At 48.4% G+C, this 112357-nt stretch carries 98 protein-coding genes, 3 pseudogenes and 1 riboswitch (1 of these 102 running past the window's edge); of the genes and pseudogenes, 51 read left to right on the top strand and 50 right to left on the bottom strand.

The features are described 5' to 3' along the window. Positions 1–458 precede the first annotated feature (458 nt). The 5 genes from PCH05_RS12940 to PCH05_RS12920 all read left to right on the top strand — a co-directional run bounded on the left by PCH05_RS12940 (position 459) and on the right by PCH05_RS12920 (position 4776). Positions 459–1700: a stalk domain-containing protein gene (locus PCH05_RS12940; RefSeq protein ID WP_127602802.1), complete on the top strand. Its 1242-nt coding sequence runs from the start codon at positions 459–461 to the stop codon at positions 1698–1700. 54 nt (positions 1701–1754) lie between these two features. Continuing rightward, the gene (locus tag PCH05_RS12935; protein WP_127602801.1) at positions 1755–2273 is read left to right on the top strand and encodes a GNAT family N-acetyltransferase; all 519 of its coding nucleotides are present in this window, start codon (positions 1755–1757) and stop codon (positions 2271–2273) included. Between the two features lie 102 nt (positions 2274–2375). Next, the gene (locus PCH05_RS12930) at positions 2376–3284 is read left to right on the top strand and encodes a poly(ethylene terephthalate) hydrolase family protein (protein ID WP_127602800.1); all 909 of its coding nucleotides are present in this window, start codon (positions 2376–2378) and stop codon (positions 3282–3284) included. Positions 3285–3414: 130 nt separating this feature from the next. Continuing rightward, positions 3415–3738, top strand: a complete 324-nt coding sequence (locus PCH05_RS12925; protein WP_127602799.1) for an ArsR/SmtB family transcription factor — start codon at positions 3415–3417, stop codon at positions 3736–3738. Positions 3739–3834: 96 nt separating this feature from the next. Beyond that, positions 3835–4776, top strand: a complete 942-nt coding sequence (locus PCH05_RS12920) for an NADP-dependent oxidoreductase (RefSeq protein ID WP_127602798.1) — start codon at positions 3835–3837, stop codon at positions 4774–4776. Positions 4777–4904: 128 nt separating this feature from the next. Here PCH05_RS12920 and PCH05_RS28185 read toward each other — a convergent pair whose 3' ends face one another. Continuing rightward, positions 4905–5339 (bottom strand): DMT family transporter, encoded by a 435-nt coding sequence (locus PCH05_RS28185; RefSeq protein ID WP_443093732.1) that lies wholly within the window; start codon positions 5337–5339, stop codon positions 4905–4907. A gap of 102 nt (positions 5340–5441) precedes the next feature. Beyond that, positions 5442–5829: pseudogene (locus tag PCH05_RS28180) on the bottom strand (DMT family transporter); the annotation flags it as partial. A 109-nt stretch (positions 5830–5938) separates the two neighbouring features. Between PCH05_RS28180 and PCH05_RS12910 the strand changes: the two are divergent. The 10 genes from PCH05_RS12910 (at position 5939) to PCH05_RS12865 (ending at position 19732) form a co-directional block, all read left to right on the top strand. Further along, entirely contained in the window at positions 5939–6823 is an 885-nt protein-coding gene (locus tag PCH05_RS12910; RefSeq protein ID WP_127602797.1) for a helix-turn-helix transcriptional regulator, read from the top strand. 238 nt (positions 6824–7061) lie between these two features. Continuing rightward, positions 7062–8300, top strand: a complete 1239-nt coding sequence (locus tag PCH05_RS12905; RefSeq protein WP_127602796.1) for an RICIN domain-containing protein — start codon at positions 7062–7064, stop codon at positions 8298–8300. A 226-nt stretch (positions 8301–8526) separates the two neighbouring features. Continuing rightward, entirely contained in the window at positions 8527–9372 is an 846-nt protein-coding gene (locus PCH05_RS12900) for a DUF2785 domain-containing protein (RefSeq protein ID WP_127602795.1), read from the top strand. A gap of 191 nt (positions 9373–9563) precedes the next feature. Beyond that, positions 9564–9965 carry an Rrf2 family transcriptional regulator gene (locus PCH05_RS12895; protein ID WP_127602794.1) on the top strand — a complete coding sequence of 134 codons (402 nt, stop codon included), beginning with the start codon at positions 9564–9566 and terminating at the stop codon, positions 9963–9965. Between the two features lie 173 nt (positions 9966–10138). Then, positions 10139–10363: a hypothetical protein gene (locus tag PCH05_RS12890; RefSeq protein ID WP_246049522.1), complete on the top strand. Its 225-nt coding sequence runs from the start codon at positions 10139–10141 to the stop codon at positions 10361–10363. A gap of 421 nt (positions 10364–10784) precedes the next feature. Next, positions 10785–11696 carry an NAD(P)/FAD-dependent oxidoreductase gene (locus PCH05_RS12885; protein WP_127602793.1) on the top strand — a complete coding sequence of 304 codons (912 nt, stop codon included), beginning with the start codon at positions 10785–10787 and terminating at the stop codon, positions 11694–11696. A gap of 415 nt (positions 11697–12111) precedes the next feature. Then, the gene (locus PCH05_RS12880; RefSeq protein WP_127602792.1) at positions 12112–13338 is read left to right on the top strand and encodes a copper amine oxidase N-terminal domain-containing protein; all 1227 of its coding nucleotides are present in this window, start codon (positions 12112–12114) and stop codon (positions 13336–13338) included. Positions 13339–13528: 190 nt separating this feature from the next. Next, positions 13529–14116 carry a sigma-70 family RNA polymerase sigma factor gene (locus PCH05_RS12875; RefSeq protein ID WP_127602791.1) on the top strand — a complete coding sequence of 196 codons (588 nt, stop codon included), beginning with the start codon at positions 13529–13531 and terminating at the stop codon, positions 14114–14116. After that, positions 14103–14861 (top strand): DUF3600 domain-containing protein, encoded by a 759-nt coding sequence (locus PCH05_RS12870; RefSeq protein WP_127602790.1) that lies wholly within the window; start codon positions 14103–14105, stop codon positions 14859–14861. The genes PCH05_RS12875 and PCH05_RS12870 overlap by 14 nt, the downstream gene beginning before the upstream one ends. Before the next feature lie 344 nt (positions 14862–15205). Continuing rightward, positions 15206–19732 (top strand): S-layer homology domain-containing protein, encoded by a 4527-nt coding sequence (locus tag PCH05_RS12865; RefSeq protein WP_127602789.1) that lies wholly within the window; start codon positions 15206–15208, stop codon positions 19730–19732. A gap of 84 nt (positions 19733–19816) precedes the next feature. Here PCH05_RS12865 and PCH05_RS12860 read toward each other — a convergent pair whose 3' ends face one another. Then, positions 19817–20665, bottom strand: a complete 849-nt coding sequence (locus tag PCH05_RS12860; protein WP_127602817.1) for an SDR family oxidoreductase — start codon at positions 20663–20665, stop codon at positions 19817–19819. Between the two features lie 487 nt (positions 20666–21152). Here PCH05_RS12860 and PCH05_RS12855 point away from each other — a divergent pair, with 487 nt between their 5' ends. Beyond that, complete coding sequence (locus PCH05_RS12855; protein ID WP_127602788.1) at positions 21153–21608, top strand: DinB family protein; 456 nt, start codon at positions 21153–21155, stop codon at positions 21606–21608. Between the two features lie 247 nt (positions 21609–21855). Here PCH05_RS12855 and PCH05_RS12850 read toward each other — a convergent pair whose 3' ends face one another. Next, the gene (locus tag PCH05_RS12850) at positions 21856–22596 is read right to left on the bottom strand and encodes a YheC/YheD family protein (RefSeq protein WP_246049520.1); all 741 of its coding nucleotides are present in this window, start codon (positions 22594–22596) and stop codon (positions 21856–21858) included. A gap of 261 nt (positions 22597–22857) precedes the next feature. Here PCH05_RS12850 and PCH05_RS12845 point away from each other — a divergent pair, with 261 nt between their 5' ends. The 3 genes and pseudogenes from PCH05_RS12845 to PCH05_RS27700 form a co-directional block, all read left to right on the top strand. Further along, positions 22858–23874, top strand: coding sequence for an S-layer homology domain-containing protein (locus tag PCH05_RS12845; RefSeq protein ID WP_127602787.1), 1017 nt, complete (start codon positions 22858–22860; stop codon positions 23872–23874). Between the two features lie 268 nt (positions 23875–24142). Continuing rightward, a complete protein-coding gene (gene rarD, locus PCH05_RS12840; protein ID WP_127602786.1) occupies positions 24143–25021 on the top strand; it encodes an EamA family transporter RarD in 879 nt (292 codons plus the stop codon). Positions 25022–25209: 188 nt separating this feature from the next. Further along, positions 25210–25404: pseudogene (locus PCH05_RS27700) on the top strand (double zinc ribbon domain-containing protein); the annotation flags it as partial. A 382-nt stretch (positions 25405–25786) separates the two neighbouring features. On the opposite strand, the gene PCH05_RS12830 reads toward PCH05_RS27700, so the two are convergent. Beyond that, positions 25787–26440 (bottom strand): cell wall hydrolase, encoded by a 654-nt coding sequence (locus tag PCH05_RS12830; RefSeq protein ID WP_371860541.1) that lies wholly within the window; start codon positions 26438–26440, stop codon positions 25787–25789. Positions 26441–26601: 161 nt separating this feature from the next. Here PCH05_RS12830 and PCH05_RS28095 point away from each other — a divergent pair, with 161 nt between their 5' ends. After that, positions 26602–26940 (top strand): PaaI family thioesterase, encoded by a 339-nt coding sequence (locus PCH05_RS28095; protein ID WP_371860543.1) that lies wholly within the window; start codon positions 26602–26604, stop codon positions 26938–26940. Here PCH05_RS28095 and PCH05_RS12820 read toward each other — a convergent pair. Beyond that, positions 26866–27432: a GNAT family N-acetyltransferase gene (locus PCH05_RS12820; RefSeq protein ID WP_127602815.1), complete on the bottom strand. Its 567-nt coding sequence runs from the start codon at positions 27430–27432 to the stop codon at positions 26866–26868. The genes PCH05_RS28095 and PCH05_RS12820 overlap by 75 nt on opposite strands. 147 nt (positions 27433–27579) lie before the next feature. Here PCH05_RS12820 and PCH05_RS12815 point away from each other — a divergent pair, with 147 nt between their 5' ends. Together PCH05_RS12815 and PCH05_RS12805 are read left to right on the top strand one after the other, a co-directional pair. Continuing rightward, the gene (locus PCH05_RS12815) at positions 27580–28155 is read left to right on the top strand and encodes a TetR/AcrR family transcriptional regulator (RefSeq protein WP_127602782.1); all 576 of its coding nucleotides are present in this window, start codon (positions 27580–27582) and stop codon (positions 28153–28155) included. Positions 28156–28550: 395 nt separating this feature from the next. Next, complete coding sequence (locus PCH05_RS12805) at positions 28551–29246, top strand: response regulator transcription factor (RefSeq protein ID WP_127602781.1); 696 nt, start codon at positions 28551–28553, stop codon at positions 29244–29246. Between the two features lie 230 nt (positions 29247–29476). Here PCH05_RS12805 and xerS read toward each other — a convergent pair whose 3' ends face one another. The 11 genes from xerS to PCH05_RS12750 all read right to left on the bottom strand — a co-directional run bounded on the left by xerS (position 29477) and on the right by PCH05_RS12750 (position 39780). Next, on the bottom strand, positions 29477–30547 hold the full coding sequence (gene xerS, locus PCH05_RS12800) for a tyrosine recombinase XerS (RefSeq protein WP_127602780.1): 1071 nt from the start codon (positions 30545–30547) through the stop codon (positions 29477–29479). Positions 30548–30831: 284 nt separating this feature from the next. Further along, the gene (locus PCH05_RS12795) at positions 30832–31056 is read right to left on the bottom strand and encodes a hypothetical protein (protein WP_127602779.1); all 225 of its coding nucleotides are present in this window, start codon (positions 31054–31056) and stop codon (positions 30832–30834) included. Positions 31057–31207: 151 nt separating this feature from the next. Further along, positions 31208–31657 carry a DoxX family protein gene (locus PCH05_RS12790; RefSeq protein ID WP_127602778.1) on the bottom strand — a complete coding sequence of 150 codons (450 nt, stop codon included), beginning with the start codon at positions 31655–31657 and terminating at the stop codon, positions 31208–31210. Between the two features lie 230 nt (positions 31658–31887). Continuing rightward, a complete protein-coding gene (locus PCH05_RS12785; RefSeq protein ID WP_127602777.1) occupies positions 31888–32130 on the bottom strand; it encodes a glutaredoxin family protein in 243 nt (80 codons plus the stop codon). Between the two features lie 18 nt (positions 32131–32148). Further along, on the bottom strand, positions 32149–32352 hold the full coding sequence (locus PCH05_RS27275; RefSeq protein WP_164766638.1) for a cation transporter: 204 nt from the start codon (positions 32350–32352) through the stop codon (positions 32149–32151). Positions 32353–32402: 50 nt separating this feature from the next. Further along, positions 32403–34838 carry a heavy metal translocating P-type ATPase gene (locus tag PCH05_RS12775; RefSeq protein WP_127602775.1) on the bottom strand — a complete coding sequence of 812 codons (2436 nt, stop codon included), beginning with the start codon at positions 34836–34838 and terminating at the stop codon, positions 32403–32405. A gap of 211 nt (positions 34839–35049) precedes the next feature. Continuing rightward, on the bottom strand, positions 35050–35319 hold the full coding sequence (locus PCH05_RS12770; protein WP_127602814.1) for a metal-sensitive transcriptional regulator: 270 nt from the start codon (positions 35317–35319) through the stop codon (positions 35050–35052). Between the two features lie 248 nt (positions 35320–35567). Continuing rightward, positions 35568–37013: an MFS transporter gene (locus PCH05_RS12765; RefSeq protein ID WP_127602774.1), complete on the bottom strand. Its 1446-nt coding sequence runs from the start codon at positions 37011–37013 to the stop codon at positions 35568–35570. A gap of 131 nt (positions 37014–37144) precedes the next feature. Further along, positions 37145–38263, bottom strand: a complete 1119-nt coding sequence (locus PCH05_RS12760; RefSeq protein ID WP_127602773.1) for a sensor histidine kinase — start codon at positions 38261–38263, stop codon at positions 37145–37147. Next, positions 38260–38949 (bottom strand): response regulator transcription factor, encoded by a 690-nt coding sequence (locus PCH05_RS12755; protein ID WP_127602772.1) that lies wholly within the window; start codon positions 38947–38949, stop codon positions 38260–38262. Before PCH05_RS12755 ends, PCH05_RS12760 begins: the two co-directional genes overlap by 4 nt. Before the next feature lie 207 nt (positions 38950–39156). Further along, positions 39157–39780, bottom strand: coding sequence for an NAD(P)/FAD-dependent oxidoreductase (locus tag PCH05_RS12750; RefSeq protein WP_127602771.1), 624 nt, complete (start codon positions 39778–39780; stop codon positions 39157–39159). A 330-nt stretch (positions 39781–40110) separates the two neighbouring features. Between PCH05_RS12750 and PCH05_RS12745 the strand changes: the two genes are divergently transcribed. After that, the gene (locus PCH05_RS12745; protein WP_127602770.1) at positions 40111–41769 is read left to right on the top strand and encodes a multicopper oxidase family protein; all 1659 of its coding nucleotides are present in this window, start codon (positions 40111–40113) and stop codon (positions 41767–41769) included. Positions 41770–41910: 141 nt separating this feature from the next. Here the strand turns inward: PCH05_RS12745 and PCH05_RS12740 are convergent, their stop codons facing one another. After that, a complete protein-coding gene (locus tag PCH05_RS12740) occupies positions 41911–42885 on the bottom strand; it encodes an alpha-L-fucosidase (RefSeq protein ID WP_127602769.1) in 975 nt (324 codons plus the stop codon). A 177-nt stretch (positions 42886–43062) separates the two neighbouring features. On the opposite strand from PCH05_RS12740, the gene PCH05_RS12735 reads away from it, so the two are divergent. From PCH05_RS12735 to PCH05_RS12725, 3 genes are all read left to right on the top strand, one after another. Beyond that, positions 43063–43923, top strand: coding sequence for an AraC family transcriptional regulator (locus PCH05_RS12735; protein ID WP_127602768.1), 861 nt, complete (start codon positions 43063–43065; stop codon positions 43921–43923). Between the two features lie 67 nt (positions 43924–43990). Beyond that, complete coding sequence (locus PCH05_RS12730) at positions 43991–44221, top strand: hypothetical protein (protein ID WP_127602767.1); 231 nt, start codon at positions 43991–43993, stop codon at positions 44219–44221. A 20-nt stretch (positions 44222–44241) separates the two neighbouring features. Then, positions 44242–44550, top strand: a complete 309-nt coding sequence (locus PCH05_RS12725) for a hydrolase (protein WP_127602766.1) — start codon at positions 44242–44244, stop codon at positions 44548–44550. A gap of 102 nt (positions 44551–44652) precedes the next feature. On the opposite strand, the gene PCH05_RS12720 is transcribed toward PCH05_RS12725, so the two are convergent. The 3 genes from PCH05_RS12720 to PCH05_RS12710 form a co-directional block, all read right to left on the bottom strand. Further along, positions 44653–45378, bottom strand: a complete 726-nt coding sequence (locus PCH05_RS12720; RefSeq protein ID WP_127602765.1) for a YebC/PmpR family DNA-binding transcriptional regulator — start codon at positions 45376–45378, stop codon at positions 44653–44655. A gap of 196 nt (positions 45379–45574) precedes the next feature. Beyond that, positions 45575–47764 (bottom strand): sialidase family protein, encoded by a 2190-nt coding sequence (locus PCH05_RS12715; protein ID WP_127602764.1) that lies wholly within the window; start codon positions 47762–47764, stop codon positions 45575–45577. A gap of 263 nt (positions 47765–48027) precedes the next feature. Then, a complete protein-coding gene (locus PCH05_RS12710; RefSeq protein ID WP_127602763.1) occupies positions 48028–49272 on the bottom strand; it encodes an MFS transporter in 1245 nt (414 codons plus the stop codon). A gap of 634 nt (positions 49273–49906) precedes the next feature. On the opposite strand from PCH05_RS12710, the gene PCH05_RS12705 reads away from it, so the two are divergent. Beyond that, on the top strand, positions 49907–51259 hold the full coding sequence (locus PCH05_RS12705) for a lytic polysaccharide monooxygenase (RefSeq protein WP_127602762.1): 1353 nt from the start codon (positions 49907–49909) through the stop codon (positions 51257–51259). Positions 51260–51531: 272 nt separating this feature from the next. Here PCH05_RS12705 and PCH05_RS12700 read toward each other — a convergent pair whose 3' ends face one another. Beyond that, positions 51532–51855, bottom strand: coding sequence for a 2Fe-2S iron-sulfur cluster-binding protein (locus PCH05_RS12700; RefSeq protein WP_127602761.1), 324 nt, complete (start codon positions 51853–51855; stop codon positions 51532–51534). A 147-nt stretch (positions 51856–52002) separates the two neighbouring features. Then, positions 52003–53394, bottom strand: coding sequence for an MFS transporter (locus tag PCH05_RS12695; RefSeq protein ID WP_164766637.1), 1392 nt, complete (start codon positions 53392–53394; stop codon positions 52003–52005). Between the two features lie 238 nt (positions 53395–53632). Here PCH05_RS12695 and PCH05_RS12690 point away from each other — a divergent pair, with 238 nt between their 5' ends. Together PCH05_RS12690 and PCH05_RS12685 are read left to right on the top strand one after the other, a co-directional pair. Then, positions 53633–54487, top strand: a complete 855-nt coding sequence (locus PCH05_RS12690) for an SDR family oxidoreductase (protein WP_127602759.1) — start codon at positions 53633–53635, stop codon at positions 54485–54487. Further along, a complete protein-coding gene (locus PCH05_RS12685; protein WP_127602758.1) occupies positions 54487–55359 on the top strand; it encodes an aminoglycoside 6-adenylyltransferase in 873 nt (290 codons plus the stop codon). The genes PCH05_RS12690 and PCH05_RS12685 overlap by 1 nt, the downstream gene beginning before the upstream one ends. 150 nt (positions 55360–55509) lie before the next feature. On the opposite strand, the gene PCH05_RS12680 is transcribed toward PCH05_RS12685, so the two are convergent. The 7 genes from PCH05_RS12680 to PCH05_RS12650 all read right to left on the bottom strand — a co-directional run bounded on the left by PCH05_RS12680 (position 55510) and on the right by PCH05_RS12650 (position 65817). Beyond that, the gene (locus tag PCH05_RS12680) at positions 55510–55836 is read right to left on the bottom strand and encodes an SCP2 sterol-binding domain-containing protein (protein ID WP_127602757.1); all 327 of its coding nucleotides are present in this window, start codon (positions 55834–55836) and stop codon (positions 55510–55512) included. A 55-nt stretch (positions 55837–55891) separates the two neighbouring features. Continuing rightward, positions 55892–56329 carry a PaaI family thioesterase gene (locus tag PCH05_RS12675; protein ID WP_127602756.1) on the bottom strand — a complete coding sequence of 146 codons (438 nt, stop codon included), beginning with the start codon at positions 56327–56329 and terminating at the stop codon, positions 55892–55894. A gap of 105 nt (positions 56330–56434) precedes the next feature. After that, entirely contained in the window at positions 56435–58129 is a 1695-nt protein-coding gene (locus tag PCH05_RS12670) for an AMP-binding protein (protein ID WP_127602755.1), read from the bottom strand. Positions 58130–58152: 23 nt separating this feature from the next. After that, on the bottom strand, positions 58153–59934 hold the full coding sequence (locus tag PCH05_RS12665) for an acyl-CoA dehydrogenase FadE (RefSeq protein ID WP_127602754.1): 1782 nt from the start codon (positions 59932–59934) through the stop codon (positions 58153–58155). 96 nt (positions 59935–60030) lie between these two features. Next, entirely contained in the window at positions 60031–61215 is a 1185-nt protein-coding gene (locus tag PCH05_RS12660) for an acetyl-CoA C-acetyltransferase (RefSeq protein ID WP_127602753.1), read from the bottom strand. 25 nt (positions 61216–61240) lie between these two features. Next, a complete protein-coding gene (locus PCH05_RS12655; protein WP_127602752.1) occupies positions 61241–63643 on the bottom strand; it encodes a 3-hydroxyacyl-CoA dehydrogenase/enoyl-CoA hydratase family protein in 2403 nt (800 codons plus the stop codon). Next, the gene (locus PCH05_RS12650) at positions 63640–65817 is read right to left on the bottom strand and encodes a heterodisulfide reductase-related iron-sulfur binding cluster (RefSeq protein ID WP_174806261.1); all 2178 of its coding nucleotides are present in this window, start codon (positions 65815–65817) and stop codon (positions 63640–63642) included. The genes PCH05_RS12655 and PCH05_RS12650 overlap by 4 nt, the downstream gene beginning before the upstream one ends. A gap of 238 nt (positions 65818–66055) precedes the next feature. Here PCH05_RS12650 and fadR point away from each other — a divergent pair, with 238 nt between their 5' ends. From fadR to PCH05_RS12635, 3 genes are all read left to right on the top strand, one after another. Next, positions 66056–66637: a fatty acid metabolism transcriptional regulator FadR gene (gene fadR, locus PCH05_RS12645; protein WP_127602751.1), complete on the top strand. Its 582-nt coding sequence runs from the start codon at positions 66056–66058 to the stop codon at positions 66635–66637. 32 nt (positions 66638–66669) lie between these two features. Next, on the top strand, positions 66670–67437 hold the full coding sequence (locus tag PCH05_RS12640; RefSeq protein ID WP_127602750.1) for an electron transfer flavoprotein subunit beta/FixA family protein: 768 nt from the start codon (positions 66670–66672) through the stop codon (positions 67435–67437). A gap of 84 nt (positions 67438–67521) precedes the next feature. Further along, a complete protein-coding gene (locus PCH05_RS12635; protein ID WP_127602749.1) occupies positions 67522–68499 on the top strand; it encodes an electron transfer flavoprotein subunit alpha/FixB family protein in 978 nt (325 codons plus the stop codon). Positions 68500–68640: 141 nt separating this feature from the next. Here PCH05_RS12635 and PCH05_RS12630 read toward each other — a convergent pair whose 3' ends face one another. Beyond that, positions 68641–69459, bottom strand: coding sequence for a Cof-type HAD-IIB family hydrolase (locus PCH05_RS12630; protein ID WP_127602748.1), 819 nt, complete (start codon positions 69457–69459; stop codon positions 68641–68643). Positions 69460–69853: 394 nt separating this feature from the next. Here PCH05_RS12630 and PCH05_RS12625 point away from each other — a divergent pair, with 394 nt between their 5' ends. The 8 genes from PCH05_RS12625 (at position 69854) to PCH05_RS12590 (ending at position 77182) form a co-directional block, all read left to right on the top strand. Beyond that, on the top strand, positions 69854–70495 hold the full coding sequence (locus PCH05_RS12625; protein ID WP_127602747.1) for an FMN-dependent NADH-azoreductase: 642 nt from the start codon (positions 69854–69856) through the stop codon (positions 70493–70495). Between the two features lie 131 nt (positions 70496–70626). Further along, positions 70627–71904, top strand: coding sequence for an MFS transporter (locus PCH05_RS12620; RefSeq protein ID WP_127602746.1), 1278 nt, complete (start codon positions 70627–70629; stop codon positions 71902–71904). 27 nt (positions 71905–71931) lie between these two features. Then, the gene (locus PCH05_RS12615; protein WP_127602745.1) at positions 71932–72585 is read left to right on the top strand and encodes a PadR family transcriptional regulator; all 654 of its coding nucleotides are present in this window, start codon (positions 71932–71934) and stop codon (positions 72583–72585) included. 95 nt (positions 72586–72680) lie between these two features. Beyond that, positions 72681–72724: riboswitch (PreQ1 riboswitch) on the top strand. A 123-nt stretch (positions 72725–72847) separates the two neighbouring features. After that, entirely contained in the window at positions 72848–73516 is a 669-nt protein-coding gene (gene queC, locus PCH05_RS12610) for a 7-cyano-7-deazaguanine synthase QueC (RefSeq protein ID WP_127602744.1), read from the top strand. Continuing rightward, a complete protein-coding gene (queD, locus tag PCH05_RS12605; protein WP_127602743.1) occupies positions 73513–74004 on the top strand; it encodes a 6-carboxytetrahydropterin synthase QueD in 492 nt (163 codons plus the stop codon). Before queC ends, queD begins: the two co-directional genes overlap by 4 nt. After that, complete coding sequence (queE, locus tag PCH05_RS12600) at positions 74001–74759, top strand: 7-carboxy-7-deazaguanine synthase QueE (protein WP_174806260.1); 759 nt, start codon at positions 74001–74003, stop codon at positions 74757–74759. Before queD ends, queE begins: the two co-directional genes overlap by 4 nt. Before the next feature lie 33 nt (positions 74760–74792). Then, positions 74793–75290: a preQ(1) synthase gene (queF, locus tag PCH05_RS12595; protein ID WP_127602741.1), complete on the top strand. Its 498-nt coding sequence runs from the start codon at positions 74793–74795 to the stop codon at positions 75288–75290. Between the two features lie 257 nt (positions 75291–75547). Next, complete coding sequence (locus PCH05_RS12590; RefSeq protein WP_164766636.1) at positions 75548–77182, top strand: glycosyltransferase family 2 protein; 1635 nt, start codon at positions 75548–75550, stop codon at positions 77180–77182. On the opposite strand, the gene PCH05_RS12585 is transcribed toward PCH05_RS12590, so the two are convergent. Beyond that, positions 77179–77730 (bottom strand): dihydrofolate reductase family protein, encoded by a 552-nt coding sequence (locus tag PCH05_RS12585; protein WP_127602739.1) that lies wholly within the window; start codon positions 77728–77730, stop codon positions 77179–77181. The genes PCH05_RS12590 and PCH05_RS12585 overlap by 4 nt on opposite strands. Before the next feature lie 99 nt (positions 77731–77829). Here PCH05_RS12585 and PCH05_RS12580 point away from each other — a divergent pair, with 99 nt between their 5' ends. Further along, positions 77830–78750: a helix-turn-helix transcriptional regulator gene (locus PCH05_RS12580; RefSeq protein ID WP_127602738.1), complete on the top strand. Its 921-nt coding sequence runs from the start codon at positions 77830–77832 to the stop codon at positions 78748–78750. 64 nt (positions 78751–78814) lie between these two features. On the opposite strand, the gene PCH05_RS12575 is transcribed toward PCH05_RS12580, so the two are convergent. The 7 genes and pseudogenes from PCH05_RS12575 to PCH05_RS12545 form a co-directional block, all read right to left on the bottom strand. Continuing rightward, a complete protein-coding gene (locus tag PCH05_RS12575) occupies positions 78815–80560 on the bottom strand; it encodes an RNA polymerase sigma factor (RefSeq protein ID WP_246049516.1) in 1746 nt (581 codons plus the stop codon). Positions 80561–80964: 404 nt separating this feature from the next. After that, entirely contained in the window at positions 80965–82359 is a 1395-nt protein-coding gene (locus PCH05_RS12570; RefSeq protein WP_127602737.1) for a protoporphyrinogen oxidase, read from the bottom strand. Between the two features lie 245 nt (positions 82360–82604). Then, positions 82605–82934, bottom strand: a pseudogene (locus PCH05_RS12565) (potassium channel family protein); the annotation flags it as partial. Between the two features lie 123 nt (positions 82935–83057). Then, positions 83058–83564, bottom strand: a complete 507-nt coding sequence (locus PCH05_RS12560) for a hypothetical protein (RefSeq protein ID WP_127602735.1) — start codon at positions 83562–83564, stop codon at positions 83058–83060. Positions 83565–83651: 87 nt separating this feature from the next. Next, the gene (locus PCH05_RS12555) at positions 83652–84938 is read right to left on the bottom strand and encodes an arsenic transporter (RefSeq protein ID WP_127602734.1); all 1287 of its coding nucleotides are present in this window, start codon (positions 84936–84938) and stop codon (positions 83652–83654) included. A 44-nt stretch (positions 84939–84982) separates the two neighbouring features. Next, complete coding sequence (locus PCH05_RS12550; protein ID WP_127602733.1) at positions 84983–85309, bottom strand: ArsR/SmtB family transcription factor; 327 nt, start codon at positions 85307–85309, stop codon at positions 84983–84985. Between the two features lie 375 nt (positions 85310–85684). Then, the gene (locus PCH05_RS12545; protein WP_127602732.1) at positions 85685–88081 is read right to left on the bottom strand and encodes a YcdB/YcdC domain-containing protein; all 2397 of its coding nucleotides are present in this window, start codon (positions 88079–88081) and stop codon (positions 85685–85687) included. A gap of 133 nt (positions 88082–88214) precedes the next feature. Here PCH05_RS12545 and PCH05_RS12540 point away from each other — a divergent pair, with 133 nt between their 5' ends. Further along, entirely contained in the window at positions 88215–88430 is a 216-nt protein-coding gene (locus PCH05_RS12540) for a hypothetical protein (RefSeq protein WP_127602731.1), read from the top strand. On the opposite strand, the gene PCH05_RS12535 is transcribed toward PCH05_RS12540, so the two are convergent. Further along, positions 88395–89855 (bottom strand): aminotransferase-like domain-containing protein, encoded by a 1461-nt coding sequence (locus PCH05_RS12535; protein WP_127602811.1) that lies wholly within the window; start codon positions 89853–89855, stop codon positions 88395–88397. The two genes, PCH05_RS12540 and PCH05_RS12535, sit on opposite strands and share 36 nt — an antisense overlap. A 166-nt stretch (positions 89856–90021) precedes the next feature. Here PCH05_RS12535 and PCH05_RS12530 point away from each other — a divergent pair, with 166 nt between their 5' ends. Next, complete coding sequence (locus PCH05_RS12530) at positions 90022–91284, top strand: MFS transporter (RefSeq protein WP_127602730.1); 1263 nt, start codon at positions 90022–90024, stop codon at positions 91282–91284. Between the two features lie 123 nt (positions 91285–91407). On the opposite strand, the gene PCH05_RS12525 is transcribed toward PCH05_RS12530, so the two are convergent. Then, positions 91408–92172 carry an SDR family oxidoreductase gene (locus PCH05_RS12525; RefSeq protein WP_127602729.1) on the bottom strand — a complete coding sequence of 255 codons (765 nt, stop codon included), beginning with the start codon at positions 92170–92172 and terminating at the stop codon, positions 91408–91410. A gap of 153 nt (positions 92173–92325) precedes the next feature. Between PCH05_RS12525 and PCH05_RS12520 the strand changes: the two genes are divergently transcribed. Beyond that, positions 92326–92880, top strand: coding sequence for a TetR/AcrR family transcriptional regulator (locus PCH05_RS12520; protein ID WP_127602728.1), 555 nt, complete (start codon positions 92326–92328; stop codon positions 92878–92880). A gap of 261 nt (positions 92881–93141) precedes the next feature. Further along, the gene (locus tag PCH05_RS12515) at positions 93142–93351 is read left to right on the top strand and encodes a YqaE/Pmp3 family membrane protein (RefSeq protein ID WP_127602727.1); all 210 of its coding nucleotides are present in this window, start codon (positions 93142–93144) and stop codon (positions 93349–93351) included. 92 nt (positions 93352–93443) lie between these two features. Here PCH05_RS12515 and PCH05_RS12510 read toward each other — a convergent pair whose 3' ends face one another. Continuing rightward, positions 93444–94340 carry a DUF1835 domain-containing protein gene (locus PCH05_RS12510; RefSeq protein WP_164766635.1) on the bottom strand — a complete coding sequence of 299 codons (897 nt, stop codon included), beginning with the start codon at positions 94338–94340 and terminating at the stop codon, positions 93444–93446. A gap of 393 nt (positions 94341–94733) precedes the next feature. Between PCH05_RS12510 and PCH05_RS12505 the strand changes: the two genes are divergently transcribed. Further along, positions 94734–95915, top strand: coding sequence for an MGDG synthase family glycosyltransferase (locus PCH05_RS12505; RefSeq protein WP_127602725.1), 1182 nt, complete (start codon positions 94734–94736; stop codon positions 95913–95915). Between the two features lie 40 nt (positions 95916–95955). Here the strand turns inward: PCH05_RS12505 and mnmH are convergent, their stop codons facing one another. The 5 genes from mnmH to PCH05_RS12480 all read right to left on the bottom strand — a co-directional run bounded on the left by mnmH (position 95956) and on the right by PCH05_RS12480 (position 100541). After that, the gene (gene mnmH, locus PCH05_RS12500) at positions 95956–97035 is read right to left on the bottom strand and encodes a tRNA 2-selenouridine(34) synthase MnmH (protein ID WP_127602724.1); all 1080 of its coding nucleotides are present in this window, start codon (positions 97033–97035) and stop codon (positions 95956–95958) included. Positions 97036–97046: 11 nt separating this feature from the next. Continuing rightward, a complete protein-coding gene (selD, locus tag PCH05_RS12495; RefSeq protein ID WP_127602723.1) occupies positions 97047–98096 on the bottom strand; it encodes a selenide, water dikinase SelD in 1050 nt (349 codons plus the stop codon). Positions 98097–98332: 236 nt separating this feature from the next. After that, positions 98333–99229, bottom strand: a complete 897-nt coding sequence (locus PCH05_RS12490) for a M15 family metallopeptidase (RefSeq protein WP_127602722.1) — start codon at positions 99227–99229, stop codon at positions 98333–98335. Positions 99230–99402: 173 nt separating this feature from the next. Continuing rightward, positions 99403–99945 carry an NADPH-dependent FMN reductase gene (locus tag PCH05_RS12485; protein ID WP_127602721.1) on the bottom strand — a complete coding sequence of 181 codons (543 nt, stop codon included), beginning with the start codon at positions 99943–99945 and terminating at the stop codon, positions 99403–99405. Between the two features lie 176 nt (positions 99946–100121). Continuing rightward, on the bottom strand, positions 100122–100541 hold the full coding sequence (locus PCH05_RS12480; protein ID WP_281278762.1) for a globin domain-containing protein: 420 nt from the start codon (positions 100539–100541) through the stop codon (positions 100122–100124). 419 nt (positions 100542–100960) lie between these two features. Between PCH05_RS12480 and PCH05_RS12475 the strand changes: the two genes are divergently transcribed. The 3 genes from PCH05_RS12475 to PCH05_RS12465 all read left to right on the top strand — a co-directional run bounded on the left by PCH05_RS12475 (position 100961) and on the right by PCH05_RS12465 (position 103063). Next, entirely contained in the window at positions 100961–102034 is a 1074-nt protein-coding gene (locus PCH05_RS12475; RefSeq protein WP_127602720.1) for an Mrp/NBP35 family ATP-binding protein, read from the top strand. Positions 102035–102056: 22 nt separating this feature from the next. Further along, the gene (locus PCH05_RS12470; protein WP_127602719.1) at positions 102057–102296 is read left to right on the top strand and encodes a DUF362 domain-containing protein; all 240 of its coding nucleotides are present in this window, start codon (positions 102057–102059) and stop codon (positions 102294–102296) included. Between the two features lie 122 nt (positions 102297–102418). Continuing rightward, entirely contained in the window at positions 102419–103063 is a 645-nt protein-coding gene (locus PCH05_RS12465) for a helix-turn-helix transcriptional regulator (RefSeq protein WP_127602718.1), read from the top strand. Positions 103064–103103: 40 nt separating this feature from the next. On the opposite strand, the gene PCH05_RS12460 is transcribed toward PCH05_RS12465, so the two are convergent. From PCH05_RS12460 to PCH05_RS12450, 3 genes are read right to left on the bottom strand one after another with little or no spacing between them, the layout of a single operon-like run. Then, positions 103104–103427: an ArsR/SmtB family transcription factor gene (locus PCH05_RS12460; protein WP_127602717.1), complete on the bottom strand. Its 324-nt coding sequence runs from the start codon at positions 103425–103427 to the stop codon at positions 103104–103106. A gap of 2 nt (positions 103428–103429) precedes the next feature. Further along, positions 103430–103855, bottom strand: a complete 426-nt coding sequence (locus PCH05_RS12455; RefSeq protein WP_127602716.1) for an SRPBCC family protein — start codon at positions 103853–103855, stop codon at positions 103430–103432. Between the two features lie 20 nt (positions 103856–103875). Beyond that, complete coding sequence (locus tag PCH05_RS12450) at positions 103876–104259, bottom strand: hypothetical protein (RefSeq protein ID WP_127602715.1); 384 nt, start codon at positions 104257–104259, stop codon at positions 103876–103878. A 346-nt stretch (positions 104260–104605) separates the two neighbouring features. Between PCH05_RS12450 and PCH05_RS12445 the strand changes: the two genes are divergently transcribed. Together PCH05_RS12445 and PCH05_RS12440 are read left to right on the top strand one after the other, a co-directional pair. Then, positions 104606–111220, top strand: a complete 6615-nt coding sequence (locus PCH05_RS12445; RefSeq protein ID WP_246049514.1) for a CLIPPER-2 domain-containing protein — start codon at positions 104606–104608, stop codon at positions 111218–111220. A 125-nt stretch (positions 111221–111345) separates the two neighbouring features. Further along, on the top strand, positions 111346–112357 hold the 5' portion of the coding sequence (locus tag PCH05_RS12440; protein WP_164766634.1) for a COG1361 family protein. The gene runs 536 nt beyond the window's last position; only the first 1012 of its 1548 coding nucleotides appear in the window; the start codon lies at positions 111346–111348; the stop codon falls past the right edge of the window.

Here is a 112357-nt window from a genome sequence, read left to right as displayed (position 1 = left end):
GATCTATTCATTGACCAGACAAGATGTTCATTGTGATATTGAATTTTTATCCCACAGAACGGAGAGGATTAAGTGCAAATCACAATAAATCTGACAGACCAACATATAAAATTCATTCTAAATAACCTATATCCTTTTATCTGCATGATTTATCGGAGATATGGGGGCAACCAAATAATGTTTCAACAAAATAAAGTTTTTGATATATGGTGGTCGAAACCATCCGTTCTATTTCCTTATCTGTTCAGTGTAGATGATGTTCCAGCTGGTTTTGCTTTTGTGGTAGCACCATAAGAGCTAAAGCATTCTGCAGAAAAACACTTCGTAATTATACTGGCGGCTTGTAGCATGAGGAGATAACAGAAACAGAAAATGATGAAAAAAAATAATTTTTAGATTTAACAACATAAATATTTAACTTAATTTACATATACATTCATTAGAATAGGAAGTGTAATATGAATAGAAAATTGTCAGTCTCGCTGCTTAGCTTTTGCTTGCTAGTGACTACTCAGCTTTTTGTAGGAAGTGCATCTGCTGCTAACAAACCGATTCAATTGTATGTGAACAATGTAAAGATTGCAGGAGTCCAACCGATCGTAATGTCTGGCGTTATGTATGTACCCTACCGCTCATTTTTTTCGGCTTTGGGATTTACAGTTGCATATGATTCTGATACTCAGCAGATCTCAGGAGCCATTAGGGGCGCAGAAATTCAATTCTGGGCTGGCGAGGACCGTATTGAGTTTGATGGCGTGACATACTACTTAGACAATGCGATTCCTGTTAGTAATGGACAGGTGTATCTTCCTCTACGTTTGGTCAGTAACTTATCAGAATATTCAGTTAATTATGATAAGGCAAATTCGACGGTTCGTTTGCAAGCTTATGGATTGGGTGAAGAAGCTGCTATCAAAGAACTTCTTACGAAGTACTACGATACGTTTAGTCCACGTTTATATTCGTCAGACAATCTAAAATTGAATTATATGAATCTTGAATATGATTACGAAGCCAATAAACCAGTCAGTGAGATCAAACTTCGAGACTATACGGTAACAGTGGATTGGATTAAGTTTACTTCTGCCACTGAAGCACAACTTCAAGTGACGTACATCAAGAATTCAGAAGTATTAAATCAATCCGATGTGTATCTCTTCGACATTCGTTATGAGCATGGACAATGGAAAATAGCAAATGAAGCTGTAATTTATAAAAATATGGAAATCCCGAAGGATATCGACACACAGGCCGCTTCCATCATGAAAAATCGTTATGGCGAGCAGAACACCGTCTTATCAGATTTAAGAACCTACTATCAAGCGTTAAACGAGGAAAACCTGGAACTCACGGTTCAATTTACAGATCCTTCAATTATTAAAAGTTGGAATGATGATAATTTCGTTTCTGTAACTTGGGAAAGTATTGTAAAGGAGAGTTTTGCTCATTCCGACTATAGGTATCATTTATTTGACGAACGCGTCGTCTTCCTTGGTGAAAAGGAGGCTGTCGTTCAAGGCAAGCTTGATTTTAGTATGGCTATAGAGGATGAAAAGGCAGACCATGATGTGTCCGAAGTACTTATTTATTTGAAATATGCTAATGGTCATTGGACATATAGTGATGATATTAATCTTGACCTGGACTTCGACAACCGAGTTGATTCAGCAGGCAATCCTGCTAAACTAAGTGGATGGTGACGGCGCGAATTCGAGTACATGGTCAGATTCTGAGACTTGATGGGAGGAGTTACTATGAGTGTTTATTTATCCAGACCTTCAATGCGTCTGAAGGAAGAATATTTAGATTTCTATCAGGAATGGATACAGAGTGGCGAAGATATGGTCCCATGGGTTATTCGTAGAGATCCATCTGATTTTGGTGAAATGATACATTGGCTGAGAAGCAGTGAAAGAGGCATAAATCTTAAAGAAGGTTGGGTTCCTGATTCAACGTTTTGGTTAGTTTCTGAAGATCATAGGATCTTGGGTGCAGTGAACATCAGGCATGAATTAACGGAGTTTTTATTGAATAGAGGCGGGCATATCGGCTACGGCATACGTCCATCAGAAAGAAGAAAAGGTTATGCTGCTGAATTGTTACGTTTATCTTTGATTGAGGCCAAGAAGCTAGGAATCAATAAAGCGCTTGTGGTATGCGATGAGGATAATGTTGCTTCTGAAAGAACCATTATTAGTAATGGAGGCATTGCGGATGAAGACTTTATAGAAGAAAATGGGAATATATTGAAGCGATACTGGATAGTCATTTAAATGTTATTCAAAGATATATTTGCAAATTGAAAATCAATTTAAGGTCATATTATAACGGAGAAAACGATAGTGAACCGATGGACTATCGTAGAGGTCATGTGTATGCCGATCTTGAAAAAACGAAAGTGGATGTTATGGTTGACAGCTTTGGTCGTTATCGTTGCCGTTTCATTAACCATTTTCATGCAAATCATCATTCATTCAAAAGTACCGGAACTTGCGGAAGGAAGCATTGAGCAGCGGTATGCACAGCAAGGAAGCCATCAAGTAAAGGTAGAAGAAATTAAACGTACGAGCGGAGAGGCTTTATACCGAATATATTACCCGGCATTCGAAGGAAACGAATCCTATCCCGTTATTTCATGGGGGAATGGAACCGGTGCTACGCCCGATCGTTATGATGAACTTTTAACTCATCTTGCGAGCTGGGGTTTCATTGTAATAGATTCCTATAGCAAAACAACAGGAACAGGCAAAGAAATTATGGCGGCGATTGATTATTTGAAAAATGAGAGCCAACGAACAGACAGCTTGTTCTATCGAAAAATACAAATGGACCATATTGGCGCAGCTGGACATTCTCAAGGGTCCACCGGAGTCATTAATGCCCATACCCATTATACAAATGGATCGCTAATTAAGACGGTTGTGTCCATCGCTCTCCCGGATTTGAAGTATTGTGATCCTGAAGATGTGTATGATACAGCACGTATTACCGCTCCTTTCTTTATTATGGGCGGTACACGAGACTTTCTGATCTCCCCGGTATCTACGAATCGATCCGCCTTGCATCACACGAATCCAAAAACGCCTGTAATGATGGGAATGGCAAAAGGTGCAGCTCATACAGCGATAGAAGGTAATGGTGGCAATCATAGAGGGTACTTGACGGCTTGGATGAGATATCAGCTGCTTGATGACCAGGATGCCATGAAGGCGTTCTATGGCAATTCATCCGAGATGATGCATAATACAAAGTGGGTGAACGTGATACAAACAAATATGGAGTGATTCCTATCCCATTCGACAAGTACAAAAAAGCTTGCAGTTCTAGGAATTTCATTTTTTAGCTTGATTTTTTTCAGTAAATAGCTACAATATGTTTAAAGGATTAAACGAATGGACTATAGAGGTGGATCGTATGAACCAGCAAACCGAGGATGTTCTGCAGCAATTTAAAGATTGTATCCCTTTATTGGAAGTGCTAACCGATGAAAATCGGCAAGCGATCATTATGTTGTTGGCACAGAACAAATCGGGACTTAATGTGAATACAATAGCAGCCCATATCAATCTGTCCAGACCGGCAGTATCCCATCATTTAAAGGTGTTGAAACAGTCAGGTTACATCAAATCCGAAAAAAAAGGCGTCGAAAACTATTATGTATTGACGGTCCGTAAACCGCTTGAACAACTCAAATCATTAATCACTGCCGTTGAAGACGAATGCAATGGACCTAAGTGATGATCCATAGACATTAAAGAAATACCTGAATGAGAATTTTTTTGAGCATTTGGTTCAATCGTTTAAACCAATAATCCTAATAAGGAGTGATATGAAATGAAGGCTATGATCATTGAGAAGTACGGAAAAAACGTTCCATTGGTGATGACAGAGCAACCCATGCCGAATATCGGAGAACATGACGTGCTAGTTGAAATTCATGCAGCCAGCTTAAATCCGATTGACTATAAAATTAAGGAAGGGGGCATGAAATTCCTGTTGAAATACAGATTTCCTCTCGTTTTAGGAAATGATTTCTCCGGGGTTGTCGTCCAGGTTGGGGATCGGGTGAATACCTTTAAACCTGGGGATGAAGTGTACGGAAGACCCCGCAAAAACCGAATCGGAACGTTAGCCGAATTTATTGCCGTTCATGAGGATGATATCTGGCTGAAACCGCAGAATTTAACCTTTGAAGAGGCGGCATCGATACCGCTGATCGGGCTTACTACTTACCAAGCTTTGGTTGATATACTAAAACTCCAAAAAGGCCAAAAGATCTTGATTCACGCGGGTTCCGGAGGCGTAGGAACCTTCGCCATCCAGATGGCGAAGCAGCTCGGCGCTTTTGTTGCCACAACAGCAAGCGATAAAGGCTATGATTTAGTCAAATCATTGGGAGCAGATCTCATCATTAATTATAAAAAAGAGAACTTTGAAGAAATGCTGACCGGATATGATGCTGTTTTTGATACTTTAGGTGGAGCAGCGCTGGACAAATCATTCCGCATCCTGAAACCGGGCGGTCAAATCGTATCCATCTCCGGCATGCCAAACGCCAGATTTGGCAAAGAAGCGAATTTGGGTTGGTTGAAAACAACCATTTTGTCCACCGTAGGCTGGAAGATCAAAGCCCTGGAGAAGAAGAGCCAAGTGAGATATCACTTCCTTTTTATGAAGCCGAGCGGAGAACAATTGAAGGTGTTAAAGGGATTTCTGGAAGGGGGTCTCATCAAGCCTATCATTGACAAGGTGTTTCCTTTGAAAGATGCAGGGTAAGCATTTCATTACCTGGAAAGCGGAAGGGCCAAAGGTAAGGTAATCATTAAAATAAAATAATTCTAGAAAAACCGATGCGTTGATCAATCAACTAACCAATTGAGTTGCCAATCCCAGGATGAAGCTCCTCAGGGTTGATCAACGCTTTTTTTATTCGATGCCAATGCCATTACCAAAATCAACCCGATAATACACGCTGTCCCCAGCCATTGGTAAAAACCAAAGGGCTCTTTTAACCAAAATACAGTTGTGATTACGGCAGCGAGCGGCTCCAAACTGCTTAGAAGGCTTGTTTCTTTAGGGGAAAGACTTTGCAAGCTTTCGATATAAAACCAAAATGCGATCATCGTGCCGAACAGGATTAGACATATAAGATACAAATAGGTCTCCATCGAAAGGCTTTTAAAGTCAATTTGCCAAGGGGGATGGATCAAGCTTAACCCCAAGCCGCCAATAATCATCGCCCATCCGACAATGACGAGGGAATCATATTGCTTCAATAACGGAACGGCGTATAAGGTGTAGAAGGCCAAGGCTATTCCAGATAAAATCCCCCAAACCATGGCAGCAGGCGGCACGGAAATCCGGGAAACAGAACCGTTCGTCAACAAGAAAAAGCAGCCCACCAGAGCAAGGAGAACGGTCAGCAAATCCTTACGCGTGAAGGTCATTTGTTTCCGCAGAATCAAATAGATGATGATCATGACTGGAGCTAAGTACTGCAGCAGCGTAGCAACGGCCGCATTCCCGTGCTGGATCGATGCCATATACGTATATTGAACCGATAGCATACCGACCAAACCGAAAATAACAAATAACAAGTCGAAGAGCGGACCTTTTATTTTTCCATACGGCAAGTATTTGCGAGCGGTCTTTAGCCAGAAAATGAATGGTCAACAGTAGAATCCCGGCGATGAGCAAACGTGTCGCTACAAGCCAATTGACATCAATGGCGGTTTGCTGAAAGAGTTTTTTGGAAACGGTGCCGCTGATCCCCCAAAATACTGCCCCTGTGGTCACAAGAATTAATCCTTTTTTTTCAGCGTTATCCATGACTGTTTCTCCACCTTAAATGTAATAATAGTGTTATAATAGGTGAAAATTTGATATGAAAATACCGAAATTGGATATAAAAATATAAATATATTGAGGCAGTGGTCTTGTGCAAATCAAAGATTTCAAAATCGACCCAAACTTAAAGGAACGAACCGAGCATCGAACGGTCATACTCCCGGTAGCTTGTTACGAAACGACGATTAGCCAAAATATTCATGGACATATACCGCTCCACTGGCATGATGAAATTCAGTTTGTTCGAATGGTCAAAGGGGAAGCCGTCTTTCAAATCAATGAAGATAAAATAAATCTTCGGCGAGGTGAAGGGATCTTTATCAACAGCGGCTGCTTGCATATGGCGGAAGAAATGAATAAATCGGGCTGCGTTTATATTTGTTTAAATGTTTCTCCTCATTTTGTGGTGCCTAGAGAGCTTCACGCAACGCATGTTGCCCCGTATATCCAAGCGACAAATTTACCTTATTTGCATATCGATTCTAATCAGGCTTGGGGGAAAACAATATTAGATGCGATGATGAACATTCATGATTGCATTCAACGAAAACCGCTACACTTTGAAATCGACGTTACGATGCATTTGACATGTATATGGAAAAACTTAATCATGAATTGTTTTCAACTCACATACGACCCTATGGAAGCAGCCAAAAGTGATCGGATGAAGCAGATGTTAGGCTGGATCGATATCCATTACACCGAAAAAATCACATTAGACGATATTGCCAGGGCCGGTCAATTGAGCCGTTCGGAGTGCTGCCGTTATTTCAAACGCATGCTGAACACGACTCCGCTGAATTACGTGATCGATTACAGGCTTCAGAAAAGTTTGCTCCTGCTGCAGCAAGATGGTTCGAATGTTACAGAAGTGGCCTACAAAGTCGGATTTAACAGTACCAGCTATTTTATTGAAAGATTCAAGAAGTTGATGAACATGACGCCGCTGGCCTTCAAAAAATTAAATAATAAATAACCAAAATTTAGATTGATTAGATGAAGGTATCCAGTTTATAATGAAATCACAAAATATGTAAGCGCAATCATTTGATAGAAAACGATTTAGTCACCTATGAACGACGACATAGATTCTAATAATGAAACCCGTTCGAAAGAGAGGTGAACTCAGCTTCAAGAGACCGTTCTAGTATTGAAAAGCATATTTTTGCCTTATGCAGCCGTGATTTTCTAATTCGAATTTAGGAGGGAACAGGATGCGAAGAAAAGGAAAGATGCTTTGCCTGATGGTGCTGTTCAGTCTTTTGATTGCCATGATGCCTGCGAACGTCACGAATGCGGCTCCGACCTGGAATTTGGTATGGAGCGATGAATTTAACGGAACTTCTTTGGACAAGTCCAATTGGAAAGCGGAAATCGGAACCGGCAGCGGCGGTTGGGGCAACAATGAGCTTCAGTATTACACGGATCGCCCGGAGAATGTCCAGGTGACGGGTGGAAATCTGGTCATTACCGCCCGCAAAGAAGCCTACGGCGGAATGAATTACACATCGGCACGGATTAAAACGCAAGGGCTGCGCAGCTTCACGTACGGAAAGATCGAAGCGCGTATCAAGCTGCCGTCGGGACAAGGATTATGGCCGGCCTTTTGGATGCTGGGAACGAATATCGATACCGTCGGATGGCCTAAGAGCGGAGAAACGGATATTATGGAGCGGGTCAACAACAATCCTTATGTGAACGGTACCGTTCACTGGGATGCCAATGGCCAAGCCGATTATGGGCAGGTATCCGGAAATCTTGATTTTTCCCAATATCATGTGTATAGCGTTGAATGGGATTCCAAGTATATTAAATGGTTCGTCGACGGCCAGCAGTATAACGCATTCTACATCGAAAACGGTACAGGTAACACGGAGGAATTCCAACGGCCGTTCTTCCTGCTGCTGAATCTGGCGGTCGGTGGCAATTGGCCGGGTAGTCCGAATAATTCTACGCAGTTCCCTGCCCAAATGCTGGTCGATTACGTACGGGTATATCAAAGCTCTGATGCGCCCAATATCGTGAGCGGCGGCATTTACACCATCGGGAACAAGGCCAGCGGTAAAGTCATGGATGTGGTCGATGTATCGACAGCCAGCGGGGCAAAGATTCAGCAGTGGACCAACTACAGCGCCAATAACCAAAGATTCAAGATCGAAAGCACAGGCGATGGCTTCTATAAACTCACGGCCGTGCACAGCGGGAAGGTGCTGGACGTGCCGAATTCTTCGACAGCAACCGGCGTTCAGCTGCAGCAATGGGACGACAACGGAACGAATGCGCAGCGGTGGAGCATCGTGGATGTCGGAGGCGGATATTACAAACTGGTATCCAAGGCGAGCGGACTGGTCGCCGACGTATCGGGATCTTCCACTGCTGACGGGGCTGTGGTACAGCAGTGGAGCGACAACGGTACCGATGCCCAGAAGTGGTCGTTTACAAAAGTGAATTAAAACCGAAATTCATTATAGTGAATGCTTTTGATTGGTCTGGTTCGAAAATAGGGTGATACGGCGGCCTCTCGTCCCTTTGGACGAGGGGCTTTTTAGCATCATTCCAGTTTATATTTGAGAGAATCCGAAGTAGAGGAGAGGTGATTCTATTTTTATTTGTACATAGGGAGAAATTATTGTAAGATTCCAGAATGGCGAGCTTACGAATGATGAGAGGAATGGAAAAATGAGTGACACAAGAACTAAATTGATGCTTGATTTGCAAAGAATTGAGAAGGAAAAGTATCAATTACGCGAAGGTGAGCAGCATCAAGATTTCTTGCCTTTGTTACTTCAATATATTGGCGATCCTCAGCCGGAATTACGTGATGAGCTGATCTACCCGATGTTTTATATGTGGATTAAGGAAGAGAACAGGTTTAGTGATGAGGAGCTGCGCAGTCTCTTAACTGTTCTGATTGATGAGAACCATTTGTTCTATATGATTGGCAGCGGGGAAAATCCCTCGGTTTTTACAAGAACGTTCTCTACCCTGCCGATCGCTTTGATTGTGCAGCGCCACAGACAGAATCCATTCTTCAATCCAGCGGAAATAGAGCAAATCATGCAAGCAATTCTCCGTTATTACAAAGAGGAAAAGGATCTGCGAGGTTACCTTTCAGAAGGAGGCTGGGCTCATAGCGCGGCTCACGGTGCGGATGTTTTTGTCGAGCTGGTGCAGTGCGAGGAGAGCAGTGACGCAATGCGGCGCGAGGTTCTTATCGCTATTTCTGGCAAGCTTCATAATGGTATACATATTTTTAGCGACGAGGATGATGAGCGGTTAGTTAATATCGTGGATACGATGATTGACAAAGAGTTACTTCCACATCAAGAAATCGCTGACTGGATTAGCGGCTTGGCGCAATGCTGCAATTGGCCGAGAAGCCGAAGTCAGGTGGTTGCGCGCGTGAACAGCAAAAATTTTGTGCGCAGTCTCTATTTCAGAAGGGGACACGATAGCCGGGGGAATGAGCTTATCGATGTCATGCTGGGTACTGAAGCAAAATTGAACAGGTTTTCGATCCGTTAAATTCGAAGTGGGGGTGTTCCAAGGCCATTGGCTGAGGGATTCCCCCTTTTTATGAATATATAGGCCCATTTGACGTGGCTTATGCAATTCCAGCACCGGACACTCTGTATATTGAATCCGCCTTGTTCTTGACGTAATGAAATATAATAGCTATTATAGACATGTTAAGTCTGTGTTTGAGGTGATGATGAATGAAGTTCTCCAAGGCTACCGATTATGCTCTTCATACGATGCTCTTTCTTACTGCGGCGACTCCCCAAAAACCAATAGGAGTGCAGCAGTTGGCAGAGCGGCAAAATGTGTCTCCGACTTATCTGTCCAAAATACTGACCAAGTTGGTTAAGGCGGGCATGATTGAATCGATAACGGGGGTAAATGGCGGCTATCGGCTCAAACGAAACTGGGAAAATATTTCATTCTTAGATATTATTCATGCGATTGAAGGATCAGCCTCCTTGTTCGATTGCAGTTTTGATCATGGACCGGGATGTCCGATTCAAAGGGTGGTATTATCGGCAGAGCAGAAGATGGAAGAACAGTTGAGAAATCAGAAAATGTATGATCTTGTGCGGGAGTTGGATATCATCATATAATACTCCTTTTTTTTGAGTTAATTAAGGACATCGTGTGTCTTTAAAATCTGTAAAAAAGAAACGGGAAAATCTATTGAGCCAACATATGATCCGCCGAAGCATTTTGCGGAGCATTGTGGTTGCAAAAGCAGAATGGGCAGTTCGTAACAGATGATCCAAAGGAGCGTGGGAAGATGAATGTATTCGAAAGCCAGTATGAATTGATCCAACGCACAAGAGAATCTTTATTTCGTTATTGCGAGACTTTCTCCCATGCAGATTATGTTCAAGAAGTGAAAGCCTTAGGCGGAATTTCCATTCGCAGTCTGCATGCTCATGTAGCCGATTGTTATAAGAGGGCAGATTGTAAAAATGGGCAGGCAGCTTGGGTATATTCGGCCGAAAATGAACCTCGCTAAACCCTTAGTGATGTCATGAAGATCCTTTCGGTAAGTTTGAGTCAACTCTGAAGAGTAGGCCACGGATTCGATATAGGAGGTGAATGATAGCTATCGATCAATTAATTTTTTACTCTAATTAGAGATATCCAGTATCTCTAATATCTACATGGAAAGTCCGAACATTTGGAGTTAAAATAACGGACTAACTACTGCTGCTAAAGGGATACATATCTTATCGTTGGTAACAACCTGTGAGATGAATGCAATGATATTCGTGCTATGGGTTACTACGGCGACGAACTGAAAATCCGACAAGGCATTCGGTTCGGCAAGATGAATGTTCGCCTGCAAAGTCAGCAAATATGTGACAGAGAGCACTGTATCTGGCCTGCTGTCGCCATAAATTTCGAATAACATACGAATGAGGAGGTTCATATTCATGAACAAAGTGGATGTAGCGATCATTGGGGGAGGTCCCGCAGGTTTGAGCGCCGGTCTTATACTGGGGCGCGCAAGGAAGCAGACGATGATTATTGATGAGGGACGTCCCCGTAATGCCGTGACCCGGGAGGCGCACGGGTTTTTGACGCGGGACGGAATCAGCCCGAGTGAAATCCGGCGCATTGCGAAGGAGCAACTGCGAGTCTATCCGTCGGTTTCCCATGCGGAAGGTACCATAGTCTCAATCTCGGGTGAGGACGGGAACTTCTTGCTGATGACAGCTGCAGGGATGAAGATCACTAGCAAGAAGCTGCTGTTTGCCGTAGGGATGAAGGATCGCAAGCTTGGAATTCCGGGATTGGATGAAGTTTACGGAAAAAGTGCGTTTGTTTGTCCGTATTGCGATGGTTGGGAATTAAGGGATGAGCCACTGGTTGTCATTAGCAGAGGGGCGGCACTCATGCATTTCGCTCCATTGTTGTCGGGATGGACGCAGCGGTTTGTCGTTTGCACGAACGGTCCCGATGAATTGAGCGAGGCAGAACGCGATGAATTGCGGGATCATCAGATTCCGCTATACGATCAGCCGATTCGTGCCATTTTATCGAGCGAAGGTATGGTGAACCATGTTGTGCTTGAGAATGGGACAGAAATTCCGTGCACGGGAATCTTCTTTAAGCCGGAACTGGTTCCCGGAACGGATTTGCCCCAGGTTCTTGGCTGCCGCATTTCGGAAACAGGAGTGATTGCAGTCGACGAGTTTGGGAAATCCAGTATCCCTGGCGTGTACGCAGCAGGTGACGCGTCTTCACTAATGCATCAATCTATTGCAGCTGCCGCATCAGGAGCCTTAGCTGCAGCAGCAATAAACGGAGAATTAAATAAGGAAGCCTGGCAGAGAAAACAATGAAATGATGATCCAACTATACATCGTGAGCGTGGAGGAAATTCTTCTGCACGGAAATGAGTACTGTGAATGGACGACGACATGAGGAGCATACACGAATAAAGCCGCATTTTTGCGGCTTTTATTATTGAGGAATTAGATAAGTATTCGATGCCGATTGAAACCAGTTAGATGACGCTTAACATCCCAAGTATCAAAAAGTATCCTATCTTACAAAAATGATCGGATCACACAAAAAAATGCGCACTACTCAAGCAGAAGCGAATCTGATAATCTACATACAGAACGATCGATCCATATTTAACGCAACGATACGATCGCATCATAACTTTTTGGAAGAGATACGAAAACATGAAAGAATACCAACACTCTGGAAGAATTAAAAGGAAACAAATTTAAAACGATAAGGAAGTCTCCCATGAAGAAATGGCTCGTATGCATTTTAGCTGTCATGCTAAGTTTTTCTGCGCAAATCCCTGCGGTCCACGCTTCTGAAGTCAATGTATCCGTGGATGGGCATGAAGTCCAATTCCCGGATGAGCACCCATACGTCGATCAGAGATCCAACCTAACGATGGTTCCCCTTGCTTTCGTATCCGGCAAGCTCGGAGCTACAACGAAATGGAATGAAAAAACAAAACAAATCACCATCTCGCTAAACCGTGACATCATTATTTTGTCAATGGGTCAAAATCATGCACTCGTGAATGGTACAAGGGTGGATTTTGAAGGGGCAGCTGTGCTCAAAAACGGCCGTACAATGGTTCCGCTGCGTTTTATTAGTGAGGCCTTGCACGCCATTGTCGAATGGAAGCCAACGCGGAATCAGGTGAGCATCATGACATCCGTGGCCCGTGTTCCGAAAGGGACCTGGATATGGGACAGTCACATCCTGAAACAGAATCAAGATCAATGGATTAACTTTGCAAAAATAAAGGGTGTAACCTCTATTTACCTTCAAATTGATAAAGATATAGATCCAGCCATATATGAGGACTTTATTCGAAAAACGAAGAGCGAAGGAATGGAAGTGGAGGCGCTTGAGGGTCGTCCCGAATGGGCTATTAGATCTAAGCAGGGGGATATTCAGAAGTTTATTGCGTGGGTAAAAGCCTATAATTCCTCTGTTGGCCCAGAAGCGAGCTTTACCGGATTGCATTTGGATATTGAACCTTATGCCCTTAGGGAATGGACGTCGGACAATAAAACAATTCTAGAAAGCTGGATGGACAATTTGAGATTGATCGAGAAAGAAACCAAGGGGAGCGGTTTAAAAATTGCGTTCGACGTTCCATTCTGGCTTCATTCGATTCAGGTGCCGGGAAAGGACTACAGTATGAGCGCATGGATGCTGGAGAAGTTCGATTGCCTCGTCATCATGAATTATCGGAACCAGGCGTTAGGCAGTGATGGCATTGTGGAAAATGCCCAAGCTATGCTGAGAGAAGCCTCCACCCTGAAGAAGAAAGTTATTGTTGCTGTAGAAACCGTCAAAAGCAAAGAGGGTCCGCAGGTCTCGTTCTATTCCATGAGCAGCGAAACGATGGAAAAAGAGCTGCAGACCACCCATAATCAATTGGCGCATTATGCAAGCTATGCCGGTTTCGCCATTCACGATTTAAAAAGCTGGCAGCAGATGAAATGAAAAAAGAAGATAGCGAATTCCACGCGCTAAATATCAGGATTCGATAAAGCATCTACCCTTAACAGTCCGCATCGATTGCGGGCTTTTTGATTTATTGAAATAAGCAGCTTCTTATATCTTAAAATATTTCGAACGATATCCATCTTTATGACCAATATATACTGTAAGCGCGAAGGGGAGGAGGTGACAGATGAACCATCCATCTGAATATACAAGGCTTATAGCACGTACGCTGGACGGGAGCCGTGATGCGTTTGGAGAGTTATATGAAGCAACTATTCAGGATGTTTACAAAACCGTGTATTTCCTTATTCGAGAACCATCCGATGCAGAGGATGTCATTCAGGAGATATATATCCAGGTATATCGCTCTCTTGGAAAGTTTGACATAAACAGACCGTTCCGGCCTTGGTTAATGGGAGTGGTCATGCGTCAAATTCAATCTCACCGGAGAAAGAGTTGGACAAATGTACGAACGATCAAAAAAGCGGAACGGATGGACCAAGCCGTGGAGTACGATTTCGCAAGCGAGGTGGTCAACAAAGTATCGAATCGATCGCTGCTTGCAAGCGTGGATCGACTTCCTTATAAGCTAAAGCAAGTCGTAATTCTGCATTATTTGAATGATTACACGCAAGATGAGATTGCGGCCGCATTAGAAATCCCTCTTGGAACCGTAAAGTCAAGAATCCATGCTGCTCTGCAAAAGATGCGCAAAAAACAGAAAATAAACATTCGGGCGATAGGAAGGGTGGAGGACCTCAATGAGTCTCGATGAAAGGTTGAGAACGGCTTTAAAGGAAGAAACCGAAGATTGGACAGCACCAGCGGAGCTCAAGGAAAAAATACTTAACCATGTTGCACACACTCAAGGGGGAAGAACAATGAAAAAATGGGTAGTAACCTGTATTTTGGCTGCTTCGTTGCTAATCCCTGCGGGTGCCTTTGCCGGTTATAACTATCTATCTGATTCCATCTATGGTTCGCAACAAAATATCGCTAAGTATGGAGTCACGCAGCAGCAATATGATGAGCTGGAGGCAAAGCTGCAGGCCGCCAAACAAAGCCTCGGTGAAGAGGAGTTCACAAAATTCATGTCCTTACTTCAAGAGGTGGGAACCTATAATTTGAAAATGGCAGATGCAGATGGAAAATTGAATATTGAGAAATTGAGCGCAGGGGAGCGAAGCAACTATAAAAAATTAACAACAGAGCTGGAACCCATTTTTCATAAATTAAAGGATGTTCAGCCGACGAAGAAAGCACCTAAACCTCTTTATAGCTCTCCGTTCTGGAAAGAACAGCTACAACAAGCAAGGGACATACTCAGCAAAGAAGAATTCAACGAGTATCAGATATTAATGAATGAGATGAAGGCTTATGACAACAAAACGCTTGATCCGGATGGAAGTGTTCATGTAGATCGGCTATCACAGGAAGATCAAGCGAATATAGAGCAAATAGTGCAGCAGTTGCAACCATTTTTAAAGAAGCTGGGCATTTCAATTAAGCCGAGAGATTGATCTTAATAAAAAAAAGCAGTTAAGGCGAACGGAAAAGTCCGTTCGCCTTTTTCAGTGGATATATATTGTTGATCTATTCTTTTGTGCTAAGAGGATCTTTTTTAGGAAATATCATCAAAAGTATATCCATGTCATGAAAAGTCTCTTCTGGATCAAGGAAAAAGGCTCTTATGATAGACAGTAATCCAAGGAAAGGGGGGTTATAATGTGACAATTGATGATGGTAATTTAAAAATGTGATACGTGTAACGTAAGGCCGGAGTGGACACGATGCGTTTCGCAATCATGGATGTTGCAAGGAAGGAAGTTATTTCCATTTCACTGAACGAAATGAGGATGAGAACATGAACACTTGGCAACGCTTGAAACCGGGAATCTATATTTTTTCAGCACTGGTACTATTATTCTCGATTGTTTTTTCGTCGCATATGCCAACAGCCTTCTCTGAAGAAAGCAGCGATGAACCTTCTCCTCCGCTTATAGAGAAACCGGCAGCCGGTGAACAAACGGATATGCAGCAACCAGTCGTTGACGCCACGTATTCTGAAACCGCTTTATCCGAAGCAGGAAAGGAAAACTACGCTTTTAAAAAGCCGGTCAAAGTCTCCGGCAACGAGGTAGACTACGGATTGTTCCCCGAATTTGCCGTAGACGGGAACATGGGCACGCGTTGGTCATCGGCTAAGACGGACGATCAGTGGTTCCTCGTAGATATAGGCGAAACAAAGAATATCGGCCAGGTAGCCATTTACTGGCAAACACCGGCCAAAACATATAAAATCTACACCTCGGTCGACGGTGAGCAGTGGGATAATATCCGGGACGACGATGGTTTGATCGATTGCAGCGGAGGAAAGGATGTGCTTGATTTTTCGAGCAGACCGGCGAGATTCGTAAAATTCCAAGGGGTGGAACGAGCTCCGGTTGAAGGCATTTATTATGGTTATTCCTTTTATGAGTTTCAAGTGTTTGAAGAGGACCCTATTGCGGAAATTATCCAGGGCATCACCGGTCTTGAGCCGATTGCCGAAGGACAAACGCAGCTTACCCTGCCCGCGGTTCCCGCCGGATACCGGGTATCCGTCTATGGCAGCGATGCGCTGCCCGTGATCGATAAAGATGCCGTCATTCATCCGCCGTTAGTGGATCGCAAGGTCCATGTCATCCTGCAGGTGCAGAACGAAGCGAAACCGGATGAGAAAGGCATAACGCCTTCTTTTGAAGTGAAGGTACCCGGAGTCTATCCGCCTGCGGCAGACCGGAATCCTGAACCCAGGGTTATCCCATCCCTCAGGGAATGGGTAGGGAATACTGGACAGCTCAAGCTAACGCCAGCTTCAAACATCGTATTTCGGGATGCGGCCCTGCAAACGACCGCGGATATTCTTAAGGCGGATTTGAAGGATGTCAGCGGTTTGGATTTGGCGATCCGTCAAGGCTCGCCTGCGCGCGGGGATATCTACCTGACCCTTGATCCTTCTTTGAACTATCTGGGAACCGAAGGATACGTGCTGGATATCCAGGATTACGCCTCCATTGCGTCGCCGGCCGATAAGGGTGTACTGTGGGGAACCCGTTCCGTTCTTCAAATCCTGAAGCAGGATGGCAGCCATGATCAGCTGCCGAAAGGGCTATCGCATGATTACCCCAAATACGAGACTCGGGGGCTCATGATCGACGTGGCACGAAAGTTCTACACGATTGATTTTTTGCGCGAATACGTCAAAATGCTGTCCTGGTATAAAATGACGGATTTGCAAATTCATTTGAATGACGATGTGGGGGCGCCTTTTCCGGACGGTAAACGTTCCGCCTTCCGTTTGGAGAGTAACCGGTACCCGGGCCTTGCGAGCCAGGATGGCTACTATACGAAGGAGGAGTTCCGGGATTTGCAGCGGCTTGGCCGCAAATATGGTATCAACATTATTCCCGAGATCGATACGCCGGGCCATTCACGTGCTTTTACCACCTATGACCCAACAATTGGCAAGGATAGCTTCCTGGACATTACGAAGCCGGCCGCAACCGAATTCATCACGAATCTGTTCGACGAATACATCGACGGATACGGCAGCGACACAGAGCCTACGTTCCTGGGGCCGGACGTGCATATCGGAACGGATGAATATGCAGGCGGGTCGAACGAGGATTTTCGCAAGTACATGGATACGCTGATTAGGCATATCAACGACAAGGGGAAGCATCCCTACGTTTGGGGCGGGCTCAAGCAATTTGCCGGCACGACGCCGGTCAGCAACCAAGCGACCATGGCAGTATGGTATGAACCCTATGAAGGACCGCAGCAGGCGATGGACGAAGGATATGATATCATCAACACGGATACCAACTATATGTATCTAGTGCCGAGGCTCTATCGGGATTACCTGGATACGCCGCTCTTGTATCGGGAATGGGAGCCCGTCAAATGGCTCGGAGTCACTTTGCCGTACGGCCTTCCGCAGCTGAAAGGCGGGATGTTCGCCTTATGGAACGATATTTCTTATGCCTCCGGCATATCGATGGACGATTCCCATGCGAGAATGCTCCCGGCCATGCAGGTGCTGTCCGAAAAAATGTGGCAGGGAGCTCGGGACGGAGCCGATTATGACGCATTCATGAAAGCAGCCTCGAGTATCGGAGATGCGCCCAACACCGATCTGTCGCACCGCATCGATGTGGATAATACGGATGGAAACGTCATCAGCTACCCGTTCGAGAACGGATTTGAGGATGCTTCAGGCAATCATATGGATGGAGCAGCGACGAATGTAACGCTGGAAGAAGGTAAATACGGAAAGGGCGCCGCTTTTCACGGCGGCCAGAGCTTTATTCAAACACCGCTGAACCCGCTGTGGTTCGGCTGGACGGTGTCGATGTGGATCAAACCGGATGCGGATAACCCGGATGATGCCGTGTTGATGGAATCCCCTAACGGTACGATTAAGCTAAAGCAGGGGAAAACCGGGAAGCTGGGTTTCTCGAAAGAGGGATATGACAGCGTGTTTCAATATGAAGTCCCGGCGAACCGCTGGACGCATATTCTGCTGACCGGCAATCAAATCGGCGTGTCGCTCTATGTGAATGGTAACGAGTACGTGGAGAAGCTTGGACAGCCGGTACCGCTGATCCAAACGCTGGTGCTGCCCGCCGGAAAAATTGGAAGCGACACGAATGCATTCAAGGGCGTGATCGACAATTTACAGATTTATAACCGTTATACGCCGCTGCTGGATGTCAATAATTTCGCGCTACAAGCCACGGCGGAATCATCCCCGTTGGAAGCGGACGTTTTGACGCCGGATAAGGCGATCGACGGCAATCTTTCGACCCGATGGTCCAGCGCGTACGATGATGCCTCCTGGATGATTGTCGAACTCGGTCAGTCCCGGAAAATCAATAAGATCAATATCGCCTGGGAGACGCAAGCGGAAAAGTTCAAGCTCCTTGTTTCCCAGGATAAACAAATCTGGACCAACGTGAAACCAAACGACGAGATTCTCCGGTCCAATGGGAAACTGGATACGATCGATTTCGATTCGATCGATGCCAGATACGTGAAATTTCAAGGCGTGGAACGGCGTCCGGTAGGCGATACCAAATATGGCTATTCGATTTATGAGCTGGAAGTGTACGGCGATGATTTAATGGTATCGTATAATGAAACGGTGCATCTAGCGGAACAACTGCTCGCTTTGGGGAAAGGCGATCCTGCCCTCCGTGGTCAGCTGCTTGCCATGCTGGACCGATATCCTTATCAATTCGAGTCTGTCGCCGAAACGCTGAAAGACCTGGTATCCCGGTTAAAAGCTTCAATCGAGGAAAAACCGACCGATCCTGGAGCACCGAGCGGTGGCACGACCGCCAGCGGCGGGGGTGGAAACGCAGGCGGAGGAGGAGCTACCGCAAACGTAGACGAAGCAGAACTCTCACTGACCCCAGGTAAGCCCGGCACTTTAACATTAGGCGACCGGGTTACCATCCAGATTCCGCGGGATGCGGTGAAGACACCGGCGCGCTTGCGCATTCATAAGCTGCTAGATCCCGGTCCCATGATGAATGACAAAGTCGGAGCCATCAGTCCTGCATACGAACTGACGTTAATTCCAGGCGGCAGTTTCGAAAAAGAAGTCCGCATGTCGATATCCTTCGACAGCCGTAACCTTAAAGCGGATCAGAAGGCATGCATCTTCTTCTATGAACCTTCATCCAAGAAGTGGGTTGAAGTCGGGGGGACGGTATCCGCAAGCATTATCCAAGCGGACGTTATGAAGACCGGCATCTATGCGGTTTTTGCGGTAGTGAATGGGGTTGTCCAGCCGAATTCAAGTTCATTCACCGACACGCCTCGCCACTGGGCTGCAGCCGATATTGAAAAGGCCGTTCAGCTTGGGATCGTAACCGGTTATCCGGATGGTTCGTTCCGCCCCGGCGGAAAGGTGACGCGGGCTGAATTTGCAGCCATGTTGGCCAGGGTCCTTAAGCTGCATGGAAGCGGCAGCTCTGTTACCTTTAAGGATGCTGGCTCTATCGGAGATTGGGCACGAGAAGCTATCGCGCAAGCGGTAAACGCCGGAATCGTTAACGGCTACGAAGACGGAACATTCAGGCCAAACGCCTTTATACAACGCGACGAGATGGTTGCGATGATAGCGCGCGCATTAAATCTGGAGACGAGCCAGGGAGGCAAAGCCAAAACGGCATTTGCCGATGACGCCACCATTCCCGCTTGGGCAAAAAACGCGATCCAGGTTGCAGCGCTGCAAGGATTGATCCAAGGTCGGAGCGACAACCTGTTCGCCGCAAACGAAACGGCTACCCGAGCGGAGGCGGTGACGATCATGCTAAAAGCCGCTGAATACAATTCACGTTAAATAACGTCATAAAATGACAAGGCTGCCGATGATTCGGCAGCCTTGTGTTGATGAGGGGGAAGGGGGGGAATGGATTAACTCATGTTATTGTGCAAAATAATGCCCTTTTTCGAGATCGGCGATTAATCCAGGATGTGTCGGTTCCCAGCCCAGAAGTTCCCGTGTTGCCTGACTCGCTTGCGCAGTGTTGTACAGGTTTGTGATGTCAAGTGCCGCAATAGGGCCAAGAAATCCAAAATGAGTGGCTGCTTCTTCAGGTGTTATACTGACTGTCGGCATCTTCAATTGCTGCCCGATAACCGCCGCGATTTCGCGAAGCGGGACAGCTTCATCACCGGCTCCAAGCAGACGTGAGCCCGCCGGGGCGGATTCCAGCGCCAGTCGATACAGAACCGCCGCATCCAGGCGGTGAACCGCTGGCCAGCGGTTCGTTCCGTCGCCGATGTAGGCAGCATAGCCCTTCGTCCGGGCGATGCTGATCATCAATGGTATAAAGCCTTTATCACCTTCGCCGTGCACGGATGGTGCAAGCGAGACGATCGATGCTCGAATTCCCTGCTCAGCCATTGCGAGCACTGCTTGATCCACCTTATGTCCATTAGCGTGAGCCGTGGTAATGAACGGCTTGCCGGAGCCTTCGAGCGCCGCTCCCATGGCTTCAGCGGCACGAAAATCTAGAGCTAATGCACCTTCAAAGTCGGAAAAATCGTTGGTAAACCCCAAATGAATCACGCCTTCCGCTGCTGCGGCGGCACGGCCCAGAGTATCGACATCGTCCAGCGTGCCGTACACCACGTCGGCTCCAGCTGCCTTTAATCCCGCGGCTTTCTCTTCAGAACGGCAAAGACCCGACACGGTATGTCCCGCGCCGATCAGTTCCCGGACGACTGCGGAACCGACATACCCTGTTGCTCCAGTAACAAAAACATGCATCATAATATCCTCCTTTAAGTGCTTGATCATGTTAAGCATAAACTATGAAGTGAACTCTAAGGCAAGCACTCTAATGGAGAAATAATCATAAAAATTTAAGAACTGGCGGACAAGATGGGATGAATCTACTCATTTATTTCCCCATATTGGCCGCGAAGGATCATTTAAATGATGATTATAACAAATACGCAACTCATTTTTTCACCGGAAGAAGACAGGTACATTGAGGTATGCCAGGTTAATGTTGAATCAGTTTATACTCCACAAGTAGGAAATGAAAAAGTCTGACGCAAGAAGGTATGATTTAGAAATAGATAAGAAAATGAGGCTATTCTGATTTTCGACCATTAATATAGAAACGGCTTCTAATCACAAAAGATCAGAAGGACTTCTCTCTGAAGGAACCAGAATAATAATCAAATTCATATTTGTGCTCGTTCATTTCCGTTTAAACATTGAACAAACAAGACGAAGAGGAGGAAAACGAATGAAGACGATCAAGCGGATGATGGACCACATGTACTGGTCAGACAGACGCATCTTGGACGCTGTCGAGGAGAGTGAGACGAAGAACAAGGACCTTTTCAAGCTGGTTCGGCACGTCGCAGTTGCGGAACGAGTCTGGCTGTCACGATTGCAGGGCAAGGGCACTGCGCATTATTCGTTGTGGGAGGAAACGGAAGATTTGAAGGCAATCCGGACGATGTTCGATGAAAACGCCGAGCAATATCGCGCCTATATTGAAGAACTCGAAGAAACCGATTTGGACGAGATGGTGGACTATGCCAACCAGAGCGGAGTTCCCTTCCGAACGTCAGTTAGGGACATCCTGTCGCAAGTTCTTCTACATGGGCAGTATCACCGGGGACAGATCAACCGCTTGCTTCGGATGGAGTCGGCAGAGCCTGTCCAAGTCGATTACATTACGTTCGCGAGGCTCTAACCTTACAATCATCACCCAAGTTAGCCCATGAATGAATGCAGCCTAAGCGAACTCTTCACAAAAGAACAATAAGCTGTAATGGTAACAGGAATATTCAATATAAAATGATAGGCAGGATACGGAGAACCCAGGTTTAATTAAGGTTCTCCGTTTTATGATGGAATGTCAACGATCATAGCGGCAGCAGGTACTTCTGAGAATTTTCCCCGTTTCAAAGTGATTGAGACAAGCGTCTTAAAATTACTGCTCATCCTTTATTTTCGGAGTATCTGCGAATCCGGTTGTACATCGTTTTGTTCTTCAACGTGTTAAAGATGCTCATATCCGGCTTCGTATTTATTTCCAAGATCCAGGGATTCATTTTATGGTCGACGGCTATATCCACTCCGAACGCTCGTTTGCTTCTATAATTTTTGCCAAGCACGATGCTTGCATCTTTCCCTAATTTCTCGATTGCTTGAATGTACTTCTTCCTTGATTCCTCATTCAGGTGAGATTTGAGTAAGGTATCCACGGGCAAGGGCGTTCCTCCCGAATGATAATTCGTTACGATTTTATTACGCTTCGCCTGTCTGCCGATAATCCCTGTAACGTCTAAAGATCCTTTTCGATTCTTTTGCACCATCACTCGGATATCGAATGGCCGATCATTATGCTTTAATAAATCAATTCCTTCTTGAACAATGTATTTATCTCTAACTAGATTTCTTTGAACCTTTGTATATAAATCATTCAATGAGCTGAACGTACGTGAGTTCGAACCTGTACGTAAAATAAAGCTATTCTTGCTCCTGGTGATTTTATAGATCCCATGGCCGCCAGTTCCCTCATCGGGTTTTAAGAAAACGGATTTGTATAATCTCAACATGATGTTAATGTTAGGCAGCGTTGCTTTCCGAGTGTCTGGTAAAAATGCGCGTATCAGAGTATATTTCTTCATGTATTCGTACTTTCCCAGTTTCCCCATTTTATAGGTTTCCTTCTTCACAGGACCTACCTCCCATTGCTTCCCAAAGTAATGAACATTCTAGTTCTTCAAACCTGCCGCCTGATTCCAATTCAATTGATCCACATACATTACGCGTCAGACGCTTCTCAGGTCAGTGCGGATACCTAAATGTGTTCATGATATAGGCAAAAGCCGTAAGGAGAAGAAAAGATTATTTGAAATAAAGGAGAAACCTTTTTGAGTGGAGGTACGTCTATGATGGCAAGATAAACCAACACATGACCACAAGAGGTGACATTGATGAAAAAGCCATCCAAAATCATCACCCTGTCCGCAGCCGTTGCCCTGGCATTCAGCTTGGCCGGACAAGACTTTGCTTCTGCAGCTGCCTTTAAAGATCTGGATAACGTACAAGATAAAGACAAGATCATTGCTCTGCATGACAGCGGCCTAATCAAGGGAATTACGGCAGAACAGTTTGCTCCAAATAAAACCGTCACGCAAGCCGAAAGCGTACAGTTTTTCGTCACCGCGCTTGGACTGAATCTCGACTTTATCCGTTTCGTTAAAGAGCCCCAGGCTACCGATTATTACAAGCATTCTAACGATTCGGCTTGGTACGCAAAAGCTCTCATAATCGCCGCAGTCAACGGATTAGACCTGCCTGCCGATCTGAATCCGAATGAAAAGATGACGCACGAAGCCTTTACGCACCAACTCGTGCATGCGATTGAAATCGCCGGTAAGCTGCCTCTTATTAACCCGATTGTCCAGGAGTTCAAAGACCAGGATCAAGTCAAAGTCGAATATTCCGGATCGATCCAGCGCGCTCTGAACTACGGCGTCGTGAGTCTCGATCAAGACGGGAAGTTTCAGCCGAAGAAGGAAATTTCACGCGCGGAAGCTGCCATCGAAATGAGCAATGCGCTTCATTATTTGAAGACCCACTCAGGCCAGCCGGGCAGCGAGAATTTAGCTATCACAGCAGAACAAGCCGTGGAATTGATTAAGAAAGCCGCCGGAAATACGAAACTGCAGATCAAAATCGATGCGGAGGCCGACGTGACGCGCGAATCTTTCACGTACCTGCTGATCCACACGCTTCAAGCGGAAGGCAAGCTTCCGATGTTGAATATAGTCCTGAAGGAGATCAAGGACAACGACCAGATCGATATACAATATCAAGGTGCGATTCAAACGGCGCTTGCTCTCAAGATCGCGGAGCTGGACGCGGAAGGAAACTTCCATCCCAAGAACGGAGTTACCCTTGCAGACGCGACTGCTATGATCGAACGCGTGCAAAAGCTCCATAAATAAGGATAAAGTATCAGTAACCTTATGAGTTCAGATCCACAGGCTCGAGCGAGACGCCAACATGACAATCTTCAACTGCGGCAAGGGGAGTATCATTTTAAATCCATCAAATGATACTCCCCATGGGAGCTAATCCGTAGATATTCGAGCAGCAATTCATGGGCCAAGGAACAACGCCATCCTTTAGCCTGCTCAAGAAAATCCCTTTACTTCAACGATGATCGAGGCTATAATCCGTTAAGACATCGGAGTGGGGAGAGGGAATTTGCTTATGAACAATGGGTTGGTCAATGCTATTATCGCGTATATCATGTGGGGGGTTCTCCCGCTTTATTGGAAGTTGTTTAATGATGTGCCGGCAGGCGAGATTCTGTCACATCGGGTTGTCTGGTCGTTCGTCTTCATGGGTATTCTCGTCGCTGCCCAGCGTCGCTGGGGTGATATGAAGCGCATTGCGACTAGCCGCTCGCTCCTGCTCTCGCTCACCGCTAGCGGGCTGCTGATCGCAGCGAATTGGCTCATCTTCATCTGGGCGGTTAACAACGACCATGTCGTTGAGACAAGTCTCGGCTATTATTTGAACCCGTTGCTGAACGTGCTGCTTGCAGTTGTTTTCCTTCGTGAGAAGCCAAACCGTGGCCAATGGCTCGCGATTGCCATCGCAAGCGCCGCGGTGCTTATCATCGCCATCGACTATGGACGGTTCCCATGGATATCGATCTCACTGGCCGCGACATTTGGCTTGTACGGCCTCGCGAAGAAGAAGATCGGCCAAGACGCTTCTGTAGGCTTGCTGTCGGAGACGGCTGTTGTCCTGCCCGTTGCGCTCGGCTATTGGATCTATTTGGCCGCCGTCGGAAAGACAACGGCATGGACGCTACCTGCATCCACGTTCGTCGGTCTGCTTCTATCCGGTGTGGTAACCGCGCTCCCGCTGCTTTTCTTCGCACGAGCGGCCGCGCGAATGGCGCTGTCCACGCTCGGCTTCGTACAATACATCGGGCCGACCATCATGCTGTTACTGAGCGTATTCGTGTTCAAGGAGTCGGTCTCGCCGGTTCTCCTCATCGGCTTCGCGCTCATCTGGACAGCGCTTGTCGTATACGCTGCCGCATCGGTTCGCGGCACGAAACTCGAGAAGGCCCGCTGACGGCAATCATGTCCGCAAGGCACCATCATCACAGCCATTTCCGCCCGCTAGCTAGGAGGAGATGGCTGTTTACTGTTTGGGGTAAAGTTAACAAACGGGTAATGCAACTTTATCTTACTTCATACGTTTTAACAGTAAACGGAATTAAAGCAACCAACTATTGATTCAAAAAAGGATGGTTTTGCATCATGGCAGTCAAGATATGCACCAACTGTGGGGAATCAAACGTCGAAGGATCGTTAATATGTGTTGTCTGTGGTAATTCGCTTAGAGATACACGATTGGAAGGCACTCCAAACGCTGTTAAAGATTATTCAGGAAACTCAACACCTACAGTATGCCAGCACTGTCATGAACGTTTGGAGCCAAGATCAGTAACATGCAAATATTGTGGAACCGTAGTATCTAAAACAGTAAAAGATTCTCGTTATTATCATGAACATGTTTCCTCGGATGAGGAGAGAAGCGGGGGATCCACACCTATGGAGACGTTTGGAAGAGGCTGCCTGTGGCTCATTCTTGGAACACTAGGATTGTTGCTGATCGCTTTTATAACCCAGAGTACGATCAATATTCCGTGGTTCATATGTATCCCCATCGTAATTATCGTCTTCTGGATGGCATCAAAGAAAAGCAAATAATGAGAGATAGTTTCTCATATCGGGCACAGGAGTATAACTTCACTGCGATTTTCATACGGAACGTGATTCAGCCGTAAAGAGGAAAGCCCCAGGGACATGATCCCTGGGGCTATGTACGTTGAAATCAAATGGCAAACACATGACGTCCGATATTTACGGTACGGGCGCGTGTCCAAATCCACTTATTCGTTGCCGTTTGCGGATTATAGTAGTAGAGAGAGTTATGGGTCGGATCCCAACCGCGCACGGCATCGATGGCTGCACGGTAGGCAGTACGGTTCGGCTTCATGCCATACTGGCCGTCACTGACGGCGGTGAATGCGTTTTTCTGAAAGACGACGCCTTGAATCGTGTCCGGGAACTCGTTCGACTGAATCCGGTTCATGACGACCGCACCGACGGCTACCTGTCCTTTATAGGACTCGCCCCGGGCTTCGCTATAGATTATTTTAGACATGATCTCCATATCGTTTTTGCCTAAAGTGTACTTACGGAGCTTCCTCCATGTGGCGGGACCGACTGTACCATCTGCCACCACGCCATACTGCTTCTGGAACTGTTTGACGCTGGCTTCTGTGCCGATGCCGAACTTTCCGTCAAGCCCGCCGGCATAGAGACCAAGCACCTTCAGCCGGTACTGTAAATCAGAAACTTTGGGATCCTCGCTCCCTAATGTAAGGACGGGAGCTGCTTCGGCATGGTCAGTTTTCCATGCGAAGCTTTGAATGACTAAGAGGACGACGAGGATCGAGGTAACTGCCCATTTTTTGGTTGTCATCGAGATCATCTCCTTCAGGAGGCATTATAACGGTTAAGTGGCAGACTAGGCAAAGTCATAAACTGGAAAATAAGTGGTAAAACCTTGCGGCTCTAAGCGAAATTTTGGGAAGGCAGGCGACCGAGAGTCACTCCGATCTCCAATGAACCCTAAATGGACGCATAACAAGTACAATTGCAGACAATGTGATGGGTGTATCTTTCGGGACAACTCTTCAACCAGAGGAACGTTTTACGACAATTGAATTAAAAATCAACTTTTTGAAACCCGTTTGGAGCGGTACGATCCGGGCTGATGCGAAGGTGATGAAGAAGGGACAAACCGATGGAATCGTTGAATGTAGTATACATAGGGCCAACCGGAGAACCAGAAAGAAGCCCCCACATCTCGCAGGAGTTTGGCGGGGGCCGTTTCTTAAGTTCTTGTTAGATTCCGTGTCGGGACAACCACTCCGACTGGAGAATGGCATACTGGTACTCATCCACCCATTTTCCTTTTGACATGTAATTTTGCAACAAGTGTCCTTCGCGCCGCATCCCTAAACGTTCTAGAACCCGGATGGATTTTTCGTTTCGCACATCCGTAAAAGCAATGGCCTTGTGCTTCCCCAGCCTTCGAAAAATATAATGGAGTATGGCCCCGAGCGCCTCATGAATGTATCCATTCCCTTGATGATCCGGTGCGAGAGTGAAGCCGATTTCCACAATTCTAGGTTCATCAAGCAGTGTATGGAGAGCACAATCTCCGATCAATTGATCCGAATCTGCCAAGGCAATGGCGAATTGAAACCAGGTACCTGGCTGGCTGGGCGTATGATCCATTTGCTTGCCAACAAACGATTCCGCGTCTTCGCAAGTGTAATTCTCCCAGGATTGAAACCGGGAAACGGCTGGATTCGCTCGGTATTGATAAAAATGCTCCGTATCTTGCAAGCCAAATCGTCGGATAACAAGACGATCTGTAACCATATATACATGGCTTGAATTTTCCACTTTTTTCACCTCTTTATGAAATGTACTGCAAATTCCCTTCAGTCTGTCTTGATTGAAAAAATCAATGAGCCTTTTTGGGCAAATTGACACCAGTTAATATGATGATTATAATATTTTAACAGATCAAGGCGAAGGAGGGGAAGAGGCTTGCCTTATCCTGAAGGACATAAGTTAAAAGTCAGAAAACATATCATTACAAGTGCCGCCAAGGCATTCCGTACTCATGGAGTTCGTAACATCAGCCTGCCATACATCATGAAAGGTGCCGGACTGACACATGGGGGATTTTACTCCCATTTTGAAAACAAAGATCAGCTTGTTATTGAGGCATGTCATTTTGCCATTAGTGATACGATCGAGCTTTTGAAAAAGGTAGCTGACAAGCACGAAGACCAGCCGAAAATACAGTCCGTAATTGAATTTTATTTAAGCTCTGTTCATCGGGATCAGACGGAAATCGGCTGTATACTTCCTGCACTGTCAGGAGAGATTTCGCAATTATCTGAGGAGATTCGGAATGCCTACACCCGTGAATTCAAGCGATTTTTGGAGTTTATTACCGATATGGCAAAAGTCGATGCCTCTACCGGGTATGCGTTGGTAAGCAGTATGGTCGGTACTGTTGCTTTGGCACGCGCGGTTAGTGATCCGAAGCTCAGTGACGATTTATTATTGGCAGGCAAAACCCAGGCAAAGTTAATCATAGCGTCTTCTAAAGGATAAGGGATGCCGATGAACATTAGAGAACAGAGCAGCGCAGATTATCCACAATTGAGACAAATTTATCTTGAATCCCGGCGTGAAAGCTTTCACTGGGCCAATGCTGGTTATTGTTTATGAATAAATCATGATGTTAGAGTACTATTCATAATAGGAATCGTATTATTTCAAACCAAGTCTGAACGATGTGATGATATCGGGGGACGCGAACATGGTCTCGTTGAAAGTCGCTAATATTTAGCGGCTTTTTTGCTTTGCCTTCACGCCGCAATAGGCTCTTCATAATGGACCGACCTGAAACATTACGCTTAAATGATGTAAAATGATATAGAAAAGCTTTCACGGGATAACGGGCAAGCTTTCTATAATAGCAGTCCTAAGCTAAAATGAGGTGCGCAATGAATCGAATTTTACTGGTTGAAGATGATGAAAATTTGGTATTTGGTATCGAATATACCTTAACGAGTGAAGGATATACAGTAATGGTTAGCGGCAGCTTGGAAGAAGCCAGACAAGCACGAAAGACAGCTGCCTTCGATTTAATCTTGTTAGATGTCAATTTACCCGATGGCTCAGGGTATAGCCTGTGCAGGGAAATCCGGGAATCGTCTCAGGTTCCAATCATATTCTTGACGGCTTTGGACGAGGAGGCGAACGTTGTTGCCGGTCTAGACTTGGGAGCGGATGATTATATGACCAAACCGATCCGTACCAAAGAACTCCTCTCCAGAATGAAAGCCGTATTACGGCGTAATCACAAGCCTAAGGTCGAAGTGCATAGATGGGTATCCGACGATATTGAGGTCCGGGTTCTTGAAGGAACGGTTCTTAAACACAATCAGGAGCTTTTGTTAACCGGAATGGAATATCGGCTGCTATTGATGTTAATGACTCATCCCAAACAAATTTGCAGCAGAAGCACCATTCTTAACCACCTGTGGGACATGTCGGGAGAATTCATTGATGATAACACCCTTTCGGTCCATATCCGAAGGTTGAGAGAGAAGATTGAAGATATTCCTGCTGCGCCAAAATATATTATTACCGTTCGAGGAGTCGGATACAAATGGAATACAGATGTCACAGGGCGATGAGCTATGCTTGATGTTGTCCGTAATCCGGAGTGGAAATCCATCGTCGTTAAAGTCATTGCAATACAATTGATGTTAGCGGTTATCATGTACCTTTTTTTGAATCATCAAGTGGGCCAGATCCATCATGCCAAAGACAAGATTCTCGGCTTTCTTCCTTGCTCAACAATAACATATGTACAAAATATGAGTTTTGTGATTATGTATGAAGAAAACCGCATAACAGCACGGTTTTACCGGTCCATATTATTCACTGCATTTCTCATCTCTTCATCTGTTAAGTGTGTATAAATCATGGTCGTCTGTATCGATGAATGCCCCAATTGATTTTTTAATCGCGGTACATCGTTATTCTCCAGGTGGTACCGTGTCGCAAAGGAGTGTCTTAAGGAATGCACCGTCAACGCCGGCTTTCCAAAAGCTGCAGCGTACTTTTCAATTAACTTCTCAATTGATCTTGGTGTTAACCGCCGGCTTTTTCCTTTACGACCGATTGGCGCTGCTATAAACAAATAATTATCGGATTTTTCCGCTTTGTAACGCGTTTCTCTGATCTTCAGGTAATTTTCCAAATCAAGCAATGCTTGTTGGCTAAAATAAACATATTGCTCTTTATTGCCTTTACGCAATACACGAACCAAACCTTTATTCACATCCAAATCTTCAACGTTGATTCCTGCTACTTCAGACAATCTTAGCCCGGATCCCAGGATCAATGATACAATCGCCGTATCCCGTTCACGATTAAATTCATGAAAACGAAATATTCTAAGGTTAGATATATTCTGCACCCCATAATCATGCGCGACAAATTGTCGGAACAATTCAAAATCGTCTTCACGGAGTATTTTGCCTTCAATGCGGTTAGCGATCGTTTCCTGGGTTTCATTAACAGAGTTAAATTCGATTTTGGCCATGACATTCCGCAGGATATATGGCTTTAAATCCGAAGTTTCCGCTTTATTTTGCAAATAATCAAACAGTGATTTTAACGCAGACAGCTTGCGGTTAATAGTGTATTTGGTATTGCCAAGTTGATACTCCAAAAACGACAAAAAATTTTCAACCTCACGAACCGTTAAACTTTCTAATGAGGTTAATGAAACTTCTTTACGGGTTGCTGCCGAAAATTTCTCCGAAACGAGCCAATCAAAAAAGATAATGTAATCGTGACAATAATTCAGGAGCGTTGTATGCGACAATTTGCGTTTACGGCTATCTATGTATTCAGTGACGTACCAAGGTAACTCGGTTAATTTATCGTCAATCCTATTCATGTAATGTGATTTTATGCTTTTATCCATAATCAGAACCTCCTTATAATATAATAATATAATATTCATTAGTTATTCGTCAAATTATTATTTTACGTAATTATAATGCATTGCTAGCTGCGGTCTTTCTATCCCGGTTGTTCAGCCACGTATGCTAAGACTCAAAAAAGTTCTTGTCCTAGGCTCGGGACAAGAACTTGAGCGATAAAATAAAAAAGTTGCTAAAATAGCGACTTTCAATGGGACCATGTTCTTATCCCTCGACAAATCCAATTTTGTAGCAAAATCAATTGTTGTGCTCTCTATCCTTTCAACTATTTATTCTTCTGCTTTGCAACTTGCATACTGCCGATGATTAACATGATAATCCCAATTACTGCTAGAATAATCCGAACTAAGAATGGACTCAATGAAAACACAGTTTCGCCTTGCCAGTGCAATCCGAACAACCTTTCATTCAGCCCCACAATCGCCAATAATGGCTTAAGAAACAAACTCAGCGCTAATAATACGATCCCCCAAATAATATTGCTATTCATTGATTCAAAACCCCTTTTCCAATTGCTCTTTACAATAACGGCCTTTTTTTAATGCGACATCATAATCTTAACTCAACTCCGATTCCATTTCTAGGTAAGATAAATGTCCTTGTTTTCTTCTTGTTCCAACTCATTCCATGGTTTGACAAGATCAAAGAAAGTTTGACGAGGAAACGGATCTTTGTTTTTTTTGGCGTTTTTCAGTATTGCCAGGTAAACTTCCTAAGATTCGGCTTTGTGGTCTCAGTGACCATGAAGCGATGTTAAGTGCAGCATAGAATAACGGAAGGATCATATTAAATCCGTAATCGCCATAATCGTTAGCAAAAAGATGAGATAAAGCTGCACCCGTCATTAAGAAGAAAATGCCGGCGTGAGCCCATTCCTTAAGTCGCGGAAAACCTGGCATGAGGATCGCAATGACTCCAAGAATCTTCCAACTCCCTAGAATGTTCGTCACGTATAATGGAAATCCAATATGGGTCACTAACTCGACATTTCCTCCATATCGCAACAGTTGACCGATTCCACTTAACGTTATAGATATTGCGAGTAGTGATGTGACTGTCCAATAAGCAATCATTTTTCCATTTGTTTTCATCCTTGATCCCTTCCTTTCACATTGATTTAAAATGAGCAGTCTTTTTCCTCTTGATGGGTTTATAATAGTCTTTAATCATGTCAAAAAATGATACTGTTTGAGTTAGGTACACAACATAAATATGCTTGAAAACCTTCCTATTTACGTAAAACAAAAAAAAGCCGCAATTACGCGACTTTTAAGTATCTATGTGCTTGTCACCCGACAATTATCTTTTGTATGCCTTTTACTTATTGGATTTTCAATAATTCACTAATTACATTCAGATTCTCTGCGAAGCCGATGAACACCTGATCACCAATGACGATGGTTGGGACGATTTGTTTCCCTGTTAGATTTTTTACTTCGACAGCATAATCGGGGTTTTCATCACAATTGTAATCTTCATATGAAATGTTGTGTTCCTTGAAGTAACGCTTGGCGAAGGTGCAATCACTACATGTTGGAATGGTATAGATTTTTACTGCCGTCATACCTTCATCCCCTTATTTTTAGTCAATGACTGCATAACCCTTGCCTCGGATCACATCCTTAATATCCGCCAGTTTTGTTTTAGATTCATCATATGTTACTTGTACAGTGCCCTGGTCAAAATGAACTTTGCCCTCAACAACCATAGGATCAAGAGCACCTTCGATTTTTTGAATGCATGAACGGCAAGTCATACCCTGCACTCGAATGCTTGCTTCTTGCATGAGATCACCTCCTTTCAATCGATCGATTGTATTCGTTAAAACGTCATCTCTTAGCCCTTTATTTTGACCCTTTGCAGTCGAAGTGCATTCAGGACGACAGAGACGGAGCTTAGAGCCATTGCCGCTCCTGCGACCCATGGTGCCAACAACCCGATGGCTGCAATCGGAATACCAAGCGTGTTATAACCTAGAGCCCAAAACAGGTTTTGCCGAATGTTCCTCATCGTTTTACGGCTCATATAGATCGCGTCTGGAATGCTTGTTAAGTCACCACGCATGAGGGTAACGTCGGCGGCTTCCATCGCAACGTCGGTCCCCGTTCCAATGGCCATCCCGATATCTGCTGTGGCCAAGGCCGGTGCATCATTGATGCCATCCCCAACCATTGCAACGGTTTTTCCTTGTGCTTGAAGTGCTTTAACTTCCTCTGCCTTTCCTTCAGGAAGGACTTCAGCGCGTATATGATCTATTCCAACCTGAGCCGCGATCGCTTTAGCGGTGCGCTCATTATCCCCGGTAATCATAATGACCTGAATTCCCATTTCTTTTAATCGGCTGACAGCTTCCTTCGAGGTTTCTTTAATGGTGTCGGCCACCGCGACCATACCCGCATATCGGTTTTCGATTGCAACAAGCATTGCGGTTTTACCGGTTTCCTCGAGATGGGACATCGTTTCATAAGCTTGCATTGCTTTAACTCCATACATTTCCATTAAACGACGTGTGCCGATCAGCAATTCTCTACCTTCAACTACAGCTTTAATTCCGTATCCAGGGATCGCTTCAAATTCTTCCGTTCCAGAAAGCGTGACTTGGCGTTCCAGGATTCCTGCCACAATCGCTTCAGCCAAAGGATGCTCCGAGTTTCTTTCGGCAGCACCAACAAGTCTCAGAAACTCTTCTTCATCACCTTCAGTGATTACATCGGTCAGTTCAGGTTTACCTTTGGTGACTGTTCCGGTTTTATCCAGGATGATCGCGTCAATCTTATGGGTCTGCTCCAGGTGTTCTCCACCTTTGAACAATATCCCCAGCTCTGCTGCTCGCCCGGAACCAGCCATAATGGATGTCGGGGTAGCCAGGCCGAGAGCACACGGGCAGGCAATGACAAGTATGGCTATCGCTTTTTCCAAAGCTTCTGCAAACGCACCTGGTGTTACGAAGAAGAACCAAACCAGGAAAGCTACAATTGCAATCCCTACAACAATCGGAACGAAAATACCCGAAATTATATCTGCCACCCGCTGAATAGGGGCTTTAGAACCTTGTGCCTCTTCTACAACCTTGATAATCTGCGCCAGTGCCGTTTCTTTACCGACCTTCGTAGCTTGAATGCGGAGCATACCATTCTTATTGATGGTCGCTCCGATCACCGTATCTCCAGCTTTCTTCTCCACCGGCAAGCTCTCGCCTGTCAGCATGGATTCGTCAACGGAAGAGGTTCCTTCGAGCACTAAACCATCTACAGGTACTTTATCACCGGGACGAACGAGAACAATGTCACCCGTAATGACTTCATCGACCGACATCGTCATCTCTTGGCCATCGCGCACAACGAGCGCGGTCTTGGCTTGAAGTCCCATTAAGGATTTGATGGCCTCTGAGGTACGGCCTTTGGCGAGTGATTCAAACAATTTACCCATGATAACCAACGTGATCAAAATCGCACTGGTCTCATAATACAAGGATGGACCATGATGAACGCTGCCACCTGCAACGAACCATTCCAACGTCAGGTAGAGGCTGTAAAAATAAGCGGCTGACGTTCCTAATGATACCAACACGTCCATATTCGCACTTCCATTTCGCAGTGCTTTATAGGCGCCGACATAGAACTGTTTGCCTACATAAAACTGAACCGGTGTCGCTAAGATGAGCTGAAACCATGGATTCATCAAGATATCCGGCATGTAGATCCAAGAGGTAAACGAAAAATGTGCAACCATGCTCCAGAGAAGCGGGAAGGATAAGATCGCCGAGAGCAGCAAAAGTCGTTTTTGATGCTTGATTTCTTGTTTCCGGTGGTCACCCGCTTCTTTTGTCTCTTGCTTCGTCACTGCTTTATAACCTAGCTCTCTTACCTTATTTTGCATTTCAGTGATCGATATATCTTCAGGTGAATATTCCACTCTTGCCGTTTCCATGGCAAAATTGACGGATGCCTGAGTAACGCCTGGAAGCTTACGTAATCCCTTTTCGATCCGATTTGCGCAGGCTGCGCAAGTCATGCCTTCCAGGTTAAAATTAACCACCTCTTTGGCAGTGTCGTATCCCAGCTTCTTGATCGTTTCCTCTAATTTATCAACACCGACTCTGCCTGGATCATAGGTTACACTGGCTTTTTCCAAAGCAAAATTGACGTTGGCTGAAGAAACACCTTCCAGTTTGTTCAAGCCTTTTTCAATTCGATTTGCGCATGCTGCGCATGTCATACCTGTAATTTGTAAGGTTGTTTGTTTACTTTCGTTTCTAGCCTGAGCTTCCACGATTCATCACTCCTACTGGATTATGGCAAATTCATATCGTTGATTTATCTTTTCATTTTCGAGGTATTCGCATCCCCTTGAACTTCTTGTTTTTAGCATACCCCCGTACCCTATATTAAGTCAATAGGTTTTTCCGATTTTTTTGGGTACCCTGGTACCCTATAATGATGACCCAAAAAAAGAGCAGCTCCAAGTGCTGCTTCAAACTCACTTATTTCATCAACTTATTCATCGTGGTTAACAGTTCATCCAGTACTTCGATATCGCCATCTTGTATACGATCGATGACGCAGCTTTTCATATGATGTTCCAGCAATAGCTTACCCACCCCGTTTAAAGCGGACTGAACCGAAGCGATCTGATCACAATAGGTGTCTTTTTCAATGAGGCCCTTAATGCCTCGAATCTGACCTTCAATACGATTCAATCTTGAAATCATATTACTTTTCTCTTTATCGGAATGATGGCTCTTCCGCTCCATTTCATTGCTGGAACAGCATCCTGGATCTTGGGTTACCGATTCCTTTTTCGTTTTAACTTCAACACTCATTCCATTCACCTTCCATTCTTGAAATGCACGGTTATTCTGTGGTGGTTCATTTGTGTTTCATATTCTAATTATACCCCCCTCCCTATAATGTCAAGTTATACATACACCATATCCTTTCCCATTCTTGCTCTAACAATGAAGAACTCCAGCCATAGGAATAGGCAGGAGTTCGGTTTGAATTACATCGTATTTGACATGGTGGTATCAGCTTGTTTTGGAGATCGTACAAACAATAAGGCTAACAGGGCTCCGGCAAAGGCGACGATGCCAGACCATAAGAAGGCAGCTTGAAATCCGGCGTTTAGGGCTACCGCAGGATTTTCTCCCGTATGGGTGGCAGTTGTGGTGGCCGCAATCGTCACCATAATGGCAAGACTGATAGCCGAGCCAATTTGATAACTTGTATTTGCAAGACCGGATGCCAGTCCTGCCTCCTCGGGTTTTGCTCCGGACATCGCCGTCATCATGGATGGTATATAGGCCAGTGACATACCAAGTGCACCCAAAAGCGATGCAGGTAGCACGTTTACGAGAAAGCTGCCATCCACTGGCGTAATATTGGAGAATAAAATCAAGGAAGCGCCCAGAGCTGACAGCCCGATGACGATATTTGCTTTCATTCCGAATTTGGCGATTAATTTACCAGTCACCACGATCATGAATATGGCAATTAATATGGTCATCGGAAGCAAAGCGACCCCGCCAGTAAATGCTGAAAATTTGAGAACTTGCTGCATGTAGAGATTGAGGAAATACCATAACGGAATCCATCCACCGGACAACATGATCAAAGCGATGTTTCCAGCAGCCAGGTTCGGAGCCTTGAAAATTTTTAAAGGGATCAAAGGTTCTTTCTTGACTGCCTGAATGATAAGGAAAAGGATGAAAAGTGCTGCACCTGAGATGAGGGTCCATACGGTGGTTGGCGCTCTCCATCCATTATGTTCTGCCGTAACAATGCCATACACGACTAATACCAAAGCTGCGGTGACAAAAAGGGAGCCGAAGATATCGATGCTGCCTTTTCCTCTTTTCCCTTTCGGTAGCAGTCCCGGCGATAAAAGGAGTGCGAGAATCCCAACTGGAACATTGATTAGAAATGTCCATTCCCAGCTGAGCCACTGCGTAATGACACCACCAAGAAATACACCAGCGGAACCTCCTGCAGCAGCGGACGCACCCCAAAATCCCATGGCTTTACCTAATTCCTTCGGATTTCCACTAAACAGAGTCATGACAATTGTTAACGCCGAAGGAGCAATCAAAGCCGAACCGAAGCCTTGCAAAGCGCGACCGATATTTAAAACATTCTCATTCCAAGCAAGACCCGTCAGCAATGAAGCCAGGGTAAGAATTAAAAATCCCCACATAAACATGCGTTTATGTCCAAACAAGTCAGATAGTTTTCCGCCGAGCAACAAGAGACCTCCAAAAAAGATAACGTATGCATTAAAAACCCATTGCAAGCTTTCTTGGGAATATCCAAGGGCTTCTTTGATAGCAGGTAAGGCAACCCCGATAATTGATGTATCCATTATCACCATAAAATTCGCAAGGCATAATAACGCTAGTGCCATCCAGCGTCTTGGATCAGCCTGGGAAAGACTCTGGGTCTGTATTGACATAAGTAGACCTCCTTCAATTGAATTTACCGGCACTTCCTTTTTGGCAAGACCCTTCTTCACCTGTGACGGCCATCATTGACGTGTGTTGGATCCCATAAATTACCGGTTAATATATTGTATAGTATAGCCCCCTACCCTATATTGTCAAGACTATTTTTTATTTTACTTTGGGCTAGTGGCAGTTCGACATAAATTTGCGTCCCCTCCCCCTCCTTACTTTCCGCCCAGACTTGTCCGGCATGGCGTCCCACAAGCGTCTTTGTTATGGCTAACCCCAGACCGCCTCCGCCCATTTTTCGGTTCCGGGATTTCTCCACACGGTAAAACCTCTCGAATATATGGGTCAGGTCTTTTGGCGGGATGCCAATACCACTATCGGTTATGGTGATCAAAATGGAATCCGCCATGATTTTCCCATCCAATCGAACAATGCCACCTTTAGGTGTGAATTTTAGAGCATTCGAAAGGATATTGGTCCAAATTTGAACCAACCGGCTCTCATCGGCAAGGATCGTGGCATCGGGTAGGTGACCCAAAGATAGCTGAATTTCATGTTGTTTAAAAGATGGGCGCATCAGGTCCATGACTTGTTCAATGGATCTTTGAACGGGAACTTTTTTACGAGATAAGGAAAATTCGCTGGAATTAAACATTTGCAGTTCTTCTAACTCCTGAACCAATTGAGTCAATCTAAAAATTTCTTCCCGACTTGATTGTATCCGCTCCGGAGTCGGTTCCCACACCCCGTCTTGAATCGATGCTAAATAACTATTTAACGTGGTCAGCGGAGTTCTCAGCTCATGGGCTATATTTTCGGTCATCGCAATCCTTAATTGTTCCTGTTGCTCTAACTGCTCAGCCAAATGATTGATGGAGGCCGCAAGCTCGTCTAATTCATCCTTCGGCGCCCCTTTTAAAGGCAATCGCACATCCCGCTTTCCTCTTGCCATTACCAGAGTTAAATTTCTCATGCTGATTAAGGGCGAAGAAATACGTCTGGCAATATAGATACTCAAGATTAGCGTGATAATGAATGCCCCTCCAATCGTTAACCCGATCGATTGAATAATAGCTTGCTCCAAGTGTGAGTTTAATAACTTAGCGGTATGGTGACTCTCCGCCATTTCATTCCCATATAACTGAAAATGGTAATGGGTAGCATTGATAATTGCAATCGATGCAATGACCAATATAGCTCCGGTATATATAACCAAAAGAATGCTTAATCGGAACGACAACGAACTCTTCATAGGCCTCTACCATGAAATCGATATCCGGTTCCAAAGATCGTCCTTATGAATAAAGGGTTTTTGGGGTCGTCTTCGATTTTTTGACGCAGATTTTTAATATGCTGATCAATGATTCGTATATCCCCATCGAAATCATATCCCATAACCAATTCAATCAGTTTTTCTCTGGAGAATGTACGATCGGCGTTCCTGGCCATGACAAGAAGGAGTCTATATTCTGAAGGGGTTAAACTGATCACTTCGTTTTTAATGAGCACCTGTTTAGCCTGGTTATCAATGGTCAGCCTTCCTCCGTATTCCAGCTGTTCAGCTAGGAGTTCCTGCGGATGGGTCCGCCGCAGCACCGATCGAACCCGTGCGATAAGTTCGTTCGGATCAAAGGGCTTGATGATATAGTCATCAGCTCCGATAGCTAGCCCATGAATGCGGTGGTTAATCGATGCCTTTGCCGTCAACATAATAATGGGCGTCGGACATACTGCTCGTACCTGTTGGCAGACGCCTTCCCCATTCATATCGGGCAGCATTAAATCCAGAATGATCAAATCGAATGAGTTTTTGGAGATTTCATGCAGAGCTTCTTTTCCGTTGCCTGCCTCCGTGGTTTCAAAGCCGTCTTTCCTTAAATAGGCTACTATGACCTCTCTAATTTTTTCTTCATCTTCCACAATTAAAATTTTTCGCATGATGGCTACTCATCTCCTTTGCATCATCTATGTAATTTTTCAGCTACCATGTTTTATTTATTTTCACCCTAATCAAAGAGGCCATTTCCTTGTTTAAAGAAATGACCTGTTATGATTTTTCTTTACGGACACCCAAAACGGTACCTATGTAGCGGCAGCGTATTGCGATACGAACCCGGAATCCACACCCGCCTTTTACACTTTATTTTACGCAGTGATTTGTTTTAAGTCTTCCATGGAAATCCGATTGACGAACTTACTGAATTTTTCTTTGCCCTTGGCATGAGTCTTATAATGATCAATGAGTTTCAGAACCGTCGGTATGACTTGTTCTTCGGTTAGTCCCGTTAAAAACAGCTGAGCCAAAGATGCCTTGATGCCTTTGGAATCTCCGCCCACATAAATATCAAACTTGTCTTTCATTTTGACGACCCCAATATCTCTTAATAGGGGTTCACTTGTTCCAAGTGCGCAGCCGGCATATCCTACTTTGATCGGTGCCGGTGTTAAAATACCTGCGATCGCAAGATTCAACTTCTGGGCAATATCCAGTCCCGCATCCTCTGGCCCCCTGCAGAAATTGCAGGCAATCAGGCTTTTGGTTGCAAAACCCGAGGGATTGACCTCAAGGCCAACGCTCTGCAAATCTTGGGTCACCGTATCTTGGGATTCAACGGGGATTTCAATATACAGCTGTCGGAACGGTGTCATTTCAATCTGTTGATTTGGACCCATAATCTTACTGATAGCGATGAGCTGCCTAGCAGTAAATAAGCTTCCTCCGACTTGAACCGGTGAGGACACCGCAATTACAATTTTATCATTAGTCATTTTTTCACCCCAGAATCGGATTGATTATATTTTTTATTTGCAAATTATTATTATGTTGCGAAATTAGTATACCCCCCTAATGTATAATTTTCAAGTTATGATTTATGTTATACGAATGGGACCTTTTATGAATCAGTTCAAGTCGATCCGTACCGTTATTAGAGATCTCCATACAAAAATCCGCATTATTCTAAGGGACTCAATACATGAAAATGTTTCGGGTGGGAAAAAGCCAGGGGATCGTGTTTTATCTATCTTCATAAGTTCTATATACCTTTGATTTATGATGGTAAAGGGCAAGATAACATGATTGATTAGGGGGAATATGAAATGAAGTCAGGGATACTAAAAACTTTGGTTGCAGCAGGTTCAATAGCGGTCATTGCTACAGGCTGTGTCAAGGTAAACAATACGGATGGAATGGATCATTCGAAAATGATCATGGGTGATGCATCCACGTCGAATCCAAATAAGGCAACCACATCGGATTCTAATTCCGTTAAACTGACATCTGCGACAAGTGTGGTTGATGGTAAAGAATTTACCATTACCGCTCAGGAAAGCAATCTCGAGGTTTCAAAAGGGTACACGCTGCCAGTTTGGACCTTTAATAACTCGGTGCCGGGGCCGCAAATTCGTGTCAAGGTCGGGGACACGGTTAAAGTTAACCTCAAAAACGAGATGAAGCAACCTGTCTCCATTCACTGGCATGGCTATCCCGTTCCGAATAATATGGATGGGATCCCAGGTGTGACCCAAGACGCTGTAGAGCCTGGAAAAACATTCACCTATGAATTTAAAGCTACGACACCGGGCACGTACTGGTACCACTCTCACCAAGACAGTGTGAACCAGGTGGATAAAGGACTGTATGGTTCATTGATCGTTGAAGATCCAAAGGATGACTACGACAAGGACTATACGCTAATGTTAGACGAGTGGATGAGCTCTGTAGACATGAACATGAGTGGAAAAACTGAGGAGTCCAACAGCGCCAATATGGATAGGACACATGATTCCAGCGGCATGGATAAGGGAAACATGATTCATGGCGAAATGGATATGTCCGGATCTGATATGAAAATGAATGGCAGCAGTATGAACATGAGTGGCCATGATATGAGCATGTACGATCTCTACACGATCAATGGAAAATCGGGTGAATCCATAGATCCGTTTCCTGTAAAAGAAGGCGACAAGGTTAGAATTCGCCTCATTAACGCGGGGTTTATCACACATCAAATGCATCTGCATGGCCATGACTTCAAAGTCATCTCGACCGATGGGCAGCCGGTGAATGATCCTGCTGTCATCCAGGACCAACTGCTTTCCATTGCACCCGGAGAGCGTTATGATATTGAGTTTACTGCCGATAATCCAGGCTCCTGGCTTTTGGAAGAGCACGGAAAAGAACCATCTAAAATTCAGAATATGAAAGCTGTCATTCAATACCAAGGCTCAGATGTAAAGACGGATCAATCCAATGCTACTGACACCCTACCGCTGTTCGACCTCGAACAATATGGTAGGATGTCTAAAGCCAAATTCTCTTTGTCTCAGAAATTTGATCAAGAGGTCACCTTGAATTTAAATACAGAAATGAAGAACGGTGAAATGGCCTATACGATCAACGGAAAGGTCTTCCCGGACACCGATAAAATTAACGTCAAAAAAGGGGACAAGGTCAAAGTGACCTTTGTTAACAAGTCCAATTCGGATGATCATCCGATGCACCTGCACGGACACTTCTTCCAAGTATTAAGTAAAAATGGTCAACCGTATCAAGGTTCACCGATTATGAAAGATACGATCAATGTGAAGCCAGGAGAAACTTATGAAGTCGCATTTGAAGCCGACAATCCGGGAGATTGGATGTTCCATTGCCATGATTTACACCACGCTTCCGCAGGGATGGTCACGGATGTAATGTACTCGGATTATCAAAGCAGTTATACCCCAGATCCGAATGTTGAAAATATTCCAGAGTAAAATGCTCAGAACACCATCGTTGCCGCTTGATCTGCGCTGATCTTGTCGCCTCTACGCGTCCAGCGTACCGATACATTGTTAACAAAAAAAGCCTCCCCCGCAAGACAATAACGGGAAGGAAGCTTTTCTAACCGGATGATCTTATTCAGTTCGATATACCCATCCTTCGGGAATGCCGTCAAGACCAGAAGGCTTCCGGTACCGTTCGCCAATCTCCTTGAAACGATCCAGCACGTTGGGATCCAGCAGCCCATGACGATTAGGCGCCCCATTCAATAAAAATGACACGTTATGACGGTGCATTTCCTTGATTTTGTCCATTGCCCAATCAGCCGTTTTCAGTTCCATGCCCGTATCCGTGGTTCTCCAGAACCAGCTATTCGTCAAAATGTTGCAGCTCGCGCCGGGACCGGCAAAAGCCTCGTCCACTTCCTGGCCGGCGGCATTTTCATAAAATACGATGTCCGTATGATCCAGGTTCGGCTCGCAGCTGATGTTCATCAGCAAGCACTGTGGCTGCAGCCTTTTGACAAGCTCATCGATTTCTTCAAAAGGAAGATGATCATAGCTCGGTCCGCCCCAGTGGGCATTCCAGCCGTCAATGATCAGGAAAGGAATCTCTCCGTATTCCGTCAGCAGCTCCGTAAGCTGATTTTTGATGAATTCCTTATCCTGCGGCGTACATTTCTTCCGGTTAATCTGGTGATGAAGATCCAGCATGGAGAAATACAACCCCGCTTCAATGCCCTCATCGCGAAAAGCCTTAAGATATGCCTGCACCACGTCACGGCGATCCGTCGCATTTTTAATGCAATGATCCGTATACCGGCTTGGCCACAACCCAAACCCTTCATGATGCTTCGCCGTCATTGCGGCAAATGTCATCCCCGCTGACTTGGCTGCTTTTGCCCACTGACTGCAATCAAGAGCCTCCGGGTTCCAGTCCTTCGGGTCGAATATGTATCTCCGGGGCTCGTTATCATTCTCATGCCCATATTCCCAATCGATCATCTCGTGATCGCAGAATTGATACGTCGCACTGTTGAAATGAATGAACATGCCGAATCGTTGATTCACAAACCAAAGCTGCCTTTGAAGTAATTCCTCATGAGTCATATTAAGCATACACTCCTGACCTTTGCGTATTCATCCGCTAACACTATACATCATTTGCAGATTATCGATTGTATCGTATCATAGGTATGGTTAGTTGTATTTAGCGAAGCATTCAATGATTTATCAAATAATCCGCTACTTGTTCAGCTTAGATTTTCGTGAAGGTGGTTTTCTCTTATGAAAAAAATACCAGATATGAAGCCTTATGTCGGCGAGTTCATGCATTACTTGTACGATGGAAGCTCCAATGAACAGCTCAGGGCTGGCAGTGTGTACGCTCTGCACTTGTTTCTGGATGGGCCGGGGGAAATGGAGATTGACGGTGAACGGCATCCGATCGAACGGCATACGTTAATCTTTTTGCGTCCGGGGCAGCCGCATGCATTTCACATCTCACCGGATCACCCGCTCCCTTCATTCAACATCTATTTTGATCTGTGGGATGATGAAAGTCCCGCTTCTCTACATCGTTCATTTATATATGCGCCGGAAGCCTTCGTATTTGAACATATGGCAGCAATGCCTGCATGTCCGGAATTGGACGAGCTCCCCTCGGTCATCAATTTGAGAGACCATCCACAGCTGATCGATACGTTTACGATGATTACGCGGGCTTATAAAGACCTGGAATACTATCGGAGCGAAACGACGAACAGCTTTTTATATGCCTGGATGCTTTCCTGGTATAACGCGCTCCATGTCAAGAAACCTCAGGATTACCGGATCGTACGCCTCATCGAATATATGCAGCATCATCCCGAGCAAGGACAGTCGGTCGATGAATGGTCTTCTTACTGTGGTTTAAAGCGAACCTATATTCACGAATTATTCCTGCAGGAAACGGGTCAAACGCCCAGATCGTACCATCATGAGCTCGTCATGAAACGATCGGCTCACATGATGCTGGAAAGTGATTTGACGATCACGGAAATTGCGGAGAAACTCCGGTATTCTTCAATCCACCCTTTTTCCAGGCATTTCCGTGAGTACTTCGGCATTTCGCCGAGTCAATATCGCGCCAACCACCGCCAATCATGAATAATTTCACCGTTTAGGTAAACCATATGCATTAATCAAAACGATGACAGGGGAGAAATTCAACTTGATGTATACCGTATTAATCGCTATTGCTGTGATCGCCTGCGCCATTTCGTTATACATGTCCGTGTCCATCATGCGTAAACAACAAAAACAAAGATACGACCATATCCATCCGACGGTTGCCAAACATCCGTTATTGGCCAATCCCATCGTCATCCTTTATCTGGCCTTTCCTATTCTGGTGATCATCGGCGGCTTGGTCTGGTGGTATCTTGAGGTCAAAGGATTAACTTAAATCGTCAGGAGGATGTCTTCGTGGATAAAAAAACGTATTATATTTCGGTCCAATCCCGATATATCTCAGAACGCCAAGATGAAGCTCCTTATGAGCTGGTTGTCGAGGCGACCCCGGAGGAAATCACGCAGCTTCGCGACTTGTTCCATTCCATGTATCATTTTGATATGGAAACCTATTTCCGCATGCACTATCCCGGCATTCCTGAGCATTATGACAACGATAACGACCTATATGAACGCGATTTGAAAAATATATATCGTATGCTTTACGACCTTGGTACGAAGGAGACGAGAGATCATATCGCATCGATGAATGTGCTGGACTAGCCAACTTCATAAGCACAAAAAAGATCTGCTTCTCTTTCCGATTGGAATGAGAAAACAGATCTTTTTTAATTTTTTACCGAATCGATAAATGTTTGCCCAGGATCAACCTTCGTCTTCGAACTCCACGTTATGATAGACCTGCTGAACGTCTTCCAGATCCTCCAGCGTATCGATCAGCTTCTCGAACTGTGCTTGTGCATCCTCTGGGATGGTCACGAAGGTTTGCGGAAGCATCGTCAATTCGGCTACGGTAAATTCGTTGATGCCAACGGATTTGAACGCTTCCTGAACCGCCTGGAATTGATCCGGCTCGGCATATACGATAACCGCCTCATCTTCTTCCACGATGTCGCGTACGTCAACGTCCGCTTCCATCATCAGCTCAAGCACTTCATCAGCCGATTTGCCTTCAATACCGATCACTGCCGTTTGATCGAACATGTAAGCGACGGAGCCGCTGACGCCGAGGTTGCCGCCGTTTTTGCTGAATGTGGAGCGCACTTCGGAAGCCGTACGGTTCACGTTGTTCGTGAGCGCGTCCACGATGACCATCGATCCGTTCGGTCCAAAGCCCTCGTAACGAAGCTCGTCATACACTTCATCCGAATTGCCTCTGGCTTTTTCCAGCGCACGGTCAATGATGGCCTTCGGTACGTTGTAGGTTTTGGCGCGTTCCAGAACGACCTTCAATGCGCGGTTGGATTCCGGATCCGGCTCGCCCTGCTTGGCAACCACGTAAATTTCGCGGCCAAACTTGGCATATATACGACTTGTATTTGCGTCTTTCGAAGCTTTCTTTTCCTTGATATTATTCCATTTACGACCCATACTTTTCCGCTCTCTTTCGCTATTGATTCTATGCTCGGTCTTATAAATACACTGGTATATTATAGCTCGAAATTTGCGGTTGAACAAGTTTACGCGTACGAACGGCTTGAAACCGCATGCGCGAAGCTCCTCCAAAACAGCCAAAAGCCGCTCTGCATTTCTGCAAAACGGCATTGTCTTTATTATTATGACGCTCTTATGGAGCCTCAACCCAAGCCTTGTTGAAAATGGCCAGCGATATTTTTTGTGCAGCCGGCTTCTCGTAGAATACGTATATACTCTTGTCGGGGCTCACGCCGATATCCGAATATCCATTGGTGCCTGCATATATTTCCTTGGATTTATACCAGGTGGCGCCGTCATCGTTACTCATGCGGATGGTCATATGCGTTCGTGATGATGTGCTCGCTGCATTGGTGAACAAAATGGTGGAATCGTCGTACCGCTGTATGCTTGCTTGGCAAACCGGATCGATCAGGACCTGATCGGAGTATGGTGTTGTCCAGGTACCGGTTACGCCGCTGGCCGTGGACACCGCCCGGTTGCGGGTGCTCGGATTCCGCATATTCGTCATCAGGCTCCCATTCGAGAGCTGAACCATCATGTTTTCATGTATTTTCGTATAGCCGGTTGGATTCGGCACTTTGGTGCCTGCCTGCCACGTTGCACCGCCGTCATTGCTGTAGATCGTGGCAACGGTGCTGTTCGACCAATTCGGCGTCGTAAAATAAATCGGTACCATCAGCGTCCCGTCCTTCAGCTGTATCCCGTGACCCGGTCCCATGCCCGCTCCGGAGAGATTCGCGAAGTAATTCGGGTTGGAAGGGTTTTTGTAGGCGTCCAGCACGTTGGAGATATCCCGGGCTTCATCCCATGTCACCCCGTTGTCATGGCTTGTGCGGATAAAATATTGACAGCTGCCCCACTTCCACCGGCTCCAGAGCAAATGAACGGTACTGCCCGTATTTTCTGCCAGCAGCATGGGATTCATTTCCGCATAACCCTGTGATTTGCCCGGTGCGAGGATGATATTATCCGAAAAGGTCTTTCCTCCGTCCGTACTGCGCCGAAGCACAATATCCGTCGGGCTCTGATCATCTCCCGAGCGTCCTTCCACGGCAACCAGCACGGTCCCGTCCGCCATGACGGCGATGCTTGGAATGCGGTATTGGGTATAGCCCTTTCCATCGTTGATGTCGAATAGGATGTTATCTTCGAACTTGCTGCTGATTTGCTTGATTTGCGGATCGGTTAAAGGTGTATTGTACACATTCAGGAAATCCATCTCCCCCGCATAAAACCACTGATTGCCGCCATTGTCGACATTTTTGCCAATCCACATGCCATTCAGGTTCGTCACATTTGTGAAGAATGCCCTTGAAGAAGAGGATGCCTGTTCATAACCATCCACATAAATTTTACTGCCCGAATTATCTACATTTAAAACTGCGGTATGCCATTTCCCGTCATTATAGGTTCCAGCAGCACTAAGGCGGGTCGCATATGTTCCTTTCTCCCGGTTCTCGAAGTACACCGTACCGTTATTCATCGTAAACGAAATATTGCTAGATGGGTCCGATGTATCGGATGCGCTCAGGAAAGTCTTGGCCTGCGCCGTGCTTGAGCTTTTGAATTTAACGGCGATCGCGCCTTGAGTTAATCCGGATACGGTGCCTAAGTCAGAGGTTTTATCGACAAAATCACTCGTTCCGTTAAAGGTTTGGTTGATCGTATAGGATACTGCCGTATCCGGCAATATCCCTGCGAGCTGCTGGGCTTCCGTGTCTGTGAGAGCACGATGATATACTTTCAGATAATCCATCTCCCCTCCGTAAAACCACTGGCTGCCGCCGTTATCCACGTTTTTGCCGACCCACAATCCGTTCAGGTTCGTCACATTCGTAAAAAAGGCGGTAGAGGCTTCCGTCCCCTTGACCATCCCATCCACGTAAATTTTGGTTCCCGAGCTGTTCACCGTAAGGACGGCCGTGTGCCAATTCCCGTCATTGTAAGTGCCAGTAGCGCTGAGACGGGTCGCGTAAGTTCCGTTCTCTCGGTTTTCAAAGTAAACCGTCCCGTTGTTCATCGTAAACGAAATATTGCTTGATGGATCCGAGGTGTCCGACCCGCTGAGAAAGGTTTTGGCCTGGGCCGTGCTGGCTGTTTTGAATTTCACGGCAATGGAGCCTTCGGTCAAACCGGAAACCATGCCCAGATCGGCCGTTTTATCGACAAAATCACTCGTTCCGTTAAAAGCCCGGTTTAGCGCATAATCCAAAACCAGACCGGAAGACGGCAAAGCTTTCGCCATGTGGCTTCCTCCGATCATACTGCTTGCAAACAGACTGACACTTAACAACAATCGCAGCATCATACCGGATTTCATGAGCGGCAGGACTCCTTTTCATGTTTAGAATGGCTGTGCAAGACTCGATGATTACGACATGTCCTCCTTTCTTGTAAAGTTTCATAATAGCGCTTACAAAACGTAATATAAGCTACTTTTTTCAAATTCGAAATACCTCATTTTTTACTTTTATGGGCGTATTTTGACTATCTGAAGATCTTTCAAATGAATAAAGAAAACAAAAATACCTTCCGGTTCGCCCGAAAGGTATCTTCCATCCCCCGTATTTTTGCTCTTACGCTTCAAGCTCCGATATCCGCTCCATTCACCGTCATAGACTCTGTTTTGTGATGGAAAAAGCGGGTGCCCGATGCTGAAAAGGATCTCGCTGCTAAAGCGACACAGACCGCAACGCCTATACCCGCTGCGATGCAGCACACGAGCTGAACGGAGAATGCCTCCGAAAGGACTCCGACCGTAAGGGTTAGCACGATGGAGATGATGCTTTGCGTCATATCCGATAAGCTTCCGAACCGTCCCATGATGGCCGTCGGAACATGCGTTTGGAAGAAGGTTGCGTAACCCGAGCTGGCAAAAGACATCGCAAACCCCAGCACCATGAAAGCTGCCGTGGCCGACAGAAACCCGGACGATGCATAAAACCAGAGATAGCATACAGCCGTTACGCCAAGGCCTGTACTGATAAACATGCGATAGGACACCCTTTTAGCCAGCAGTGTAGCAGTGAACGAGCCTAATAACGAACCGACGCCCGTCAAGCTCAGCAGGTTCCCATACGCTTGCTCAGACAATTTCAGATGCATCCGGATATATGTGGCTTCCTGAGAGTCAATGGAGAATCCGATCAGCATCGCTACCTGAATGAGAATAAAAAGGCTCGTGAAAAATGATGCCGATTTCACAAAACGCAGTACGATACGCCAATCATCCAACAGGGTGCGCCAACGTACGGGCTCGCTCTGCTGCTGCCTCTTCACTTGTACATCCGGCAGCAAGGCGATAACACATGCGCAGACCATGAAGCTTGCCGCATTAAACAGAATGCTGAACGTCGTGTTCGTCAATTGAATGAGTATTCCTGAGATCGCCGGTCCGAGCAAAAAAGCACCGGAATTGGTCATGCTCATCACTGAGTTGAAACGCTGCCTGCGATTTTCCGGTACGAGCTTGGTGATATAAACATTCGAAGCCGGTCCGAAAAAAGAGCCGATGACGCTGATCAGAAAAGTGACTGCATAAATCATCCACATCGAAGGCAGCCACGGAATAAGCGCGATCAACAGCCCCCTGCTTACATCAACGCCGATCATCAATTTGCGGATATTGACGCGGTCAATGATGCTGCCTGACCACAGATTCGTCAATAGCATAGCGACCGGCTTAACAATGAAATACCCGGCCACGGCTGCCGCCGAGCCCGTCATCTGAATAATAAGCAGGTTTATGGCCACGAAATAAATCCAGTTGCCCAGATTGGAAAACCCGATGCCAAATAAGAGCCGTGCAGATCTGTTCCATTCTTTCATTGTATACCTCATAGTTTGATATTTTTTAGTTTGAATAATGTTTGAAAATCATCTGTTTACATAATTTATTTTTCGTAAACCAAAAAAAACTGAACTTGTGCAAGGAACCTACTTTTGGGCAGAGTTAAAAAAATCACTTCTTTAACATTATCCTTATAAAACGTTTTCTTGTAAATGATGGTAAATCCTTTTTTCTATCGAAATCGCTTTATGTCACAAAATCGTCTTTTAGTGTAGGAAATCGTTGCTTTATATCATTGTAGAGTCCGCATGAATGCGTTATTTTTATATTATCAATACTAATTATTACTATTTATAGATTTATATGTGATATTTCTGTGGACGTTTCAATCTCCTGGTCTACTCTATGATCTTCGCATCCGCTTGAATGAACTCATCTTATTTATTCGCAGCCTTCATCGCCGCAACCCATTATGTAAACGCTTTTATTGTCAATTATATAGACTCTATTTTGGAGTTTATATAGCATTTGAACACCTGCAGATTTTCGCCTAAGTCCCTGCGGGCCGTTTCTATCCGGGGTAGCTTTTATTTTAAGGAGGTGTTGCGATCGCCCTTGCTGCAAGCATGCTTGGAAAGGCACATATTTCTAAAAATTGGAGGAGGTATAAGTATGACAGCACTTCGTTTACCGAATCAAAGGCTGATGAAATGGGTGATGGCCGGTGGAATACTTCTGTTTATGTTCGCTCTGATGCTGATCATCGCGGATCGCGCTTCTGCGCATGGTTATGTGCAGTCCCCTGGCAGCCGCGCATATTTGTGCAAAACCGGTGCAAACACCAACTGCGGTTCGATTCAATACGAGCCCCAAAGCCTTGAAGCCAAAAAGGGTTTTCCGGCCGCAGGCCCTGAAGATGGTAAAATCGCCAGCGCCAATGGAGCTTTCCCAGACCTGGATGCGCAATCGGCAACCCGCTGGACCAAAGTCAGCATGTCGCCAGGAACCAACACGTTCACTTGGAACATTACGGCAAGACATTCCACGACAAGCTGGAAGTACTACATCACCAAGCAAAACTGGAATCCGAATGCGCCTCTGACCCGTGATTCCTTTGATTTGACGCCATTCTGTTCCGTGAATTACACGGGTCAACCGCCGGCAACTTACTCGGATACTTGTACCGTGCCTAGCAGAACCGGCTATCAAGTCATTCTTGCCGTATGGGAAATCGCGGATACCGCCAATGCATTCTATAACGTGATCGATGTCGACTTCGGCGGCGGTGGCGGAACGCCTGCGGATACTACGGCTCCGACCGCTCCTTCGAACCTTTCTGCCTCCAATGTGACTAGCACGGGCGCAACGCTTTCCTGGGGCGCATCGACCGATAATGTCGGCGTGACCGGATATAAGGTGTACAACGGATCTACGCTTGTAACGACGACCAGCGGTTCAACGCTCAGCTATAATGTATCCGGTCTGACGGCCGGCACCGCTTATACATTTACGGTGAAAGCCGTTGATGCAGCCGGAAACACCTCGGCCGCCAGCAATGCGGCAACCTTCACGACAACCGCAGCACCAGCGGACACGACAGCGCCTACCGCCCCATCGAATCTCCAGGTGAGCGGCACGCCAACGTCCTCTTCCATTGCCTTGTCCTGGAATGCCTCAACCGATAACGTAGGCGTCACAGGCTACCGCATTTACAAAGGCACTGCGCTTGCTGGTACGGTGTCCGGCACGACGTTAACCTATACCGCTACCGGGCTGACCGCCAATACTTCTTACACATTTACAGTTCGCGCGATTGACGCTGCGGGCAACGAATCCGCGAACAGCAACGCAGTAACAGCGACTACCGCACAAGCTTCGGCAGCCGCTCCATGGGCACCGAATGTGTCTTACACCACAGGTACCCTCGTTACTTATAATGGCGCTACTTATGAATGCCGTCAGCCTCATACGTCCATCGTGGGTTGGGAGCCTCCGAACGTACCGGCACTGTGGCTGCTGAAATAAGAAGCGACCGAATGTATAGTTTGCAAACTTAGTTATCGGGTATTGGACCCATTGGACTCTTATTGGACTTTATGACTGGCAGGATCGCAGATTCCAATCTGTTCGATCCTGCCATGTCTCTTTTCAATAGACTATGAGACGAAGAGGAAATTTATGACGAGCATTCTTTTGCTGCAATCCCTGCGGCTTCATCGGCTTGCGCCGAAATCTAAAAAAGCGGCAAGCCCTCTCTTCTAGAGTGCGGCTGCCGCTTTTCCTTGCATGTGTATGAATTACTCCTCCGGTCTTTTTCCCGCATCCATACCTGTCTCGGATACAGTCATGACCGGCTTTACGGTGAGATCGCTATGTACGCGAATCTGGCATGATAGACGGATATTCGGCTCAGACATTCCTTTTTTCTCCAGAATCTCTGCTTCTGCTGCACCCATCGGCCCCGCGTCACCTTCCAGAACTTCAACGCGGCATGTCGTACATCTCGCGTTACCGCCGCAGCGGTGCAGGATGTCGACTCCGTGATCCTCAAGCGCAAGAACCAGCTTTTTACCTTCCTCGATCTCAAGCGTTCCGCGGCCCTCTACAACGATTGTCGGCATCATTTTCCCTCCTCTACGGTTTCCTGCTGATATTCAGAACTTCACAAGCAATTCATCGGATCAACAATTCATTATTACCCGAGATCGTTCAAAGTTCAAGCTAACGTTTACGAATGCAGTAAAGTTTTATCTTGCTCCTCATTGGATTTAAGAGGATGAAGAAGCGGTTATATCGGAGCGATGAGGTTTTTCCTTTGGCAGATAGCGGCCGGATATGGCAACAGCCAGACATAACATACAGCATATGCCGAAAAGCACGCGCAGCGGCGTTCCGAAGCTCTCTTGGGCCTGGGACTGGCTGCCCATCGTTCCAACAAGCAGCGTTGCGAGGCCGATGCCTACGATCTGCCCCAGATAACGGACAAGCGCCAGCAGGCTGCCTGCCAGACTGCTTTTTTCCGCTGGCGCGGCACTCATGACCTCGGCATTATTGGTGGCATGGAATAACCCCGTGCCTATGCCAAAAAACGCCAAATGAAGACCGATGCTCCAAGCTGAGACGGACGGCATACATACCACGAACAGCATGGAGGCCGAGCATAGAACCGCGCCCGCATTGATGGGGAATGTCCCGCCGTATTTGTCTCTGAACCAGCCTGCAAACGGAGCAACGATTCCCATGACCAACGGCTGCAGCATAAGCAGCGCCCCGGTCCCCCAAGCGGAAAAACCGAGTTCGCTTTGCAGATAAAAGGTAATCGGGATCAGCGTTGCGGTTTGCGCCAGATTGATGATCAAAGAGCCGGTATTCCCGAGCCATACCTTTCGGTGGCTGAACAGTTCGCGATCGATGATGCCGTAATCAATTGTTCGCGCCTGTACGACCAGCAAACATAACAGCAAGCAACCGATGCCAGCCTCCAGCCATACTTTCAGTGATACCGAGCCATCCTTTACAGCTTCGGCAGCCAGCATCAGCAGGCAGACCCCTGCTCCCAACAGGAAGGTGCCAAGGTAATCACAAGGGCTTTTCGCAGACGTCTGGCCATCGCGCGGAAACCAGCGTAATCCCAGCCAGCAGGCCGCGAGCGAGATCGGTACGTTGATCCAAAACAGCCAGGTCCAATCCATCACCTCCAGCAGGAGGCCGCCCAATGCCGGACCGGAAAGCGTTCCAACCGAAATCACGATCGCGTTATATCCGAGTGCCCTGCCCCGCTCATGGTCCGGAAAAGCATGTCTGACCATTGCCTGGCTGTTAGCCATGATCATGGTAGCGCCGATTCCTTGAAGACAGCGGGACATCATGAGCAGAAGGAAGCTGTGCGAAATTGCGATACCTAAGGAGCCCACACCGAAAATAAAAAATCCCCAGCTGTATATTTGTCTTCGTTCCATCCGGTCCGACAGCTTTCCCATAAATGGCAGCAGAATCACCATCGTCAACAGGTACACCGTAGCCACCCACTGGATTTGTGCTAGTGTTACCGAAAATTGCCTGGCCATCACCGGTAAGGACACATTAACAATGCCGACGTCCAGCGTAGAGATCAGCGTCCCCATGTTGACGACCTGCAGTATGCCCCATTTGTTGCTCAACCCTGACATAAGTTCAACCCTTTCTAAAATGATGTCGTGAACTCAACTCAGAAAATAACAGGAGCGTAAGAAGGAATGCTTTTCATGTTAGAACCTATTGTACGTTTCCCTTGCCTTGTTGAAAAGAATTCAATTCAACGATTACCGGCTCCGATGCTATACAGCTGTCAGAAATTCTATTATATTTAAGACAAGTATTCTAATTATTTCCAGACCACAAATCAAGGAGGTTCTCGTATTGGAGCCATTTTCGAGTGATTTGCTGAAGGATAAAGTCGTATTGATCACAGGAGGAGCAACAGGGCTCGGCCGGGCCATGGGGGAAAAGTTTCTGAAGCTTGGAGCCAAGCTTGCAATCACTGGACGCCGTGAAGAAGTGCTGAAGCAGACATCCGCCGAGCTATCTGCAAGCGGTTACAGTGTGTTTTACAAGCCTTGCGATGTCCGAGATCCCGATCAAATCAGCGCGCTTGTTGATGCGGTTGAGGAGCATTTCGGAGCGTTAGACGTTCTGGTGAACAACGCTGCAGGCAACTTTATCAGTCCCACCGAAAGACTGTCTTCCCGAGCCGTTGACGCGGTCCTCAATATTGTACTGCACGGTACCTTCTACGCTACCCTGGAGGTAGGGAAACGCTGGATTGAGCAAAAACGGCCAGGGATGATGCTTAATATCGTAACGACTTACGCTTCCAGCGGTTCTGGGTATGTCGTGCCTTCCGCCGCTGCTAAGGCAGGCGTTCTTGCCCTTACCCGCTCGCTTGCAGTTGAATGGGCCAAGTATGGCATCCGCCAGGCGGCCATTGCTCCAGGACCCTTTCCGACAGAAGGCGCCTGGTCGCGCTTGTCGCCGACACCAGAGCTGGAAGAGAAAATGATGGATCGCATCCCCCTCAAACGGGTGGGCGACAAAGAAGAACTGGGCAATCTTGCCGCTTTCCTCATTTCGGATTATGCCGCTTATATTAATGGTGAAGTGATTACGATCGATGGCGGCGAATGGCTTCAGGGGGCGGGACAATTCAACGATCTTCGTCAAGTGACGGATGAACAGTGGGATCTCCTTGGCCAGCTGACCAGGAAAGGAAAATAATGCGAACACAATCAGAAATGATGGATTTGATATTGAATGTCGCAGCAAAGGATGAACGCATCCGGGCGGTTGGCATGAACGGCTCCCGTACCAATCCGAACGCTCCTGCGGATCCGTTCCAGGATTATGATATCGTGTATCTCGTTACCGAAATGGACACCTTCCTCCAGAATCCAAGCTGGGTGGAAGTGTTCGGCGATCGGATCATCATGCAAACGCCGGAAGAAATGTCTATGTTTCCTCCGACTCTTGGCGACCGCTTTTCGTATTTGATGCTGTTTACGGATGGGAACCGAATTGATCTGATGCTTGTACCCATGAGCGAAAAAGAGACCTACTGCCGCGAGGATAAGCTGACGGTAATTCTCCTCGACAAGGATCAGGCGCTCCCGGAAGTTGCGGTGCCAACGGATGTGGATTATTGGGTCGGTCGGCCTTCCGCCGCATTTTTTGCCGATTGCTGCAATGAGTTCTGGTGGGTATCCACGTATGTCGCTAAAGGTCTATGGAGAAAAGAGTTTCTGTATGCCCAGGATCATTTGCAGAAAGTGATGAGACCGATGCTGATCCAAATGCTGGAGTGGCAGGTTGGCATTCAAACGGATTTTTCCGTGAGCACCGGCAAAAACGGTAAATACCTGCAAAACTACCTGACCAAGCAGAGCTGGAACGAACTCCTCACGACCTATCCCGGCGGAAGCTACGAAGACGTGTGGAAAGCCCTGTTCGCGACATGCCGCTTGTTCCGCAGCACGGCCCATTTTGTCGCAGAGCATTTCGGATTCGATTACCCCGAGGAAGACGATCATCAAGTAACGACGTATCTCAAACGTGTACAGTCTCTTCCCTCTGATGCGACAGAGATCTATTGAAGACGGAAAGCTTGCGAAATCGATTTGTAGTTCATTGTATTTATAATTAATGCCATTTAATATAAACACAATGAATAAAACCAAACAAAGCCCGATTTCTCAGCTGTAAATTTGAGAAATTGGGCTTTTCATCTAGGGTTCTTGCAAACGTTATGAAGCGTACTGCTTCAATATTTCCTGCAGCTTCAGCGCAAGTCCGATCTTGCCGTCGACCTTCAGCGAACCCGTCATAAAAGCCATCGTCGTGTTGAGATCGTCCTCGATCAATTTATGGAAATTTTTCTCGGATAAGGTCAAGATGCAATCTGCGCTGCCTTCGGCTCCCTCGGTAACGACGACTCTCGCATTCTCAAAAGCAACCTGATACATTCCGCTGTCGCCAATGTTAAAACGGTAAACGGCATGCAGGGTTTCGATCGGTTCCGGTCTGGCGTTCATCTTGTCTGCGAGCTCCTGGAGCTCATCTTTGATGGACATATCTCTCCTCCTCATTCGTACTTTCTCAAACGGCATAACTTGCAATGATCCACTCTTAAGAACCCGGAATCGGTTTATCCAATACGCGGAACGTTCCTGTGCCGAATGCCAGTAAATCCCCGTTTTCCTTGCGGGCATAAGCCTGCGCCGTGATCAGTTTGCGTGAGCTGTGAATCAGCTCAGCGCTCACCACCACACGTCCTTCGGACGAAGGAGCAACGTAGTTCATATTTAGCCCCACGGTAACGACACTAACTCCTGGCCGCGCCAGCATGACGATGATCCCCATCGCGGAATCGATAACGGAGGCATGCATCCCTCCGTGCAAAATTCCGATCAGATTCAAGTGATGCGGCTGAATATCGAACGCGACGACGACCTGCTTCTCATTGATATCGACAATTTCGCAGCCGATAAAATCCCAGAAGGTATTCTTGGCTGCCCGCTCCAGACGCTCGAGATCGGGAAAACTGCCGCCGGATGCGTGTTCCATATGTTAAACCTCCTTTGCTGATTGCATTGAACTTCCCTAAATCGGCCAAGGCTTAGTTGCCGTATTTGCGGTAGCCGCGAAGTGGATTATAGCTTAGCTTTCGGATTACAAATCCACTTTCGCTTGATTCACGAGCTTCTCGTTCTCTTCTTCGATGAGCTTGCGGCGCAGTACTTTGCCGACAAGCGTCTTCGGCAGCGAATCACGGAACTCGTAAATCTTCGGTACTTTGTATACCGCCAGTCGTTCCTTGCACCAGTTCTTCAGTTCTTTCTCCGTTACTTCCGAACCTTTGCGCAGTACAATGTAAGCCTTTACATTTTCGCCGCGGTAAGGGTCATGGATGCCAGCAACGACCGCTTCCTCCACATCCGGATGCTCGAACAGCACTTCCTCCACTTCACGCGGATAGATGTTGTAGCCCCCGGCAATGATCAAATCCTTGCGCCGGTCAAGAATATAGAAGAATCCTTCGTCGTCCATGCGAGCCAGATCGCCGGTGTACAGCCAGCCATCCCGCAGCGTTCGTTCCGTGTCTTCCGGCCGGTTCCAGTAGCCTTTCATGACCTGTGGACCTTGGACGACCAATTCTCCTACATCGCCAAGCGGCATTTCCTCCCCGGTCTCCGGATGGACGATCCGAGCGATCGTATCTGGAAAAGGAATGCCGATCGAGCCGGTTTTTCTCTTTTCCCAAATATTATTGGCATGCGTTACCGGTGAAGCTTCCGTCAGCCCGTATCCCTCAATCAGCTTGCCGCCCGTGATTTTTTCGAAGCGTTCCTGCACCTCTAACGGCAGTGGGGCTGCGCCGCTAATGCAAATCTGGATGGACGACAGATCGAAGCTGCTCACTTCAGGATGATGAATGACGGCAATGTACATGGTCGGCGCCCCCGGGAACACGGTTGGCTTTTTCTTATGAATCGTTCTCAGCACTTCATCAATTTGGAAGCGAGGGATCAACAGCAGCGTTCCGGCAATGTACATCGCCTGATTCAGCAGCACCGTCAGCCCGAACACATGAAAAAACGGCAGCGCCGCCAAATAGGTTTCCTTCGCGATCTGAGAGCGGTAGAACCACAGCTGCGCCTGAATCGTGTTAGATACCAGATTCATGTGCGTCAGCATGACGCCTTTGGCAAAGCCGGTCGTCCCGCCGGTGTACTGGATTAACGCGAGATCATTTTCCGCATCCACCGGCACTTCAATCGGAGCATCACTTGCGTTTTTCAGGAAAGGAACAAACGGCAGCACCCGTTCGTTATAATCCACTTTGGCTGCCATGCCGTCTTTTTTTGCCTTAATAGGATACAGCAAATTTTTCGGAAACGGCAGGTAATCCTTCAGCGATGTGACAATGATCCGTTCCATCGGATGATGCTCCATCGCTTTATTCACGCGCTCCACCAGTGCATCCAGGGTCACGATAACCTTCGCCCCCGAATCGGTGAGCTGATGCTCGATCTCACGCGGCACATAGAGCGGATTCGTCATAACCGCCACACCGCCGACAAGGAGTGTGCCATAATAGGCAATCACTCCCTGGGGACAATTGGGCAGCATAACGGCAATGCGGTCCCCTTTGCGAACGCCCAGCCGATGCAGGGCATTCGCAAAACGGTACACGTCTTTAAGCAAGCTTGCATAGGATATCTTTTTCCCCATAAAATCCAGCGCAATATGCTGGGGGTATAATGTCGCTGAATCGATTAAAAACCGGGCCAGATTTTGCTTGGGATAATCGTAATTGTGCGGGACCTCATCAGGATATTGATCTAACCATGGATTATTCGTCATCCAGGCCACCCCATCTCACGAAATTACAAAACGTATGCTTCTTCGTCGATTACCTTCGCGGCGATTTCTCTCTTGATGCCGAGCGCGTTGATCGGCGATTTGCGGACCAGCTTTTTGAGGACTGACAGCTGCGTGCGAAGCGTATCACCGGATTCCATCGCTGCCAGCACTTCCTTGGCCCAATTTTCGATTTTGACGAACTCCTCGTGAATGAATACGGTCGTCATTTGAATGGCAAGCTTCGCTTTGTCTTCACCTGAACGATCCATCAACTTCTGTGTGCGCAGCAGCGCGCTTTCCATTGCGAAGACCGAAATCATCATATCCGCCAGATGACTCAGAATTTCCTGCTGCTCTTCCAGCTTCAGCTGGTATTTCTGAACGGCACCTGCACCGCACATCAGGAAGATTTTCTTCGACATCTTCAGCAGATGCGCTTCCTGTTCAAGCGTACCGTCAAACAGCTGATTAGGAATCGGCTCCATCAGTTCATTTTGAAGCGCCATCGCTTTTTGCATGAGCGGAAGCTGGCCCTTCATTGCTTTTTTCACCAGGGAACCCGGAATCAGCAAACGGTTGATTTCGTTCGTGCCTTCAAAAATCCGGTTAATGCGGGAATCGCGGTAGTTGCGTTCCACCCGGTATTCCTGGGTGAAGCCATAACCGCCGTGAATCTGTACGCCTTCGTCTACGATGAAATCCAGTACTTCGGAGCCGAATACCTTATTAATCGAGCATTCCAGCTGGTACTCCGCGATCGCTTTGGCGGATTGGTATCCAACTTCCGGACTGCTGTGATCGACCTCGGCAAGGCCGACATCGAACAGACCGGCGGTACGGTATACCATGCTCTCGAGCACGAACGCTTTCGTGTTCATGTCCGCCAGCTTTTTCCCGATGAGCGGGAAGGAAGAAATTTTGCGTCCGAACTGGGTGCGTTCGTTCGCATATTGGACAGCAAGCTCAATCGTATCTTTGGATGCGCCTACGCAGCCGGCCGCCAGCTTGAAGCGTCCGATGTTCAGGATGTTAAACGCGATCAAATGGCCTTTGCCGACTTCCCACAACAGGTTTTCGACCGGAACCTTAACATCCTCCAGAATCAGCTGGCAGGTCGAGGAGCCCTTGATGCCCATCTTCTTCTCTTCCGGTCCGATGCTGACGCCTTCCATGGTGCGCTCCACGATAAACGTGCTGAAATCCGTCCCGTTTACTTTGGCATACACGATAAAGATATCCGCGAATCCGGCATTCGTGATGAACTGTTTGGTGCCGTTCAATACATAATATTCACCGTCATCCGATAAAATCGCCGTTGTTTTCGCACCCTGCGCGTCGGAGCCGGAAGACGGCTCTGTCAGGCAGTAAGCCGCGATTTTCTCGCCTGTGGACAGGAGAGGCAAATATTTCTGCTTTTGCTCCTCCGTACCGAAGTATACAATCGGAAGGGTCCCGATGCCGACATGGGCTCCTATGGAGAGCGCGAATGCGGAGGCTTTTGTCAGATTTTCATTGATCAGCGTCGAGCTGACTTTATCCAGTCCCAGTCCGCCGTATGCTTCAGGAACATCCGCACCGAGCAGTCCGAGCTCGCCGGCTTTACGCATTTTCTCCACCGTCAGCTCGTAGTTCAGCTTCTCAATCTCTTCATCATGCGGAACGATTTCTCCTGCTACGAAGTCTGCCGTTGTTTCCGCAATCATGCGATGCTCTTCGGTAAAATCCTCCGGCGTCACGATCTGGCTGAAATCGGTATCCTCAATAATGTAACTGCCGCCAATGACTTTGTTCATGGTTGTGCTCATGCCCTATCTCTCCTTTACGATTGTAATCGAATAAATTCACATGACGTTTTTTTATATAAAACAGTAAGTTAGCCGCTGCGGATCCGCACAAAATCGTTACTCCGGATGAACCTCGAATACGCCAGCGGCACCCATGCCGCCTCCGATACACATCGTCACGACCCCATAACCTCCGCCGCGGCGCCGCAGCTCGCTGATCAGCGTCGTCGTCAGCTTCGTTCCGGTGCAGCCGAGCGGGTGACCGAGCGCGATCGCGCCTCCGTTCACGTTGACCTTCTCCTCGTCAATAGCCAGTTCACGGATGATATGCACGCACTGGGAGGCGAAGGCTTCGTTAATTTCGAACAGCTTCACGTCGTCCTGCGTTATGCCGGCCATCTGCAGCGCTTTCGGGATCGCCTTCACCGGTCCGACCCCCATGATTTCCGGCTCCACCCCGCTGAGCGCGAAGGAGCGGAATGTGGCAAGCGGCTTCAGCCCGAGCTCATCGGCCTTTTCCCTGCTCATCACCACGACCGCGGCAGCCCCGTCACTCGTTTGAGACGCATTTCCGGCCGTGACCGTGCCGCCGAGCTTGAACGCGGGTCTGAGCTTCCCGAGAACTTCGGGAGTCGTATCCGCACGAACCCCTTCATCCATTTGGAAAGTAAAGGATTTGGCTTGCACCCTTCCTTTGTCATCCACGGTTTTCAGTTCTACCTGTACCGGAATGATCTCATCCGTAAATTTCCCTTCGGCAATCGCCTTTGCGGCTTTCTCATGGGAGAGGGCCGCGAAACGGTCCTGATCCTCGCGTGAAATGCCGAACCGCTCCGCCACTTCCTCCGCGGTATGACCCATGCCCATATACACTTCGGGCATATCGGCCACAAGCTTCGGATTCGGCGAAACCTTAAATCCGGTCATCGGCACATGGCTCATGCTTTCCACGCCGCCGGCAATCACCACCTCCGCAGACCCTAGCATGACCCGCTCCGCTGCGAAAGCGATTGCCTGCAGACCGGAGGAGCAAAAACGGTTGATCGTGAGCGCCGGTACGGTAACCGGGAAGCCGGCATACAGCGACATGATGCGGGCAAAGTTCAGGCCTTGCTCGCCTTCCGGCATGGCGCACCCGATAATGATATCCTCCACATCTTCCTTATTCAGGCCAGGAGCTCGGTCAATGACAGCCTCCAGTACGGCTTTCCCCAAATCATCCGCCCGGGTTTGGGCCAAGCTGCCTTTTTTGGCTCGGCCGATGGCCGTCCGAGCCATGGATACGATTACTGCTTCTCTCATTTCGATTTCACCCTCCCCTGGGATGTTAATTTCGGAGTGCTTTGCCTTTGGTCAGCATATGGTGCATACGCTGCTGCGTCTTCGGTTCGCCGCACAGACTGAGGAACGCTTCGCGCTCCAGGTCGAGCATATACTGCTCCGTGACGAGTGATCCGGCAGGAACGTCGCCGCCTGCCAGCACATGAGCAAGTTTCTTGGCGATCAGCAGATCATGATCGCTGATATAGCCGCCGCGCTTCATTTCGATCGCTCCGAGCTGCAGAACGGCTTTGCCCTCGGCGCCCGCAACGCGGATCTTCTCTTCCGGAATCGGCTTGTAATCCGTATTGGCCAAACCGAGCACGGACTGCTTCGCTTCGTAAATGGCAAAGTCCTGATTGGCAACGATGCGGTCCGTAGGGCGAAGATAACCGAGCTTTTTGGCATCGTATCCGCTGCTGGATACGGTCGCCGTACCCACGGTTTGAAATACGTGGTTGATGAACGGCTGCAGGTCGACGCCTTCCACATTCGCCTGCTGGCTCGAGCGAAGGGCGAACTCCTTACATCCGCCGCCTGCCGGAATCAGGCCGACGCCAACTTCAACCAGACCATAGTAGGTTTCCGCGGATGCCACCACCTGATCGGCCGGCATGCAGGCTTCGACCCCGCCGCCGAGACACATCCGGTGAGGTGCGGCCACAACCGGCTTTTCAAAGCGTTTGACTTTGTACATCGTATTTTGGAATAAATGAATAATGTCGTTAATTTCATCCCATTCTTCGTCCTGGGCTTCCATCAGCAGAAGCATAATATTCGCCCCTACGCAGAAATTCCGTCCCTGGTTGGCAATGACCATGCCTTTGTAGTTCCTTCTGACCTCTTCCAGGCTCTGCGTAATCATGCTCAGAATGTCTTCGCCGATCGCGTTGTTCGGCGAATGGAATTCGAGGCAGGTCACGTCGTCTCCCAAATCAATCAGGCTGGCGCCGCTATTGCCTTTGATGACTCTATTTTGTTCCTTTAAGCTGCGAAGATGGATGATTTCCGGTGCGAATTCCACCTCTTTATACTCGGATGAACCGATATGGATGGAATACAGCTTTCCTTCTTCATTCTTATAGAAGGATGTATGGCCTGCGGCGATCCAGTCCTTGACCCAAGCTGGAACGCTCAGACCCTCGGCTTCCATCCGTTCCACCGAACGCTTGAGGCCGATGGCATCCCAGGTTTCGAACGGTCCGAGCTCCCATGAAAAGCCCCATTTCATGGCGTCGTCGATCTCCTGGATAGAATCCGAGATCTCGCCGACCTTCTCCGCGGAATAGATCAGCACCTGCTTCAGAATATTCCACGCCAGATCGGAGTATCGATCCCTCGCTCCGAGGAGCGCTTTCGTCTTCTCCTTGGCTCCTTTGGCCAGCTTGGCTGCTTCCAATGAGGTTGATTTCGGCTTTTTCTGTGGCACATACTCCATCGTGGTCAGGTCCAGCGCGAGAATCTCGCTGCCGCCTGCGCCCTTTTTCTTTAAATAGAAGCCTTGACCCGACTTTTCCCCGAGCCAGCCCTTCTCGACCATGCTTTTCATGACAAGAGGTACCGTAAAGATCGACTGCTCATGCTCATCCGAGACATGGTTGTATACGTTGTCCGCGACATGCACGAACGTATCCAGGCCAACGAGATCCAGCGTGCGGAAGGTAGCGCTCTTCGGACGGCCCATCGCCGGACCGGTTACCGCGTCCACTTCTTCAACGGTATAGCCGTTCTCCGTCATTTCCTTCAGCGTCACCAGCAGACCATAGGTGCCGATGCGGTTGCCGATGAAGTTCGGCGTATCCTTGGCAAGCACGACGCCTTTCCCGAGGACCTTTTCGCAAAAGCCCTTCATGTAAGTGACAAGCTCAGGATCCGTATGCTCCCCCGGGATAATTTCGAGCAGCTTCATATATCTCGGGGGATTAAAAAAGTGCGTGCCCATGAAGTGTTTCTTGAACTCGTCCCCGCATTCCGCCGCCATCGCATGGATCGAGATGCCGGAGGTGTTGGAGCTGACAATCGTTCCCGGCTTCCATACACTTTCAATTTTTTGAAGCAAGCCCTTTTTCACGTCCAGGTTTTCAACGACGACCTCGATGATCCAGTCCACCTCGGCAAGCTGCGAAAGATGATCCTCCAGGTTACCGGGCTTAATCCGGTCAGCAAATGCGTTGTCATAAAGCGGAGCCTGATTGGTCTTGGCCAGCTTGGCAATGGCAGATGCTGCAAGCCTGTTCCTTACGGCCGGGTTTTCCAGGGTCAAGCCTTTGGCCGTTTCTTCCTCGGTCAGTTGTCTGGGCACCATGTCCAGCAGTAAGCACGGGATGCCGACGTTGGCCAGATGGGCCGCGATGCCGGATCCCATGATGCCGGAGCCGATGACGGCCGCTTTGCGAATGGATTTGTTCATTTTGTGCTTGCCTCCATTTCTAGTCCTTTATTGTGAGCGGGATGATCGCCGAATACGGATAACTCGAGTATTTCAGCGATATCCTTCGCTTTCACACGGTCTTCGACTTCCTTCATTTTCGTCCCGTCCTCCATCATCGTCAGGCAATAAGGACAGGCGCTGCTGATGATACTCGGATTCACTTCGAGAGCCTGCTCGGTGCGCGCCAGATTCACGCGTTTGCCGGAGGTCTCTTCCATCCACATCATGCCTCCGCCGGCGCCGCAGCACATGGCGTTCTCCCGCGTGCGCTTCATTTCGACAAGCTCCACCCCAGGGATGGATTTCAGGACGTTACGCGGCTGGTCATACACATTGTTGTACCGGCCGAGATAACAGGAATCGTGGTACGTGATGCGTTCTTTCACTTCATGCTGGGGAGTCAGCTTGCCCTCCCGGATCAATTGGTCGAGAAGCTGCGTATGGTGCAATACTTCTACGCCTTCCAGGCCAAACTCCGGATACTCGTTTTTGAATGTATTGAACGTATGAGGACACGCGGTTACGATTTTGTGAACGCCGTATTTCTCGAAAATTTCGATATTCTCCATGCACAACTGCTGGAACAGCATTTCATTCCCCATCCGGCGCGGCGTATCGCCCGAATTTTTCTCCTCGTTGCCGAGAATGGCGTAATTGACGCCCGATTCGTTCAGCAGTCTGGCGAACGCTCTGGAGATTTTGCGGCTGCGGAGATCGTACGAGCCCATCGAGCCCACAAAAAACAAATATTCAAAGCCCGGGTTATCCTTGACCGTAGGCACTTGAATGCCTTCCACTTCCCCGCTCCAATTGGCGCGGTCGTTGCGGTTCAGGCCCCAAGGGTTGCTTTGCCGTTCGATATTTTGCAGTGCGCGCTGGCCTTCGGCCGGAACGCTGCCCTCCATCAGGACAAGATGTCTTCGAAGATCGATGATTTTGTCCACATGCTCATTGCCGACCGGGCATTGGTCTTCGCAGTTGCGGCAGGTCGTGCAGGACCAGATTTCTTCCTCCGTCATGACGTCGCCGATCAGGTTCAATTCCTGCGGATCTCTTTCCTGGTGGGTCCAAGTGGACTTCTGCCAGGCGAGCGTCGGCCTGATATCCGTGATGCCGTCAGCGTTCCAGTCGGGTTCGCTGCCGGGCGAAGATAAGGCATGTGCACCGCTCGAGGCGAATGCAAACCCCGGAACGTAAGGCGATTTGCCGGTGATGGCGGTTCCTTTTTCCGTGAGATGATCCCTCAGCTTGACGATTAAATGCATCGGTGACAGCACTTTGCCGGTATTCGATGCCGGACAAACATTGGTGCAGCGACCGCATTCCACACAGGCGTAGAAGTCAATCATCTGCTTTTGGGTGAAATCCTCGATTTTGCCGACGCCGAAGGACTCGGCTTCTTCATCCTCCAAATCCAGCTTGCTGAGCTTGCCGACGGGTTCGGAGCGCCCCAGGTAAATATTGACCGGAGCGGATATCAAGTGAAAATGCTTGGACTGAGGTACATACACAAGGAAAGAGAGCAGGATGAGCAGATGCGCCCACCAGAATACGTAGAAAAGAACTTGCGCTGCCGTGACGGATAGGCCGCCGAACATCACAGCTAATATAGAAGAGATTGGCGCGTAACCCGATGCTGCCTGGCCCAGCCACACTCTTTCAAAGCCCAGGGACAACACGACGGACAGCATGAGGGAGAAAATAAAGAAGACCACCAGGCTTGGTTTCCAGCCCTTTTTCAGTCTTGCGAGCTTCTCGCCGTATCGGCGGTAAGCCGCATATCCGACAGCGACCAGAATGAGGAATACGGTGATTTCCTGCAGCAGGCCGAATACTTCATAAGCTGGAAGCGGCAGATGCCCGCCATTGGTTAGCCCTTTAATGATAAGATCCAGCGCTCCGAACTGCAGAATGATAAAGCCGTAAAAGATGACGAAGTGCATCACGCCGCTTTTCAGATCCTTGAAAAGCTTCTTCTGTCCGAACACCTGCGAAAGAAACTCCCCCCACCTTCCTTCGCGCTGTTTCTTGAAATCAGCCGGCTTGCCGAGCTTAACGTACAGGATCCGGTGGTACACGGCTTGATAAAAGAGATAGATGCCGTAACCTGCCGCAGCAATGAACAAGAGTAAGTTGACAATTTGCCACACCATTCGTGATCCGTCCTTTCGTGGAATAAAAGGTAATTTATGACGGGTTTGCTACAGAAAGCGATTACAAATTGCTTTTAAAATCAAGATTCCGCAAAAATCGACTCACTCTACGATCTTCACAAAATCCTCGCAACAAATCGGGTCTGGATCATTGACAATTGACATCGTTTACCATAAGATTAAGAAAAATGAATGAGCATTCATTCAGTTAATTGAATTCTAACACCGGGGTGGCCTGATGACAAGTAGAAAAATGGAAAAATATGAGTTAATTTTGGATGCAGCTTTAAAAGTCATTGCGGAGAACGGATTTCACGGCTCCCAAATTTCCAAGATCGCCAAGGAGGCTGGCGTCGCGGACGGTACGATATATCTATATTTTAAAAACAAGGAAGATATCCTTATTTCCCTGTTCCAGGAAAGACTCGGCAATCTGGTCGCGATGTTCCACAGCAGCGTCAAGGAAACCAACACGGCGGACGATGCGCTGCGCAAGGTATGCGAAATCCATTTTACAGAGCTGGAGAATAACGTGAATCTCGCGTACGTCACGCAAATCGAGCTCAGACAGAGTCAGCTGGAGCTCCGCAAGGCGATCGGTCTTGTGGTGAAGCCTTATATTCAGCTCATCGAGCATATTGTGGAGAGAGGGATTTCGGAAGGCTCCTTCCGTCAAGACCTCGATATCAAACTGACGCGCCACTTGATTTTCGGTGCCATGGATGAGGTAGTCACCTCTTGGCTGATCTCGGACCGGAAGTATTCGCTCTCCGGCCAAGTCGACAAGACGGTTGAATTTTTCTTGAAAGGCTTGAAATAATCCAATCCATTATTTGAGAGGAGCTATGCCGCATGAATATCTTTGTACTGCTGAAGCAAACCTTCGATACCGAGGAAAGAATCGTCATTTCGAATGGAGAAATCTCCGATGACGGCGTGAAATACGTAATGAATCCTTACGATGAGTATGCTGTCGAGGAAGCACTGCTGCAGAGGGACCAGCACGGCGGCACAATAACCGTTGTTAGCGTTGGACCCGACCGGACGGCGGAAGCCCTGCGTACCGCCCTGGCTATGGGTGCGGACGAAGCGGTGCTGATCCAAAGCGATGGTCTTGAAGCCGATGAATATACGGTGTCCCGCCTGCTCGCGGCTTATCTCGGTCAACAGTCGTATGATCTGATTCTTGGCGGTAACTTCTCGGTGGACAGCGGCGGCGGACAGGTTGCGGTTCGTCTGGCCCAGCTGCTGGGGATTCCGCATACGTCCTCCATTACGAAGATGACCATTAGCGGACCACAGGCTACGGTCGAACGGGACGCAGAAGGCGATACGGAAACTCTGGAGGTCTCCCTCCCTGCGGTCTTTACCGCTCAGCAAGGTCTGAATGAACCGCGTTATCCTTCCCTTCCAGGCATTATGAAGGCTAAGAAGAAGCCTTTCCATCAAATGACGGCTGCGGAACTTGGCGTAAGCGACACGGATGCGGCGGCGAAAACGAAACGCGTCTCCCTGTCTTTGCCGCCGAAGCGTCAGGCCGGACGCATTTTGCAAGGGGATTATGCCCAGCAGGCGGCGGAGCTGGTTCACTTGCTGCGGACCGAAGCGAAGCTGATCTAAACCAGCCATTGAACGGCATCATAATGAACCGACTTCAAGCGTCTTACAATTCATAGGTCTTCATATCCAAGGAGGAATCTGAAAATGGGTAAAACGTATATGGTGGTAGCGGAGGTTCGCGGCGGAAGCCTGCGCCAGGTTACTTTGGAAGCGCTTCAGGCTGTATCCATCGCCAAAGAGGACGGCGACAGCACGGCAGCGGTTCTGATCGGCTCGCAAATTACGCCGCTCGCGTCGGAGCTGGCGAATTACGTGGATGGCCAAGTCTTCTCCATCGATCATCCCGAGCTGGAAATCTATAATCCGGAAGCTTATCTTAGCGTGATGAAAACCGTCTTTGAACGCGTTTCCCCGGACGTTATTGTGCTCGGTCATACCGCGCAGGGCCGCGACTTGGGACCGGTAATTGCCGCCCATCTGGCCGCAGGTCAAATTTCGGACGTTACCGCCATGGAGAAAAACAGCGATGACGTGCTGTACACGCGTCCGCTGTATGCAGGCAAAGCCTTCGAACAAAAGCAATTCACCGGCGGCATTCAGGTCGTCACCATCCGTCCGAACAACATCGATCCGGCATCCGCCGCCACGTCTCCGGCTGAAATTGTTGAGCTGGAATACGCGCCTGCAGGCTCCCTTCGTTCGATCGTCAAAGACATCGTCCGCAAAACCTCCGGGAAAGTCGATCTGACCGAGGCCAAAATCGTCGTGTCCGGCGGACGCGGCGTCAAAAGCGCGGAAGGCTTCAAGCCGCTCGAAGAGCTGGCCGATGTGCTGCACGGCGCCGTCGGCGCCTCACGCGCCGCATGCGATGCCGGCTACTGCGATTATTCGATGCAAATCGGCCAAACCGGCAAAGTGGTGACGCCGGAAATTTATATTGCCTGCGGCATCAGCGGCGCGATCCAGCATTTGGCCGGCATGAGCCAATCCCGGATCATTATCGCGATCAACAAGGATCCGGAAGCGCCGATTTTCAAAGTCGCGGATTACGGCATCGTCGGCGATTTGTTCGAGGTCGTCCCGCTGCTTACCCAGGAGTTCCGCAAGGTGCTTGCCGTCTAAGGAAAACGACCTAAAAGCTAAAAGCAGCATGAGGGGTTATCGTGAATCGCGAATAGCCCCGTCATGACCGCATCATAAGCACGCAAAATAAGCCGGGATCTCCTTCCAATAGGAAATCCCGGCTTTATCTTCTCCATATGATCAGGCTTGCTGGTATGCAAGCACAAACTGCTCGATGACCTTGGCCACGCCGTCGTTCATATTCGTGTCCGTCACATAATCGGCGGCTTCCTTTATCTCATCCCGGGCATTCCCCATGGCTACGCCTAAACCGGCAAACCGGATCATCGCCAGATCATTGAAGCTGTCGCCCATGGCGATCACTTCCTCCTGAAGTATGCCCAAGTGGCGAATGAGCTGGTGCAGGCTTGTCCCTTTGTCCACGCCCGCTTCTGTGAATTCCAGGAAAAACGGCTTTGAGCGCATCACGCTGAGCTCACCAGCCAGCTCCGGCTGCAGCTTCTTCTCCGCTTCAGCCACTTTGTCGGGCGCATCTACCATCAGCACCTTAACGACCGGCTCCTTCACAGCTTCAACGAAGCTGTCGACCTCGCGGATGCTCATGCCCGTCAGCCCCGACTCGATATCCGTATATTCATTGCGATCCTGGGTCACGATATGGTCTCCCAAGTATGTCAGCATGGACAGATGTTCCCGCTGGCTGATTCCGAACAGCTTTTGCACCGTATCCACGGACAGCGTACTGCTGAAAATTTCCTCTTCCGTGCGGCAGTTGATGATTTTCGCGCCGTTAAAGGAAAGGATAAAGCTTCCGAATTTCTCCAGCTCCAGCTCCTTCGCGATTCCCTTCATGCCGAATGTCGGACGACCCGAGGCCAATACCACCTTAACGCCTTCCTTCTGCGCGTTCATGAGAGCTTCCTTCGTTCGCGGCGAAATGGTCTGGTCATCACGGAGCAGCGTATCATCCAGATCAAGAACGATCATTTTGTATTTCATGTGCGTACACCCTTTTCTATATGTCTAATGCAAATCACGAATCTATAAAACTACTATATCATATCGTTGCAACAAGAACGCAAAGTGCCACATGGGTTAATCTATGAGTATTCACTGAAACGCAGCGGTTCTCGTCAACGAATGTGGTGCTTTCTGGAATATTGGCACCCCCCCACCCGCTAATTTTCAAACATTTTGTGAAAATCATCGATAACGAATCAAGAAAGTTATTTATTGAGGGTTGCGGAATTTTCGAAAGTTGCTTACAATTCAACTATACAACATCCGTTGTTGTGTAAACTAACTAGAGCCGCAACACAAGAGATCATATAGCCAGTATTGTACTTGGTTTTGCGCATCGCCTTTGTGTTCGACCATTGGAGGAAAATACAGCATGAACGTATTAGTCGTAAAAGCAAATAACCGGCCTGCAACAGAGGCTATATCGAGCAAAATGTACGAAGCATTCATGGAAGCCGTTCAAGGCGCCGAAAACCTGAATGTGACAACTTATGATGTGTTCGCCGAAGATACGCCTTACTTTGGACAAGACCTGTTCAACGCATTCGGCAAATTGCAAAACGGCGGTGAATTGACCGACGTGGAAAGCCGCCTTTTGGCAGCTAAACAAAAAGCAATGGACGCGCTGACTGCAGCCGACGTTGTCGTATTCGCATTCCCGCTCTGGAACCTGACTATTCCGGCGAAGCTTCAAACCTTCATCGATTATGTATATGCGGCTGGTTTTGCGTTCAAATATGACGCTGAAGGCAACATGATCCAGCTGATGACCGACAAAAAAGCAATCTTCCTGAACGCTCGCGGCGGTTTCTACTCCGCTCCGGAAGCAGCTCCAATGGAGATGGCTGTCAACTATATGCGCAACGTTTTCGGCGGCGTATTCGGCATGGAAATCATCGGCGAAGTCATTATCGAAGGACATAATGCGCAGCGTGACAAAGCCAATGAATTTATTGAAGCGGGTCTTCGCCAAGTCAAAGAAGTCGCTAACCAATTGGTTCTTCAACACGCTTAATATCATCCAATTTAATAAAGATATATCGGATACCCTTCAGGGATTGAAATCGAGAGGTTTCAGTACCCTGGTGGGTATTTTTTTTATGGAATATAGATAAACATTTATATATAATTCTTTACTATTAATTCATGGTGCTTTACAATGAACTCACCAACATTAACCAAAAGGTGGTCATTTACATGCTGTTCCGCAACATGGCCTTTAGGCAATTATTCACCGCTAGAATCCTAAGTGTTTTGGCCGATTCCATTCTTTTCTTCTCCCTGCTGAAATGGATTGAGCTCAAATCCGAAGGGGATGCTTCCTACACGTTTTTCTATGCCGCCTACTATTTGCCGATCGCGCTGCTTGCCCTTCCCGTCGGTGCATGGATATCAGGAAAAACGCTGCAGCATGTCATGGCTTGGTCCAATATCGTTCGCGTCGTCGGCTTGATCGCCTTCATAACGGTTTCCAGCTCTCTCCCCTTGGCTTGGGTTTATGCGTTTCTGATCCTGGAGAGCATCGTCGGACTTTTTTTCATGCCTGCCAATCAATCCCTGCTGCCTCAAGTGGTTTCGGAGCAGCAGCGCCCTTCCGCCAACAGCTGGCTGCAAATGGGCTACACGATTGTCAAAATCGCCGGTCAAACCTTCACCGCATTCATGCTTAAGCAACATATCCCTCCTGCCCAGCTGCTGGTCGCTGCCGTCATCCTCCTGTTCTTTTCATGGATGTTCATTCGCCGAATCAAGCCTCTGGTCAAGCTCCCCGCTAGCAAACAACAAAGCCGATGGAACCAAATCAAGGACGGTATCGGTTACATTGCGGGACATAAGCAAATCGGAAGATTGTTCATCTTTTTGACGATCGCACTGTTTATCGCTTCTTCCGTCGATTTGATCCTGGTTACTTTTCTCAATGAAGTTCTCGAAACAGGCGTGGAAAATCTCAGCTTTATTGGGACCGCTTCGCTTTGTGGCATGATTGCAGGTGCGGCTCTCGTTCCAAAATGGTATAAAAGGATGGAGAGAAAGTGGCTCATCCTCCCTCCACTGTTTGCACTTGGGATCAGCATTGGCAGCTTGTACTACATACACGATTGGCTGATGATTCTCCCGCTGTTTTTCATTCAGGGGATTGCGCTCGGCTGCTTTAACATCACGTTCGTGACTTATTTGCAGGATGTCGTCGACCGGGAAAATTATACGCGCACATTCAGCTTGTACCATATGCTTTCGAGTACGGCTGCACTGCCGGGAATTTTGCTCACCGGTGTGCTTTTGTCCGTATTTGGCGTTCTGCCGACGGTGCTTGTGGTCAGCTGCGTTTTATTCCTGCTCGGCATACTTGGCATTTTCGTTATTCCGGCTTTAGGCAAAGGATATACCCCGGTAGATCCGAAGCTTGAACAAGCGGCGGGCTAAAACCGTACATAGAGAGGAAGATTATTCATGTCGTTAAAATATGGAATTTTGGGTTTTCTCAGCAAATGGGAAGCCACGGGCTATGATTTAAAAAAAGAATTTGATGATTTCATGAGCATTTTCTGGCATTCGCATCTCTCGCAAATTTATCCCGAGCTGGGTCGTCTCGAGCAGGAAGGATGCATTGCCAGCCGCACGCTGCCGCAATCAGGTAAACCGGACAAGAAAATGTATTCGATCACGGAAAAAGGCCAGCAGGAGCTCATGAACTGGCTGTTATCGCCTCCCGAAACGCCCAAACTGAAGGATTCCTTCCTGATGCAGGTTTCTTTTATGGATAACCTTCCATTCGAAGAAGTAATTTTTCAGCTGAAGGCTTACCAGAAAGAACGGGAACAGCGGCTCGCCAAAATGAAGCGCATTTTGCATGAACGCTGGGACAGCATCAGGGAACGAAATGTTATGAAAGCGCGTATTTTGATGAGCTCTGCGGTGCTGAAAAAAGGATTGGAGCAGGAAGTGCAGTACATACGCTGGTGCAAGGAAACGATCGAGCTGGTAGAGTCCTGCCCTGCGCTGTGGTCCGATGAAGCCGATGCTGCAGCTGAGGCGCTTGAAATCCGTTTTAGCGAAGTTGAACCGGCATTCCTCCGATATTTCGGTGAACTGCTGGAAGATTGACGCAGGGTATTCACCTTCTCGCAACTTGTGTTATAATGAGTCCGCGCTTCAACGCGCCGAACAGAAGAAAGTCCGGCTGCGGCTTCATGCCGCCACCGGGAGAGGTTCGCGAACTCCCTCTATAAAAAACTAAGACGGCCCACCCGGGTTTATTTCCTGCTGGGCTTGGTTTTTCGAGACAGTTCAAGAACCCTCTCTCTTCGAAGGTAGAAGCGATGCCGATCGCTTGTACAACACATTCTGAAGATGGAGAGGTTTTTTTATGCTTAAAAATGAAAAAGCGGTTGTCGTATTCAGCGGCGGCCAAGACAGCACCACCTGCCTGTTCTGGGCAAAGCAGCAGTTCAGAGAGGTGGAAACGGTCACGTTCGACTATGGTCAGCGTCACCGCCTCGAGATTAAATGCGCGCAAAGCATTGCCGAAGAACTCGGCGTCAAAAACACAGTTTTGAACATGAGCCTGCTCAATCAGCTCGCTCCCAACGCGCTGACCCGCAGCAACATTGAAATTAAACAGGATGCCGGCGAGCTTCCCAGCACTTTTGTCGAAGGCCGCAATCTTTTGTTCCTCAGCTTTGCGGCCGTGATGGCCAAAGGCGCTGGCGCGAGACATCTGGTCACCGGCGTTTGCGAGACGGATTTCAGCGGGTATCCCGATTGCCGTGATTCCTTCGTCAAATCCCTCAATGTCACATTGAACCTGGCGATGGACTATAATTTCGTCATCCATACCCCGCTCATGTGGCTGGATAAAGCCGATACGTGGGAGATGGCGGACCAAATGGGCGCCTTGGATTTCATTCGCGAACGGACGCTGACCTGTTATAACGGCGTGATGGGCGACGGCTGCGGCGAATGTCCTTCCTGCCAGCTGCGGCGCAGAGGACTGGAGCAGTATTTGCAAAGCCAATCCCAGGGGATCAACCGATGAACGGGAACCCGGGAGCTTTCCGCATCGTTGACCACCTGCAGCAGCTGGGCACGGACATCCAGACGGGGGAGTTAAAATACAAGCATTACCGCGTATTGGTCAGCAAGGAGTTCACCTTCGATGCCGCCCATCACCTGCATGCCTATGAAGGAAAATGCAAAAACCTGCATGGGCATACCTATAAAGCCGTTTTCGGGATTAGCGCTTATCCGAACGAGATTGGAATCGCAGCCGATTTTGGAGTCGTAAAGGAGATTTGGAAGCAGCGAATCGAGCCTTACCTGGATCATCGCTACCTGAATGAGACCCTTCCCCCGATGAATACGACGGCGGAAAACATGGTGATCTGGCTCTATGAGCAAATGGAGACGGCCCTAAGCTTGGAGCCTTACGCAGGGCTGATCGACCAAGGACGTACGGAATTCGTCAGATTGTTCGAAACCCCGACCAGTTATGCCGAGTTCCGGCGGGAATGGGTGGAGTCATGAACCAGATAAACGAAGCTGTAAAAACAGAATTGCCTGTTCCGGTACTGGAAATTTTCGGACCGACCGTTCAGGGCGAGGGCATGGTCATCGGTCAAAAAACGATGTTCGTACGCACCGCCGGCTGTGACTTTCGCTGCTCCTGGTGCGACTCCGCCTTTACATGGGACGGCAGCGGCGTCAAGGATATCCGAAAAATGAACGCCGAAGAGATTTGGTCCGAGCTGAAGCGGATTGGCGGAAATCGTTTTTCCCATGTGACCCTTTCCGGCGGAAACCCATTGCTGCTTCCCCAGCTCTCTGGGCTTGTGTCCCTGCTAAAAGCCTCCGGCATCCGGATCGCCGTGGAAACGCAAGGCTCCCGCTGGCAGGACTGGCTGGCAGAGGTGGATGAAGTCACACTATCCCCGAAACCGCCCAGCTCAGGTATGACGACGGATTGGGATGCGCTCGATGCCATCGTGAATAAACTTCAGTGCCGTACCGGGGAATATGCTTACAGCCTCAAAGTCGTTATTTTTGATGACCGGGATCTGGAATACGCTATAGAGGTACACAGCCGATATCCGGGCGCAACGCTGTACCTCCAGGTTGGTAACCGCGACGTGACACGTATGGACAAAGCGGATCATGCCGCTGAACTGCTGCTGCAGTATGAGGAGCTGATCGACAAGGTCGTGGCAGCCGACGCACTCAACGATGTTCGGGTGCTTCCGCAGCTGCACACCCTGGTTTGGGGCAATAAGCGAGGCGTTTAAGACGCCGGTCGCATGAACAAGGAGGATATACAAATGACAGGCAGACACCCTGAAGAAATGCAAGATTTAACGCTTCTCGGCAACCAGGGAACCAAATATGTATTTCAGTATGCGCCGGAGGTGCTGGAGAGCTTTGATAATAAACATGCCTATCGCGATTATTTCGTCAAATTTAATTTTCCCGAATTTACGAGCCTTTGTCCGATTACCGGTCAGCCGGATTTCGCCACGCTGCATATCAGCTACATTCCGGATCAGAAAATGGTGGAAAGCAAGTCCCTGAAGCTCTATCTCTTCAGCTTCCGCAACCATGGCGATTTCCATGAGGACTGCATGAACATTATCATGAACGATCTGATCAAGTTGATGCAGCCGCGCTATATCGAAGTATGGGGCAAATTCACGCCGCGCGGCGGGATCTCGATCGACCCGTACTGCAACTACGGCAAGCCCGGAACCAAATTCGAGCAGATGGCTGAGCAGCGTCTGATCAATCACGATATGTATCCGGAGAAGATCGATAACCGTTAACATCAGCTTCCCTTGATAAACGAAAGAAAAGGCCGCAGCTATGCGGCTTTTTCTTATGCATGATTTGTTATTTGGGCTCGCTCTTACGACGAAGTAGGCCTTTCTCGTCATCCATAGCCCGCTTCCGTTCCGTCGTGTCCATTTGCTATACACAACCTGCCGATGGAGACTTTTTAATTGCTATGCTTTTACCCAATCGGAGTCAGGCACGGATACATATTTTGATGGTAGACATCCGCTTAGGGAGGAAATACATGATGAGCAGAGCAAGAACGAAGCACCCGAAGCCGCGAACATTAATGGAATCCCCCTCGATCTTGAAATCCGGAACGAACAATACGAGGTGCTCGAAGCAACACCGGCGCCTGCCTTCTCTTTCAAATTCGTCTCTCCCTTCTCCGGGGTTCGCCACGCCTTATTCACAGGCGGTGACTCCAGATCCTTTGCAAGAAAATTCTGAAGCTGCTGAATATCTGCAGTCGCGATCGTCCGATGAAGCTGCCGGTATCTTTGACGTCTTGATTTTTCCGTCGATGGATTTGGAAGAAAGTCCATGGTATCGCCACCAGCGGACTTGGCAGCAGTATACAAGCCTTGGACATCGCGTGTTCTTTATGACGACCCGGATAACAGCACTGCATAAAGATCATGCCAATGATGAAGAAGTAGCCCGGCACGTCAAAGTGAAACAGCTGCAATCGAATATTTGGTTAATCACACTTTGCTCCTGCCGCCCTATCAGCCTTTCGGATGATCTTCAGAATAACGATGATATCCGGTATCTGAACTGGTCGATCGATTATATCAGAGAACGGTTCCAAATTGATTATCCGGTGTCGATCGTCCAGCATTCTTTCTGGGCTCCGCTGGTTACGCGGGTAGAGCATCACCGATGGGTTTGGGACGGCTTAGATGAACAGATGGATGTACATGCATCCAGACTTCGTTCACATTATCCATCGCCTCCTTTGCTGCCAAAGCTCCCGGAAAATCTTCAACGAACCTTCGCAGCTCCGGATGCCCCAGCATGGGTTTCGTTACAATCCGAAGCGAGCGAGTACTTCGCTCTGACCCGAACTTCCCCGATGGTAACCGATTCGAGTAACCAGGTCATGATGGAACTGCTTTTCCCGAAGGTCAGTATCATCATCGTGACCCATAATCATTGGCCCTCTACACATCGATGTCTTGCCAGTCTACAAAAACCAGGCCGTTATCCGAACCTAGAAATCATACTGGTGGATAACGGTTCGACGGATGAGACCGTTCTGCGTTTGCCCGAACTGGATCCGGAGCTGTTCAGCATTGTGTATTCATCCGCCAATCTTGGTTATGCTTCAGGAGCATCGATCGGATGCCGCAAGTCTTCCGGAAATTACATCATATTACTGGACCCGGATACTTTTAAACCTGATCGAAGCTGGATCATGCGTTTGATCCAACCCTTGGAAGTCCAACCCGACATAGGCATAAGCGGTACGAAGACCGACACAACGGTGGAAAATCGTCGCCCCGGTACCTTCGCTGGCTTATCGGCCGACGACAATTCGAATCAACTGGGCGACTTAAATAATAGATCTAAAGGCTTTTATTACCATGGTGAAGATCTGTCTTTATGCTGTATGGCGATGAAACGTAGCCTGTTCGAAAGAATCGGAGGTCTCGACGGAAATTACGGCAGCCGAATATTCTGTATTGCTGACTACTGCGAGCGGATCAAGCGAACGGGATACAAGATTGCAATCATAGAGGATCTATTGGTGATTCATCATGACGGGGGCAGCATTCATAACCCGGATTATGACGAAGCAAGCTTTGATCAGCTGCGAAGAGACAAGGCCTACTATGAACAGAAATGGAACACGCCATACTCCGTTCCAAAATCGATTTAACTGCTAGTATGTTTCGAATAATACAGCAAGGCAATATCTCCGAGTTGTTCTACCCTCGATAACTCAAACGAGCTTGGAACCGTCCCTTCAGGAAATAGGGGGATGCCCTCGCCAAGCACTTTAGGAATGACGGCAATGACAGCTTCATCAAGCAGTCCCTCCTGCAAAAAAACCTGAACCATTTGCCCCCCGCCAGCCAGCCAGATATCCCCTTTCGACGTTTTCTTGAGACGCGGAACAAGTTCACTCATAGGCTCGTCTGTAAAGAACACATCGGGCGCATTTTCATACTGCGACGGATTTCGGGTTGTAATATAACACGGCTTGCCTTTATAAAGAAATTCCTCTGAGAGCTGAAGCACAATTTCATACGTCAATCTGCCCATGACTAGAGTACCGATCGTATTATAAAACGCTGCATACCCGTTGTCTCCTCCGTCTCCCTTGACGTCGTACAGCCACTCCACCGAGCCATCCGGCCGTGCGATATAACCGTCCAAGCTCATGGCAATATACAGTACAACCTTACTTTGCTTTTCATCATTCATATCTCTTCGCTCCCTTCTGACTTGATGATACAACATATTTATGACATACTTTGTCGTAGTTATTGGAATAAAAATGAATCATGGAACGGAGCGTATAAGATGAACGAACGCAGGGTTGCCCTCATGCGGATGTTGGATTCCCGCAAAAAATATACGGCGCGCGAACTGGCCGAACGGTTTGATGTTTCCGTAAGGACGATCCAGAGAGACCTGGACTATTTGCAGCGCACCGGCTTGCCCTTATATACGGAACAAGGTCCTCATGGCGGATACCGGGCGCTGCCTAATCGGCTGCTGCCACCGCTGCACTTATCCCGCGACGAAGCCATGGGGCTTTTTCTCATGCTAAAGCTGCTCGAGGATCTTCCGGATATTCCGTTCGGGGAGGTGCGGGCACATCTATCTGAACATTATTACGCCGAGCTGCCTGACGATGTGCAGCAAAGCATCGATCAGTTGAAGCAGCATGTGTCCTTTCGCATGATGCCCACCCATGCAGCTTCACCGTACACGACTTTGATCCTGGAGGCTTCGATCAATCAAGTTGAGGTTAAAATGCATTACCGTTCCGCTTCCGGAGAAAGGGACTTTCTGGTTTTTCCGATCGGCCTGTATTTCGAACACGGTTATTGGTATATGCCTGCTTATCATAAGGATAGGATTATTTTATTCCGGGCGGATCGGGTGATGGATATGATATTGCAGAGCAAGAGCATGACGAATCTTCCCTCTCTCCGGCAATGGCTTGCAGCCAGTGATGATCGTGAAGGCGAGAATGCTGTCATCCAATTTACGGACTTGGGTGTCCGGATGGCCGAATCCGATCCCTTATTTCAGAAGATTTCGAACGGGGTATGGTGCGAAGTCATTCCTGAACAAGAGTATTCTTATGTGGCAAGACTGCTCTTGAAGTACGGACCTGAAGCTGAAGTCATCGAACCCAAAGCGCTGAGGGACATGGTCAGACAATTATTCTACGACAGCCTTCAGCTCTATGACTCATCGACGCAAACGACGTAAAACAAAGGAGACTCGATCCGCTGGATCAAATCTCCTTTGTTCATCACATTTATATTTAATGCTATTAATTTAAAATCCTCCATACACTTTCAAGTTGAGTCATGCCTTTCCATTCTAATGTCTGGAGCTGCTCCAACAGCGCTATCGCCTTCCGCGATTGATCATCCTCGTTCGGTTCACCGCCGCTTGGGAACGGGAAAAGACTTTGCAGCTCTTCAAAAAGCTGCACGATCTCACGATAAGTGTCTGCCGCTTCACGGATGTGTTGGCATAGCTGAATGTTGTCAGTTCCCTCCTTCTCCAGGTAGTGCGCCGCTTCGCTTAAAAACTGTACCGCATATTTTCTGGCGTCGCCATAAACCGCGGCATTGTACGCGTTCCCGTTAGGCTCGACCGCCCCCTTGCGGAAAGCGTCACGCCATGCGTCATAAGCGGCAAGTCCTTTGATTGTGCCGGCCGGTATTTGCGGCTCTTCACCCCGAAGATGCTCCAGGATCATATGGAAAGCATCCCTCAACTGTTCTTTGAACGTCACCGGAAAAGATTCATCTACCGTGAGAATGAATATTTCTTCTAGAACGCCCCTTCCCAGATGATCATACGCAAGTGTGCCTTTTCGGCCAAATTCATCCGCGCTAAGCTGTTTCAGTTTATCATCATATCCATAGAGGATGCCGAATTCGGGCATGAATAGATCCCAGCCCATCACAGGATACCCACGATCCAAAGCTTGATGAATGACATCCAGCGCATCGGGTAGAGCTTGATGGATGTTCCGCTTTCCCTTGGCTTTTATGCTTGTATCGCTGTCAGCAAGCAGACTGGCATTCACCCCGATCTCCGGCTTCATCCCGTTCACTATCTTCGTCGTGAATCCCAAGTGACGCATTCCTCTGGAAAAAACACTTTCAAAATCAAAAGCCGTAGGACCGGCGATATGTACGTTCTCCGGTACAATCTGAATCCGGAATCCGAGTCCGGTCAATCCCATGACCATGGCCAGCGAATAGTCCTTCCCCGCTGCTTTGGCCAGCGATTTCAGAACATGTCCTCCCGACGACCATGAATATTCCTGTTCCTGAAAGAGCTCCGCTGATAACAATACGTTCTCCATAACTCCCCAATCCCTTCTGCTTCGAATGTAGGCGTCAACGGTAACCCGAATTCGTTCCTGGATTACTTTCTTACGGGAGCGGGACAGAATTTGATATACATTGGCGGATGACAAGTCGAACTGGCGGGCAATTTCAGCAGGCGACAGCTGATCGAAAAAATGTGCCTCGAAAATTTGACGCTCCCTGGGCTTCAGGCAATCAATGATCTCCAGCAGCACCCGCTGGGTTTCCTGCCGCATCACTCTCTCTTCCGGCAAACCTTCCTGCATCGCTTCCTGTTCCAAGGAGTGGCCGACTCTCATCAGCACGTAATCAAGCCGGTTCCAGGGCTCCGGCGGCTCGCCATGCTCAAGCTTTCCGGTTTCCAGACTCGTAAAGGTGTTCTCCTTCCGTAGGGCATCCTTCTTGAGCCGTGTTAAGGCTTGATTACGGACGATCCGATGCATCCACGGCAGAAATCGTCCGACGTCGACCAGCTTTCCCAAATGAAGAAAAGCCCGGATTAACGCGTCCTGAACGATATCCTCAGCAGCATGCGCTTCCGGTACGATCGTTCTGGCGTATCCGTATACCTTGGATCGATGCCTGCGAATCAACTCCCCAAAAGCTTCCTGCTTTCCGGATTGAGCCTCCTTGACCAATTCGGCATCATCCATTTCTTCCCATGGCGACAGCATTTTCCGCAAACGATTCAAACTCTTCCCTCTCCTCTTACGTTGACTTACAATATAGACTTCAGCAAGAAGCGATTTCTGACAATTACGCATTAAAAGGTTTAAAAAAATAAGGAGAATGGCTTTCACCCCATTTTATCATTGGTTATGCTGTACATATACTCGCTTTTCCCGAATAAAAGGGGGATGAGAAATGTTATCGAAGGTGAAACCGAACGAACAAAAGGCCGTATGTCTTAAGACATACGACCCTCAAATTACGGGATCAAGGATCAATTCTTTTCAATGAAACTTTTGCATGCCGAAAAGCCACTGATCGCGATGGTCCAGATCAGCGGCTCGACAATTTGATTTTATACGATCGGGCTAAGGCATAGCTTTTCAATCAGGCCCGGATCACATCATCCGGAACTTATCATTGCGTGTTATTCAGCCAGCCTTTTCATGATTTTCGCAGCGGTCTCTTCCCCGTTTGCGATGCAATCGGGAATACCCACGCCGTAATAGGAGCATCCGGCCAGCAGCACATTCGGCATCAGATTCTCCATCTTTGCTTCCAAGGCTTTGACGATTTGATGATGCGTAATATGGTAATTCGGCATGACGTCATGCCACTTCGTCACATCGTAGGTCAGCGGCCGGCTGGAGATGCCAAGACTGGTCTGGATATCCTTCATCCCCACCTGCAGCAGCTCTTCCTCCGTCATCTTCACCAGCTCATCATAATGCGGATTGGTGCTCTTATAAAAGAGTCTGACCAACAATTTGCCATTCGAGGACGTGTGCTCCCATTTGCGGCTTGTCCATGTGCAGGCATTGCATTTGACATCTTCGCTATTCGAGGTAATGAAGCCCGTGCCGTCTGACGGCAGCTCGCTGTCAGGCACGTCATAACCCATGTACACGCTGATCATCGAGCTGTTCTTGAACTGATTAAATTCCTCATCCAGCGAGTCATGATGCAGCAGCTTCTGAGCGGATGCGGACAGCGTACTCAGGACGACGACGTCGGCTTCAAGCTTCCGTCCATCCATGAGAATGACTTCATAACCGCCCTGATTCTGCGGCTCAATCGTTTCGGCGGGAACGCCTTTGATGATGACGGCATCGCTCAGCTTGGCCTCCAGACCGTCTATCAGCTGCGATACGCCTTGCCGGAATGATAAGAACTTCTTCCCCCCGCCGCTTTGAAACTTCGCTTTGTTCTCAGACATCCCTTGAATGATGCTTCCGTACTCATTTTTATAATCAATCAGATATGGAAGCGTGGAGGCGATGGTCAATTCGCTCAGCTTGCCTGAATAAACGCCTGAGAGCACAGGAGCGATCTGCTTCTCTACGAACTCCTTTCCAAGGAATGCTTCAAGAAAAGCCCCTACTGAATCGTCTTTGGTGAAGCCGTCATTTGGCGTGTATAAATCCTTCAATGCTTCAACCTTGCCTTCAGCTGATACCAGCTCCGTGGTCGCAAGCGACTCGATGCTCGTCGGAATGCCGAATACCGCATCCTTCGGGATTTGCTTCAGCTTGCCATCCGCGTAAATGTATGAAATTCCCGTCGCATTATATACCACCTGGTCCTGTAAACCCAATTCCTCAATCAGGTCCGCAGCATTGGTCTTCCGCGTGACGATCGAATCCGCACCGGTCTCCATCGTAAATTCCCCGTCTTGGACCGTTCTGATTTTGCCGCCCAGACGCTCGTCGGCCTCCACCAGCGTGATATGTACCTCTTCAACGCGCTCGCGCGCTTTCTTTTGCAAATAATATGCGGTCGATAAGCCCGTAACCCCTCCGCCGATCACAACAACCTTTTTCAAAACAGGCACCTGCTTCCGTCGTAATGTTCAATACGTTCATTATATCACATGGATTTTGCCGTTCCGGCCTGTCCATTTGTGACGTTAATCCGACAAAAAAGAAGAAACGGCAGCGCGCCCTTCGGCAGCGTACCGCTTCCTTTTTCATCCCGGCCTTGAGAGGGTTATTCCTCCTCCGTAGCAGCCTTCATATTCTTGCCGTCCTTCTCTTTCTTAGCCTTCTCTTTCTTATCCTTCTCCTCGTCGTCCTCCCGCTGGCTGCTCTTCACGACGCCATAAGCAATGTAGCCCATCAGCCCCATGAACAAGCCGGTGCCCACAACGATATAAACCATAGTAAAGATTTTACCGAACGTCGTTTGCGGCACGAAATCGGGATGTCCCACGGTACTGAGCGTCGAAATGCAGAAATAAAGCGCATCGACGACGGACAGATCCTCCTCGCGGGTGTAGAACAGGGTGCCCGATAGCAGCACGAAAAGGATTACGACAAATAAAACCTGGAAGTTTTTATGCTTGAAAGCATGGAACAAGCCGCTTAAAAGACGTTTCAACGTCAGCAGAAATGATATCATGGATGTCCGTTCACATTCTTTCTATGTAGGTTCATTCCGGAAAAGGCAATGTAAAATTCATTATACCAAAAACAGCTTGACGTTCAAAACCGGATGCATCCGGTGATATTACTTGGCGCTCAACTATCTCATGGATCGGAATATCAGCTTTTGCTTTAATAATTCCTGACCTGAATCCTGATCGGTAACGATGACCGTCGCATCATTCCCGTCGCCCAGAAAACGGATCGGCTGCTGCGACCAGAAGGCAAGTCTGTGGTTCTCGGCAATAAATGTTGTATCGTCTCCCAGGCTACCGACCTTTATACTTACATTCCCGCGTCCCAATAAAGCTCCTGCCTGCTCCGCTCCGAGGAATTGGATTCCTACCTTCTCATGGCGTCCGAGGTTCAGGTCCAGAATCAGATTAACCACATGGTCATCCAACCCGTAGGTGATCGATCCCAGATCCGTTCGCAGCGTGCTGGCTTCGGCGGTTTGGACCGAGCTAACCTCATCGAGTATTTTTACAGCCCCGTTTTCCTCCGAATGGCTCGGCATAGGTTGAGCGGGCGCTGCCAAACTGTAGACAAGGATAAAAACGCTGATTAGCAAAACTCCCCAGGCTAAAGGCATTTTAGTTGGTTTCATAAAGAAAGAACCTCCCATAGATGATCAGGTATCCGCTTTTCTCTATGATAACCCTGCAGATCCGACCACACAACCAGATATATCCATTTATAGCACCAAATATAACCCGATTAGCGTAATCAACAGCGTCGGAACGGTCAGGACGATGCCTGTCTTGAAATACGTTCCCCAGGATACCTTTACCCCTTTGGAAGCAAGGACATGAAGCCACAGCAGCGTTGCGAGCGAACCGATCGGCGTAATTTTCGGGCCGAGATCCGATCCGATGACATTGGCATAGATTAAAGCTTCTTTTACAGCCCCCGTCATATGCGAGGCATCGATTGCCAGGGCGCCGATCATGACGGTCGGCAAGTTATTCATCACCGAAGACAGGAACGCCGCCAAGAAGCCCATGGAGATCGTTGCTGCAAAAACGCCATGCTGTGCCGCTTCCCGGATCACGCCGGCCAGCAGATCAGTCAGTCCCACATTCCGGAGCCCATATACCACGACATACATCCCGATGGAAAAAAACACGATCGCCCAAGGCGCTCCCTTCACAACCTCCCGCACAGGTACCGCGCTGCTTCTCCGTCCCATCAGCAGGAAAAAGAGTGCGATCACGCCAGTAACGAAGGAAACGGGTATGTTCAAAAACTCACTGACGAAATATCCGATAAGCAGGAGTGCAAGCACCATCCATGACAGCTTGAACAGCTTCGGGTCCTTGATTGCATCCGCAGGATATTTAAGCTGCAGCGCATCGAATCTCTTCGGGATGCTTTGGCGGAACACCAGGAACAGAACCGCAATGCTGGCCAGCAGAGCAAACAGATCCGGAATGATCATTTTTCCGGCATACTCCATGAAGCTGATTCCGAAAAAATCCGCAGAGACGATATTGACCAGATTGCTGACAACAAGCGGAAGCGAAGTCGTGTCGGCAATGAAGCCCCCGGCGATGATAAAAGGAAACACCTTCTTCTCATCCAGACGGAGCGCTCGGACCATGGCCAGAACGATCGGCGTCAGAATAAGCGCGGCCCCGTCATTCGCGAAAAATGCGGATACGATCGCGCCCAATACAGATATATATACAAACATGCGCACGCCGCTCCCTTTTGCAGCCGCGGCCATGTGGAGCGCAGCCCACTCGAAAAAACCGATCCGATCCAAAATGAGCGAGATGAGAATGATGCCGACGAAAGCAAGCGTCGCGTTCCACACGATGCCGGTTACGTCCAGCACATCGCGAAAATCCACAACCCCCGCCAGCAAGGCCAGCAAAGCTCCGCCGCAAGCGGACCAACCGATCGATAAATTCCTCGGCTGCCAAATCACGAACGTTAAGGTAACGATAAAAATAAATACGGCGATGATGATGGATAACAAAAGATACTCCCCCAGTGATCGTAAGCTCTAACCTGATGAAAAGCTTATTCGCAAATCCTGCCTGGCTCCTGTCGGTTCAGCAAAGATAATGTACCCGCGGTTCCCGGCATGTAATCAAGCACGGCGTGAATATACGGCTTGTCTTGTACGTTAAGCGAATAATAAACCCATTGCCCTCTCCGCGATTCATTGACAATCCCATGCGATTTCAGCTTTCGCATATGCTGGCTGATGCCGGGCTGGGAAATGGAGAGTACCTCCACCAGCTCGCAAACGCACCATTCACGGTCTTTTAACAGGCATAGAATCGTAAGCCTTGTTTTATCTCCAAGAAGCTTCAGCTTGTCTGCGGCTTCCGTTAGTTGATCCATCCCCCATCCTCCTTCGCTCTATTCATGAGATAATAGTATAAGCATATGATTATATTGTAGGTTGTACGGATCGATTAAGCAATAAGAAATTACGGGCGTTTCAACCCAAAAGGCCGCCCTGAAAGGCGGCCATTGTGCTGAAATCATTTCAACTGTAAAGCGGGCATTGCCGATGCTTGGAGTCCTAACATTTCCTTTAACTAAACCTGCGATATTGCTTGTCAAAGAAATAGCTCGGGAAAAATGAAGTGAAAACCGTACGGTGCACACCTCCAAAACATCAAATCAATATAAATAAGTCGATCGATGTACGTCCGGATACCATTCAAAAGCCGGCTGCTTGATCTGCTGCAGCCGGTTGAACGTATCTCGGGATCAGCTGGTTACCGGCGAATCCACCTTCCCTTGAATATGCGCAAGCAGCACGAGGAATGATGCAGCCTCGGCTTTGGTTACGACTTTTCCAGGCTCGAACTTTCCGTCCTTGGTTGACATAAGACCGAGTTTCATGACCAGTTCCACCGCTCCTTTGTTTGAAATCGAGGCTGCGTCGGATAACGTAATGACCTCCGGAGCGCTATCGTAAAATTTGGCGAGACGATCATAATGCAGAATCTCCACAATCATATCCGCAAGTTTGGAACGAGTCAGCTTCTGCTGCGGATGAAGCTCACCGGATGCGTTTCTAAACCATCCTCGTTCCGCGAACATCTGAACACCTTGCGCATAAGGACTGTCTGCAGTTACATCCGAGAACTGTGTACCGATCCGTCCGGAGTCATAATAATACGATCCCGGATATACGGCTTTCGTAATCATCATGATCATATCTCCGTAGGTCAGTTCCGCATCGGGATGCAGCAAGCCATCGCTGTCCGGCGAGATCACATTATACTCGAGAAGTGTAGCGAGATCCTTGCTGGCGCTGTGAGAAACGGCATCGGCAGGCAGCTTCACGGATCCGTCTTGTTTGTTGTCGACCGGTATCCCGTAAACCTGAAAATCACCCGTAACCGCATTCAAGTAAGGAATATCCCGAGCTCCCTTAAATGTTGGCGCATAAATCAGGGTTATTTTCGGTTCGATAAATCCTTGATCCAAATAATATCCGCCGCTTCTTGTATATCTCAGCTCTGCTCCAAGGCCATCCTTAATTTTGCTCGCCGCATCTTTCGGTGTGATCTTCGCTGCCAATGCGTCAAGCTCCTTTTCGAAACCTTTAGCCAATACGCCGTTGGTGTAGTAGGAGTACAGCTTTCCGTCACTGTCCAAGGTTACATTAACCTGGTGATTGTACATCGGGAGATCGTTGTAAAACCGCTGGAAGACATATCTGAAGGATGTTTTCCCGCCAGATTTTACGACGTCGGATTGATTGGAGAGTTTAAGCACCTTATCCGCATCCGGATAATACTTCTCGACGAGCTCGATCGCTTTTTCGCGGGCCTTCGTTTCCGATATCGCGGCGCTTGTTTGAGCAGCCGATTTATCGTCTTTATTATTCGGACTGCCGGACATTTGGTACATATTGCGGCCGTAATTCAAGAGCTGTCCCGTTGCAGCATCAACGTTCATGCTGATGTTTTCCCCTTGCATCGGGTTGTCCTTTTGGTTCCAGTTAATATTCCAGACCTGCTGATCCGTATTCATCCAATAATTCGTCAGGTAGGCATTCATCGAATAATCCTTGCTGGACGGTACCAGATCTGAAAAACGCTGCGTGGCTTCTTTGGAAGTCAATAATTGGCCGGTATGCGGCGTAAACGATTGTTTGGCTGCAGGTAAAGCCGTGTATTTGATGTCCGTTGGTGCCTTCTCATCAACAGCTGGATCCGGATTGAATTTCTTCCCGGTTTTGGCATCGATGCTGAGTAGATAAGGCTGTATTATGTATGCGAGCTGCCAATCCTTTTGGGATTTGTTACCGAGACCATAGAAGTCATTGTTCGAAACGTAAGCCAGTTGAATCGATGCGTCCTTCTTGAATGCTTCCGTTGCTTCGGATGAGGAAAGGGACGTTTGGTTGGATGGATACTTCTGATTGTAGGAGTTGCGGTCATAGCTAACGATTCGTCCCTTACCGTCTACAGAAATGTTGATCATTTCTCCATCCGTCGGTACGCCGTTCACTTTCAAATTGTACATGAAGCTATAGGTGACCGGACCGAGCAACGTTTTAACCGAACCGTACATATTGTTGGTCGTCACCAAATTATCCACACTGATGGAAGGGGCTGCTTTGCGTATGAAATCCTTTGCGGCTTTTTCTGCCTGTTCCTTGGATACTTCCGGAGGATAGTAGGCACTGTCCTCATTGGACACATTCATCGGTTGATTGAAGTTCAGAATCTCTCCCGTCACGGCGTTGACGTTGGTGGTGAAATAGTAGCTGCTTTTTCCCTTCGTGAGGCTCCAATTAAGCATCCAGACCGCTCCGGACGCATCCGAATTTTCATTCTCGGAGTAGCTGGCATTCTCCAGCTTATAATCCTTCAAAATGGGAAACAGCGATATCATCGTTTGCACGGCTTGCTCTTTGGTTACTTTTGCATTTTCCCCCATGGACTGATCATCGGCGGAGTTGGAATTAACGGTCGACGGAACCACAACTGCATTGGTAGTGCCTGCGATCTGTGCAGATGCTGCTCCTGCCCACACCGGAACCTGCATAAGACTTAATCCTAAAGTTCCGGCCAGAACGGTTTTGGCAACCGTACTTGCTGAAGCTCCCTTACGGGCTTGTCTCGTCGTTTTGCTTTTTCCCCTTCTCATAGCTCAAACCTCCCATTTTCCAAATTAAACCATTTTGATTATAGCATACCCTTTCATTTTACGCATTTGACTTGAGAACATGTTTAAAATGTTTTATGCTGAATGCGTAAATCTATTTTCAGGAGAGATCTAAATGAAAAAACAGCAGAAAAAGCCGAGCAAGACCGTTCAGGGATTGGAAAACCAATCGATGCCTGTCCAAGGTGGACGAATATCGTGGAACCGAAAGCCTATGACTCAAATCGTTCCTAACAAAAAAGCTGAACAGCGCCGAGCATGGTGCCGAAAGGGCACGGATGACGGTGCTGTTTTTTTATATGACGCTCATTTCTCTCAGCAAGCAGCCTAACCGGCGTATGCCTTCCTCGATCTCTTCAAGGCTAACGGATGCATAAGTCAGGCGCAGCCTGCCTCCCCCCTCCCCGTAGACGGAACCGGGATAAAACAGGATTCCGTGCCGCATCGCCATTTCAATCCAGTTCAAATCAGGCATAGTTATCCGATCGTTCTTCAAACGCAGCCATATGTAATAACCGCCCGGCGCCGAATTTGGGGCGAATCGTTCAAGAATATCGCCCGTTTCCCGCTGCAATCCCTGCAGCATAACTTCTCTCCTATACCCAAGACCCTTCCTCAACTGTTCCAGATGTTGATCCAAACCCGGTTCGTGTAAAAAAGCATCGGCAAGGCGTTCTCCCATATGGCTTGAACTGTAGCCCGTTCGGTTCTTGGCATCTGCCAGACGCTGAATGATATTTTCCGGTCCGGCGACGAATCCGGTCCTCATCCCTGCCGTCGCGAATTTGGACAGTGTGCCTAAATAAATCACGTAGCGTCCGCTGGAGTCAAGAGAATAGATGGACGGGACTTGCGGAGGCATTTCGCCGAAATGAAGCAAACTGTACGGATCATCTTCGACAATGGGTATACGCAGCAGCTCGCATATCTCCAGCAGCTTCACGCGGCGGTGCAGAGACATCGTCGTCCCCGTCGGATTCTGATAGGTAGGATTGGTGAACACCATGCGCACGCCGAATTGCTGATACAGCCGCGGCAGCTGCTCAGGAATCAGCCCCTCCTCATCCATTACCAGCTTGACCATGCGCAGTCTTTCTTCGGCAAAAACCTGCATGGCATATAGATAGGACGGTCCTTCCACCGCGATCGCATCTCCCGGCTGCAGCAGGGTGCGGGCAATAAGCGAGAGCGAATGCCTGACACCGCTGGTAATCATAAGCTGATCCGGATCGGCTTTAACGTTGATATGGGCGTTGAGAAAGCGGGAGAGGGTACTTCTCAGCCGAATATCCCCTCGAAAATCTTCAAAATAGCTGAATGGGCTCTCACAGCTTACTTTCTGCGAAGCATTCCGAAGCAGATCCAGCGGCATTAGATCCGGCGATAGTTCGCCGCGGATGAGCTGGATGACATCCTTGCGGCCAAGCGACTGATGGATCCTACTGCAGATCGGAGCGACAGCATCAAACATAGGTTTACGGGCATGCCGCTGCCACCTTGGCTGCTTCACGGGCTTCGTTTCCCATAAAAGACCGCAAACCCGGGTACCGCTTCCCTGACGCGATTCAATGAGACCGAGAGCCCGGAGCTCATCATAAGCGATTGTCACGGTGCTTCGATTCACGCACAGCCTGGTTGCCAGCTCCCGATCCGTCGGCAGTCTGGCCCCGGTTTGCAGCGAACCGCTGCGGATTTGGTTCTCAAAATAAGTGCAGATTTGCTTGTAAATCGGGATATCACTTGCTGCTTCAGGCATCCAGTTCAACGATTGACCCCTCCTCTGCAGTCATTATATATGCAAACCGAATTGGTTGGCAGTAAATAATTCCAATTGGCTGGTCGGTTCTTCTTCCAATCATTGTATACTGACAAAAAAAGAAGTCTTCGACGGATAGGATCGCGTAGGGAGAGGAGAACATGTCATGCTGTGGAAAGAAAAAAAATACGCCTGGTTATTGCTCATATTTCTATGGTGCTTCGGCTTTGCGGGCTCACTCAGCCGGTTTGTCATTTCGTATTATCAAGGAGAACTGACGGGCAGCCTTGGTGTGGGCCGGGATTTTCTCGGAACAACCTGGTCCACCGCAACATTCATCGGCGCAATTTGCGCGCCGCTAGGCGGGCTGCTCGTGGATCGTTTCGGAGTTAAAAAAGTGATGCTGCTGGTCAGCTGCAGCCAAATTCTTTCACTGTTTACGGTGCTGACTCTGCGAAATGAGGCTGGCTATTTCATCGGAAACGGGTTATTCGCCGGATTCGTCGGTTTGGGAGCTTCCACCAGCTATGTGTTGATTACGGGCTGGTTTCAACATCACCGTGCTAAAGCGCTGGCCGTGCTTGGTAGCTCTACCTCATTGGGCTTTGCTGTTTTGGTGCCGATCCTTGCCAACTGGGACGGATTAACCTGGATTAAAGTGTATGAGGTTCTGTTGTTGATCAGCCTCCTATTCATTCCTTGCATCGTCTTTGTGCTTCGGGAAAACAAGGAGCCGGAAGGTGCTTCTCCTCCAAACGTTGAGTCCAGTCAAAAGCCCGATACCGAAAATTCGTCCAAGCCACTCTTGAATTGGATGTCGGGGATGCGCATGTTCGCCAGGATGCTTCGCCATCCGGTCTATGTGATTGCTGCCTTCGGTATTTTTACATGCGGCATCAGCATGGGCACGGTCGAAATGAACCTCGTGGCCATTCATCAGACGGCACATGCTTCGACCGGGATGATCTCCTCGGCCATGAGCCTGCTGGGTCTGCTCGAGGTTTTTGGCGGCATTACGTTCTCGTTCCTGCTTGATCATACGTCGAGAACGAGGGCGCTCGCGATTTTGTATCTGCTGCGCACGGTTGCTTTTACATTGCTGATCATCCATTTCCCTGTATCGCCTATACTCTTCTCGCTCATCTTCGGAGCCACCTATGTCGGAGCCGTACCGGGGGCGATCCTGATCGCCAAAGAAACCCTCGGACCCGACAAGAGCATGGGGCTGCACACGGGCATTCTGCTGCTGGTGCATCAGCTCGGCGGCGTGCTGGCCGCGCTTGGGGGAGGGTTCAACTTCGACTATGCGCATAATTACCAGCTTTTGATCGGTGTCAACCTTCTGCTGAGTCTGGTGGTTAGCGCAGCATATTTCAGCGTGAAGTCCAAAGCCAGAACCGGAGCCGCCGTGAACACCTTGGCCCAATAATTCAAAAAGGTCATTCATTCTTCGGCAACGCAAACAGGGCTTCTTCCCTTGACTGTCAACAGTTAGAGAAGAAGCCCTGTATGGATTCATGTATTTAGATCAATATTCTGAACATCCCGTATATTAGTACGCTGTCCAACCGGCATCGGCCGTAATAACCGTTCCGTTCACGAAGCTGGAGTCGTCAGACGCCAGGAACAGTGCCACTTTGGCGATTTCCGATGGATGCCCGCTGCGCGGATTCATGCCTGTACCGGACATAGCCTTTTTCAGACCGCGGCTTTCCATGTTCATGTCGCCTGCATCGGCCATGATGTTCGTTTCCACGCCGCCCGGTGCAATCGCGTTGCAGCGAATGCCTGCGTCGGCATACTGGAAGCCAATATTTTTTGTCAAGCCTACCACGGCATGCTTGGAAGCCGTATAAGCCGCTCCTGCGCGGGAACCATACAGACCGCCGACAGAAGCCGTGTTGACGATGACGCCTTTACCCTTCTCCATCATGATCGGGAGAGCTTTACGGATGGCGCGCATCGGACCGGTTGTATTGACGGCGATGACTCTTTCCCACAACTCGTCTGTCAAATCTGTAACCGGTGTCATTTTATCCATAATTCCGGCGTTATTAACCAGCACATCCAGCGAGCCATAGGTATTAACCGCGGTATCGATCATGTTCTGTACATCTTCTTCTTTGGCGACGTTCGCAATGACTCCGACTGCTTGTCCGCCGTTGTTTTTCACTTCTGCTACGACCTCATCCAAAGTGGCCTGCGAGATATCCGCCAAAACCAGCTTTGCTCCCTCGCGCCCGAACAGCAGCGCCATTTCCTTGCCCATGCCGGAGCCCGCACCTGTAATGACTGTTACTTTGTCTTGAAGTTTCATCGTAAATACCTCCTATGGCATTGATTTAGACAACATAATGTCTATAATGATTGTAACGCTAGGACTAATTCGGCACAAACATCATTTTACCCAAAAATGTCTATTTCGAGCACGAAGCAGTATATTTAGGATCAAACCAAGGAGACGACAGCCATGAATCCGCGAGTAATAAAGACGAGAAGCGCCATAATGGGCGCTCTGCAGGATTTATTAACCGAAAAAAGTTACGAATCCATCACCATCCGCGATATCGTTCAACGGGCGGGCATTAACCGCTCCACCTTTTATCTTCATTTTCTCGACAAAGAGAATTTGATGGAGCAGAACTCCGCGTATGTCCTGGACAAGCTGCGGGCAGCGATACAATATCCGGCATTCAGCTTTGAAAAGGCCAAAAAGGAGTTTGAAGAACGCCAGGAGCCGATCTCGTCCCTGCTCGCCATTTTCCGGCATATCCAGGAGTACTTCAAATTTTATTCCGTCATGCTCGGTGAAAAGCAGTTTCCACAGCAGCTTGACGAGGTCATCAAGCAGGAATTGTCCAAGTTTACGATGGACAAAATACGCTGCGCCTATGCCTCCGGCGGTCTCGTCGGCCTCATTCGGTATTGGGTGTCATCGAACATGCAGGAAACGCCGGAACATATGGCCGGTTGGGTAACGGAGGTATTGCTGTATCCGAATCAGCAAGGGGAATACGATATATGATCCCCTCTCAAAAGCACGTATTGCTTTGGTCAATGGCCGGCTTACGTGCTTTTCTCCATTTTACTTCTCCTTAATTTTGATGTCAGATCTATCCCCTTCAAATTCCTTGCAGAAATATGATCAATAGAGTTGGATGATATCCAGGTTTGATAAGATCACTGCTCCCGAGGAACTAAGACATAAGCACTAAATTTTCGATGACAATATTTGCATTCTATGATTAAATAGAGGAATAATATACCATATTGAGGGAGAATTTAGATGAGATATCTGTTAGCGTTAATTCTACCGCCCATTGCTGTTTTATTATGCGGAAAACCTATTCAAGCCTTGCTTAATCTTGTCCTTTGCTGCTTGTTCGTGATTCCTGGTATCATCCATGCACTATTGGTCGTAAGCAGTCATAAAGCAGATAAACGGAATAACAAGCTGATTAAAGCGATTGAACGTAATAATCAGGCAATACATTAGACCCCACGGAGAAAAGACCCTATCGGCGTAATGCTGACAGAGTCTTTTTTATTTGAGATTTTGGTGTCAACGTATTATCAAAAAAATGGTCACTAATCACGAATTTTTACACTGTATAAATACATTGCGTACGGTATGCCTTTAAACTCTAAGTAACCGCTGCTGATGAGATGCCAGATCCGATACTCTATAAAAGGGTCGCTCCCCACTTTTTTGCGTTCGGATAGCTCGCCTGCCACGCGTCCCATTTTCACATAACCGTCCTGAACGTATTCCGGGTCACCGGATAGCTGCAGCTCGCGGATGCAATTCAGAATTTCTTCATCGAATGCATGTTCATCGAGACCCACGATTATTCCGTTTTCAAAGGTGCGAAGCGTATCCGTCGATAACGAAAGATGCAGCCATTCATGCTCTAGCAATTCTTGAATTTCATGATTAACGGGTTGCGCGGAATGATACGAATTCACGATTTCTTCCAATGCTTCAAAAGGGACACTCCCGATATGCAAAGGCGTAATCTCCGGATCATATCGATGTGCAGTAGGCGGATATAGGCGGGTGACATTCATAATATATACATCGTTCAGCTTGTCCTGTAGGGCATACACTGCAAGACGAAGAGCAACCTGATCATGAACGTTATCCCCGCACCACAAATAAATCCGTCGATGATCCGGTATCTCTCTCAGCAGCTTAAGTATATGAATCGCTCGATTTTCGCGATCTTGCAGACTATGAAAAAAGCGGTTGTTGAATCGCTCCATAATCCATGTTTCACGCTGAACCAAGCCTTGCTCCGTATGGATCTTCCAAAGCGGCCCGAAGGCATAGAAATCGTTCCAGTGGATGACTTGGGATTCGAGCCGATGATCGGTGTTCAAAGCTACCTTAATCGAACCTGAATCAGCGGACAAAAAGGCGATATGTATATATTTCTTCCATGGATGTCGCTCTTGTTCGGCTTGGTGCATCTTTTCTATACGCATCATTTGCCTCCTGCAATCAACATTTAATTCCTTTTATTCTATTTATAGTATAATAGAGCATATAAACAAGGGACAGCAATCGGGGCATGTCCCATGCCAGGCGCTTTAGATTTTTATTCAATCTTAAAAAAGCTGCATGGTTTTGTTTGCCCCCATCGTCTAAATATACAGAAACGCTAACAGGCGGTGTTCCCCGACCTTGGTCCAGTGCCGAAACCGGACTACGGTCCGTTTTGAAGACTGCCGATCCGTCATACACTTTAACATATAGATTTCCGTGATTCGTACAGCGTTCCTATTCTCAACGGCTTCACAGGAACGCTCATCCCGTTAGCACATCAGCTGCCTTCAGCGTGAAGGAGCATCCAATATAAAAGAGTGAAGGTGAAATGTATGCGCAAGAAAAGAGTATTAATCCTGTCGGAAGGCTTCGGAAGCGGACATACGCAGGCCGGGTACGCACTGGCTGCAGGCATGAAAAGGATGAATCCGAATATTCAAACGAAGGTGATCGAGCTGGGCTCCTTCCTGAATCCGACCGTAGCACCTTGGATTATTTCTGCTTACCGTTTGACCATTCATACGAATCCTGGACTCGTTGGTATGCTCTACCGCAAGCAGCATGATAAACCGTTCAGCAAATTGACCACGATGGCCCTGCACCGGTTATTTTATCATCATACGGCAGAAGTCATTGAGCACTTGAGACCCGACGTGATCGTGAGCACCCATCCGATTCCTACCAATATCATTTCTCGGTTAAAATCCGTGGGTCTGAATATTCCGCTATACACCGTCATCACGGACTATGACGCTCACGCTTCTTGGATCAATGCCAAGGTAGACCGTTTTCTCGTATCGACGGACAATGTACGCAGACTTCTGCTTGACCGTGGAGTTTACCCGAATCAGATTCAGGTAACCGGCATTCCCGTCCATCCGGATTTTTGGTCGACGGAGGATAAAGCATCCGTCAGAGCAACCTTAAACATCAAAAACATGCCTACGGTGTTCATTATGGGCGGTGGCTGGGGAATGGTCGCAAACGACCGGTTAGTAGAGCAGCTATTGCGCTGGAAGGACCGGGTTCAGCTGGTATTCTGCCTGGGAAGCAACCAGAAGCTGCTGGAAAAGATGCAAACCGATATGAAATTCAGCCACCCCAACATTGTACTCATGGGACATACCCGGGAAATTAGCCGGTGGATGGACGCCTCCGACCTCTTGATCACCAAACCCGGCGGGATGACCTGCACAGAAGCGCTGGCCAAGGGTCTGCCGATGCTATTCTGCGATTCTCTCCCCGGACAGGAAGAAATGAATCGCGAATACTTCGTCAAGCGAGGCTACGGCAAAGCGCTGCAAAATGAAAATGTGCTTGAAGAGTGGCTGTGCAAGCTGTCCACCGGCGAGAACATCCGGATGGATGAGGGATCCGTCCCCTCCCATTTCGATGCCCCCGGAAAAGATTATTACAGTCCGAGCCGGTGCGCGTCGGAGGTAGTGAAGCTTCTGGATTATCCGAATCCCCAGCCGGGTGTTCTTACCCCGCATAGCATTCCGGTCGGAATTTAATTTACGAAAAAGGAGAGCCTATGGCTCTCCTTTTTTGTATTTAAGCGCCGGATTGAACTTTACTTGCCGGAGCTTCCTGGTCTTGCAAATGCTGTATACGTTCTTCGACCTGCTTCAAAGCCTCATCCAGTGTATCGAAACGGATCAGAGGCGCTTTGGCGTATTCTTCACCATACGTACTGGACGTATGCGCGTATCTCGGATCGTAATAATAGTCCAGTAAGAGCTCGACTGCTCTCGCATACTGGCCGGAGAGCAAGCAAGCCTCAATTTCCTGGGCGATTGGCGTATGGATCCTCGACTTGATTTGGTAAAAAGCCTGCAGACTTTGCTCCTTATGCTCTTCGGGGCGATAATCGTTCAGAATATTCGTTACCCGCAGCGCTTTGGGAGCTTCGAGCAGTATATGCGTGCCCAGTTCCTTTTTCTGAATCAGAAACTCCGGCAGGACCACTTTGCCGATCCGCTTGCTCTCCGCTTCGATGATAATATAAGGCTCGTGACGGTAGCGCAATATTTCCTCCAGCAGTACGGAATCGAAGGTTTTTTGGTTGTGGCTCTTCATCCCGATCGCGCCGAAAATGGACCCCCGATGTCCTGCCAACCCTTCGAGATCCACGACCGGGTATCCCTTCGCTCTCAAAGCCTTCATAATTTCGGTTTTTCCCGTCCCTGTATTCCCGTGCAGGACATATACTTGCGGTGTGAAATCCAGCGAGGCGAGCGTTTCAACCGCCCATTTTCTAAACGTGCGATATCCACCGTCCAGCCGGTAAACGTGTATGCCCATCAGTGACAGCACGGTCGCCGTCGTCCGGCTTCGCATTCCTCCGCGCCAGCAGAACACCGTTTTGTTCCCCGGAATTTCCGCAAAGCGTTTAACGAATACAGGCAGCTTGGCAGACATAATTTCAAGGCCGCGTTCTTTGGCTTTCTGCGTGCTGACCTGCTTGTACAGGGTACCGATCTCCGCTCTTTCCTCATCCGTGAAAAAAGGGATGTTGATGCTGCCCGGTATCGTGGAATCCGCATATTCGGATGGCGAGCGGACGTCAATGACCGTCATTTCATTCTTGGCACGCAGTTCATTCAGTTTCTCTATAGATATATCTTGAAACATAAGGCACTCCCTTACTCAATCACGATTTGTCCGCTTCCTGTTGCTGTAACCTCGCCGATAATTTTGGCTTCCACACCGGCATCCACCAATTCGCGGTGCAGCGCCTCTGCTTGTTCTCCGCTAACGGAAATCAAAAGCCCACCGGAAGTGACTGCGTCACACAGGATCCAGCGGTCAATCTGATCCATCTCCTCAGGAAAACGAACGCTGTCTTCCACATGGGCGAAGTTGTTCTTGGAACCGCCCGGTACAAGCCCCTGCTCAGCCAATTCACGCACGCGCGGGAGCACAGGCACATCCTCCTTGCGGATGCGGATTTCAACGCCGCTGCCTTTGGCCATTTCGAGCGAATGACCCATCAGTCCGAAGCCGGTAACGTCCGTGCAGGCATGCACGTCATAACCTTCCATGACTTCGGCCGCCGTTTTGTTGAGCGTGGACATCACTTGCGTGACGCGTGTGATTTCTTCCGGCGTCAGCTTGTCGTTCTTGATGGACGTGGTCATGATGCCTACACCGATCGGCTTGGTCAGAATGATTTTGTCTCCGACCTTGGCTCCCGCGTTGCTTCTCACTTTATCAGGATGGACAAGACCGGTTACGGCTAAACCGAATTTAGGCTCCTTATCATCAATGGAGTGGCCGCCGACAAGCGTCGCTCCAGCTTCTTTCACTTTCTCCCCCGCACCGCGCAAGATTTCGGACAAAATGCGCTTATCCAACGTGGAAATCGGGAAAGCCACAATATTTAACACCGTTAACGGTTTGGCGCCCATCGCATAAATATCGCTGATCGCGTTCGCTGCCGCGATTTGTCCGAAGGCATACGGATCGTCAACGATCGGCGTGAAAAAGTCGAGCGTCTGCACCAATGCCAGCTCATCATTCAGCTTGTATACGCCTGCGTCATCGCTTGTATCCAAGCCAACCAGCAGATTCGGGTTCGGTTCAGCGGGCGGAAGGCCTCTCAGCACCTGGCTCAGATCGGCAGGTCCGATTTTGCAGCCGCACCCTCCTTTGCTCGAAAGTGAGGTTAATTTGATATTCAATTCAGAATCCATGAATTCTGCACGACCTTTCCTATATATATTCTTTCATTCATCGGTTAATCTGCCTATTACTTGCTTCATCAAGCGTACACATCAAAGGGAAAAAAGGCAAATCAGAATTCCGTACTGCGCGGGCTTCCCCCTGCACGGCAAAGAGCAGGAAGCCGGGGACATCCGAAACGGATGTGAAGCCCGAAATCCTGCGTATACCTGCCTTTATGGCAAAGCTTAGTTCTCTTTCGTACATGCTATTTGGAGACGGGAACCGCATTGCCGAAGTACTGCTCAAGCGTAATGGAACGGCTTTTCACTTCTGCAGCGATCTTGGTTCCGACAAAGCGCAAATGCCAGGGCTCATACTTGTATCCCGTGATGGAATCTTTGCCCTCAGGATAACGAATAATGAATCCGTACTCATGGGCGTGCTTGTCCAGCCATTTGGCTTCCTTGGTGCCGGCAAAACAGCTCTCCGCCGCGCATTTGCCCGTGTTCCCGGACACGTCGATCGTCAGTCCCGTCTGATGCTCGCTGTGACCCGGACGCGCGCTGTACGTATCCGCTTTGACGCCGTCTCGCTTGACGTAGTTGTTATATAGCGTGGTCTGGCGGGATTCGGAGCGGTAGCCGGATACGCCGGCCAAGCTAACCCCGTCTTTTTTCGCACCTGCAAATAGCTTTTCAAGAGCGACCGCCGCTTCTCTGCACATTTTGCGTTTTTCGATCTTTTCCGAGAACGTAAACGGAACGTTCGGATACACCAGGTCAGGCGGTATATATCCTGCGGGCAGCCGATAGGTTTTGTTTACCAGTACCTGCATGCTTTCCGGGTTCGCGACAACATGCTCCACATCGTACGTGTTGACAAAATCCGTTTTACCGGATGTTTTGCTCGAGTTCGTAGGCGCACCGGAAGCCGTTTTAGCCCCTGGCGATGCTGTTGATGATGAATTGTTCTTCGCTGAAGATGCCCCGTTGATATCGGATGAGCCCTTCTGTTGCCCTTGACTGCTGTTCTGCTGTGCCAATGCAGGCGTTTTTTGCACCACTTCGCCTTCGGCCGCTGGTGTGCGGTTGCGGTCCCAAGCAAAGATGGCTCCTCCCACGATCAGAACGGCCACTATAAAAGTGACCACATATTTACGCATATGCGTTCACCTCTCTCCCTGTTAAAAAAGTAAGCTAAGATGCAAGCGGATGAAGCAAAGAATCTATGAAACTATCAATCTATGAACCTACTGTTACATTATACGACAAAAAAAGACCCGATCAAATGTTTGATCGGATCTTTTATATGGATTTTGACGATATGTAGCGAAATTTACTCTACGGATTTCAGACGTTTTTGCATAAACACGAGCTCTGAAGCAAGTCGTTGGATTCTATCCAAGACGTCCAAATCATTGATTTCCTTAAACTCGTTAAAATGATCATCATGAACATAGACATAACCAGGTGCCACATAAGACCGGAAAAAGCCTGCGATCGGCTTGAGCTGATTTTCGATGACAAGATAATGCTGGTAGGTTCCGCCGGTAGCCACGAATCCGATGACCTTCTGCTGCAGGGCGGATGGCGGAATCAGATCAAACAGATTTTTAAGCACGCCTGACATCGACGCTTGATAAATAGGTGTGCCGATCAGGCAGAAATCGCTGGAAACGACGCTGTCGATCACTTTTTTCGTGTCCCCTGTGTACGCCGACGGATCACGTCCGTCGCAAAACTGGACATCGTACTCCTTCATGTCGAGGAGCTCGGTTTCAATTTCCGGATCCAATTTCTTAACCTCTTCTAAAACCTTCTGTACGACCATGGCGGTCTTGTTACCGATGATCGCACCCGATATTCCAACCAGCTTCATGAAGGCAGTCTCCTTTTCTGATGTAATTTGCTTGTTTTTGCCGGTAAACGGGAGTTTCCTTCAGCGGTTGTCTGCCAATTCATCCTGGATGCAAAGACTAAGCATCTGTTTCCCTTTTCCGTCAAATTGCAGCTTTTATTTCATTTCACAGGTAACGCGTAGCCGCATCGTTCGTTCTACTGCTCGGCTTCTTGCTCTTCTGTATTTACGAAGAAATAGGCTGTCATAGCTAGCCGTTCCATCATTTGTTCACGCAGCATGGAATCCTCAATGACTTCGTCCATGGCCTGCTGCATGCAGCTGAGCCATGCCGTCGCACGATCCGGCGTGATCGGAAACCGGATATGTCTGGCTCTCATGCGCGGATGTCCCTCTCTCATGGTGTAGAGCTGCGGACCTCCAAAATATTGCGTCAAAAACATTTCCTGCTTCTCCATCACCGGATGAATGTCTTCCGGAAACAAAGGGGCGAGCAGCGGATGCTCGATGACTCTCGGATAAAAGGCTTCTACGAGTGCGCGCATGGTTGGCGCACCGCCCACCTGCTCATAATAAGATACCGGCCGTTCGGCGCTTGGGTTTTGTTCTGGATTCAAAACTTACGAAAGCCTCCCTTCCTTATATAGACAGCTATTTATATAGATTGAACGTTGTTCTTGAAACGTCGTCGCTCTCTCTAATGGATAAAGCGAACTAAAGCGAAAAACTTTAGTTCAAATTATTTAATAAACATAAATGTATATTAATTATTATAATTCCCGAAACGCTTTGTCAAGAGTCCTTCACGAATATGTTTAACTTTTTATACGTATATGTTGACTATATGCGAAGCGTGTTCTACAATTACCGTGTCATAATTTGTACATCATCACATTTGTATGCTGGCCATAATTGCCTTTATTCACTTGGCTTCAGCCTCCTAAACGTGGTAAAGTCAATTTATTGCCCATGAAGGTTGTACAGATTTTATGGCCATACTGTGTCTACAGACAGATAGAGAATTGAAGGTGAACCTATGACAAAGGATGATCTGGTCGCAGCCATTGCCCATATCAAGGATCATGAGCATCAAATGCCGCTGACCGATATTGGCTTGATCCGTGACATTACAGTGAATAAGGATCATGCCGCGCTAAGCGTACTCCTTGCTCCGGAGCTGGCACCACGCGAGGAAGAAATCAGGAAGCAAATCACAGCTGCGTTGCAAAAGACAGGAATTACCGATGTTCATATACGCTTCAAGCATATTTCAAATGAAGAAAAAAATGATATTATAGCTATAAAGCTTAATAAATCGGTACGCCGTGCTCCAACGTTGATGAATTCGCCTTTGGTAGCCGGGGATTCCGGGGTCACGTTCATTGCCATTGCGAGCGGAAAAGGCGGGGTCGGGAAATCTACCGTTACGGTGAATCTCGCCGCTGCTTTAGCTAAACAAGGGAAGCGCGTTGGCATTATTGATGCCGACATATACGGATACAGCATTCCGGAAATGCTGGGAATCAAAGAACTGCCGCAGAAACAAGATAACCGGATTGCACCCGTTGAAAGCCATGGCATCAAGGTGATCTCGACCGGATTTTTCGTACAAGGCAACAAGCCTGTCGTCTGGCGTGGACCGATGCTCGGCAAAATGCTCGGCACGTTTCTGAATGAAGTGGAATGGGGCCCGCTTGATTACATGATTCTTGACCTGCCGCCTGGTACCGGGGATGTTGCACTGGATGTACATAACCGAATTCCCCAATGCGCGGAAATTTTGGTTACCACTCCCCATCCTACGGCGAATCATGTAGCGGCGCGCGCCGGCGAGATGGCTGTTCAAACCAACCATCCGATTCTTGGCGTGATTGAGAATATGTCTTACTTTACGGATCCTTCCGGTGAGCGGCATTATCTGTTCGGACGTGGCGGCGGCCAGAAGCTAGCCGACCAGCTGAACACGAAATTGATCGCGGAAGTGCCGATTCAGTCCGCTGATGCGCCGGCTGGAACGCCTGCATCTTCTACCCTGTTTGCTGAAAGCAGTGAGCAATGGCGTATTTTTATGAATTTGGCTGATCAAATGATTCAATCCACACAAGATTAACTAAAATGAAAGGGTGAAAAAAATGTCTTACATTATTACTTCGGCTTGTATTGATGAGAAAGCGGCCGATTGCGTTGATGTTTGTCCAGTAGATTGCATTGAGGAAGGTCCTGACCAGTACTTTATCGATACGGACATCTGCATCGAATGCGGTGCTTGCGAGGTTGCCTGCCCGGTTGGTGCGGTTTATTACGATACGGATTTGCCTGAGGAAGAAAAAGGCTTTATCGCAAAAGCGGAAAACTTCTTCAAATCCAAATAAACAAACAACAATTACAGACAATACATTTCGAGTGGTTGCAGCCTGTTGATCTCCATATCGGCAGGCTGTTGTTTACTCGGCATGAAGGTGGACGAAACTCAGCAGAACAGGCGGTGATGAACATGGACCAACAATTGGATATTTCGACCCGGGACAAAATCCTGCAGCTGCTGAAAACCAAAGGCGAGCTCAGCGCCAAGGAAATCACCGAATTTATCGGCATCACCAGCATGGCTGTCCGCAGACATATCAATACGCTTGAAAAGGACGGTTTAATTGAATCGAAAACGATTCGTCAGCCCATGGGCCGTCCTACGGCTATCTATCATTTAACCGATCAGGCTGAAACTTTTTTCCCTAATAAGTATCACGCTTTGACGCTGGATCTGCTCGGAGAGCTTGAGCTGGATGCAGGATCTAGTATGGTAGACAGGTTGTTTGACCGCAGGGGCGAATCGCTTCGCAAAAATCATGCAGCCAAGATGCAAGGCAAGTCCTTTGCCGAGAAAGTAAGGGTACTCGCGGAAATCCAAAATGAAAACGGCTATATGGTTGAGCTGGAACAAAACAGTGATGATGAATACACGCTGATGGAGTACAATTGCCCGATATCCCAGATCGCCAAAAAGTACAATCATGCCTGCACATGCGAAATGAAGCTGTTTGAATCCCTGCTGGGAGCAGAAGTCGGCAGGACGGAGTGCTTGGCGAAAGGCGATAAGAAATGCGTCTATACGATCAAAAATAAAATGGAACTCTCGCATTGATCCGGAAGTTTTCCGGTAATCCACGCAGAGTTCCATTTTTTTAATCCTCTGATTCCACATATCGCTGCAAAGCTGCCAGCTTGTTATCCCAGAACCGCTCGAAGTATGAATACCATTCCTGAAGCTCGCGCAGAGGCTCGGCGCTTAGCCGGAAACGATTTTCCCGCCCTACCCTTCTCTCCTTCACCAGCCCCGCTTCGGACAATATTCGCAGATGCTTGGATACGGCGGTTCGGCTCATTGGAAAATGCCCGCTGATCGCGGTGATCGGCATTTCCGCATCCGCGAGAAGTCGGAGCATTTTACGTCTCGTCGGATCGGATATCGCTTGAAACACGTCGTATTTGGCTATTGGCTCGCCCATGATTAGCCCTCGACATAGTCGCGCAGCTTTTGGTGCAATCCTGCCCAGCCCTGATCCATTACGCCGCGGATGGCGGTATGGGGCTGACCGAATTCGGTTAGGATCTCTTCGTTCCAGCCGGAATGAATGATCGTCACTTCCGTGGTCTCTCCGATTTCCTTCAATTCAAATGTGAGCGTCCAGTCTTTTCCCCAGAGAAACGAAAGCTTGCGGGGCGGGTCGATCTCCGTCACTTTGCATGGCGACATGCCAAACGGACCTGCGTTGATATGAAACTCATGACCGACAACCGGCTCAAAATCGTTAGGCATGAACCAGGCTGTCAACCCTTCTGCCGTGGCAACCGCATCCCATACTTTGCGAATGGACGCTTTAAAAACACCTGTATGCCGGATATCCGGCAGCGCTGCATGATTCGATGCTTCCATGTGTAAAAACCTCCCAGATCTTATTTTTTGGATTGAACCAGATCCACATGCCGAAAACGCAGCGCGGACCACTTATCGTCTATGGACACATTGCTGACGGGACGATATGGAGCCATCGTCTCTACCAGCTTCCATAAGCTGTCGCGGTTAATGTCCGTTTTCACTTTGGAAGACTGTTTGGGATAAGTAATCCAGAATACAGCGTCTTCCGCGAGACGAGGGATCACTTGGGGAACCCATTCCCGAACTTGTTCCGCATTGTTGACGAACAGCTGCAGAAAATGAACCTTTGCGGTGGTATGCTCGCTAGTTTCGATGCCCAATAAGTAATTTTCCGGGCCATTCAATACGAGAGCCTGTCCTTGTTTGTAACGCAGCTTCTTTAACAATTCTTCGTTTGGCATGATATCTTTCCCTTCGTAAATTACGAAACCCTAAGGTTTCACATTCATTATATACAACCAAATGGTTTCATATCAAGGGTTAATTTTATCCTTATCTATTCACTGGGACGACAACCAGCATACCAAAATTCAGCTTGAATCGCACCCATTGCCATACTAATTTGTAGCATCAGCTCATACGCTGGTAATGGGCATTTGATGCAAAGCCGTAGAAAGCGGCTTGAACAGCCACCAACGCTAAGGAGGTGAAATTATTCCTCTTATTGTCCGAGCCACATTCAATGCAACCGGCGCCGTAACCTTTACTGGAAATACACTGGGATTAAGCCGATCCGATACTGCCGGCGTGCCGGGGACACAGGACAGCATTGGCGCATTTGTTACGACCAATACAGCCGCTCAGTATGGCACATATCCGGCAGGAACTACCAGTGCGTACATCAATAACAGCTCAGCCGCCCAATTGGTCCTGCCCTCTGGAAGCACAGTCTTATATGCCGAGCTGATCTGGGGCGGTTCATATATTATTACAGGACAGATTGATCTCAGCAGCTTTATCAACAATCCGGTTACCCTTACGACACCTGCCGGTACTTTCTCGGTCACGCCGGATCCCGCAACGGCTAATTCCGTCGATTTTGGTAACAACATGACCGCATATGTCCGTTCCGCGAATGTAACTACACTCATCCAGCAAGGCGGGGCGGGTACCTATACGACGGGTAACGTCGTAGGTACCATCGTCATTCCGAATGATCCTACCGGAAACCATGCAGGATGGACACTTGGTGTTATTTATCAGAACCCTACCCTCCCTTTTCGGAATCTGTCCATTCGCGCCGGAGCGGTACTGGTGCAGGCAAGTGCCGGGTCGGTGACCACCACTCTTAGTGGATTTGCCACGCCTCTATCTGGTACTTTAGGCGGAAGAGCGTTATTCAGTGCCCAGGAAGGCGATGCCAACAGAACAGGGGATCAAGCACTTTTCGGTACGACGTCGGCGACTGCTGTAGCCCTGTCCGGACCCAACAACTTCGCCGCCAACTTTTTCGCCTCCCAAATCAATAACGACTCCGGCAATCTCGATACGACCGGGACGTTCGGCACGCGCAATCAAACTAACGGAGCTCCTGGTACGAATATTTCCGGCGGACGCCAAGGCTGGGATATCACCAACGTGGATATTTCGGCCCGACTCGTTAATAATCAATCTTCCGCAGTGTTGATTTTGACGACATCCGGCGATGCCTATTGCGTAAATGCCAATGCCATCCAGGTCGATATCAACGCCCCGAAAATCAATGTAGTCAAAGCCGCAAGCACCAGCAGCGTTATTCTCGGCGACACAGTAACATACACAGTTACAGTCAGCAATACCGGAACCGCGAATGCGACCAGCGTCGTGTTAACCGATCCGCTCCCCGCCGGACTCACGGCGGTATCCGGGAGCGTCACTGTTGCCGGTGTCTCGAAGCCAACCTATGATATCGTTGCCGGAGCGCCGCTTGGAACGTTAAATTTCGGAGCATCGATCATCGTTACATACAGGGCGACCGTTACTTCGATCCCAGCATCCAATACGCTTGTGAATACCGCAAACGCATCCTTTTCATTCCAAAGCGTGGCCGGAGGACCGACCATTACCGGCGTCATTCCCTCCAATTCAGTCACGGTTACCGTTTATGCACCAAGCATTACATTAACCAAAACCGCGAATAAAACGAATGCTACGGTCGGAACGGCACTTACGTATACGGTACTTGTCAGAAACTCCGGGAACATCGGAGCTGCCGTGACGTTTACCGATAATATTCCGACGGGAAGCACCTTTATCACGGGCAGCTTTACGGTCAACGGAACAGCCGTTCCGGTTGGGAACCCGGCAGCCGGTGTCGCCATCGGCACCATCGCAGCAGGAGCGACGTCAACCGTAACCTTTTCGGTTACAGTCAATAACCTGCCTTCGCCATCCCAGCTTGTGAACACGGCGTCCGCTGCTTTCACTTTTCAGCCGCCTGACGGACGCACAATATCCGGCTCGGCTACATCCAATACGCTTACGGTGCCGGTAACCTTACCGAATGTGTCTGTTGTGAAAAGCTCGAATGTGTCCGATGTTGCCGTTGGGGAAACGCTAACTTACACTTCTGTCGTGACCAACAGCGGAACGGAGGGAATAACCAATGCAGTGCTAACCGATACCCTTCCTGCGGGCACCGCGTTTGTGGCCGGCAGTGTTACCGTAGGAGGAACAGCGGTTGCTTCAGCCAACCCTGCAAGCGGAATCACGCTTGGCAGCTTACTTGCCGGAGGCTCTGTCCCGGTTGCATTTAATGTTACGATTACGTCGCTCCCCTCCCCTTCCCAGCTGTCCAACAGTTCAAAAGTGTCCTATAACTCAGGCACCTTTGTGGGAACTTCCCTATCCAACACGGTTACAACGCCTGTGTATCAACCCGTGATTGCGATCGTAAAAAGCGCGACGACAGCTACAGCTACAGTAGGCAGCACGATCCAATATACGCTGCTGGTCAGCAATACAGGCAATCTTGCCGCTCAAGTCACCTTGACCGATAACATTCCTGCTGGCACGGCCTTTGTCGTGAACAGCGTAACTGTACAGGGCGTATCCTTGCCTGGCGCCTCCCCTGTAACCGGAATCAATACAGGCACTGTCGCAGTAGGAGCAACCATCACGGTGACATTTCAAGTTGTACTGAACTCGCTGCCGACTCCGCCGACGCTCGTAAATACCGCAAACAGTTCCTACACCTATCAGCTGCCTAGCGGACGGAGCTTATCGGGAACCATTTCTTCGAATACGGTAACCATCCAAGCCTCTGCTCCCAATGTCAGTATCGTCAAGTCTGCCAATGTGTCTGTAGCAGCCGTTAATGATGTAGTCACTTACTCGCTAGCGATCTCGAACAACGGAATTGCTGCGGTAAATAATGTCGTTGTCTCCGACAACATTCCTGCCGGTTCCTCGTTTGTAGCAGGCAGCGTTACGCTAAACGGGAACACTCTCGCGAACGCAAATCCGCTAAACGGTATTCAAATTGGGAGTCTTGCCGCTGCAGCCGCTGCTACGATCACCTTCAAAACTCAAATCGTTTCTTTGCCTAATCCTGCTCAACTGATGAACCAGGCAAGTGCGGCTTTTAATTCCGGAACTTTCACCGGAACCTCATTGTCTAATACCCTGACCATTCCCGTCTATCAAGCGATCATTTCCGTGACGAAGAACGCGAGCACCACCAATGCTACCGTTGGTGACACCCTGACCTATTCCTTCACCGTCAGCAATACGGGCAACATCTCTGCCGGAGTGACCCTGACAGACAATATCCCGGACGGAAGCACCTTTGTGGAAAACAGCGTATTGATCAATAACATCCCTTCTCCCGGGATCAGTCCTCTCACAGGCATTCCAGTAGGAAGTGTGCCCAATGGAGCTTCGGCAACTGTCAGCTTTGTCGTTAACGTAACCTCCCTTCCTGCAGCCAGACAATTGGTGAACCAGGCAACGGCCGCGTCGATATTTACGCTTCCCGGAGGCAGGCAAATTAGCGTCAACTCCTCCTCGAATACGATTACCATACCGGTTGCGCTGCCTAACGTCAGCGTAGTCAAGACGGTATCTGCTGGCATAGCCGTTGTGGGTGATATCCTCACATTCACGAATCTCGTGACGAATCGTGGCGCAGCCAATGTGAATAATGTCGTTTTAACAGATGTTCTGCCTTCCAGCTTGTCTTTTATTACCGGAAGCGTAATTGTAAACGGCGCTTCGCGCCCGGCTGCAGTTCCGTCCGCCGGCATTTCAATAGGTACCCTGGCCCCTGGCTCTGCGGCTACCATAACATTCGAGGTGAGGATAACCATGCCGATTCCTTCACAGATCAACAACCAGTCAACAGTGAGCTTTACATCCGGTACGTTTTCGGGATCAGCTTCTTCCAATGTGACGTCTACACCGGTCATTCAGCCGCAAATCTCTTTGGCGAAATCCGCCAGTACCACCAACGCTACCGTGGGTGATTCCGTCACCTATACCATTACGGTCAGCAACACAGGCAACCTGGCCGCAGCCGTCACATTCTTAGATACCATTCCGAACGGAGCCACATTTACGCCTAACAGCGTCATTATCAACGGCTTTCCTTTTCCAGGCGAGTCCCCTGTAACCGGAATCAGCCTGGGCAGCCTTGCCCCGGGCGCAAGCTCGGTCATCACATTCACGATCGTGGTGACGACATTGCCTAATCCGCAGACGATGAGTAACCAAGCAACAGCGAATTATACGTTCACGCCGCCTGACGGCAGAACCCTGTCCGGATCAGCGGTTTCCAACACGGTTACCTTTCAAGTCTCCTCGCCTAACGTCACCGTCGTGAAAGCTTCGCCATCCACAGCCGCTACAGTGGGCGATACGATCGTGTACGGCGTAACCGTTACGAATGCAGGCATTGAAGCGGTGAATAACGTGCAGTTCACAGACCCGATACCTCCCGGAAGCACTTTTGTAACGGGAAGCGTGACGATTAACGGAACACCGGCGCCGTCAGCCAATCCAGCGGTGGGTATTACGCTCGGATCCATTGCTCCAGGCGCTTCCGTGAACATTGCTTTCAGCATACTTGTCACCACCGTGCCTTCGCCTGCACAGCTTAATAATTCAGCGACCGTTTCATTTACGTCGGGAGCCTTTTCAGGATTAGCCAATTCGAATATGGTAACGGTGCCCGTTTATCAACCCGTAATCGCCATCACGAAAAGCGCCAGCACAAACAACGCGACGGTCGGAGATACCGTGAGCTATACGTTTACGATCGTAAATTCAGGCAATTACGGTTCCCAAGTCACCATAACTGACAACATACCGCTAGGCACGGCTTTCGTTCCGAATAGCGTTTTGGTTAACGGTATACCCGCGCCGGGGGCTGATCCAACGACCGGTATGAATGCCGGTGTCGTGAATCCCGGTCAAACGACCATCGTCGTCTTCTCCGTTGTGATCAACACCCTGCCTTCTCCGCAGCAGCTCGTGAATCAGGGAGCCGGAGCCGTCGCATTTACATTGCCTGACGGCAGGACGATTAACAGATCATCCGTTTCGAACATCGTAACCATTCCGGTTTCGTCGCCGAATGTCGCTGTCGTCAAAAGTACAACATCTACTGCCCTTTCCGTAGGTGATACCATCACTTATACTACGACCATGACCAATAACGGCATTGCGGCAGTCAGCAATGTACTCTTTACCGATCCCATACCTGCAGGAAGCGCGTTCGTCACAGGGTCACTAACTATTAACGGGACGGTAAAGCCAGGCGCGAACCCTTCCACCGGAATCATCATCGGTTCGATTGCTCCCGGTGGTGTCGTTACGGTTGCATTTAATGCCTTAGTCACGTCTCTTCCAACGCCCGCTTCGCTCAGTAATCAGGCGTCCGTTAGCTTTACGTCAGGCGCTTTTTCAAGCGTTACCTTCTCCAATACCGTCACAACGCCCGTGTATCAGCCGATCTTCACGGCAGTCAAAAGCGCAAATACCGCTAAAGCAACCGTGGGCGATACGGTTGTATACACGATCAGCATTGCGAACGCCGGAAATTTCGGTGCGGCGGTTACATTGACGGATACCATCCCCTCAGGAACGACGTTTGTGCCTAACAGCGTCCTTCTGAACAATCAGCCGCTCCCCGGCGCCGATCCGTCCGCCGGCATTCCGCTTGGCGTTGTCGCTACAGGCGCGACGGTCATGTTCTCCGTCATCGTCAATTCGTTACCTCCTGCGCAGCAGTTAATTAACCAGGCATCGGCGACATACACGTTCACGCTTCCTGACGGACGTGTCATCAATGGTTCCTTTGCGTCCAATACCGTCACGGTCCCTGTCTCATCGCCAAATGTCACGTTAATCAAAACCAGCACGATGCCGGATGCATCTCTCGGAGATGTCATTCCATATTCGATAACCGTCACCAATAATGGCATCGAGAACGTAACTAACGTCATTTTCTCCGATGCCATTCCGTCCCAGACCACTTTCGTAGCCGGCAGCGTCACCGTGAACGGCACCCCCGTACCCGCGGCGAACCCTGCAAACGGATTTTCATTAGGCACGATTGCGCCTGGAGCGACAACAACCGTGGCTTTTAATGTCACCGTATCGGCTGTGCCGCTCTCCGGCCAGATCGCCAATGCCGCTTCAGTCAGCTTCACATCGGGAGCCTTCTCCGGATCATCGACGTCCAACACCCTTAATTTGAATATTTACCAGGCTGTGATCGGTGCCGTTAAAACTGCAAATACTTCGAACGCGACGATCGGCGATACCATAGTTTATACCGTTGCCCTCACAAACACAGGCAACCTCCCTGCCGTAGCTACCGTCATTGATCCGGTTCCCGCGGGGGCTGTCTTCGTCCCGAACAGCATTCTGGTCAACGGCGTGCCTCAACCGGGTGCAGATCCTTCCACAGGGATCAATGCGGGCACGATTCCGCCGGGTGCCACGGTAACCGTGAGCGTAACAATGCAGGTCACCGTACAGACGCTTCCCGCACAACAGCAGCTGGTCAATCAAGCCACGGTCAACTTCACTTTCCAGCATCCAGACGGACGCATCCTGACCGGCACTTCGCTCTCCAATATATTAACGATCCCGGTTTCATCACCGAACGTATCCGTCGTGAAGAGTACGTCTTCCGTCGATGCAGTCGTCGGCGATACGATTACCTACAGCATTACTTTGACAAATAACGGCATCGAGGCGGTCAACAGCGTCGTTCTCGTTGACCAGGTTCCTGCCGGCTCGGTCTTCGTCACAGGAAGCGTGACCATTGACTCTGTTCCCAAGCCCGCCGCGAATCCGAATACGGGCATTCAAGTAGGATCGCTTGCTGCAGGCGCCTCCTCTACCGTCACGTTCCAGGTGCAGGTTACGGCGATATGAACGAGGACTTCAGATCTGATTTCATTCTGAGAAATCAAACGATGGTTCGATTTCAGATCGGGGATGCCCAAGGTGTCGCTTATTCCAATATCTTAGACACCCCTTGGGTGGGCCCCATCCTTCGTATGGTCAAAGGATTGAGCGAACAGCAAGTGACCTTAAACCAGCCCTTCACGGTCTCTTTTACGATAACGAACGACGGCAATAGAGATGCCCAATTAACCCTTTTCGATACGCTACCGGAAGGATTAGCCTACATTCCTAACAGTACCATCGTTAACGGGGCTCCTCTTCCCGGGGCTGATCCCATCGCAGGCATCGACGTAGGGCCGGTGCACAGCTTATCTTCGGTTCAGGTTGTGTTCCAAGCGATATTGGTCTCCATTCCAGCATCGCTTCAGCTTACCAATACAGGGAGCGCATTCTACTCGTTTCAATCCTTGGAAGGCCGCACCGTCACAGGCACCATCCTATCCAACGAAGTTGTACTGTCGGTTCTGCCCTATTACGTCTCCATCGTGGCTGAAGTGAGCACGAGCCAAACCTTCGCCGGAGACGTCATTATGTATACGCTGACGATTATGAATCTGGGGAATGTTGCTCTCACTAATTTAGTCGTGTTCATCCCGCTGCCCCCAGGGATAATCTTCGTCGCAGGAAGCGTCATGATCGGAGATATTTATTTTCCTTCTATCGGCCCTCAGAACGGAATCCCTGTCGGCACACTGTCTCCGGGAATGTCGATCGTCATCAAGGTTCGTTTGCGTGTAGGCCAAATGACTGGCAGCAATACATTTACCCTGCAGGGTATAGTATCGTACGACATGAACACCGATCCAATCCGTGATCCAGCCAATGAGCTGCTCGTCACTGTGATTCAGCCGGATATAACCATAAGCAAATCCGTCGATAAAAAAAGAGCTTTGCCGGGATGCACCCTTCAATACAGCAGCGTCATTCAGAACGTCGGCGGATTTGCGGTCGAAGCTTCCTTTAAGGATATTTTGCCACCGGAGATTGAATTCGTACCGGGCAGTTTGAAGGTGAATAACCGGAATCATGAGGACGCCAAGCCTCGGGACGGCCTCTTTCTAGGGACAATCAGACCCGGCATGAATGCTGAAGTTACTTTTGAGG

The sequence above is a fragment of the Paenibacillus chibensis genome (assembly GCF_004001045.1).
GTDB classification, from domain to species: Bacteria; Bacillota; Bacilli; order Paenibacillales; family Paenibacillaceae; genus Paenibacillus_AQ; species Paenibacillus_AQ chibensis.
This window is presented reverse-complemented; position numbering and strand designations above follow the sequence as displayed.

What these genes read in the sequence shown, in the direction of transcription:
- mnmH (WP_127602724.1), bottom strand. Translation starts at nt 97,035, where the DNA reads ATGTTTCAAGATATATCTATAGAGAAACTGAATGAACTGCGTGCCAAG.
- PCH05_RS12855 (WP_127602788.1), top strand. Translation starts at nt 21,153, where the DNA reads ATGAAGACGATCAAGCGGATGATGGACCACATGTACTGGTCAGACAGA.
- PCH05_RS12515 (WP_127602727.1), top strand. Translation starts at nt 93,142, where the DNA reads ATGAGATATCTGTTAGCGTTAATTCTACCGCCCATTGCTGTTTTATTA.
- PCH05_RS12745 (WP_127602770.1), top strand. Translation starts at nt 40,111, where the DNA reads ATGAAGTCAGGGATACTAAAAACTTTGGTTGCAGCAGGTTCAATAGCG.
- PCH05_RS12710 (WP_127602763.1), bottom strand. Translation starts at nt 49,272, where the DNA reads ATGAAAGAATGGAACAGATCTGCACGGCTCTTATTTGGCATCGGGTTT.
- PCH05_RS12760 (WP_127602773.1), bottom strand. Translation starts at nt 38,263, where the DNA reads ATGAAGAGTTCGTTGTCGTTCCGATTAAGCATTCTTTTGGTTATATAT.
- PCH05_RS28185 (WP_443093732.1), bottom strand. Translation starts at nt 5,339, where the DNA reads ATGGTTTGGGGGATTTTATCTGGAATAGCCTTGGCCTTCTACACCTTA.
- PCH05_RS27275 (WP_164766638.1), bottom strand. Translation starts at nt 32,352, where the DNA reads ATGCAAGAAGCAAGCATTCGAGTGCAGGGTATGACTTGCCGTTCATGC.
- fadR (WP_127602751.1), top strand. Translation starts at nt 66,056, where the DNA reads ATGACAAGTAGAAAAATGGAAAAATATGAGTTAATTTTGGATGCAGCT.
- queD (WP_127602743.1), top strand. Translation starts at nt 73,513, where the DNA reads ATGAACGGGAACCCGGGAGCTTTCCGCATCGTTGACCACCTGCAGCAG.
- queF (WP_127602741.1), top strand. Translation starts at nt 74,793, where the DNA reads ATGACAGGCAGACACCCTGAAGAAATGCAAGATTTAACGCTTCTCGGC.
- PCH05_RS12540 (WP_127602731.1), top strand. Translation starts at nt 88,215, where the DNA reads ATGAAAAAACAGCAGAAAAAGCCGAGCAAGACCGTTCAGGGATTGGAA.
- PCH05_RS12670 (WP_127602755.1), bottom strand. Translation starts at nt 58,129, where the DNA reads ATGACGAATAATCCATGGTTAGATCAATATCCTGATGAGGTCCCGCAC.
- PCH05_RS12735 (WP_127602768.1), top strand. Translation starts at nt 43,063, where the DNA reads ATGAAAAAAATACCAGATATGAAGCCTTATGTCGGCGAGTTCATGCAT.
- PCH05_RS12505 (WP_127602725.1), top strand. Translation starts at nt 94,734, where the DNA reads ATGCGCAAGAAAAGAGTATTAATCCTGTCGGAAGGCTTCGGAAGCGGA.
- PCH05_RS12920 (WP_127602798.1), top strand. Translation starts at nt 3,835, where the DNA reads ATGAAGGCTATGATCATTGAGAAGTACGGAAAAAACGTTCCATTGGTG.
- PCH05_RS12525 (WP_127602729.1), bottom strand. Translation starts at nt 92,172, where the DNA reads ATGAAACTTCAAGACAAAGTAACAGTCATTACAGGTGCGGGCTCCGGC.
- PCH05_RS12805 (WP_127602781.1), top strand. Translation starts at nt 28,551, where the DNA reads ATGAATCGAATTTTACTGGTTGAAGATGATGAAAATTTGGTATTTGGT.
- PCH05_RS12455 (WP_127602716.1), bottom strand. Translation starts at nt 103,855, where the DNA reads ATGGAAGCATCGAATCATGCAGCGCTGCCGGATATCCGGCATACAGGT.
- PCH05_RS12755 (WP_127602772.1), bottom strand. Translation starts at nt 38,949, where the DNA reads ATGCGAAAAATTTTAATTGTGGAAGATGAAGAAAAAATTAGAGAGGTC.
- PCH05_RS12880 (WP_127602792.1), top strand. Translation starts at nt 12,112, where the DNA reads ATGAAGAAATGGCTCGTATGCATTTTAGCTGTCATGCTAAGTTTTTCT.
- PCH05_RS12770 (WP_127602814.1), bottom strand. Translation starts at nt 35,319, where the DNA reads ATGGAGCGGAAGAGCCATCATTCCGATAAAGAGAAAAGTAATATGATT.
- queE (WP_174806260.1), top strand. Translation starts at nt 74,001, where the DNA reads ATGAACCAGATAAACGAAGCTGTAAAAACAGAATTGCCTGTTCCGGTA.
- PCH05_RS12635 (WP_127602749.1), top strand. Translation starts at nt 67,522, where the DNA reads ATGGGTAAAACGTATATGGTGGTAGCGGAGGTTCGCGGCGGAAGCCTG.
- PCH05_RS12705 (WP_127602762.1), top strand. Translation starts at nt 49,907, where the DNA reads ATGACAGCACTTCGTTTACCGAATCAAAGGCTGATGAAATGGGTGATG.
- PCH05_RS12940 (WP_127602802.1), top strand. Translation starts at nt 459, where the DNA reads ATGAATAGAAAATTGTCAGTCTCGCTGCTTAGCTTTTGCTTGCTAGTG.
- PCH05_RS12765 (WP_127602774.1), bottom strand. Translation starts at nt 37,013, where the DNA reads ATGTCAATACAGACCCAGAGTCTTTCCCAGGCTGATCCAAGACGCTGG.
- PCH05_RS12585 (WP_127602739.1), bottom strand. Translation starts at nt 77,730, where the DNA reads ATGAATGATGAAAAGCAAAGTAAGGTTGTACTGTATATTGCCATGAGC.
- PCH05_RS12685 (WP_127602758.1), top strand. Translation starts at nt 54,487, where the DNA reads ATGCGAACACAATCAGAAATGATGGATTTGATATTGAATGTCGCAGCA.
- PCH05_RS12655 (WP_127602752.1), bottom strand. Translation starts at nt 63,643, where the DNA reads ATGAACAAATCCATTCGCAAAGCGGCCGTCATCGGCTCCGGCATCATG.
- PCH05_RS12550 (WP_127602733.1), bottom strand. Translation starts at nt 85,309, where the DNA reads ATGGATCAACTAACGGAAGCCGCAGACAAGCTGAAGCTTCTTGGAGAT.
- selD (WP_127602723.1), bottom strand. Translation starts at nt 98,096, where the DNA reads ATGGATTCTGAATTGAATATCAAATTAACCTCACTTTCGAGCAAAGGA.
- PCH05_RS12520 (WP_127602728.1), top strand. Translation starts at nt 92,326, where the DNA reads ATGAATCCGCGAGTAATAAAGACGAGAAGCGCCATAATGGGCGCTCTG.
- PCH05_RS12640 (WP_127602750.1), top strand. Translation starts at nt 66,670, where the DNA reads ATGAATATCTTTGTACTGCTGAAGCAAACCTTCGATACCGAGGAAAGA.
- PCH05_RS12795 (WP_127602779.1), bottom strand. Translation starts at nt 31,056, where the DNA reads ATGAATAGCAATATTATTTGGGGGATCGTATTATTAGCGCTGAGTTTG.
- PCH05_RS12450 (WP_127602715.1), bottom strand. Translation starts at nt 104,259, where the DNA reads ATGCCAAACGAAGAATTGTTAAAGAAGCTGCGTTACAAACAAGGACAG.
- rarD (WP_127602786.1), top strand. Translation starts at nt 24,143, where the DNA reads ATGAACAATGGGTTGGTCAATGCTATTATCGCGTATATCATGTGGGGG.
- PCH05_RS12730 (WP_127602767.1), top strand. Translation starts at nt 43,991, where the DNA reads ATGTATACCGTATTAATCGCTATTGCTGTGATCGCCTGCGCCATTTCG.
- PCH05_RS12900 (WP_127602795.1), top strand. Translation starts at nt 8,527, where the DNA reads ATGAGTGACACAAGAACTAAATTGATGCTTGATTTGCAAAGAATTGAG.
- PCH05_RS12530 (WP_127602730.1), top strand. Translation starts at nt 90,022, where the DNA reads ATGCTGTGGAAAGAAAAAAAATACGCCTGGTTATTGCTCATATTTCTA.
- PCH05_RS12660 (WP_127602753.1), bottom strand. Translation starts at nt 61,215, where the DNA reads ATGAGAGAAGCAGTAATCGTATCCATGGCTCGGACGGCCATCGGCCGA.
- queC (WP_127602744.1), top strand. Translation starts at nt 72,848, where the DNA reads ATGCTTAAAAATGAAAAAGCGGTTGTCGTATTCAGCGGCGGCCAAGAC.
- PCH05_RS12560 (WP_127602735.1), bottom strand. Translation starts at nt 83,564, where the DNA reads ATGAAACCAACTAAAATGCCTTTAGCCTGGGGAGTTTTGCTAATCAGC.
- PCH05_RS12680 (WP_127602757.1), bottom strand. Translation starts at nt 55,836, where the DNA reads ATGTCCATCAAAGATGAGCTCCAGGAGCTCGCAGACAAGATGAACGCC.
- PCH05_RS12485 (WP_127602721.1), bottom strand. Translation starts at nt 99,945, where the DNA reads ATGAAGCTGGTTGGAATATCGGGTGCGATCATCGGTAACAAGACCGCC.
- PCH05_RS12675 (WP_127602756.1), bottom strand. Translation starts at nt 56,329, where the DNA reads ATGGAACACGCATCCGGCGGCAGTTTTCCCGATCTCGAGCGTCTGGAG.
- PCH05_RS12700 (WP_127602761.1), bottom strand. Translation starts at nt 51,855, where the DNA reads ATGCCGACAATCGTTGTAGAGGGCCGCGGAACGCTTGAGATCGAGGAA.
- PCH05_RS12545 (WP_127602732.1), bottom strand. Translation starts at nt 88,081, where the DNA reads ATGAGAAGGGGAAAAAGCAAAACGACGAGACAAGCCCGTAAGGGAGCT.
- PCH05_RS12665 (WP_127602754.1), bottom strand. Translation starts at nt 59,934, where the DNA reads ATGAGCACAACCATGAACAAAGTCATTGGCGGCAGTTACATTATTGAG.
- PCH05_RS12845 (WP_127602787.1), top strand. Translation starts at nt 22,858, where the DNA reads ATGAAAAAGCCATCCAAAATCATCACCCTGTCCGCAGCCGTTGCCCTG.
- PCH05_RS12870 (WP_127602790.1), top strand. Translation starts at nt 14,103, where the DNA reads ATGAGTCTCGATGAAAGGTTGAGAACGGCTTTAAAGGAAGAAACCGAA.
- PCH05_RS12785 (WP_127602777.1), bottom strand. Translation starts at nt 32,130, where the DNA reads ATGACGGCAGTAAAAATCTATACCATTCCAACATGTAGTGATTGCACC.
- PCH05_RS12470 (WP_127602719.1), top strand. Translation starts at nt 102,057, where the DNA reads ATGTCTTACATTATTACTTCGGCTTGTATTGATGAGAAAGCGGCCGAT.
- PCH05_RS12510 (WP_164766635.1), bottom strand. Translation starts at nt 94,340, where the DNA reads ATGCGTATAGAAAAGATGCACCAAGCCGAACAAGAGCGACATCCATGG.
- PCH05_RS12580 (WP_127602738.1), top strand. Translation starts at nt 77,830, where the DNA reads ATGAACGAACGCAGGGTTGCCCTCATGCGGATGTTGGATTCCCGCAAA.
- PCH05_RS12830 (WP_371860541.1), bottom strand. Translation starts at nt 26,440, where the DNA reads ATGACAACCAAAAAATGGGCAGTTACCTCGATCCTCGTCGTCCTCTTA.
- PCH05_RS12925 (WP_127602799.1), top strand. Translation starts at nt 3,415, where the DNA reads ATGAACCAGCAAACCGAGGATGTTCTGCAGCAATTTAAAGATTGTATC.
- PCH05_RS12885 (WP_127602793.1), top strand. Translation starts at nt 10,785, where the DNA reads ATGAACAAAGTGGATGTAGCGATCATTGGGGGAGGTCCCGCAGGTTTG.
- PCH05_RS12490 (WP_127602722.1), bottom strand. Translation starts at nt 99,229, where the DNA reads ATGCGTAAATATGTGGTCACTTTTATAGTGGCCGTTCTGATCGTGGGA.
- PCH05_RS12620 (WP_127602746.1), top strand. Translation starts at nt 70,627, where the DNA reads ATGGTGCTTTACAATGAACTCACCAACATTAACCAAAAGGTGGTCATT.
- PCH05_RS12475 (WP_127602720.1), top strand. Translation starts at nt 100,961, where the DNA reads ATGACAAAGGATGATCTGGTCGCAGCCATTGCCCATATCAAGGATCAT.
- PCH05_RS12715 (WP_127602764.1), bottom strand. Translation starts at nt 47,764, where the DNA reads ATGAAATCCGGTATGATGCTGCGATTGTTGTTAAGTGTCAGTCTGTTT.
- xerS (WP_127602780.1), bottom strand. Translation starts at nt 30,547, where the DNA reads ATGGATAAAAGCATAAAATCACATTACATGAATAGGATTGACGATAAA.
- PCH05_RS12720 (WP_127602765.1), bottom strand. Translation starts at nt 45,378, where the DNA reads ATGGGTCGTAAATGGAATAATATCAAGGAAAAGAAAGCTTCGAAAGAC.
- PCH05_RS12535 (WP_127602811.1), bottom strand. Translation starts at nt 89,855, where the DNA reads ATGCCTGAAGCAGCAAGTGATATCCCGATTTACAAGCAAATCTGCACT.
- PCH05_RS12750 (WP_127602771.1), bottom strand. Translation starts at nt 39,780, where the DNA reads ATGACTAATGATAAAATTGTAATTGCGGTGTCCTCACCGGTTCAAGTC.
- PCH05_RS12860 (WP_127602817.1), bottom strand. Translation starts at nt 20,665, where the DNA reads ATGCATGTTTTTGTTACTGGAGCAACAGGGTATGTCGGTTCCGCAGTC.
- PCH05_RS12865 (WP_127602789.1), top strand. Translation starts at nt 15,206, where the DNA reads ATGAACACTTGGCAACGCTTGAAACCGGGAATCTATATTTTTTCAGCA.
- PCH05_RS12905 (WP_127602796.1), top strand. Translation starts at nt 7,062, where the DNA reads ATGCGAAGAAAAGGAAAGATGCTTTGCCTGATGGTGCTGTTCAGTCTT.
- PCH05_RS12890 (WP_246049522.1), top strand. Translation starts at nt 10,139, where the DNA reads ATGAATGTATTCGAAAGCCAGTATGAATTGATCCAACGCACAAGAGAA.
- PCH05_RS12460 (WP_127602717.1), bottom strand. Translation starts at nt 103,427, where the DNA reads ATGGGCGAGCCAATAGCCAAATACGACGTGTTTCAAGCGATATCCGAT.
- PCH05_RS12630 (WP_127602748.1), bottom strand. Translation starts at nt 69,459, where the DNA reads ATGAAATACAAAATGATCGTTCTTGATCTGGATGATACGCTGCTCCGT.
- PCH05_RS12930 (WP_127602800.1), top strand. Translation starts at nt 2,376, where the DNA reads ATGCCGATCTTGAAAAAACGAAAGTGGATGTTATGGTTGACAGCTTTG.
- PCH05_RS12740 (WP_127602769.1), bottom strand. Translation starts at nt 42,885, where the DNA reads ATGACTCATGAGGAATTACTTCAAAGGCAGCTTTGGTTTGTGAATCAA.
- PCH05_RS12590 (WP_164766636.1), top strand. Translation starts at nt 75,548, where the DNA reads ATGAGCAGAGCAAGAACGAAGCACCCGAAGCCGCGAACATTAATGGAA.
- PCH05_RS12465 (WP_127602718.1), top strand. Translation starts at nt 102,419, where the DNA reads ATGGACCAACAATTGGATATTTCGACCCGGGACAAAATCCTGCAGCTG.
- PCH05_RS12895 (WP_127602794.1), top strand. Translation starts at nt 9,564, where the DNA reads ATGAAGTTCTCCAAGGCTACCGATTATGCTCTTCATACGATGCTCTTT.
- PCH05_RS12935 (WP_127602801.1), top strand. Translation starts at nt 1,755, where the DNA reads ATGAGTGTTTATTTATCCAGACCTTCAATGCGTCTGAAGGAAGAATAT.
- PCH05_RS12650 (WP_174806261.1), bottom strand. Translation starts at nt 65,817, where the DNA reads ATGGTGTGGCAAATTGTCAACTTACTCTTGTTCATTGCTGCGGCAGGT.
- PCH05_RS12790 (WP_127602778.1), bottom strand. Translation starts at nt 31,657, where the DNA reads ATGAAAACAAATGGAAAAATGATTGCTTATTGGACAGTCACATCACTA.
- PCH05_RS12615 (WP_127602745.1), top strand. Translation starts at nt 71,932, where the DNA reads ATGTCGTTAAAATATGGAATTTTGGGTTTTCTCAGCAAATGGGAAGCC.
- PCH05_RS12625 (WP_127602747.1), top strand. Translation starts at nt 69,854, where the DNA reads ATGAACGTATTAGTCGTAAAAGCAAATAACCGGCCTGCAACAGAGGCT.
- PCH05_RS12875 (WP_127602791.1), top strand. Translation starts at nt 13,529, where the DNA reads ATGAACCATCCATCTGAATATACAAGGCTTATAGCACGTACGCTGGAC.